The organism is Streptomyces viridiviolaceus (assembly GCF_014650995.1).
In the GTDB taxonomy this organism is placed as follows: Bacteria; Actinomycetota; Actinomycetes; order Streptomycetales; family Streptomycetaceae; genus Streptomyces; species Streptomyces viridiviolaceus.
The window spans coordinates 56,945-138,088 of the sequence record NZ_BMWA01000026.1 but is presented as its reverse complement, the minus strand read 5'-3'; the positions used below and the strand labels follow the sequence as shown (position 1 = coordinate 138,088).

The 81,144-nt window shown below is 72.5% G+C and carries 61 protein-coding genes and 1 pseudogene (1 of these 62 running past the window's edge); 30 read left to right on the top strand and 32 right to left on the bottom strand.

Annotation, left to right across the window (positions count from 1 at the left end):
• The first annotated feature begins 398 nt into the window (after window positions 1-398).
• Both IE260_RS31760 and ptsP read left to right on the top strand, forming a co-directional pair.
• Window positions 399-848 carry a PTS sugar transporter subunit IIA gene (locus IE260_RS31760; RefSeq protein ID WP_189878166.1) on the top strand — a complete coding sequence of 150 codons (450 nt, stop codon included), beginning with the start codon at window positions 399-401 and terminating at the stop codon, window positions 846-848.
• Between the two features lie 78 nt (window positions 849-926).
• Window positions 927-2,597, top strand: coding sequence for a phosphoenolpyruvate--protein phosphotransferase (gene ptsP / locus IE260_RS31755; RefSeq protein ID WP_189878164.1), 1,671 nt, complete (start codon window positions 927-929; stop codon window positions 2,595-2,597).
• A 67-nt stretch (window positions 2,598-2,664) separates the two neighbouring features.
• On the opposite strand, the gene IE260_RS31750 is transcribed toward ptsP, so the two are convergent.
• Together IE260_RS31750 and IE260_RS31745 are read right to left on the bottom strand one after the other, a co-directional pair.
• Window positions 2,665-3,552, bottom strand: a complete 888-nt coding sequence (locus tag IE260_RS31750; protein ID WP_189878162.1) for a DUF8829 domain-containing protein — start codon at window positions 3,550-3,552, stop codon at window positions 2,665-2,667.
• 121 nt (window positions 3,553-3,673) lie between these two features.
• Window positions 3,674-5,641 carry an acetoacetate--CoA ligase gene (locus IE260_RS31745; RefSeq protein WP_189878160.1) on the bottom strand — a complete coding sequence of 656 codons (1,968 nt, stop codon included), beginning with the start codon at window positions 5,639-5,641 and terminating at the stop codon, window positions 3,674-3,676.
• A gap of 213 nt (window positions 5,642-5,854) precedes the next feature.
• Here IE260_RS31745 and IE260_RS31740 point away from each other — a divergent pair, with 213 nt between their 5' ends.
• Window positions 5,855-8,233 carry a glycoside hydrolase family 31 protein gene (locus IE260_RS31740; RefSeq protein WP_189878158.1) on the top strand — a complete coding sequence of 793 codons (2,379 nt, stop codon included), beginning with the start codon at window positions 5,855-5,857 and terminating at the stop codon, window positions 8,231-8,233.
• Here the strand turns inward: IE260_RS31740 and IE260_RS31735 are convergent.
• Together IE260_RS31735 and IE260_RS31730 are read right to left on the bottom strand one after the other, a co-directional pair.
• Window positions 8,224-8,760, bottom strand: coding sequence for an NUDIX domain-containing protein (locus IE260_RS31735; RefSeq protein ID WP_189878156.1), 537 nt, complete (start codon window positions 8,758-8,760; stop codon window positions 8,224-8,226). The genes IE260_RS31740 and IE260_RS31735 overlap by 10 nt on opposite strands.
• Window positions 8,761-8,807: 47 nt before the next feature.
• A complete protein-coding gene (locus IE260_RS31730; protein ID WP_189878154.1) occupies window positions 8,808-9,617 on the bottom strand; it encodes a M15 family metallopeptidase in 810 nt (269 codons plus the stop codon).
• Window positions 9,618-9,764: 147 nt separating this feature from the next.
• On the opposite strand from IE260_RS31730, the gene IE260_RS31725 reads away from it, so the two are divergent.
• Window positions 9,765-11,390, top strand: a complete 1,626-nt coding sequence (locus IE260_RS31725; protein WP_189878152.1) for a GGDEF domain-containing protein — start codon at window positions 9,765-9,767, stop codon at window positions 11,388-11,390.
• Between the two features lie 433 nt (window positions 11,391-11,823).
• On the opposite strand, the gene IE260_RS42065 is transcribed toward IE260_RS31725, so the two are convergent.
• A complete protein-coding gene (locus tag IE260_RS42065; protein ID WP_229881493.1) occupies window positions 11,824-12,402 on the bottom strand; it encodes a hypothetical protein in 579 nt (192 codons plus the stop codon).
• A gap of 371 nt (window positions 12,403-12,773) precedes the next feature.
• On the opposite strand from IE260_RS42065, the gene IE260_RS31715 reads away from it, so the two are divergent.
• Window positions 12,774-21,806 (top strand): golvesin C-terminal-like domain-containing protein, encoded by a 9,033-nt coding sequence (locus tag IE260_RS31715; protein WP_229881489.1) that lies wholly within the window; start codon window positions 12,774-12,776, stop codon window positions 21,804-21,806.
• A 98-nt stretch (window positions 21,807-21,904) separates the two neighbouring features.
• On the opposite strand, the gene IE260_RS31710 is transcribed toward IE260_RS31715, so the two are convergent.
• Window positions 21,905-22,996 carry a hypothetical protein gene (locus tag IE260_RS31710; protein WP_189878148.1) on the bottom strand — a complete coding sequence of 364 codons (1,092 nt, stop codon included), beginning with the start codon at window positions 22,994-22,996 and terminating at the stop codon, window positions 21,905-21,907.
• Window positions 22,997-23,179: 183 nt separating this feature from the next.
• Between IE260_RS31710 and IE260_RS31705 the strand changes: the two genes are divergently transcribed.
• The 3 genes from IE260_RS31705 to glpK all read left to right on the top strand — a co-directional run bounded on the left by IE260_RS31705 (window position 23,180) and on the right by glpK (window position 26,743).
• Window positions 23,180-23,911 carry a hypothetical protein gene (locus IE260_RS31705; protein WP_229881487.1) on the top strand — a complete coding sequence of 244 codons (732 nt, stop codon included), beginning with the start codon at window positions 23,180-23,182 and terminating at the stop codon, window positions 23,909-23,911.
• 502 nt (window positions 23,912-24,413) lie between these two features.
• A complete protein-coding gene (locus IE260_RS31700) occupies window positions 24,414-25,163 on the top strand; it encodes an MIP/aquaporin family protein (RefSeq protein ID WP_189878144.1) in 750 nt (249 codons plus the stop codon).
• Window positions 25,164-25,219: 56 nt separating this feature from the next.
• On the top strand, window positions 25,220-26,743 hold the full coding sequence (gene glpK, locus IE260_RS31695) for a glycerol kinase GlpK (protein ID WP_189878142.1): 1,524 nt from the start codon (window positions 25,220-25,222) through the stop codon (window positions 26,741-26,743).
• A gap of 58 nt (window positions 26,744-26,801) precedes the next feature.
• Here glpK and IE260_RS31690 read toward each other — a convergent pair whose 3' ends face one another.
• The 4 genes from IE260_RS31690 to IE260_RS31675 are packed head-to-tail and all read right to left on the bottom strand — an operon-like array spanning window position 26,802 to window position 31,304.
• Window positions 26,802-27,407, bottom strand: coding sequence for a GTP-binding protein (locus IE260_RS31690; RefSeq protein ID WP_189878140.1), 606 nt, complete (start codon window positions 27,405-27,407; stop codon window positions 26,802-26,804).
• Window positions 27,408-27,441: 34 nt separating this feature from the next.
• On the bottom strand, window positions 27,442-27,837 hold the full coding sequence (locus tag IE260_RS31685; RefSeq protein WP_189878139.1) for a DUF742 domain-containing protein: 396 nt from the start codon (window positions 27,835-27,837) through the stop codon (window positions 27,442-27,444).
• Window positions 27,838-27,846: 9 nt separating this feature from the next.
• Entirely contained in the window at window positions 27,847-28,281 is a 435-nt protein-coding gene (locus IE260_RS31680; RefSeq protein ID WP_189878137.1) for a roadblock/LC7 domain-containing protein, read from the bottom strand.
• The gene (locus IE260_RS31675; protein WP_189878134.1) at window positions 28,278-31,304 is read right to left on the bottom strand and encodes a sensor histidine kinase; all 3,027 of its coding nucleotides are present in this window, start codon (window positions 31,302-31,304) and stop codon (window positions 28,278-28,280) included. Before IE260_RS31675 ends, IE260_RS31680 begins: the two co-directional genes overlap by 4 nt.
• Window positions 31,305-31,727: 423 nt before the next feature.
• Here IE260_RS31675 and IE260_RS31670 point away from each other — a divergent pair, with 423 nt between their 5' ends.
• Window positions 31,728-32,375, top strand: a complete 648-nt coding sequence (locus IE260_RS31670; RefSeq protein WP_189878132.1) for a hypothetical protein — start codon at window positions 31,728-31,730, stop codon at window positions 32,373-32,375.
• Window positions 32,376-32,387: 12 nt separating this feature from the next.
• On the opposite strand, the gene IE260_RS31665 is transcribed toward IE260_RS31670, so the two are convergent.
• Both IE260_RS31665 and IE260_RS31660 read right to left on the bottom strand, forming a co-directional pair.
• On the bottom strand, window positions 32,388-33,572 hold the full coding sequence (locus tag IE260_RS31665) for an NAD(P)/FAD-dependent oxidoreductase (RefSeq protein ID WP_189878130.1): 1,185 nt from the start codon (window positions 33,570-33,572) through the stop codon (window positions 32,388-32,390).
• Window positions 33,569-33,892: a bifunctional 3-phenylpropionate/cinnamic acid dioxygenase ferredoxin subunit gene (locus IE260_RS31660; RefSeq protein ID WP_189878128.1), complete on the bottom strand. Its 324-nt coding sequence runs from the start codon at window positions 33,890-33,892 to the stop codon at window positions 33,569-33,571. The genes IE260_RS31665 and IE260_RS31660 overlap by 4 nt, the downstream gene beginning before the upstream one ends.
• A 211-nt stretch (window positions 33,893-34,103) precedes the next feature.
• Here IE260_RS31660 and IE260_RS31655 point away from each other — a divergent pair, with 211 nt between their 5' ends.
• From IE260_RS31655 to IE260_RS31630, 6 genes are all read left to right on the top strand, one after another.
• Window positions 34,104-34,949, top strand: a complete 846-nt coding sequence (locus IE260_RS31655) for an IclR family transcriptional regulator (RefSeq protein ID WP_189878127.1) — start codon at window positions 34,104-34,106, stop codon at window positions 34,947-34,949.
• A 224-nt stretch (window positions 34,950-35,173) separates the two neighbouring features.
• Window positions 35,174-36,259 (top strand): S-(hydroxymethyl)mycothiol dehydrogenase, encoded by a 1,086-nt coding sequence (locus IE260_RS31650; RefSeq protein WP_189878176.1) that lies wholly within the window; start codon window positions 35,174-35,176, stop codon window positions 36,257-36,259.
• Window positions 36,256-36,681 carry an SRPBCC family protein gene (locus tag IE260_RS31645; protein ID WP_189878125.1) on the top strand — a complete coding sequence of 142 codons (426 nt, stop codon included), beginning with the start codon at window positions 36,256-36,258 and terminating at the stop codon, window positions 36,679-36,681. Before IE260_RS31650 ends, IE260_RS31645 begins: the two co-directional genes overlap by 4 nt.
• Window positions 36,662-38,128 (top strand): aldehyde dehydrogenase family protein, encoded by a 1,467-nt coding sequence (locus IE260_RS31640; protein ID WP_189878123.1) that lies wholly within the window; start codon window positions 36,662-36,664, stop codon window positions 38,126-38,128. The genes IE260_RS31645 and IE260_RS31640 overlap by 20 nt, the downstream gene beginning before the upstream one ends.
• A gap of 71 nt (window positions 38,129-38,199) precedes the next feature.
• Window positions 38,200-39,741, top strand: a complete 1,542-nt coding sequence (locus IE260_RS31635; protein ID WP_189878121.1) for an APC family permease — start codon at window positions 38,200-38,202, stop codon at window positions 39,739-39,741.
• Window positions 39,742-39,757: 16 nt separating this feature from the next.
• Window positions 39,758-41,308: a GMC family oxidoreductase gene (locus tag IE260_RS31630; RefSeq protein WP_189878119.1), complete on the top strand. Its 1,551-nt coding sequence runs from the start codon at window positions 39,758-39,760 to the stop codon at window positions 41,306-41,308.
• A gap of 13 nt (window positions 41,309-41,321) precedes the next feature.
• Here the strand turns inward: IE260_RS31630 and IE260_RS31625 are convergent, their stop codons facing one another.
• The 4 genes from IE260_RS31625 to IE260_RS31610 all read right to left on the bottom strand — a co-directional run bounded on the left by IE260_RS31625 (window position 41,322) and on the right by IE260_RS31610 (window position 49,294).
• Window positions 41,322-45,956: a hypothetical protein gene (locus IE260_RS31625; RefSeq protein ID WP_189878117.1), complete on the bottom strand. Its 4,635-nt coding sequence runs from the start codon at window positions 45,954-45,956 to the stop codon at window positions 41,322-41,324.
• 47 nt (window positions 45,957-46,003) lie between these two features.
• Entirely contained in the window at window positions 46,004-46,885 is an 882-nt protein-coding gene (locus IE260_RS31620) for a hypothetical protein (protein ID WP_189878115.1), read from the bottom strand.
• Between the two features lie 52 nt (window positions 46,886-46,937).
• Window positions 46,938-48,464: a hypothetical protein gene (locus IE260_RS31615; protein WP_189878114.1), complete on the bottom strand. Its 1,527-nt coding sequence runs from the start codon at window positions 48,462-48,464 to the stop codon at window positions 46,938-46,940.
• Between the two features lie 134 nt (window positions 48,465-48,598).
• On the bottom strand, window positions 48,599-49,294 hold the full coding sequence (locus IE260_RS31610; RefSeq protein ID WP_189878112.1) for a GntR family transcriptional regulator: 696 nt from the start codon (window positions 49,292-49,294) through the stop codon (window positions 48,599-48,601).
• A 127-nt stretch (window positions 49,295-49,421) separates the two neighbouring features.
• Here IE260_RS31610 and IE260_RS31605 point away from each other — a divergent pair.
• The 5 genes and pseudogenes from IE260_RS31605 (at window position 49,422) to IE260_RS31585 (ending at window position 53,847) form a co-directional block, all read left to right on the top strand.
• Window positions 49,422-50,709: pseudogene (locus tag IE260_RS31605) on the top strand (MFS transporter).
• Window positions 50,710-50,723: 14 nt separating this feature from the next.
• Window positions 50,724-51,539: a putative hydro-lyase gene (locus tag IE260_RS31600; protein WP_189878174.1), complete on the top strand. Its 816-nt coding sequence runs from the start codon at window positions 50,724-50,726 to the stop codon at window positions 51,537-51,539.
• 51 nt (window positions 51,540-51,590) lie between these two features.
• The gene (locus IE260_RS31595; RefSeq protein ID WP_189878110.1) at window positions 51,591-52,349 is read left to right on the top strand and encodes a LamB/YcsF family protein; all 759 of its coding nucleotides are present in this window, start codon (window positions 51,591-51,593) and stop codon (window positions 52,347-52,349) included.
• Window positions 52,346-52,978, top strand: a complete 633-nt coding sequence (gene pxpB, locus IE260_RS31590) for a 5-oxoprolinase subunit PxpB (RefSeq protein ID WP_189878108.1) — start codon at window positions 52,346-52,348, stop codon at window positions 52,976-52,978. Before IE260_RS31595 ends, pxpB begins: the two co-directional genes overlap by 4 nt.
• Window positions 52,978-53,847, top strand: coding sequence for a 5-oxoprolinase subunit C family protein (locus IE260_RS31585; RefSeq protein ID WP_189878107.1), 870 nt, complete (start codon window positions 52,978-52,980; stop codon window positions 53,845-53,847). Before pxpB ends, IE260_RS31585 begins: the two co-directional genes overlap by 1 nt.
• A gap of 187 nt (window positions 53,848-54,034) precedes the next feature.
• Here IE260_RS31585 and IE260_RS31580 read toward each other — a convergent pair whose 3' ends face one another.
• From IE260_RS31580 to IE260_RS31560, 5 genes are all read right to left on the bottom strand, one after another.
• A complete protein-coding gene (locus IE260_RS31580; RefSeq protein WP_189878105.1) occupies window positions 54,035-54,883 on the bottom strand; it encodes an SGNH/GDSL hydrolase family protein in 849 nt (282 codons plus the stop codon).
• On the bottom strand, window positions 54,880-56,037 hold the full coding sequence (locus IE260_RS31575; RefSeq protein WP_189878103.1) for a glycosyltransferase: 1,158 nt from the start codon (window positions 56,035-56,037) through the stop codon (window positions 54,880-54,882). Before IE260_RS31575 ends, IE260_RS31580 begins: the two co-directional genes overlap by 4 nt.
• Window positions 56,034-57,161 (bottom strand): glycosyltransferase family 4 protein, encoded by a 1,128-nt coding sequence (locus IE260_RS31570; RefSeq protein ID WP_189878102.1) that lies wholly within the window; start codon window positions 57,159-57,161, stop codon window positions 56,034-56,036. The genes IE260_RS31575 and IE260_RS31570 overlap by 4 nt, the downstream gene beginning before the upstream one ends.
• A gap of 170 nt (window positions 57,162-57,331) precedes the next feature.
• Window positions 57,332-58,750 carry a HEAT repeat domain-containing protein gene (locus IE260_RS31565; RefSeq protein WP_189878100.1) on the bottom strand — a complete coding sequence of 473 codons (1,419 nt, stop codon included), beginning with the start codon at window positions 58,748-58,750 and terminating at the stop codon, window positions 57,332-57,334.
• A 313-nt stretch (window positions 58,751-59,063) separates the two neighbouring features.
• Window positions 59,064-59,456 (bottom strand): ankyrin repeat domain-containing protein, encoded by a 393-nt coding sequence (locus IE260_RS31560; RefSeq protein WP_189878098.1) that lies wholly within the window; start codon window positions 59,454-59,456, stop codon window positions 59,064-59,066.
• Between the two features lie 311 nt (window positions 59,457-59,767).
• Here IE260_RS31560 and IE260_RS31555 point away from each other — a divergent pair, with 311 nt between their 5' ends.
• Window positions 59,768-59,962, top strand: a complete 195-nt coding sequence (locus tag IE260_RS31555; RefSeq protein ID WP_189878097.1) for a hypothetical protein — start codon at window positions 59,768-59,770, stop codon at window positions 59,960-59,962.
• A gap of 49 nt (window positions 59,963-60,011) precedes the next feature.
• Window positions 60,012-61,739 carry a P-loop NTPase family protein gene (locus IE260_RS31550; RefSeq protein WP_189878095.1) on the top strand — a complete coding sequence of 576 codons (1,728 nt, stop codon included), beginning with the start codon at window positions 60,012-60,014 and terminating at the stop codon, window positions 61,737-61,739.
• A 183-nt stretch (window positions 61,740-61,922) separates the two neighbouring features.
• Here IE260_RS31550 and IE260_RS31545 read toward each other — a convergent pair whose 3' ends face one another.
• A complete protein-coding gene (locus tag IE260_RS31545) occupies window positions 61,923-63,422 on the bottom strand; it encodes an SCO1417 family PLP biosynthesis transcription factor (protein WP_189878093.1) in 1,500 nt (499 codons plus the stop codon).
• A gap of 64 nt (window positions 63,423-63,486) precedes the next feature.
• On the opposite strand from IE260_RS31545, the gene yczE reads away from it, so the two are divergent.
• The 4 genes from yczE to IE260_RS31525 all read left to right on the top strand — a co-directional run bounded on the left by yczE (window position 63,487) and on the right by IE260_RS31525 (window position 66,995).
• Window positions 63,487-64,179, top strand: a complete 693-nt coding sequence (yczE, locus tag IE260_RS31540) for a membrane protein YczE (protein ID WP_189878091.1) — start codon at window positions 63,487-63,489, stop codon at window positions 64,177-64,179.
• Window positions 64,176-64,943 carry a glycerophosphodiester phosphodiesterase family protein gene (locus IE260_RS31535; protein WP_189878090.1) on the top strand — a complete coding sequence of 256 codons (768 nt, stop codon included), beginning with the start codon at window positions 64,176-64,178 and terminating at the stop codon, window positions 64,941-64,943. The genes yczE and IE260_RS31535 overlap by 4 nt, the downstream gene beginning before the upstream one ends.
• A 51-nt stretch (window positions 64,944-64,994) precedes the next feature.
• On the top strand, window positions 64,995-66,341 hold the full coding sequence (locus IE260_RS31530) for an MFS transporter (RefSeq protein ID WP_189878088.1): 1,347 nt from the start codon (window positions 64,995-64,997) through the stop codon (window positions 66,339-66,341).
• Window positions 66,342-66,620: 279 nt separating this feature from the next.
• The gene (locus IE260_RS31525) at window positions 66,621-66,995 is read left to right on the top strand and encodes an RNA polymerase-binding protein RbpA (protein ID WP_003977404.1); all 375 of its coding nucleotides are present in this window, start codon (window positions 66,621-66,623) and stop codon (window positions 66,993-66,995) included.
• A gap of 294 nt (window positions 66,996-67,289) precedes the next feature.
• On the opposite strand, the gene fxsA is transcribed toward IE260_RS31525, so the two are convergent.
• The 4 genes from fxsA to IE260_RS31505 all read right to left on the bottom strand — a co-directional run bounded on the left by fxsA (window position 67,290) and on the right by IE260_RS31505 (window position 71,435).
• Window positions 67,290-67,862: an FxsA family membrane protein gene (gene fxsA, locus IE260_RS31520; protein WP_189878086.1), complete on the bottom strand. Its 573-nt coding sequence runs from the start codon at window positions 67,860-67,862 to the stop codon at window positions 67,290-67,292.
• A gap of 46 nt (window positions 67,863-67,908) precedes the next feature.
• Window positions 67,909-68,763 carry a polyprenol monophosphomannose synthase gene (locus IE260_RS31515; protein ID WP_189878083.1) on the bottom strand — a complete coding sequence of 285 codons (855 nt, stop codon included), beginning with the start codon at window positions 68,761-68,763 and terminating at the stop codon, window positions 67,909-67,911.
• A gap of 539 nt (window positions 68,764-69,302) precedes the next feature.
• Window positions 69,303-70,916, bottom strand: coding sequence for an amidohydrolase (locus IE260_RS31510; protein WP_189878081.1), 1,614 nt, complete (start codon window positions 70,914-70,916; stop codon window positions 69,303-69,305).
• Window positions 70,917-70,994: 78 nt separating this feature from the next.
• Window positions 70,995-71,435, bottom strand: coding sequence for an Lrp/AsnC family transcriptional regulator (locus IE260_RS31505; RefSeq protein ID WP_018548954.1), 441 nt, complete (start codon window positions 71,433-71,435; stop codon window positions 70,995-70,997).
• Window positions 71,436-71,700: 265 nt separating this feature from the next.
• Between IE260_RS31505 and IE260_RS31500 the strand changes: the two genes are divergently transcribed.
• Window positions 71,701-72,138, top strand: a complete 438-nt coding sequence (locus IE260_RS31500; RefSeq protein ID WP_189878080.1) for a hypothetical protein — start codon at window positions 71,701-71,703, stop codon at window positions 72,136-72,138.
• Between the two features lie 213 nt (window positions 72,139-72,351).
• Window positions 72,352-72,597, top strand: a complete 246-nt coding sequence (locus IE260_RS42060) for a hypothetical protein (protein ID WP_229881485.1) — start codon at window positions 72,352-72,354, stop codon at window positions 72,595-72,597.
• Here IE260_RS42060 and IE260_RS31495 read toward each other — a convergent pair.
• The 4 genes from IE260_RS31495 to IE260_RS31480 form a co-directional block, all read right to left on the bottom strand.
• Entirely contained in the window at window positions 72,560-73,732 is a 1,173-nt protein-coding gene (locus IE260_RS31495; protein ID WP_189878078.1) for an acyl-CoA dehydrogenase, read from the bottom strand. The two genes, IE260_RS42060 and IE260_RS31495, sit on opposite strands and share 38 nt — an antisense overlap.
• A 384-nt stretch (window positions 73,733-74,116) precedes the next feature.
• Window positions 74,117-74,776, bottom strand: coding sequence for a TetR/AcrR family transcriptional regulator (locus tag IE260_RS31490; protein WP_189878076.1), 660 nt, complete (start codon window positions 74,774-74,776; stop codon window positions 74,117-74,119).
• An 82-nt stretch (window positions 74,777-74,858) separates the two neighbouring features.
• A complete protein-coding gene (locus IE260_RS31485; protein WP_189878074.1) occupies window positions 74,859-74,999 on the bottom strand; it encodes an SCO1431 family membrane protein in 141 nt (46 codons plus the stop codon).
• A gap of 163 nt (window positions 75,000-75,162) precedes the next feature.
• Complete coding sequence (locus IE260_RS31480) at window positions 75,163-76,536, bottom strand: C39 family peptidase (RefSeq protein WP_189878072.1); 1,374 nt, start codon at window positions 76,534-76,536, stop codon at window positions 75,163-75,165.
• A 227-nt stretch (window positions 76,537-76,763) separates the two neighbouring features.
• Here IE260_RS31480 and IE260_RS31475 point away from each other — a divergent pair, with 227 nt between their 5' ends.
• Together IE260_RS31475 and IE260_RS31470 are read left to right on the top strand one after the other, a co-directional pair.
• On the top strand, window positions 76,764-77,399 hold the full coding sequence (locus IE260_RS31475) for a uridine kinase family protein (protein WP_189878172.1): 636 nt from the start codon (window positions 76,764-76,766) through the stop codon (window positions 77,397-77,399).
• 431 nt (window positions 77,400-77,830) lie between these two features.
• Complete coding sequence (locus IE260_RS31470; RefSeq protein ID WP_189878070.1) at window positions 77,831-79,693, top strand: AAA family ATPase; 1,863 nt, start codon at window positions 77,831-77,833, stop codon at window positions 79,691-79,693.
• 92 nt (window positions 79,694-79,785) lie between these two features.
• Here IE260_RS31470 and IE260_RS31465 read toward each other — a convergent pair whose 3' ends face one another.
• Both IE260_RS31465 and IE260_RS31460 read right to left on the bottom strand, forming a co-directional pair.
• Complete coding sequence (locus IE260_RS31465) at window positions 79,786-80,838, bottom strand: hemolysin family protein (RefSeq protein WP_189878068.1); 1,053 nt, start codon at window positions 80,836-80,838, stop codon at window positions 79,786-79,788.
• On the bottom strand, window positions 80,835-81,144 hold the end of the coding sequence (locus tag IE260_RS31460; protein ID WP_189878066.1) for a hemolysin family protein. 1,022 nt of this gene lie beyond the right edge of the window; 310 of the gene's 1,332 nt are visible here — the last part of the coding sequence; its start codon lies beyond the right edge, outside the window; it ends in the stop codon at window positions 80,835-80,837. The genes IE260_RS31465 and IE260_RS31460 overlap by 4 nt, the downstream gene beginning before the upstream one ends.

Below are 81,144 nucleotides of genomic sequence, written 5' to 3'. Positions count from 1 at the left end.
GCTGTTGAGTTCTCAAGGAACGGACGCTTCCTTTGTACTCACCCTCTCGGGCTTTCCTCCGGGCGCTTCCCTTCGGTGTTTCCAACACTACCAGGCTTTTCCGGTCTCTCTGACCACCCTCCTGCGGACATGCAGAAGATGATCCAGAGATAGGATCTGCGAGGTTGGGTTGTTGCCGTGGCGTGGACGCTTGCTTCGCGTCACCCCGCCTCCGACAGGACTCACGACTGTACACGCAGTCGCCGAACAGGTGCAAATCTGTCGGGACTGTGGTCTAGACCTCTATCCGGTAAGATCCTGCGGAACCGGTACTTCCTATGACATACGCTGCTGCACAGCGTGCCGTCCGGGACAGGCAGTGACGGCCCATCTGAATCTCCACCCCTGGGAGGCTTCCCATGACCACCGTGACGTCCCCGCTGGCAGGACGCGCCATCGGACTGGCCGCAGTGCCCGATCCGGTCTTCTCCGGGGCCATGGTCGGCCCGGGCACCGCCATCGACCCGACGCGTGAGCCTTCCGAGGCGGTCTCGCCCGTGGACGGGGTCATCGTCTCCCTGCATCCGCATGCCTTCGTCGTGGTCGACGACAGTGGGCACGGCGTGCTGACCCATCTCGGCATCGACACCGTGCAGCTCAACGGCGAGGGCTTCGAGCTGCTGGTGAACAAGGGCGACACGGTCGTCCGCGGTCAGGGGATCGTGCGCTGGAACCCTGCCGACGTCGAGGCCGCGGGCAAGTCGCCGGTGTGCCCGGTCGTCGCGCTGGAGGCGACGGCGGAGTCGCTCTCCGATCTCCGCGAGGACGGCGAAGTGAAGGCCGGCGAGAACCTCTTTCTCTGGAAGTGACGTCGGTGCCGTCGTGTGACGGCTGGCAGGACAACCATCGCGGCGGCGGGGCCCGCCGCACTATCGGGGACGGGTGAGATGGAGACAACGCTGCGAGGCGTCGGTGTCAGCCACGGTGTGGCGATCGGCGAGGTCCGGCACATGGGGACGGCGGTTCTCGAGCCGCCTGCCAAGCAGATCCCGGCGGAGGACGCGGGGCGTGAGCAGGGGCGCGCCCGCAAGGCTGTGGAAGCTGTGGCGGCCGACCTGATGGCGCGCGGCAATCTTGCGGGGGGCGAAGCCCAGGCGGTGCTCGAGGCTCAGGCCATGATGGCCCAGGACCCCGAGCTGATGGCGGACGTGGAGCGGCGCATCGCGGTCGGCAGCACCGCCGAGCGTGCGGTGTACGACGCCTTCGCGGCCTACCGCGCCCTGCTGGCCGGTGCCGGTGAGTACCTGGCCGGCCGTGTGGCCGACCTCGACGATGTGCGGAACCGTATCGTCGCCCGGTTGCTCGGGGTGCCGATGCCCGGTGTGCCGGACAGCGACGAGCCGTACGTCCTGATCGCGCGCGACCTGGCGCCCGCGGACACGGCGCTGCTGGACCCGACGCTGGTGCTCGGGTTCGTGACCGAGGAGGGCGGGCCGACCAGTCACAGCGCGATTCTGGCGCGTGCGCTCGGCGTGCCGGCCGTGGTGGCGCTGCCCGGGGCCTGTGAGCTGTCCGAGGGCACGGTGATCGCCGTGGACGGCAGCACCGGCGAGATCTTCGTGAACCCGGGCGAGGAGAAGAAGGCGCGGCTGACTGCCGAGGCCGCCGAGCGCAAGGCCGCGCTGGCCGCCTCGACGGGTCCCGGAGCGACCTCCGACGGGCACAAGGTGCCGTTGCTGGCGAACGTCGGTGGTCCCGCGGACGTGCCGGCGGCGGTGGAGGCCGGGGCGGAGGGCGTCGGTCTGTTCCGTACCGAGTTCCTCTTCCTCGACGACAGCAAGAACGCGCCGTCCGAGGAGAAGCAGGTCGCGGCCTACCGGCAGGTGCTGGAGGCGTTCCCCGAGGGCCGTGTGGTCGTGCGGGTGCTGGACGCGGGCGCGGACAAGCCGCTGGACTTCCTCACCCCGGCCGACGAGCCGAACCCGGCGCTGGGCGTGCGCGGCCTGCGGACGCTGCTGGACCACCCCGAGGTGCTGCGCACGCAGCTGACGGCACTGGCGAAGGCCGCGGAGGGACTGCCCGTCCATCTCGAGGTCATGGCCCCGATGGTGGCGGACCGGGCGGACGCCAAGGCGTTCGCGGACGCGTGCCGTGAGGCCGGGCTGCGGGCGAAGTTCGGCGCGATGGTGGAGATTCCGTCGGCGGCGCTGCGGGCGCGGTCGATTCTGCAGGAGGTCGAGTTCCTGTCGCTGGGCACCAACGACCTCGCGCAGTACACCTTCGCCGCCGACCGTCAGGTGGGTGCGGTGTCCCGGCTGCAGGACCCGTGGCAGCCCGCGCTGCTCGACCTGGTCGCGCTGGCCGCCGAGGCGGCTAAGGCCGAGGGCAAGAGCTGCGGTGTCTGCGGTGAGGCCGCGTCCGACCCGCTGCTGGCGTGTGTGCTGACCGGTCTGGGTGTCACCTCCCTGTCCATGGGTGCGGCGTCGCTGCCGTACGTCCGGGCGACGCTGGCGAAGTTCACGCTGGCGCAGTGCGAGCGGGCAGCCGCCGCTGCCCGGGCCGCGGACAGCGCCGAGGAGGCGCGCAACGCGGCTCAGGCGGTGCTGTCCGGCGAGTAGGGTCCGGGCGCGGCCGCTGCCGGCGCTTAGGGGCGCTCCACCCGCGGGTGGGGCGCCCCTCGCGTGTTCAGTGGTGGTGCCCCGGCGTCGGGTCGTCGGCGAGGTCGGGCGGCTCGCAGTAGTCGACGTTGGATTCCGGGGAGATGAGGTCGCCGGATTCGATGTCGGTGCAGTAGGCGTCGAAGACTTCTCCGGCGGTGAGGGGTTCGAGGCCGTATCCGCGCAGCCGCCAGCCGTAGACGCGGTCGGGGGCGCCGGGCGTGGCGGTGCGCATGACGAGCCCGCCGGGGGTGTGGGTGGCCAGGCCCAGGGCCAGGACGCTGGTGAACTCCAGGCCCTCTGCCTCGTCCAGTCGCGTGGCGCCGTCGGTGTCCTCGTCGGCGTGGAGGACGGAGAGAAGGGTTTCCGGCGGGCCCGAGACGCTGCAGACCAGGTGCCGGTTGCCCGGTGGGGCCGTTTCGAGGATGCGCAGGAGCAGGTGCGAGGCGCGGATGAAGGCGGCTCGGCCGAGGTCCTCGCCGCAGGTGGCGCAGGTGCCGAGGCGGGCCAGCAGCGTGGACGCGTACTCCCACGTGGCCTGGCGGACGGCTTCGTCGATGAGGGTCGGGAGGAGGTCGGCGAGGGGCTGGCCCTCGTAGGGCACGGTGGGTCCGGTGGCCGCGAGTTCGGCGGTGAACCGGGTGCGGCTGGAGGGGGCGTCGGGGTCGAGTCCCGTGTGGGTGCAGAACTCGGCGTATTCCTCCGGGTCGAAGAGGGCGACCGTGGTGTGGGTGCCCTGCGAGGCGCGGGTCCTGAGCAGGGCTTCCACCTGGCGGAGGTAGGTCGTGTGGTCGTGGAAGGTGAAGCTGCGGTAGCGCCGCATGGCGCGGAAGTCGTGCTCGTCGGTGAGCAGGCCGATGGTTCCGGCGATTTCGCGGCGCAGGACGCGTCGCATGGTCTGGTCGGTGTGCGCCATGTTTCCCCCTGTGCGCAGTCGATCAATGCTCACTCACAGTAATCGGGAGCACTGACAACGGCGTCGGGGGCGGGTGGCGAGCCGGCCGCCGTGGTGGGCGGCAGGCTCGCCGGGTGCCTGGTCAGGCGCGTTTGCGGGCGAGGTCCTCGTAGAAGTGCAGCAGGTCGAGGTTGTCGATGGATCCGGGGTTGACGGCCTTTTCCAGGGGGGTGCCCTGGAGGAGGCGTTTGACCGGGACCTCGATGCGCTTGCCGGTGAGGGTGTGGGGGATGCCCGGTACCTGGATGATCTCGTCCGGGACGTGCCGCGGGGAGAGCTGCTCCCGGATGGTCTGCTTGATGCGGGTCAGGAGGGTCTCGTCCAGGGTGGCTCCGGGGACGAGGTGCACGAACAGGGGCATCCAGTAGCCGCCGTCGGGCTGTTCGATGCCGATGACGAGGGATTCCCTGATCTCGGGGAGGCGCTCGACGGCCTCGTAGATGTCGGCCGAGCCCATGCGGACGCCCTGCCGGTTGAGGGTGGAGTCGGAGCGGCCGTGGATGACGACCGAGCCGCGCGAGGTGAGGGTGATCCAGTCGCCGTGCCGCCACACGCCGGGGTAGGTGTCGAAGTAGCTGTCGTGGTAGCGGCTGCCGTCGGGGTCGTTCCAGAAGCGGATCGGCATCGAGGGCATGGGGTTGGTGACGACGAGCTCGCCCACCTCGTCGGTCAGGGGGTTGCCGTCGGGGTCCCAGGACTGCAGGTCGGTGCCGAGGCCGGGAGCCTGGAGCTCGCCGATGTGCACGGGGAGGGTGGGTACGGCTCCCGCGAAGCAGGAGCACACGTCGGTGCCGCCGCTGACGGAGGCGATCCACAGGTCGGCGCGGACCTCGTCGTGCAGCCAGCGGAAGCCGTCGGGGGGCAGGGGTGATCCGGTGGTGGCGACGCACGCGACACGGGAGAGGTCGTGGTCGCGGCCCGGGTGCACCTCGGCCTTGCGGCAGGCCATGACGTAGGCGGCGGAGGTGCCGAAGAGGGTGGCGCCGGTGCGTTCGGCGACGCGCCACTGGGCGCCGGTGTCCGGGTATCCGGGGCTGCCGTCGTAGAGGACGATCGTGGTGCCGGTGAGGAGGCCGGAGACGAGGAAGTTCCACATCATCCAGCCCGTGGACGTGTACCAGAAGAAGCGGTCCTCGGGGCCGAGGTCGCAGTGCAGGCCGAGCTGTTTGAGGTGTTCGACCAGGATGCCGCCCTGCGACTGGACGATGGCCTTGGGCAGGCCGGTGGTGCCGGAGGAGTAGAGCACCCACAGGGGGTGGTCGAAGGGGACCTGCTCGAAGACGGGGTCCGTGTCCGCGCCCGTCAGCGTCTCCCACTCCAGTGCGCCCTCGGGTGCCGCGGTGCCGAGGAGCGGGATGTGGACCACGGCGCGCAGGGTGGGCAGTTCGCGGCGCAGTTCGGCGACGGTGTCGCGGCGGTCGTGTTCCTTGCCGCCGTAGCGGTAGCCGTCGACGGTGAACAGGACGACGGGTTCGACCTGCTGGAAGCGGTCCAGGACGCTGCGGGCGCCGAAGTCGGGGGCGCAGGAGGTCCAGACGCCGCCCACGGAGGCGGTGGCGAGGAGGGCGACGACGGCCTGCGGGATGTTCGGGAGGTATCCGCTGACGCGGTCGCCGGGGCGGACGCCGAGGGCGCGCAGTTCGGCGGCGAGGGAGCCGACCTGGCGGCGCAGTTCCGCCCACGTGACGGGGTGGGGTTCGTGGGTCTCGTCGACGTGCAGGAGGGCGGGTTCGTCCGCGCGGGTGGCCGCGGCGCGCAGGGCGTGCTCGGCGTAGTTCAGGGTGGCTCCGGGGAACCACTGCGCGCCGGGCATGGAGCGGTCGCCCAGTACGCGCGCGTAGGGGCTGGAGAACCGGACGTCGAACCACTCGGTGACGGCTTTCCAGAAGGTGTCCAGCTCATCGACGGACCAGCGGTGCAGGGCAGCGTAACCGCCTTCGGCGGGGGCGCCGTGGTGCTCGGCTGCCCAGGTCTGGAACCTGGTGATCCGTGCTCGGGCGATGCGTTCCGGATCCGGCTGCCAGAGCGGCTGGGGGTTCACGGTCGACATGGGGCGGCTCCCGGACTGTGCGCGTCGTGTGCGTCCTGCGCGCACGGGCTGGGGTGTGCGCGTGACGCGGCTGACACGGACGATGCCATGTGATCGACTTCTGCACCAGGGTGCGCCCCACATAGTCGGTGTCCTGAGGATGTGGCCCCATCACGGGTGAACGGCAGTTGAACGACACCCTCATGTGGAGTGTTCGATGGCAGGGTGAGCAGCATGGACGGTCGTGACCTGGTGCGTTCGGTGAAGGCGGTCGGTTCGGCGGGGGCGGCCCAGGGGTGGCGTACCGTACGGGCGGCGTGGCGCAGGCGGCGTGCCGATGCCGTGGGGCTGCCGCCGCGGGGTGCGGAGCGGGCGCGGGTGCCGGGGGTCGTGCAGGAGGTCGAGCCGGGGCCCGGGGGCGGTGTGGTCCGGTTCGGACGCTCGGAGCTGCGGATCGTCGTCACTGTGAACGGGGCCGCGTTCTGGGGCTGGGACGGGGCCGGTCCGGAGCCGTCGTACGCGCTGGCGGGCCGCTGTCCGGAGCCGGATCCGCGGGCGGCGCTGGAGCCGGACAAGGACGGCGGCTGGCGGGTGGTGGCCGAGCGGGTGACGGTGGCCGTCTCGCGGCACGGTGCGATCGAGGTACGCACCCCCGGCGGGGTGGTCCTGCGCCGTGACCATCCGCCCCGGTGGTGGGAGCCGGTCGACGGCGGCCCGGCGCGCTGGGCGGTGCGGTCGGAGGTGGCGGCGGAGGCGCGCTTCTTCGGGCTCGGGGGGCGTGCCTCGGGCCCCCGGCTGCGGGACGGCACGTACCGGCTGTGGAACACCGACCCCGGTCTGGCCTTCGGCCCCGGGGACGATCCGCTGTACATCACGATGCCGGTGCAGCTGGTGGTGGCCGACGCCGGCACGCACCTGCTGTTCCACGACTCGTCGTGGGACGGCACGGTGACGCTGCGGGAGGGCGAGGAGGGCGCGGGTTCCGGACACGACCGGCCGGGGACGAGTGTGCTGCGGATGGACGGCGGTCCGCTGCGTTGCTGGGTGATGGTGGGTACTCCCGCGCGCGTGCTGCTGGCCTGGGCGTCGCTCACCGGGCCTGCGGCGCTGCCGCCGGCGTGGGCGCTGGGTCACCAGCACGCGCGGTGGGGGTTCGGCGGTGAGCAGGAGGTCCGGCGGATCGTGGCCGGCTACCAGGAGCGGGATCTGCCGCTGGACGCCGTGCACCTGGACATCGACCACTACGACGCCCATCAGGTGTTCACCGTCGACCAGGACCGGTTCCCCAAGCTGCCCGTCCTCGCCGAGGAGCTGCGGCGGGACGGGATCCGGCTGGTCTCGATCGTCGATCCCGCGGTGCACGCCGTGCCCGGCAACGCGGTGTACGACGACGGGACGGCCCGGGACGCGTTCGTGCGGGACGCGTCGGGGCAGGTGGTGCGGGGCGTGGCGTGGCCGGGCGAGACGGTCTTCCCGGACTTCACGGATCCGTGCGTGCGGGAGTGGTGGGGCGGGCTGTACGAGGAGCGGCTCGGGCAGGGGTTCGCGGGTTTCTGGCACGACCTGAACGAGCCCACGTCGTTCGCCGCGTTCGGGGAGACGACGCTGCCGCGTTCGGCCCGGCACTGTCTGGACGGGCGGGGCGGTGACCACCGGGAGGCGCACAACGTGTACGCGTTGGGCATGGCCAGGGCGGGTTACGAGGGGCTGCGCAGGCTGGTGCCCGAGGAACGGCCGTTCGTGTTCTCGCGCTCCGGGTGGGCCGGGATGCAGCGCTACGGCGGCACGTGGTCGGGGGACGTGGCGACGGGCTGGCCCGGTCTGCGGGCGTCGCTGGCGCTGGTCGTGGGACTCGGGCTGTGCGGGGTGCCGTATTCGGGGCCGGACGTGGGCGGCTTCGACGGGAGTCCGTCGCCGGAGCTGTTCCTTCGGTGGTTCCAGTTGGCCGCGTATCTGCCGTTGTTCCGTACGCACGCGAGTCTGCGGGCGGGGCGCAGGGAGCCCTGGGAGTTCGGTGCACCGGTGCTGGAGCACGCGCGCGTGGCGCTCGTCGAGCGCCGGCGGCTGCTGCCGTACTTCGTGACGTTGGCGCACCTGGCCCGGCGGACGGGTGCGCCGTACGTGCGCCCGCTGTGGTGGTCGACGCCGGAGGACCGGGCGCTTCGGGACTGTGAGGACGCTTTTCTGCTGGGTGACTGCCTGCTGGTGGCGCCGGTGCTCGATCCGGGCGCGCAACGGCGTGCCGTGCAGCTGCCGCGGGGCCGCTGGTACGACACGGCGACCGAGCGGGCGTACGAGGGGCCGGGGCAGGTGCTCGTCGAGGCCCCGCTGGGCCGCATCCCCGTGTTCGCGCGTGCGGGGGCCGTCGTTCCGGTGCGTGGGGAGGACGGTGGGCTGGAGCTGGAGGTGTGGGCGCCCGCCCGGGGACGGACCGGGGGCGGGCTGGTGGTGCCGGACGCGGGCGACGGCTGGGAGGAGCCGGAGATCGAGCGGTACGTCGCACGCTGGGAGGGCCCGCGGGTGGTGGTGGAGCGGGACGGCGAGGGCGGTCCGGCCGAGTCGTCGCGTCCTGTCCGGGTCCGCGGGCTCCGGGGGGGTCCGGCTCAGATGTAGCGGCCCTCGAACCAGGCTCGTACGGCAAGGGTGTGGAGGGGGAAGGCGAGCTCTTCCGCCCGTCGCAGGAGGTGCCAGCCCTCGGTCTCGTCCGTGGCGGTGGACGGTGGGAGGCCGGCGGCCGGGCGCTCGGGGAGGAGCCCGAAGAGCAGCAGGTGTCCGTCGGGTGAGCTCATCGCGTCGGCGAGTCGTACGTCGCGGCTCGCCGCGTCGATGCCCGTCTCCTCCTTGAGCTCGCGGACGACGGCCTGCCGCCAGTCCTCACGGTCGTCGATGTAGCCGCCGGGCAGTGCGGTGCCCCCGCGCGCGGGGGCCACGGTCCGGGTGATGACGACCAGGGCGGTGCCCTGCGTGTCGTACACGGGCTGGAGGGCGACCGCGACGGGGAGCGGGTTGCGGTAGGCGGCGGCGCCGCATGCCGGGCAGGTGCGGGGCCAGCCGGAGACGCCCTCTCCGTAGGGCGTTCCGCAGCTCGAACAGTGGGAGTCCGGTGCGGAGTCGGGAACGGAGGTTTGAGTTTCGGACACGCGGCGGACTGTATCCGATCGTGGAGGGAGCGGCTCCGGCAGGCGGTTCAGTGACGGCCGGCGAGCGACTTGGCGGACACCGGGAAGTCGAAGTAGGTGTCCGGGTAGGGCTCGGGCTTGTACGTGTAGTGCCACCACTCCTCGGGGAGGTTCACGAGGCCGACGTCCTCGAGGGTGTTCTTGAGCAGCAGCCGGTTGGCGCGCTGTGCGCCCTGGATGCGGGGGTCGAGGGTGTGCGAGAGGGTGTCGAAGCAGTCGTAGCCGGTTCCCATGTCGACGGAGTTGTCGGGGAAGCGCTCGTCCTGGGGCGCGAAGCAGGGGACCAGGGGTTGCCCGGGGTGGTACGGCCGGGTGGGCTCGGCCGGGAGCCGCACGATCGTGAGGTCGACGGTCGAGCCGCGGCTGTGGCCGGACTTCTCCGCGATGTAACCGTCGGCGAACAGCCGGGTCTTGTCGACGTTCGGGTAGAACTCGGCCTTCATCTCCTGGTCGTCGAGGTCCTTCGCCCAGCGGACGAAGTGGTCGACGGCGCGCTGGGGCCGGTAGCAGTCGTACACCTTCAGGGAGTAGCCCTGGCGCAGCAGCCGGAGTTGGGCCTTGTGGAGGGCTTCGGCGGCGGGGCGGGTGAGGATGCACAGGGGCTGCCGGTAGCCGTCGACGGGCTCGCCGACGAAGTTGTGCGGGGTGACGTAGCGCATCTCCTGGAGGATCGTCGGGTCGACGCTTCTCAGGGAGACGAAGTCCTCAGGGGCCTTGGGCTCTGTCCTCGCCTGGGCGGTGGCGGGGGCGGCGGTCACGGCGAGGAGGGCGGCGAGGGTGGTGACCAGTCCGCGTACCGCGGTGGAGATTCGTGTCATGTCCCCTGCATCTATCAGGCATCGGTTCCGCAGGGGAAGTGCCGGACTGCGATTCACCTCCCATACCCTCCGTGACGACCCGCGAATCCTGCGTGAACGTCCCATGAACTCCGCCTGGGGGGTCACCGGCGGCGCCATCATGCTCCCGTGCGCTCCTGGACGGATACTCTCCGCTTCGCCTTCCAGCCGGTGGTCAATCTGATGACCGGCGGTGTCGCGGCGCTGGAGATACTCGCCCGCCCGGAGGCCGGGGACGTCCTGGCCGAGGCCCGTCGCGATCCCGGACTCGACGGCCGGCTGGCGGTGGCGGCGTTCCGGGCGGCGGTGCACAAGGAGACCCTGCTGCCGCTGCACCTCAACGTGTTCGCCGGCACGCTCGCCGACCTCGGGGGGCTCGCCCCCCTGCACGACGCCGTGCGGGAGGCGGGGCGGCTGCCGTGGGAGGTGACGATCGACGTCGCACCGCCGTACACGCATGTGCCGCAGCAGGCCCTGCTGGAGGCGGTGGCGGCGCTGCGGGACCAGGGGTTCCGGATCTGTGCGGACGGGGTGGGCGACGGTGACGCGCCGCTGCGGCTGCTGATGGACCTGGCGCCGGAGCTGGTGAAGCTCGACGCTTCGCTGCTGGCGCGGCCGGCGGCCGTGCGGGCGATGCGGACGCTCTGCGACGAACTGGGCGCGCTGCTGTCCGTCGAGGGGGTGGAGACGGAACTGCAGTGCGCGGCCGCGCGGTCGGCCGGGGCCCAGCTGGCGCAGGGCGACCTGTTCGCGCCGCCCGCGCGGCTGCCCGCGGCGGACGTGTACGTGCCGCCCCGCTCCCCCGGCGCGGTGCCGGTGTCGCGGTCGGGGCCGTCGGTACGGGAGTTCGTACGGCCGGCGGCGCTGCTGCCCGCGACCGCGTCCGCGGGGCAGGTGCGGGCGCTGCTGACCGGGTCGCCGGACGTGTCCGGGGTGCTGCTCGTCGACCGGGACGGCGTTCCGGTGCGGTCGGTGCACCGGTCCCGCTTCCTGCTGTCGATGTCGGGGCGTTACGGGCACGCCCTGTACGCCGACCGGCCCGCCGCCAAGCTGGGCGACCTGCCGCGGACGGTCGGCGTCGACGCGACGGCCTGGGAGGTGCTGGACGTGGTCGCGGTCGGCGGCCGGGACCGTACGTCGGACGACGTGGCGGTGGTCGACGCCTATGGTCGGTGCGTGGGTGTCGTACGGCTCGCGGATCTCGTACGGGCGCTGGCCGAGAACCGGGTGGAGGAGGCGGCCGGGCTGAATCCGCTGACGCGGCTGCCCGGGTCGGACGCGATCACGGGCGAGGTGGACCGGCGGATCGCCGAGGGGCGGCCGTTCGCGCTGAGCTGGCTCGACGTGGACCACTTCAAGCAGGTCAACGACGGGGCCGGGTTCGCTGCGGGCGACGAGCTGATCCGGACGGTCGGGCGGGTACTGCAGCAGGCGGCGTCGGGGCACACGCGCGTGGGCCACATCGGCGGTGACGACTTCCTGGTGCTCACCGATCCGGAGGGCCTCGACCCGCTGGCGGCCGCCGTCCTGGACGCCTCGTGGTCGGCCGGCGGGCGGTCCGTGACGCTGTCCCTGGCGACGGTCCTGTGCGTACCGGGCAGTGTGCCCGACCACCGGCAGGCGGCGGCCTGTCTGGCCCCGCTGAAGAAGGCCGCGAAGGCGCTGCCCGGGGCGAGTTGGGTGGTGGGCCGTGCGGGTGTGCCGGGGCACGAGGTCCGCCGGGGCTCGGAGCTGGCGCCCACACCTACCAGGTGAGCGGGCGGTGACGGACGCGGCGCGCGTCGGCCGCCGGGCGCGGAGGCGGTGACGGAGGCCGACGGAGACAGCGGCTGGGCCGCGTGCAGGGGATGCCGCCGGCGAGGGCCCGGCAAGGGGGCAGGGCGTCCGACGGATCTCGGACAGGTGAGGGCCTTGCGGATCCGGTGTGGATGGCGACGTCTGCTGCCGAACACTTCCAGGACCGGCCCACCACCGGCCGGCGGCGGGCCGGTCGCCGCCGGCTCCTGAGCGAGACTTGCATGGCGGAGCGGTGACCTAGCCCGCACGCGAGCCCGCACAGTGGTCCCGGCCCGCGTACCGCCCGGCCCGGCACCCTCGACCGTGCACGGGCTGCGGCCCCCGCCGCGTCATGGACACGTCCCCTTCGCACGGAGCCGGTGGTGAGGCGGGAAGGTGTCAGGCAGGCCCGTCAGTCGGACGCCTCGGGTGCCGGTGCGGGCAGGGTTGCGGAGCAGGTCGCCCGGCCGAACTCACCGCTGGCCGTGGCGCTCTGCACGTGCCGCCCGCGCACGGCGACCGCGCAGCGGGCCTGGCCGCCCTGCTCGCCCAAGGTGATCCTGATGACGGGGTTCTGGCCGAGCGGCACCTCGACCGTCTTCTTCCAGGGCAGTCGGGCACCGGAGACGGTCTCCGCCGCGCCCTGCTCGCTCGCCCCCTGGTAGCTGAGGTCGGCGGTCCCCTCGCCGGTCACCTCGTACGTCACCGGGGCGGTGGGGGCCTTGGGCTCGGCCTTGTCCTCGTCGCCGCCGCGCAGCACACCGAACAGCACGACGCCGAGACAGAGCACGAGGAAGCCGGCGGCCGCGATCAGCATGGGGCGGTCGGAGTGGGGCTTGCGGTTGCCGTCCTCGCCCCGGGGAGTCCCGCCGTCTCCGTCGCTTCCGGGCTCGGCGTCAGCCGTCCCGGTCGTCTCCAGAGCGTCCGCCTCCGCCTCCGCCTGCGCGAGGGTGGACGTGGAAAGCCCCGCCTCGCGCGTCTCGCCGCTCATCCGAACTCCCCTCAGCCGTGGGCCCGGACGGGCCCCGCCCGATCCAAGAGGCGTGGGGAAGCCCTTGTCAAGCGATCTTGGCTCAGCGGTCAGGGTTGGCCTGATCCCATCGCACCGCTTTGCGGGGCGATGCTGCGAAGAAGAGGGAAAGGCGCAGCTCAGGCGGCAACTGACTGATCTTTTGGGTGAGTTGTGTAAATAGTCTGTGCGGTTGACATGGACAGGGCGCCACTTGTTAGGAATCTCGGCTGCCAACTGCCGTCCGGCAGATGGTCCTTGGTTCCTCCGAAGGGAAACCGATGCACAGACCACGGGCCGTAAGGCTCTTGGCCTCGAGTGCGGCTCTGGCGGTCCTCGCGACCGTCGCGCCGATGACCCCGGCATTCGCGGCACCACCCGACACGGGGCGACTCGCCGACAGCCTCCGCAATCTCTTCGCCGACGGGGACGGCGAACCGGCCGACCCGCCCGAGCTCCCCGACACCGACGTACCGGCCAGTGACAAGCTCGCCAAGGCGAAGGACGCGCCGAAGGCCAAGCGCGTCAAGGAGCTGACGGACCGACGGACGCCGTACTCCCGTCACTGGCGCATGTCGGACGGGCGGGTCCAGTCCGAGGTCTCGGCCGTGCCCACCGCCTACGAGACGGGCAAGGGCAAGGACACCGAGTGGAAGCCGATCGACACCGCGGTCACCGACACCGACCGCAAGGGCTTCGAGAAGGCCAACACCACCAACCTCGCCCGCACCTACTTCGGTTCACGCCCCGGTGAGCTGGTCCGCTTCGAGCTCGACGAGGGCCACTGGGTCGCCATCGGCCTCAAGGACGCCGCCGCCGCGAAGCTGACCCCGGCGGTCGACGGCAACAAGGTCACCTACAAGGACGCCCTGGGCCAGGGGATCGACCTCTCCTACACGGTCGGCAACGGCAGTGTGAAGGAGGACATCGTCCTCAACGAGCGTCCGAAGGGCACACCGTCCTTCGAGTTCACGCTCACCACGGGCGGCCTGACCGCCAAGTCGGAGAAGAACGGCACCGTCTCGCTGTACGGCGAGAACTCCCCCGTCGGCGCTCCCGCGCTGGTGATCCCCGCGCCGTTCATGACGGACGCGAGGAAGAACGCCGCCTCCGCGTACGGCACCACCGGCACCGACGCCGTCCGCCAGGTCCTGTCCGGCAAGGAGGGGTCCTACGGCCTCACCCTGAAGCCGGACGCCAAGTGGCTGGCGGCGCCGGAGCGCCAGTACCCGGTGACGGTCGACCCGACCGTCACGATCGCGCCCACTCCGTCGCAGTCCGCGGACGCGATGATCTCCTCGGACGATCCGAGCGCCAACTACGCCGACCTCTGGCGCCTCTCGGTCGGCAACACCAGCACCGGCACGTCGCGTGCGCTGCTGAGGTTCGGGCTGTCCGGCATACCCGCCGGCACGCAGTTGGATTCGGCCGAACTGAAGCTCTACTACGACCAGACGCACACCACCGGCGACACCGAGGTCCAGCTGGAGGCCCACCGGGCCACCACGGCGTGGACCGAGACGGGCGCCACGTGGAACAACGCGGTCGGCATCACCGGGGAGCTGTCCGGCACGTCGGTCCTCGTCGACGACGGCGACGCCGGCACCACAGCCGCCCAGGGCGCCTGGCCCACCTCCGGGAACACCGCGTACACCCAGTACGCGGTCGGGCAGGACTACCGGTACAACAAGGACGCCACGGCGGGCGACAGGTACACCTGGCGGCCGAGCCTCCCCGAGGACGGCGAGTACCAGGTCGACGTGCACTACGTCCCGGCCTCCGACCGCGCCGCCAACGCGCCCTACACGGTGACGTACGACGGAGGCACCAAGACCTACCAGGTCGACCAGCGGGCGGGCACCGAAGGTGTCTGGAAGCCGCTGGGCAAGCACCCCTTCCGGGCCGGCACCACCGGCCAGGTCGTGCTCGGTGACGGCCCCGCCTCGACCTCCACGGCCGTGCTCGCGGACGCGGTGCGCTTCACCAAGGGCGGTGTGGTCACCAAGCAGCCGCTGGCGGTCAACACCTGGCACTCCTTCCCGGTGACCAAGACGGTCCAGCAGTGGCTCGACGGCACCTACGAGAACCACGGCTTCGTGGTGAAGGCCGCCGACGAGTCCGCGAGCGCCCCCAAGGGCGGCCCGCGGTACGAGGCCGCCGAGTACGCCTACAAGGGCGAGGTCGCCAACTACCCGAAGCTGGTCCTCACCTGGGGCAACCAGGGTGTCGACGTCGACCCGCCGAAGGTCGTCCACTCCACCGGTGCCGAGCTGAGCTGGCCCGCGTACACCGACCCGTCGACCTCGCCGGCCGACGACATCGTCGAGTACCAGGTCCACCGCAGCGTCTTCCAGCACTTCAAGCCGTCCTCGCAGACCCTGGTCTCCCCCGTCGCCAAGGACACGCGCGCGTACACGGACACCTCGGCCCGGCCGACCCCGGCCGACTCCGCCGAGGAGTTCGGTGACGCCTACTACTACATGGTCGCGGTGAAGACCCGTGACGGACAGGTCCTCCCGTCCGCCACGGAGCTGGTGCGTCTGCCGAAGGCGGGCCGCACCACGGTGGTGCTGCAGTCCGGGCAGAGCGACACCACGCTCTCCTCGGCGCAGCCGTCCACCGGCCACGACACGCTCACCGACGCCGGTGTCGCCCGCCCGTGGCTGTCGGTGGGCAACAACTCCGCCACGTACGGCAACACCCGTGCCGTGCTGAAGTTCCCCGGCGTCGGCGAGATCCCGGGCAACGCCCGGGTCCTCGAGGCACAGCTGAACATGTGGGGCTTCCAGACGGCGACCGACTCCAGCGGCGCGATCTACGAGGCGCACGGCCTGACGCGTGACTTCGACGAGGCGACCGCGTCCTGGACGAAGGCGGACTCCACCACCTCGTGGACGACCGCCGGTGGCGACATGAGCGCCACCGTCTCCGACACGGTCGGCACGGTCACCAACGACCCGGCACGGCAGTCCTGGTCCATCACCTCACTCGCCCAGAGCTGGATCTCCGACCCGGCCGGCAACCACGGCGTCGCCGTCAGACTGCGCGACGAGTCGACCGGCGGCCCGCGTGAGCGGACGCTGTTCCTCTCCTCCGAGGCCGAGGAGCCGCAGCTGCGCCCGCAGCTGGTCGTCACGTACCTGACGAAGTCGACGGAGACGACGTACCACGCCCCGTACACGCCGTCCCGGATGATCCCGGGCGACGAGTACACCGTCGACGTCACCGTCACCAACACCACCACCAGCACCTGGGCGGCGGGCACCCACGCCCTGTCCTACACCTGGTCGCTCCCGGACGGCACCGACGCCACCACCGGCGGCAACCAGGTGGAGACGGCGCTGCCGGACGAGGTGCTGCCCGGCGACTCGGTCACCGTGCCGGCGAAGCTCAAGGCCCCGATCAACTCGGACTCCGGCAACAAGCGCCTGGACTACGTGCTGAAGTGGGACCTGAAGAACACCACCACCGGCGGCTGGCTCTCCCAGTCGGAGTCCATCGCCCCGCTGGCGCAGAACGTCCGCACCGAGGACCCGACCTCCAACCAGCTCGGCCTGGAGAAGTTCTACTCGTACGCGGGCAAGAACACGGGCGCCGGATCGTCGCTGATGACGAACCTGTACGCGGGCAACAGCGTCTGGCAGTACAACGCGTTCTCCAACCCGGGCCGCGGCATCACCACCTTCGCCCGGTTCGCGTACAACTCCCAGGACACCTCCGACACGGTCCTCGGCCACGGCTGGTCGGCCCAGGCCGCGATGCCGCTGCGTCTCGGTGCCGCGCTGGACTTCCACCCCAACCCCCACCCGACCGAGGTCACCCTCCCCGACGGTGACGGCACCGCCCACGTCTTCCGCAAGCAGGACGACGGGACGTGGCTGGCGCCCGCCGGTGTGCACTACCTGCTGCGGCAGGGCACCGGCGTGGACTGCACCCCCAACAAGGACGGCGACCCGAAGGCCTGGTCGCTGACCCGTCCGGACCGCACCCAGTTCTTCTTCGACTGCGACGGCTACCTGACGTCGGTCGTCGACAAGAACGGCAACACGCAGACGTACACGTACGCCGAGCGCAAGTCGAACAACAAGCCGGTCAAGTTCCTCACCTACATCGAGGACCCGGCCGCCCGCCAGTCGCTGACGGTCGAGTACTACACGAAGGACGACACCAACAGCCCGAAGATCATCGACCACGTCAAGTCGATGACCGACATCTCGGGCCGGAAGATCACCTTCGAGTACTCCGACCAGGGCCTGCTCACCACCCTCACCGACGGTGCGGGCAGCGCGCAGCCCAAGGTGTTCCGCTTCACCTACGACATGGAGCAGGGCAACAAGAACGCCAAGCTGGTCAAGGTCACGGATCCGCGCGGCAACTCCACCTCGCTGGACTACTACTACCCCAGCGAGGGCGACGACCCGAAGTTCCACTGGAACACGCAGACGCTGACGGACCGCCTGGGCGGGACCACCGGCTATGTGTACACCGATCCGGACGGCACGGCGGGCTCGGTCGTCAACACCAAGGTGACGGACGCCGAGAACCACGACACGCAGTACGTGCTCGACGGGTACGGCCGCGCCACCCAGATGACCAACGCCAAGTCCGAGACCACCAAGACGGCCTGGGACACCGACAACAATGTGACGCGCCTGGAGGAGGCCAACGGCGCTGTCACCACGTGGAAGTACGACACCAGCACCGGCTATCCGCTGGAGATGAAGGACGCCGAGGCCAACAAGAACGGCACCGCGGCGCAGACCCTCACATACTCCTACGGGCTCAACGGCCATATCGCGGACCTCTTCGAGAAGAAGTCCCCGGAGGGCCGCACCTACCGGTTCGGCTATGACCCCAAGGGCAACCTGACCTCGGTCACCGACCCCAAGGGCGTCGCATCCGCCACCGAGGGCGACTACACCAGCCGTACCGAGTACGACCAGTACGGCCAGGTCACCAAGGAGATCGACGCCAACGGGCACGCGACACAGTACGGCGAGTTCGAGCCGGTCGGCTACCCGAAGACCATCACGGACGCGGCCGGCAACCCCTCGCACTTCGTCTACGACGTGCGAGGCAACGTCACCAAGGTGACCAACGCCCAGGGCGCCGAGGTCAGCCAGGCCTATGACGCGTTCGGCAGACCGCTGGAGAAGCGCGAGCCCAAGGACCAGAAGGCAGGCGAGTTCATCGTCACGCCGGAGCCGGTCTACGACGCCAACGACAACATCACCAAGGCCTTCGCCCCCAACGGGGCCGAGACCACGGCGGTGTTCGACAAGGCGGACCAGCGGATCGAGTCGGTCAAGCCGTCCGACGAGCCCGGCGGTCCGGTGCGCAAGTCCACCTCCGTCTACGACAAGGTCGGCAACCTCGTCTCCGGTACCGGCGCACAGGGCAACCTGACGGCGACCGAGGGCGACTACACCGCCACCACCAAGTTCGACGCGATCTACCAGCCGATCGAGATGGTGGACGCCGAGGGCAACAAGGCGACGGTGGAGTACGACAACGTCGGCAACGTCGTCAAGGTCGTGGACGCACGCAAGAACGCCACCGCGAACGCCGACGACTACACCACGCGCTACGAGTACGACCTGAACCACCGGGTCAAGCGCACGGTCGACGCCCTGGGGTGGGCCACCTCGGTCCGCTACGACAAGGACGGCCTCCAGATCGCGCAGACCGACGCGGAGGGCAACGAGTCGCTCGCGACGTACGACGAACGCGGCGCTCTCGTGGAGTCCAAGGTGCCGGTCAAGGAGGACACCTCCGGCAACATCACCTACCGCACGACCAAGTACGCGTACGACCAGGTCGGCAACCGTACGAAGACCACCACCCCGCGTGGTGTCGCCACCGGTGACGACGACGCGGACTTCATGTCGGAGACGGTCTACGACGAGCTGAACCGGGTCAAGGAGGAGCGCTCGCCCTTCGACAAGGACGACGCGGTCTACTCCTCACCGGACTCGGTGTTCTACGAGTACGACTCCGTCGGCAACCTGAAGTCGGTCTCGGCTCCCCCGTCGGATGGCCAGACGGTCCGCAACGTCACCGAGTACACGTACTTCGACAACGGCTGGACACGTACGGCCAAGGACCCGTGGGACATCACCACGGCCTACGAGTACAACAAGCTCGGCCAGCAGACGAAGAACACGCTGACCTCGGCGGGCGGCTCCCAGCAGCGCACCATGACGTGGGACTACTACCCGTCGGGCAACAAGAAGGCCCGCTCGGACGACGGTGTGCCGGTCGGCAACCAGGTCGTCCTGGTGGACAGCTCGGACTTCAACAACACCGCGACCCAGGGCAACTGGTCGCGGACGCAGGCCGAGCAGCAGTACGGCTACGACACGTACTCGCACCCCGCGGGTACCGGCAGCTCGTCGCTGTCCTGGCAGTTGAACATCCCGCAGAACGGCACCTACGAGGTGTTCGTCCGTTACCCGAAGCTGACGGGTGCCGCCTCGGACGCCAAGTTCAAGGTCGACCACGACGGCGGCAGCACCACCAAGACCGTCGACCAGACCACGAACGCCGGCACGTGGGTCTCACTCGGGTCCTACGCGTTCGTGGAGGACGGTCCGCAGAAGGTCACGCTGACCGACGCCGCCAATGGCACGGTGCTCGCGGACGCGGTGAAGGTGGTCCGCTCGAACTCCGGTGAAACGGACAACGAGAAGAAGGACTTCACCTACCGCTACAACGCGAACGGCAACATGACCGAGGTCCGTGACCTCTCGCCGGGCGCGAAGATCGACACGTACAAGATCTCGTACGACGGCCTCAACCACATCACCAAGGTGGAGGAGTACGCGGGCGGCACGGTGAAGAACACCACCTCGCTGACCTACGACGAGAACGGCAACCCCGTCACGTCCACGCACGATCTGACCTGGACGAAGATCGAGTACGACGAGCGCGACATGGTCAAGAAGGTGACCAACGCCGATTCGCCCACCGCGGGCGATCAGCAGATCACCACGATGACCTACACCGGGCGCGGCCAGCTCCTGAAGCAGACCAAGCCCAACGGCAACACGCTCGACATGCGCTACTACCCGGACGGGTCGGTGGAGCAGTCGCTCGAGAAGACCTCGGGCGGCACCGTGGTGGCGCAGCACGACCTGGAGTACTCGCCCAACGGGCACCGCTCCAAGGACGTCCTGAAGCTGATGAACGCCGATGACAACTCGGCCTACATCAACAACACGTACACCTTCGACTACGACCCGCAGGACCGCATCACCAAGGTCACCAAGAGCGGCGACGACGCGTCCACCGAGTCCTACCGCTACGACCGCAACAGCAACATCGTCGAGCAGACGGTGGACGACGTCACCACGACCCAGCGCTACGACCGCAACCGCCTGTTGTCGGCGAGCTCGGGCGGGGTCACGTCCACCTACAACTACGACCCGCTGGGCCGGCTCGACACCGTCAGCACCGGCGGTCAGACCGTCGAGAAGCACTACTACGACGGCTTCGACCGTGAGGCGAAGGTCCGGCAGGGCGTGGGCGCCACCGCGGTGACCACCTCGTACGTCTACGACCCGTTCGACCGGACGGTCTCCCAGACCACCTCGGGCGACCAGGGCAAGACCACGGCGTTCACCTACCTCGCCATGGACAAGACGCTCCTGCGCGAGACGGTCGACGGCAAGACGGACAAGGACTACCAGTACATAGCCGGTGGTCAGCGCGCCACGCAGATCAAGCACAAGGACGACGGCAGCAAGGAGGTCTCGCAGTACGTCACGAGTCCGCGCGGCGACGTCGAGGCGATCACGAAGGAGGACGGCAAGACCCGTTCCACGTACGGCTACACGGCCTACGGTTCGGACGACTCGTCCCAGATGACCGGTGCGGACAAGCCGGGCAGCGGCACCGAGGGCAAGAGCGACTACAACTCGTTCCGCTTCAACTCCTCGCGCTGGGACGGTGCCTCGGGCACGTACGACATGGGCTTCCGCAACTACGACCCGGGGCTGAACCGCTTCCTCACCCGGGACTCGTACAGCGGCGCCCTGGCCGACATGTCCCTGGCCACCGACCCGTTCACCGGCAACCGGTACGCGTTCGCCGGCGGCAACCCGATCAGCTTCGTCGAGCTCGACGGGCACCTGTTCGGTCTGTCGCTCTCGGACATCGGCCATGCCACGCTCGACGTGGTCGGCCTGGTCCCCGTCGTCGGTGAGGTCGCCGACGTCGCCAACGGCATCTGGTACGCGGCCGAGGGCAACTATGTCGACGCCGCCCTGTCGTTGACCTCGGCGATCCCGCTCGCGGGGTACGCGGCCACCGCCGTCAAGGCCGGCCGCTACGTCGAGAAGGGTGTCGAGGCGGTGGACTCCGCCAACGACGCGCGCAAGGCGGTGGACAACGCCGGTGACGCGGCGAACGCCGCGAGCGACACACGCAAGGTGGACGGCGCCGACGCCCCGACGACGAAGTCGCCGGACAAGCCGGAGGCGCCCGCCTGCAAGGTGAACAGCTTCCTGCCGGGCACCCAGGTCGTCCTCGCGGACGGCACCACCCGGGCCATCGAGAAGCTGGAGGTCGGTGACCTGGTCGTGGCCACCGACCCGGAGACCGGGGACACCCGGGCCCGGGAGGTCACCGAGACGCGTGATCACGAGGGCACCAAGGACCTGGTCACCCTGACCGTCGACTCCGGCGGCAAGGGCAAGGCGCTCAAGCTGACCTCGACGGCCGCGCACCTGTACTGGCTGCCGGACTTCGGCAAGTGGGTCCCGGCCAAGGACCTCAAGTCCGGTATGTGGCTGCAGACCTCGGCCGGTACCTGGGTCCAGATCAGTGCGGTCGACACCGCCCACCGCTCGGCCAGGGTCTACAACCTGTCGGTCGAGGGCGTCCACACGTACTACGTGGGGTCGGGTGCCGCCGCGGTCCTGGTCCACAACTGTGGCTACAAGGACGAGGCGGTCAGGGCGCAGCAGCGCGCCCAGGAACTCGCCGGTCAGCTCCACTTCTTCAAGGAGTCCATGGTGACCGTCGCGGTCATCGGGGTCCGGAAGAAGGGCACCAAGGACATCATCGAGAAGGTGGGCATGAGCTCCGGTCAGAAGGGCGACCTTCTGGAGCTCTTCGACGGCCAGTCGTTCGTGCCCGGCAACCTGGTGCCCGGACGTGTGACCAAGAAGGGCAATCCCGCCTACGAGCACGCCGAGGAATCGGTGTTCAGGTGGCTCGAGGAGAACCCGGACTACGAGGTGCTGTACGGCGGCACGTCGAAGAACGTGTGCTCCGACATCTGCGCACCACTCGTCGAGCAGAGCAAGATGAAGCTCGACGGTGAGGTGTTCGGCGGAGCGTCCGACAAGACCGACTTCCGGACGTTCTGGCGCTTGAGGCGCTAGGAGACATCGGCGCCACCTCCAGTGGCGCCGCCGGACACGCAAGCAGGACGCCCGGCCGGGGAGCTCCCCCGGCCGGGCGTTCGCGTCGCGGGACGCGCTCAGCTCGCGTCGGCCAGGCTCCACAGGTGCACGGCCGTGCGGTCCTCGGCGAGGGTGGCCCACAGGCCGGGGCCGGCCCGCAACGGGCTGCCCGAGACCGGCAGGGAGTAGACGATCCGCCCGCGCAGAGCGAGTGTGCCCGGGTCCACGAGCCAGTGACGGGGCTCGTCGGTGTGCCCATCGGTGCTGACGACGGCGCCGTCCTCGTAGGGGTAGGCGCCCTCGTAATCCCAGCGCGCCATGTCCTCACCCGGCGCGGGTGGCACGACATCCCTGGCGTTGAGGCGTCCGGTCTCCTGCGCGCCGGGAGACTCGTGCAGGTACAGCGCCCACTGGCCGGGATCCGTGCACAGGAAGTGCCCACCGGACGGACTGACGTCCTGCAGCAATACCCCTTCGATGCGTTCGAAGCCCAGCTCGGTACCGTCCCAATGCCCCCACAGGGAAGGGGAGTCCTCATGCCCCTCACCGACGGTCAGTCCCATGTACGAGCCGTCGGGATGCGGGAAGTGGGCGGACGCCGAACCCACGGTCGAGGTCCTGGTCCGGCCGAGCACCGACCCGTCGGCCGCGTCGAGGACCAGCCACTCCTCGTGCGGCCAGTCCTGTGCGTGCCGCACATGGGCCCACACCAGCTTGCCGTCCGGGCTGAACGCGGCGGAACCGCGGCCTGCGCGCCGATGCCGCGGGTCGTCCGCGTACTCCTCGAACGAGGCATGGGCCGCCGTGCACTTGGCGGCGGACCAGCACCCGTGCGGGAGCTCCCAGTGGACCTTGCCTGTCCGGTCCACGGCCCGTACGGCGTGCACGCCGCTGAACACGGCGAGGTCGCCCGTGGGAGAGACGGTGACATCGCCGAAGGGCCGAGGCCAGGGGGCGGGGAAGCGGAACTCGGCGCCGTGCTCCTGCCCTGTCGAGCCGAGCCCGACCACGGAGAGCTCGTCGTCCCCGCGCTGGACGAGCAGCCTGTGGCCGGGCCCGTGCTGGATGCGCGGTGCATCGGCGTCCGCGGCGCCGAGGGGGGTGGGGACCGTGGCAACGAGGCGGGCCGTGTGTGCCACAGCGGCCGCGTCTATGGGATCGGTGGACATGGACGGCATGTTTCCACACCCGAGTGGCAGGTAGCGTGCCGCCGCGGGGAAAGCCGCGGGATCCGGACCGAGGCGAACGTCGACGTGAATGCGCAGGCGCACGTCGCCACGGAGCCGCCCACGCTCGACGTGTCGTCCTTGGACCACGTTCTGGAGGCGCCGGCTTCGAAGTGCCGTCGGGCCGTGCAGCAGCAGAACCTGGCGCGGGCTGTGGAGGCGGGTATCGCAGCGGACGAGTCCGAGGAGACGATGGAACGGATCCGGATCGACGTCTGGCCGGCTGGACTTCGACGGCGGTCGCGGATCGGTCTACGCACAGAACGGTCGATTCGAAAGGCCCGTTCCCTTCCCCGGGAAGGGCACCGGATGACCGCCACGTCCTATGAGGACCACGCCGAGGGTGACATGGTCACTCAGGCCCTGTCGAAGGGGCTCACGGGCGGCAACGCGAAGATGTACACCGACCGTGGCACCTGCAACTTGTGCAGGAACTCCATTGCCGGTCAGGCGGAGCAACTCGACCTGGTCCTCCTCGTCGTCCGGCCGCGTGCCGTCGGCCAGAGGACCGCGGACGTGGGCCCGGACGAGCTTGCCGTCCGCCGGTACGGCGACCGAACCGCCGTCCGCGTACGCATGGTCCTCGTCGTCGGCGTACTCGGCGAACGACTCGTGCGGAAGGTCGCACTCGCCCCGGCAACGGTGGCGGACCTCCCACCGGATCGCTCCGCCGGCCTCCACGCAGCGCACCGCATGAACGCCCGCGAACACGGCGGCGTCGCCCGTCGGCGAGACCGCGACCGATCCGAAGTCGCGCGACCACGGGGCGGGGAAGCGAATCCCGGCCCGCTGGGCCGCCCCGGCGCGCTCGTCCGGTGCGACGGCGAGCACCTCAGTGTCACCGCGCTGCACGAGTAACCTCCGTCCGGGTGTGTACAGCACCTCGGGGCCTCCGCCGACCCCGGGTCGAGCGGTGCGGCGACGGTGGTGACAAGACGAGCAGCGACCACGGAATTCCTCCGGCGCGTGGAGCGCAGGACAGGGATCTCAACGCCCCTGTCTAGGCGCACATACGGCTTCGGCAGTCGGTCCCGGGCGGCGCTCCCCGCGAGGCCCCGCGTGACCGGCCCCGGGTCGCAACCGTTGCCGTCGGCGACCTTGACGCCCCCCGAGTGCCGGTCGACACTGCCCGTGTCAGTCGACATCGCCGTACAACTCGGCGTATTCCGGTACTGCGCCGTGCGGGTTCCTTGACTGCAAGGCCCATTCCCCCACGGGCGGTTCGGCTGCGACGGCACGCTCGTCACGGACGCCGGGCGGGGCTCGGGACCCCCCGCCTCCGGCCGAAGTCGCCGTGGGAAACGCACCCTGCACTTCAGGACCGGGGCCGACCGTCCCGGGCCAGGGCCTAGGAGCCGCCATGAGCAACGGAGACATTTTCGTCGGCGAAGTCATCGGTACCGCGATCCTCATCCTGTTCGGCGCGGGCGTCTGCGCCGCCGTCACCCTCAGGTACTCCAAGGCGCGGGCCGCGGGGTGGGTGGTCATCGCGTTCGGCTGGGGGTTCGGCGTGCTGGCGGGCGCGTACACCGCCGCCCCTCTCTCCGGCGGGCACCTCAATCCGGCCGTCACGCTCGGCATCGCCGTCGACACCGGTGAGTGGGGCAAGGTCTGGGTCTACCTGCTGGGCCAGATGGTCGGCGCCATGATCGGCGCCGTGCTGTGCTACCTGACGTACTTCGCCCAGTTCCAGGCCAACGTGAGCAAGACGGGAACGACGGAGGGCACGGCGGACGAGCCGGTTCCGACGCTCGGCATCTTCTCCACCATCCCGGAGATCCGTCACCCGGTGGCCAACCTGGTCACCGAGATCGTCGCGACCGTCGGACTCGTGCTGCCGATCCTCGCCTTCGGGCTGACCGAGGGGCTCGGCGAGTCCGGCACCCTCGTGCTGATCGTCTCCCTCCTGGTGGTCGGGATCGGTCTCTCGCTCGGCGGGCCGACCGGCTACGCCATCAACCCCGCGCGCGACCTCGGTCCGCGCATCGTCCACACCTTCCTGCCGATCCCGAACAAGGGCACCTCCGACTGGAGTTACGCCTGGATCCCGGTGGTCGGCCCGCTGATCGGCGGCGCGCTCGCCGGCCTCGTCTACAACGCGGCCTTCTGATCAGCCGCCGGAGCAGTCGCCTCTGCAGTTACGTGAACCCAGCCCAAGGGGTAGCCATGACGGACCACGCCGCGAAGTACGTCGCCGCAATCGACCAGGGCACCACCTCGAGCCGCTGCATCATCTTCGACCACGACGGCGCGATCGTCGCCGTCGACCAGCGCGAGCACCGCCAGATCTTCCCCAAGCCCGGCTGGGTGGAGCACGACGCCACCGAGATCTGGTCCAAGGTGCAGGCCGTGGTCGCCGGGGCGATCGCCAAGGCCGGGCTGCGCGCCGACCAGCTCAGCGCGCTCGGCATCACCAACCAGCGCGAGACGACGGTCCTGTGGGACCGGGCGACCGGCAAGCCGGTGCACAACGCGATCGTATGGCAGGACACCCGCACCGCGTCCCTGTGCAACCAGCTGGGCGGCACGGACGGGCAGGACCGGTTCCGCGAGCAGACCGGCCTGCCGCTGGCCAGCTACTTCTCGGGTCCGAAGGCGGCCTGGCTGCTGGACAACGTGCCCGGTCTCAGGGCACGCGCGGAGCGCGGTGAGATCGCCTTCGGCACCATCGACTCCTGGCTGATCTGGAACCTCACCGGGGGTACGGACGGCGGCCGGCACGTCACCGACGTGACCAACGCCGGGCGCACCATGCTCATGAACCTGGAGACACTCCAGTGGGATGCGTCGATCCTCGCCGCGATGAACGTCCCCGAGGCGGTCCTGCCCGAGATCAGGTCCTCCGCCGAGGTGTACGGCACCGCCGTCGGCCAGCTCTCGGGTGTGCCGGTGGCCTCCGCTCTGGGCGACCAGCAGGCGGCGGTGTTCGGGCAGGCCTGCTACGACGTGGGCACGGCGAAGAACACGTACGGCACGGGCAGTTTCCTGCTGCTCAACACCGGGAACCGGCCGGTGCCCTCGAAGAGCGGGCTGCTGACGACGATGGGCTACAAGATCGGCGACGAGGCGCCCGTCTACTGCCTGGAAGGGTCGATAGCCATCACGGGCGCCCTGGTGCAGTGGTTCCGCGACCAGCTCGGCATCATCCGCACCGCCGACGAGATCGAGCCGCTGGCGGCGAGCGTGGAGGACAACGGGGGCGCGTACATCGTGCCCGCGTTCTCGGGGCTGTTCGCACCGTACTGGCGTTCCGACGCGCGCGGGGTCGTCACCGGCCTCACCCGGTACGTCACGAAGGCCCATCTGGCGCGCGCGGTGCTGGAGGCGACGAGCTGGCAGACGCGCGAGGTCGTGGACGCCATGTACCAGGACTCCGGGGTACGGATCACGACCCTGAAGGTCGACGGCGGCATGACCAGGAACCAGCTGCTGATGCAGCATCAGGCGGACGTGCTGGGCGTGCCCGTGATCCGGCCCAGGGTGTCCGAGACGACCTGCCTGGGTGCCGCCTACGCGGCCGGGCTGGCCACCGGTGTGTGGAACGGCCTCGACGAACTCAAGTCGCACTGGCGGAAGGACGCCGAGTGGTCGCCGGCCATGGAGGCGGCGGTGCGCGACCGCGAGTACCGCAACTGGCGCAAGGCGGTCGAGAAGAGCTTCGGCTGGATGGAGGAGGACGGCGAGGGCTGAGGGGCGCTGCCGCGGTTCGCCCGGGGAGGCGTGGCCTGCCCGGGCCCGCGCGCGTGGCTCAGGTGGTGACGGCTCGGCGCCGGTCCGCCGCCTGGGTTCTCGCGTGCTGGACGACGCCGATCAGGACCTCCTTGACCGACTCCCGGTCACGGGCGTCGCACATCACCAGCGGTACGTCCCCGTCGAGGTCGAGGGCCTGGCGGACGGAGTCGGCCGGGTAGCGGGCGGAGCCCTCGAAGCAGTTGACGCCGACGAGGAAGGGGATGGAGCGCCGCTCGAAGTAGTCGACGGCGGCGAAGCAGTCCTCCAGGCGGCGGGTGTCGGCGAGGACGACGGCGCCGAGCGCGCCCTCGGAGAGCTCGTCCCACATGAACCAGAACCGTTCCTGGCCCGGTGTGCCGAAGAGGTACAGCACCAGGTCCTCGCGCAGCGTGATCCGGCCGAAGTCCATGGCGACGGTGGTGGTGTGCTTGCCCTCCACACCGCTGAGGTCGTCGACGGGCCGGCCTGCCTCGGTGAGCAGTTCCTCGGTGCGCAGCGGCCTGATCTCGCTGACCGCGCCGACGAGGGTGGTCTTGCCCACGCCGAAGCCGCCGGCCACCAGGATCTTGAGCGTGAGGGGCTCGACCGGCGGCTTGCCGCGCTGAGAACGCCCGAAGATCATCGATCTCTTCTCCTTACCGTGCCCGGAGGCCGATTCACAGTGCCCGCAGGCCGTTGATCACGTCGCGCAGAATGTTCTCGTCCGGCAGCTCGGCCGGGGGCACGGGACGGTTCACGTGCACGAGTTCGGCATCCACGAGATCGCCGACCAGGACCCGTACGACCCCGATCGGCAGGTCGAGTTCGGCGGCGAGTTCGGCGACCGACTGCGGTGTCTCCCGGCACAGTCCGACGATGTCGACGTGCTCGGGGGCCAGTGTGGCGTCCGCCTCCGAGTCGTCCGCGTGGGGTTCCGTGACGACCACCGCGATCAGGTCGAGGCGGTGCTGCGCCGCACTGGTGGTGCGGCCGCGCGTCATGGCGTACGGACGGACGACCGGCCCGGCCTCGTCGTCGAACCAGTGGTTTCTTCCCTGACCGTCTGCGCTCATGTCATCCCACTACCCGCCCGAGGGCAGATCGGTGCGCGGCGCGGTGCCCAGGTGCACGCCGACCCGCTTGACGAGGAGGGTCATCTCGTAGGCGACCTGGCCGACGTCGGAGTCGGCGTCGGACAGGACCGCGAGGCAGCTGCCGTCGCCGGCGGCCGTGACGAACAGGAAGGCGTCGTCGAGTTCGACGACCGTCTGCCGGACGCTGCCCGCCTCGAAGTGGCGGCCCACTCCCTTGGCGAGGCTGTGGAAACCGGAGGCCACGGCGGCGAGGTGCTCGCTGTCCTCACGGGTCAGGTCCTTGGAGGCCCCGGTCGCCAGGCCGTCCCCGGACAGGACGACGGCCTTGCGGATGCTCGCGACGCGGTCCACCAGGTCGTCGAGGAGCCAGTTGAGTTCCCCGGACTTGGTCGCGGTGTGGCCGGTCGCCTTCGGTGCGGTCATCGACCGTCCCCCTTTGTCGTTCCTTGTGGTGCTTGTGGTGCCTTTGGCTCTCGTGGTGCCGTGGCGCTGTGGTCGTCGTCGCCCTCGGCGTTCTCCTTCCGGCCGCGTTGCCAGCCCCGCTGGAGGGAGGCCATGCGGCTGCGGACCTGCTCGGCATCCCTTTCGGCGGGCTCGGAGCGGTCCGTGGTGCTCCGTTCGACGGTCCGCTTGAGCTGGGGAGCCAGGTTGGCCTGCCGTACGCGCCGGGGCAGAGGGCGCTCCCCCGCAGCGGCGTCGCCCGGTCCGGCTCCGGAGCCGGACCCGCGGGGCTCCGGACCGGCGTCGGTCCGCCGCGGCCCGGGGCCGGGGCGCCGGGCGGGGTCTTCGCGGGCGCTCGGCGTGATCTCGGCGCGCCGGGTGCGGGTGGGGAGTGCCGGTGCCCCGGGCGCCTCCTCGCCGTTCAGGTCGTGCGACGCGCCGTGCTCCTCGCCCCGCTCGGCAGGGGCTGCCACGCGCGCGTGGGGCGTGCCGCGCCGGCGGGCGGGCAGCGAGGGAAGCGCATCGGGCTCCGGCCGGCCGGTGTCCCGGGCGGCCGCGGGGTCCGCGCGGCGGCGTCGGGCCGGCAGCGCGCGCGTGTCGTCCGGTTCCTCGCGGCTCGTGTCCGCCGCGGACGCCCCGTCCGCCGTGTCCCGGGGGGCCCGTTCGGCGACCGGGCGTCCGTGTGAACTGACCAGCTTGGGAATCCGGCGGCGGGGCAGCGGGACCGGGGCGTTCGGGTCCGCGTCGGCGGCGGACGGTTCCGGGTCGCCGGGGGTCCGCTGCGGGCCGTCGTGCCGGTCGGCCCGGGCGGCCTCCTGCTGCCGCCGTTCGCCGCGGCGCGTCGGGGCGTCCTCCGGTGGGACGAGGGAGCGGCGCCGGCGGAACAGACCGCCGCGTTCGCTGTCCTCGTCGCCGAGCCCGCCCGGGAGGTCCTCCAGGGCGTCCAGGTCGACGGGCGCCTCCAGTTCGACGGGCCCGTCCAGCAGCGGGGCGGGCAGGCCCGGCAGCCGTACGGGGACCTGGGCGAGGGCGGAGCGGCGGTTGTCCTCGCGCGCGTGCTCCTTGGGGCGCTGGGGACGGTCGAGGCGGAAACCGACGCCGTTGGTGTCCGGGGCATCGTCCGTCAGCAGGGTGTCGGGGATGAAGACGACGGCGGTGGTGCCGCCGTAGGGGGAGGGCTGGAGGGACACCCTGACGTTCTGGCGCTGGGCGAGCCTGCTGACCACGAACAGGCCGAGCCGGTCGGTGTCGGACAGCTCGAACTCCGGTGTCTCGGCGAGCCGGAGGTTGGCGTCCAGGAGGGCGTCGGCGGCCATGCCGAGGCCGCGGTCGTGGATCTCGAGGGTGAAGCCGTTGGCGACCCGATCGCCCAGCACCTGCACCGCGGTGTGCGGCGGGGAGAACACCGTGGCGTTCTCCAGGAGTTCGGCCACCAGGTGGGTGAGGTCGGCGACCGCCGGGCCGGTGACGGCGATGCGGGGCAGCCGGCGGACCTCGATGCGCTCGTAGTCCTCGACCTCGGCGACGGCGGCGCGCACCACGTCCATGAGCTGGACGGGCTTGCGCCACTGCCGGGAGGGCGCGGCGCCGGAGAGGATCACCAGGCCCTCGGCGTGCCGGCGCATGCGGGTCGTCAGGTGGTCCAGGCGGAAGAGGTCGGCGAGTTCCTCGGTGTCCTCCGTGCGGCGTTCCATGGCGTCGAGCAGGGTGAGCTGCTTGTGCAGCAGTACCTGGCTGCGGCGGGCGAGGTTGACGAACACCTCGGAGACGCCGGCGCGGAGCTCGGCCTGCTTGACGGCGGCCTCGACGGCGGCGCGCTGCAGGGTGTTGAGGGCCTGCCCGACCTCGCCCATCTCGTTCTTGTCGTACTCCAGGCGCGGCACCTCGGTCTCGACGTCGACCTGCTCGCCCGCCGAGAGCCGGCGCATCACGCTGGGCAGGCGGACACCGGACGCCTCGTGGGCCTCCAGGCGCAGCTGCTTCAAATCCCGGATGAGGCCGCGGCCGACGCGCACGGACAGGAAGAGGGAGAACAGCAGGGCGATCAGGCCGAGGGCGCCGGCGACGACCGCCTTGAGGATGACGTTCATCGCGACGGGCCGGACGCGGTCCTGGTAGCGGTCGGCGGCGTGGTCGTCGAGGGTGCCGAGCTCGTCGAGCACGCTCCCGGCGGCGGTGTCCCAGCTCTTGGCGGTGACCGAGCGGGGCGTGCCCGCCTCCGCGGACACGGTCGCCTCCTCGGCCACGCGCAGGGGCGCGGAGGAGGCGTTCTTCCAGAAGCGCTCGTAGCGGCCCCGTTCCGCGGCGGGCAGCAGCGGCAGGTTGATCTCGTACATCAGGGTGCGCTGCGCCACGAGGTCGGAGACGTCCCGGATCTCGGCGCGCGTGAGCCTGCCGGTGACCAGGGCGGAGCCGAGGAGTGCGTCCTCGCGGGAGAGCAGTTCCCGCGCGCGGGAGAGGTTGACGAGGGCGCGGTACTGCTTGTCCAGCCCGATGTCGTCGACGACGTGGAGGCTGGTGAGGAGCAGGTGACAGGGGTCGACGAGGCGGTTGTAGAGGCCGAGTGCCTGTGCGCGGTCGACGGTGCCTTCCTCGACGCTGCTGCGCAGGGAGCCGATGCCGTCCAGGGCGTCCAGGAGGGCCGTGAGCCGCTCGCCCTCGGCCGGGCCCAGCGCGTCGCGCACGTCGGGGTCCGCGGCGTTCCGGCGGACCTCGGCGACGGCCTCGTCGGTCGCGGCGCGGCTGCGCTGCAGGGCGGCCAGTCCGTCCGAGGCACGCGGGTCGGCGAGATGGACGAGGGTCTGCCGGCGTTCCTGCTGGAGCACGCGGACGGTGTCCTCGACGGGGTAGCCGACCTTCTCCGCGAGGGTCGAGACGTCGAAGAGCCGTCCCGCCTCGCGTCCCGTGAGCACCGTGGCGAAGGCCCAGATCGCGGTGAGGGACACCAGCGGCACGAGAAGCAGCGCCACGATCTTCCGGCGGATCGACTTCCCGCGAAAGCGCATGGCCTCCCCCAGCTCGACCCCCTCCGGCCGGGGGTACACATGTGCGTCAACAAACGGCGCGAGCCTACTACCGACGCACAGAGAACTCGAAGACCCGTCCGGAAGCTGAACTTCCGTACCGGCTGCCGGGGATGGTCAGTTGTCCGCCCATTGCGGGAGATTGCGCCCCGGGATCCGGCGGCGGGCGGGGAACCGGATCCGACCGGCCGGACAGGGCGATTGGCCGGAACTTTTCGCTCGTGAGGGGACTTCGGGAATCTTGAGGGCGCTTCGTTCGTCCTTCTCCACGGGAAACGGAGGCGGAATCGGCCACAGGAGCCGCATCCCGCATCCGGGCGGCGTAAAGCAGCGCAAGCCGGGCAACCAGAGGGGAGCCGGGTCTTCGGACACGGGCGAGCGGGTCTGCCGGCGGTGGGGAGTGACATGGTGATGGGCACGGCGGAGCGGCGCAAGGCGCCTGGGGACGACGAGACGGCCCACGTGGCGGTCGCAAGCGGCCCCGAGGCACCGGATCGCGACATTCCGGCAGCCGGGCGGACGGAGACGGCCGACCGGGCGGTCGGGGCGGACGCGGGCGAGGGTGCGCCGGGGCACGGGAGCGCGGCCGGGACCGGCACGCAGGGCGCGCCCGGTCCGGCACGGGCGCGAGAGTCGGAGCCGGAGCCGGAGCCACAGGGGGCCTACCGGCCGCTGTGGCAGGAAGAGCCCGCGCGGCGCCGCAGGCTGCCGGACCCGGTGCGTACGGCGGCCGTGCGGGCGGTGCTCATCGTCGCCGTGACGCTGATCCTGGCGATGGTGGCGTTCCTGTGCACGATGGCCGGATCCTGGCTGGCGTTCCCGATGGTGGTCGGCAGCGTCGCCGGCACGGTGGTGGCCACGTGGGGCGTGCTCGACGTGTGGGTGACGCGCCAGGTCTGGAACCAGCGCCACGGCGTGGTGTCGATGCCGAGCAGCACCGCGCGGGCCCTGCGACGAGAGCGGCGCCGGGGCCGACGGCAGGCACGGGCCGCCGAGCGGGCCCAGGAGCGGATACGGCGGCGGGGCGGCGCGGGGCAGCTGTCGCACTCCTGACGGCGCCGCGCTTCACAGCGCTGCCGGCCGCACCCTGCCCTCGGAGCGGACGAGTTCGCGCCGGGCCCGCATGAAGGAACGCGGCCGGTCCACGGACAGCACGGCGGTCGTACGGCCCTCCCGCTCGTACCGGGCGAGGAAACCGTCCTCGGCGGGCGCCCCGTCCACGATCGCGCCCTCGGCCACGCGGACCGTGTCGCCCTCCTGGCGCCGGCCGGCGAACTGCAGGCGGGCGCCGTACTGATCGGACCAGAAGTACGGCACCGTTCTCGCACTCTCGACGGTCCGTCCGGCGAGCAGGTTGGCCACGGCCACCCGGGGCTGCTCCGTGGCGGAGGTCCAGTGCTCCGCGCGGACGCCGCCGACGCGGGCCACGTCGCCGACGGCGACCACCTGCGGCAGGGCCGTCACGCACCCGTCGTCGCACAGGACGCCGTCGTGCAGCGCCAGGGCGGAACCCGCCAGCCAGGCGGTGTTGGGCAGGGCGCCGACGCCGACGATCACCACGTCCGCGGGGAGGACGCGGCCGTCGGAGAGCGCCACGCCGGTGACGGCGACGGTGCCGTGCAGCGCGGCCACGGAGACACCGGTGACCAGTTCCGTCCCGCGGCGGCGGTGCAGCGCGGCGCACACGGCGGCCATCTCGGCGCCGAGTCGGGGCACGAGCGGGAGCGTGGCGGCCTCGACGACGGTGACGGCGTGCCCGAGGGCGGCGCAGGAGGAAGCGGTCTCGGCGCCGATGAAACCACCGCCGATGACGACGACCCGGCGCGGACCGCGGGTGAGTTCCACGCGCAGGGCACGGGCGTCGTCCAGGGTGCGCAAGGTGTGGACGCCGGCGAGACCGTCGCCGGCCAGACGCCGGGCCGAGGCACCTGTGGCGATGACGACGCCGTCGGTGGAGACCGTGCGGCCGTCGTCCAGCAGCACGGTACGGCCCCGGGCGTCGAGGCCGCGGGCGCGGATGCCGAGCAGCCACTCGGCGTCGAGCTCCGCCGTCTCCCCGGCGTCGGTGAGAGCGAGTTGCGCTTCGCCGGCGCGGCCGGTGAGGAAGTCCTTGGAGAGGGGAGGCCGGTCGTACGGGGGGTGGGGTTCGTCGCCGACGATCACCAGCCGTCCGTCGAACCCCTGGGCGCGCAGTTCCCGGGCGGCGTACAGACCGGAGAGCGAGGCGCCGACGACGGTCACGGTCCTCATGCGGCGCTGCCCTCCTCGGCGGCGAGGTGGACGTGGACGACGCCGTCGTCGACGGTGACGCGGTGGGTGCGGACGGGCCGGCGGGCCGGCAGGCACGTCGGCATGCCCGTACGGAGGTCGAACGAGGCGGCGTGCAGCGGGCATTCGACCAGGCAGCCTTCCAGCCAGCCCTCGGAGAGGGAGGCGTCCTGGTGGGTGCAGGTGTCGTCGATGGCGTACAGCTCACCGTCGTCGGTGCGGAACACGGCGACGGGCGGGTTCGTCCCGACGCGGACGGACTCGCCCTCCGGGAGGTCTTCGAGGCGGCAGACGGGAATCACGGGCCCCCCTCTCGGTCCGGTCGCGGGCTCTTCGGGGCAGGTCCTTCCGGGACGCGCGCCCTTCCGGGATCCGGACTCTTCGGTAACATGATGTTTCGCATGACGCGCCATCAAGCGCTGTGCGCAACAGAATCCGGGCGGGCGACCGCGACGTCAAGGGTTTCCCGCAGATGCGGCCCGAACCGGGCCGCCAGGTGGTGGGAGTTGAGCCATGACCCGCACGCAGAAGCAGTCCGACCCCGACGACCACACCGACGACACCGCTCACCCGGCGCACTCCGGCAGGCAGGGCGGCACAGGGGCGGCGAGCGCGGTCCGGTCGGTCGACCGCGCCGTGAGTGTGCTGGAGATCCTCGCCCGGCACGGCGAGGCCGGCGTCACCGAGATCGCGGACGAGCTGGACGTGCACAAGTCCACGGCGTTCCGGCTGCTCGGCGTCCTGGAGAACCGCGGCCTGGTGACCCAGATCAAGGACCGCGGGAAGTACTGCCTGGGGGCCGGCGTACTGCGCCTCGCGGGGGCGGCGGCAGTGCGGCTGGACATCTCGCAGGAGGGAGCGCCGGTCTGCCGGGAACTCGCCGACGAACTCGGCGAGACGTCGAACATCGCGGTGCTGGACGACGACGCGGCGGTCAACATCATGCAGGCCCGCGGCACCGCGTCCGTGACCGCGCAGAACTGGCTCGGCCGGCGCACCCCGCTGCACGCCACCGCCAGCGGCAAGGTGCTGCTCGCCCACATGCCACCGACCCTGCGCGAGGGGCTGCTCGCCCGGCCGCTGCGCCGGTTCACCGAGCGCACCGTCACGGGCTCGTCGGTGCTGCGCGGCGAACTGGAGGCGGTGGCCGGGCAGGGTCACGCGACCACCCAGGAGGAGCTGGAGATCGGGCTGGCCGCCGTCGCGGCGCCCGTCCACTCCCACGAGGGCAAGGTGGTCGCCGCGATCAGCGTCTCGGGACCGGTGTACCGGCTGACCCCCGAGCGGCTGCCGGAGCTGGCCAAGCGCACCGCGGAGGCGGGGGCCGAGCTGTCCCGCCGTCTGGGCCACGGCTTCTGACGCCTCGCCGGCGGGGACGGCGGCCGGTCCGACCGCGGCGCGGGACCGGGGTCCCACGGGACTCCCACCGGTCCCGCGCCGCCGTGTGTCCGGCGGGTTTCGGTCCGGAGCGCCGGTTTTGCCAAGGGTTAACCCGCACCTCTTGACGGCCGCTCGCCACCCTTCCCACTATGTTCCCCTCCGCGCAACTCATCGTGCACCACGCAACAGCAGAGGAGCTGGTCGTGCCCCACGAGGTCCGTGCCGTAGTCGCTGCGAAGAAGGGCGCACCCGTCGAGGTGCAGACGATCGTCGTCCCGGACCCGGGGCCCGGAGAGGCGCTCGTCGCCGTACAGGCCTGCGGGGTCTGCCACACGGATCTGCACTACCGGGACGGTGCGGTCACGGACGACTTCCCGTTCCTGCTGGGGCATGAGGCGGCCGGCACGATCGAGGCGGTGGGTGAGGGCGTCACCGGCCTCTCCCCCGGCGACTACGTGGTCCTGGCCTGGCGCGCGCCCTGCGGCGGTTGTCGTTCCTGCCGACGGGGCCGCCCGTGGTACTGCTTCGACTCCCGGACCGCCGGCCGGCCGATGACCCTGCTGGACGGCACCCCGCTCACCAACGCCCTCGGCATCGGCGCCTTCGCCGAGAAGACGCTCGTCGCCGCGGGCCAGGCGGTGAAGGTCGACCCGGCCGCCCGGCCCGAGGCGGCGGCCCTGATCGGCTGCGGGGTGATGGCGGGCTACGGCGCGGCGGTCAACACCGGCCGGGTCGGGCGCGGTGACTCGGTCGCCGTGATCGGCTGCGGCGGCGTCGGCAACGCGGCGATCGCCGGCGCCTGCCTCAACGGTGCCATGAAGGTCATCGCCGTCGACATCGACGACAGGAAGCTGGACCAGGCGGAGCGGTTCGGCGCCACCCACACCGTCAACTCCCGGGGCACGGACCCGGTCGAGGCGGTGCGCGCCCTCACCGACGGCCACGGCGTGGACATCGCGATCGACGCGGTGGGCCGCCCGGAGACCTTCCGTCAGGCGTTCTCCATGCGCGACCACGCGGGTCTGCTGGTCCAGGTCGGTGTGCCCACCCCGGACTCGACCGTCGAGCTCCCGCTCCTCGACGTGTTCTCACGCGGCGGCGCGATCAAGTCGTCCTGGTACGGCGACTGCCTGCCGAGCCGCGACTTCCCGTTCCTGATCGACCAGTACCTGTACGGGCTGCTCGACCTGGGCGGCTTCGTCACGGAGACCATCGCGCTGGACCAGGTGGAGGAGGCGTTCGCCAAGATGCACCGGGGCGAGGTGCTGCGCTCGGTGGTGGTCCTGTGAGCCCGCACGGCACCGCGCGCGTGGACCACGTCGTCACCTCCGGCATCTTCGGCCTCCACGGTGACGTCCTCGAGGCCGGGGACGACGAAGAGGTGCCGGCCGACGACGACGATCTCGTCCCCCACCGCGTCGTCCCGCACCGCGCGTTCCCGCCGGGCGAGGACCGCACGGTCGTCGAGTGCGACCGGCTGTACGCGCCCGAGGGGGTGGCCTCCGGGGCGGACGTGACGAAGTCGGTGGAGCTGTTACCCCGGGTCGACGCGCAGGACCCCGAGGCGCGCGAGCGGACCCGGCCGGCGACGGCCTCCCGGGCGTACCGCGCGGGGAGTGTGCCGGTGCCGGCCGAGCACCGCACAGGGATCTTCCACGAATGGCTCCTTCAGCAGCCGGGAGGCGACGGTCATGCCGGACCTGTTCATTGACGGCGAGTGGCGGGGCGCGGTCGACGAGCGCACCCGGGAGATCCGCTGTCCCGCCGACGGCCTGCTGGTCGGGGTGGTGGACGAGGCGGGCGGCAAGGACACCGTGGAGGCGATCGCCGCCGCCCGCCGTGCCCATGACACGGGGCCCTGGCCGCGGACCCCGGCGCACGAGCGCGGTGATCTGCTGCTGCGCGTGGCCGATCTCCTCCTGCGGGACAAGGAGGCGATCGCCCGCGCCGAGTCCCTGGACACGGGGAAGCGCCTGGTCGAGAGCGCGTACGACGTCGATGACGTCGCGAACTGCTTCCGCTGGTTCGGGCGGCTGGCCGCGGCCGACGGCGGGCGGGTCGTCGACACCGGCCGGGAGGGCGTCGACAGCCGCGTGGTGCACGAGCCGGTCGGCGTCTGCGCGCTGATCACCCCCTGGAACTACCCCCTGCTCCAGACCGCCTGGAAGGTCGCCCCGGCGCTCGCCGCGGGCAACACCTTCGTGCTCAAGCCGAGCGAGCTGACTCCGCACACCGCGATCCACCTGATGCGGCTCCTGGCGGAGGCCGGGCTTCCGCCGGGCGCCGGCAACCTGGTCCTGGGCGCCGGTCCGGAGGCGGGCGCCCCGCTCGCCGACCACCCGGACGTGGACCTCGTCTCCTTCACCGGCGGGCTGGAGACGGGCCGTCGTCTGATGGCCGCCGCGGCCGGCACGGTGAAGAAGGTGGCCCTCGAACTCGGCGGCAAGAACCCCAACATCGTCTTCGCGGACGCCGACTTCGAGGCGGCCGTCGACATGGCGCTCACGGCGGTCTTCCTGCACTCCGGGCAGGTGTGTTCGGCAGGGGCCAGGCTGCTGGTGGAGGACTCGCTGCACGACCGGTTCGTCGACGAGGTGGTAGGGCGGGCCTCGCGGATCCGGCTGGGCGGACCGTTCGACGAGCGGGCGCAGACCGGACCGCTGATCTCGGCGGCGCACCTGGCCAAGGTCGAGGCGTACGTCGCCCAGGGCGTGGCGGAGGGCGCGGTGCTGCGCTGCGGCGGGGCACGGCCCTCGGGCCCGGGCCTCGACGGGGGCTTCTACTACCTGCCGACCGTGCTGGACGCGTGCGTGTCCGGGATGTCGGTGGTGCGCCAGGAGTCCTTCGGGCCCGTCCTGACCGTCGAGCGTTTCACCGGGGAGGACGAGGCGGTGCGCCTGGCCAACGACACCGTCTACGGACTCGCGGGCGCCGTCTGGACCGGCGACGAGGGCAGGGCCGAACGCGTCGCGGCGGGGCTGCGGCTCGGCACGGTCTGGATCAACGACTACCACCCGTACGTGCCCCAGGCCGAGTGGGGCGGCTACAAGCAGTCGGGCTTCGGGCGCGAACTCGGGCCCGAGGGACTCGCCGAGTACCGCGAGACGAAGCACATCTGGCGCAACACCCGTCCCGCACCCCAGGGTTGGTTCGCCTGACGTCCCGAGCCGATACCGCCCTCCGCACGAGCCGCTCCCCCATCCTCCCGAGGCCCACCAGGAGTCCGCTCATGACCACAGACGACGCCGAACTCGCCGAGTTCGGCTACAAACCCGAACTCAAACGCACCCTCGGCACCTTCCACACCTTCGCCGCCGGCATCAGCTACATCTCCATCCTCACCGGCACCTTCCAGCTGTTCTACTTCGGCTACGGCAGCGGCGGCCCCGCCTACTGGTGGTCGTGGCCGATGGTCTTCGCCGGCCAGTTCACGGTCGCCCTGTGCTTCGCGGAGCTGGCCGCCCGCTACCCCGTCGCGGGGTCGGTCTACAACTGGTCCAAGAAGATCGGCAACCCCCACCTGGGCTGGCTGGCGGGGTGGATGATGCTGGTCGCCTCGATCGTGTCGATCGCGGCCGTGGCGCTCGCCTACCAGCTGACGCTGCCGCAGATATCGTCCGCCTTCCAGCTCGTCGGCGACGGCACCGGAAAGTACGACGTGGCGACCAACGCGGTGGTCCTGGCCACCGTGCTGATCCTGTTCACCACGCTCGTCAACGCGTTCGGCGTCAAGCTGATGGCCACGATCAACACGGCGGGCGTGTTCATCGAGCTGATCGCGACCGTCGTCCTCATCGTCCTGTTCGCCGTGCACATCACCCGCGGCCCGCAGGTGGTCACGCACACGGAGGGCACGGGGGCGGGCTACTCCACCGGGTACCTCGGCGCGTTCCTCGTGGCCTCACTGGCGTCCGCGTACGTCATGTACGGCTTCGACACCGCGGCCTCGCTCGGCGAGGAGTCCCTCGACCCGTCCCGCAACGCGCCGCGTGCCATCATCCGGGCGATCGTCGCCTCGTTCGTGCTAGGCGGGCTGGTCCTGCTGCTGGCGCTGATGAGCGTCTCCAGCCTGAAGGGCGAGAAGCTGTCCACGGACGGTCTGCAGTACGTCGTGCTCGACGTGCTCGGCCCGACGGCCGGCAAGGCGATGCTGTGGTGCGTGCTGATCGCGGTCACGGTGTGCGCCCTGGCCGTCCACACGGCGGCGATCCGGCTGGCGTTCGCGATGGCGCGGGACAACAACCTGCCCGCGTCGTCGCTGCTGGCCCGGGTCAGCCCGCGGTTCAGGACGCCGGTGCTGCCCGCCGTGATCATCGGGGTGCTGGCGCTGGCGATCCTGGTGGTCAACATCCGCCAGCCGCAGATCTTCACCGTCGTCACCAGCATCGGCATCGTCATGATCTACCTCGCCTACCTGGGCGTCACGGCGCCGATGCTGGTGGCCCGGCTGCGCGGGACGTGGCGGCCGGCGGGCGAGGGCAGGTTCTCGCTGGGCCGCTGGGGGCTGCCCGTCAACATCGTCGCCGTGCTGTGGGGCGCGGCCATGACGCTCAACCTGATCTGGCCGCGCGCCGCGGTGTACAACGCCACGGCTCCGTACCACTGGTACCTGCGCTGGGGCGCGGTGCTGTTCGTCGCCGTGATCATGGGCGGCGGCTTCGCCTACTACTGGTTCGTGCAGCGGCACCGCACCGGTGTGCTCGCCGAGCACCGGCTCGACGACCGGGCCGTCCCGGCCCCGGCCCCGCTCGCCGCTCCGGCGGCCGACTGAAGGAGGTCAGCAGTTCGTGAGCATCGATGAGTTCGACTACGTGGTGGTCGGTGGCGGCACGGCGGGCAACGTGGTGGCGGCCCGGCTCTCCGAGGATCCGGGCGTCACGGTGTGCGTGCTGGAGGCGGGGCCGAGCGACGTCGGCGACGACGACGTCCTGCGGCTGGAGCGCTGGATGGGCCTGCTGGAGTCCGGCTACGACTGGGACTACCCGGTCGAGCCGCAGGTTGCCGGCAACAGTTTCATGCGGCACGCGCGCGCCAAGGTGCTGGGCGGCTGCTCCTCGCACAACTCCTGCATCGCCTTCTGGGCGCCGGCCGAGGACCTCGACGACTGGGCGGCACGGGGCTGTACGGGCTGGAGCGCGGCCGATCTCTTTCCGCTGTACCGGCGCCTGGAGTCCAACGACGCGCCCGGCGACCACCACGGACGCACCGGCCCGGTGAAGCTGCGCACGCTCAAGGGCGACGACCCGTGCGGCACGGCGCTGCTGAAGGCGTGCGAGCAGGCGGGGATACCGACCGCCGCGTTCAACACCGGCCGGACGGTGATCCGCGGCGCGGGCTGGTTCCAGATCAACTCCGACGAGAACAACATCCGCCAGTCGTCCTCGGTCGCCTATCTGCACCCGGTCATGGGCAGGCGGCCCAACCTGGAGGTGCGCACGGGGGTGCGGGCGAAGAAGCTCGTGCTGCAGGGGCGGCGGTGTGTGGGCGCCGAGTACCTGGACCCGGATCTCATCCACACGCGGACGGTACGGGCCAGGCGGGAGGTGATCCTCTCGTGCGGGGCGATCGACTCCCCGAAGCTGCTGATGCTGTCGGGCATCGGTCCGGCCGGGCATCTGCGCGAGGTCGGCGTCGAGGTGGCCGTGGACGCCCCCGGCGTGGGCGAGAACCTCCAGGACCATCCCGAGGGCGTCATCATGTGGGAGGCCCGGCAGCCGATGCCCACCAGGTCCAGCCAGTGGTGGGAGGCGGGCATCTTCTACGACACCGAGACGGGCCTGGACCGTCCGGACCTGATGTTCCACTATGGGTCGGTGCCGTTCGACATGAACACCGCCCGCCACGGCTACCCGACCTCCGAGAACGCCTTCTGCCTGACACCGAACGTCACGCGGGCGAAGTCCCGGGGGACGGTTCGGCTGCGCACCCGGGACTACCGCGACAAACCGAAGGTGGACCCGCGGTACTTCACGCACGAGCACGACGTGCGGGTGATGACCTACGGGCTGCGGCTGGCCCGCCGTATCGCCGCGCAGCCCGCGCTGAGCGGCTGGGCGGGAACCGAGCTGGCCCCCGGGCCGGACGTGCGCGGCGACGACGAGCTGCTCGACTACATCCGCAAGACCCACAACACCGTCTACCACCCGTCCTGCACCGTGCGGATGGGCGCGGACGACGACCGCTCGGCCCCGCTGGACGCGCGGCTGCGGGTCAAGGGGGTCGAGGGGCTCAGGGTCGCCGACGGATCGGTCATGCCGGACCTCGTGACGGTCAATCCGTGCATCACGACGATGATGATCGGCGAGAAGTGCGCGGACCTGATCAAGGAGGGGGCCTGACCGGGGCAGGCCGCTAGGCGGGCCGCTTGAACATCCGCGTCGCGGTGATCTCGCTGTGCACCGCCTCGCCGTCACCGGCCGGGGTCTGCTGGGGCAGTCCCGGCCGGAGGTGTTCCTCCACGCTGATGTACTTCAGGCCGGCCCTGAGGTCGGCGTCGTTGCGCAGCCGGATGACCAGTGGGAACTCGGCCAGTGCCGTCGTGTCGAACAGGCCGGTGGTGTACAGCAGCTGCACGCCGAGCGCGTCGGACACGGCCCTCTGGAGCTCCAGCAGGTACGTGGCGTTGGCGCGGCCGATGGGGTTGTCGAGGAACAGCGTGCCGGCGTGCCGCTGCCTGTCGCGGCCCCGGTCGTTGCTGCGCAGCGCGGCCATCGTGCAGTAGAGGGCGATGGCGGCGGTGAGCAGCTGGCCGCCGGAGAAGACGTCGCCCATCTGGCCGACGGGTACGCGCTCGGCGCGCAGCACGGCGTCCGGCTTGAGGATCTCGACGGCGACGCCCTTGGGCTGAAGGGCGGCGGCGACACCGCGCAGCAGCAGGGACATGCCGTCGCGGCGCAGGTCGGAGTTCTTCTTCACGGCCGCCCGGGTGGCCTCGTCGACGACCTCGCCGAGCCGCTCGGTGAGGGTGGCCTGGTCGGGTTCCTCGAAGCGGATGCGCAGGAACTCCTGCCCCGACCACTCGCCGAGCCCCTCCGGCAGCCGGGAGAGCCGCTGCGCGGACCTGAGCGTGGCGAGCGCGGACTCGACCAGGCCGCGCAGCCGGTCCACGATCGAGTCGCGGTTGCGCTCCAGTTGCGCCAGTTCGTCGGTCAGGACCCTCAGGCGCGGCGCGAAGGCGTCCGCCCACTTGCCCGCGTGCTCGGGCAGCGCGGAGGCGGGCAGTTCGCGGATCTGCTGCCGGGCGGGGGTGCGGACCTGTTCGTACCGCGTGGAGTTGGCGTGCCGGACGAGGACGTCGCTCGCCTCGCGCACCTGGGCCTCCGCGGCGGACAGGTCGGCGGCGCAGCCGCGCAGCGACCGGCGGGCCTCGGCCGCGGACTGCCGGGCCTCCTCCGGGCTGCCGGGGTAGGGCTCCGGCTCCTCCGGCTCGTCCTCGGGCGCCTGTTCGCGCAGCAGGTCGCGCAGCATGGCGGCGATCTCGTCGAAGCCGCCGGCCGCGTCCTCGGCGGCCCGGTGCGCGTCGAGCAGTTCGGCGTGCGCCTCGCGGGCCTGCGTCAGCGCCTCGGAACGCGAGGCCAGTTCGGCCGTGGCCGTGCGCAGCAGGGTCTGGGCGTGCTCGGCGTCGCCCGGGACCAGGTCCGCGGGGAGTTCGGTGTGGGCGTCGCCGTCCTCGGGTGCGTGCCGTTCGGCCTCGCCGCGCAGCCGGCCGAGCTGTTCGCTCGCGCTCGACATGCGGGTCTCCAGCAGCTGCACGAGTTCCTCGGCACGGGCGGCGGCGGCCTGCCGGGACGGCCCGTCGGAGCCGTCGGGCGACTGGAGCAGCTGTTCGGCGCGGGTGCGCACCTTGTTGCTGAGCCGGTCCAGCTCGGCGCGGGCCGCGCTCTCGTCGCTCTCCGCGCGGGCCTGCTCGGCACGCAGGTCGGCGCCGACGCCGACCTTCTCGTACACCTGGGAGGCGGCCCGGTAGGCCTCGCGCAGGGCCGGCAGGGACGCCTTCGGCCCGGCCGCGTCGTCCTCGGGCACGTCGTCGGGGGCGCCCGCGATCTCGGAGCGCTCGGCGCGCAGCGCGCGGGCGGTGCGGCGGGCGTCGTCGGCGGCGCGCTGGGCGGCCCGCCGGTCCTCGTCGGCGGCCCGGGCCCGCTCCAGGCAGACCTGGGCGCGGGCCTCGGCCTCGGTCGCCTCGTCGGCCAGTTCCCGCAGCCTGGCCTGCCAGCCGGCGCGTTCGCGCAGCCGGAAGGCGAGCCCGGCGAGGGCGTCGGCGGCGCGGCGGGCCTTCTGCGCGGCCTCCTGGCGCTCGTCCCGCACCCGCACGGCCTCGGCGGCGCTCTCGTCGGCCTCCGCCCGCACCGTCCGTGCCTCGGCCAGCTCGGCCTCGGCCTCCGCGGCGAAGACGCGGGCCTCCTCGGCGGTCCGGGCCAGCTCGGCGAGGCGTCCGGCGGGGCATCCGGTGCGCCAGGAGGCGAGCCGGGCGGACAGCTCCCGGTCCTTGCCGAGCCGGGCGGCGAGCGTGCGGATCTCCTCGTCCCGCTCGGTCGCCCGCGCGCGCAGCGCGTGCCGCTCCTCGTCGGCGGCGTGCTCGTCGTGCATGGCGGGGTTCGGCGGGACGAGGAACACCTCGTCCGTGCGGCCGGAGTCGGGGGCCGGGGTGGGCGCGAGCAGGGCGGCGGCAGTGCCGACGGCGACGGCGGAGCGCGGCAGCAGGGCCGCGTCGCCGAGGACCTCCCGGGCACGGGCGTGCGAGTCGGGGTCGGTGATGACGACGCCGTCGACCAGCTCGGGCCGGGCGGCCAGGACGCGTGCGTGGTCGGTGGGGTCGACGGCCTGTGCGAGGTACCGCCAGCCGGGCAGGGCCGGGATGCCGTGCTCGCCGAGGTACTCCACGGTGGCCAGCACGTCCGGGCCGGGCGGCAGCAGTCCGCCGTCGCCGAGCGCGCCGAGGATGCGGGCGTCGTCGGCTGCGGCGGTGCGCAGCTCGAACAGCTGCCGCTCGGCGGAGGAGACGGTGTCGTCGAGCAGGCCGCGCAACTCGTCGGCGAACCGGTCGAGTTCTTCCGCGGTGAGGGCGCCCTCGGCGGGCCGGGACGGCTCGGCCCGGTCGCTGTCGGTGCCCTGGCGGGGCTGCGGGATTCCCGGACGTGTGCCGGAGGCCAGACCGAGCAGCTCCGCGAGCCGTTCCTCCGCCGCCAGCGCCTCGGCGGTGCGGCGCTCGGCGTCGTGGGCGCGCTCGGCCGCGGCCGCCGCGTCCGCGGCGCGGGCCGCCGTCAGCTCGGCGCGGGTCTCGGCGGCGGCCGCCTCGCGTGCGTGCTCCGTGGCCCGGCGGGCCGCCTCGCGGGCCGTGTCCCAGGCCGCGACCGTGCTCTTCTCGGCGTCGCTGGCCGCGAGCGCGGCGCGGGCCGGGTCGGCGTCGGGGGCGCTGTCGTCGAGCCAGCCGGCGCGCACGGCCTCGGCGGTCTCCTGCTCGACCTCGGTCAGGCGCTGCCGCAGGTGCCCGGCCTCGCTGCGGGCCCGCTGTGTCTCGGTGGCGGCGGCGGTGGAGTCGCGGTGGGCGGCGTCGCTCGCCTCCTGGAGCGCGGCGGACCGCTCCTCCTCCTCGTTGGCCTGCCGCTCGGCGTTCTGCGCCGCCGCCTGCAGGGCGCGTACGAGGTCGACAGCGGCCTTGGCGCGGGCGGCGAGCGCGGGTGCCGCGTCCCGCTCGGCCTCCTGGATCGCGGCGGACACGCGGGCGACGCGGTCGGCGGCGGCGCGGTGGCGCAGGACGGCCTCGGCGGCCTGCCAGGCGGAGTACAGGGTCCGCGCGTCGGCCAGTTCGCGTTTCTGCGCGGCGGCGGACTTCTCGGCCGCGGCGAGCGCCAGCGAGGCGTGCCGGTAGGCGAGTTCGGCGGCGATGAGCGCGCTGCGGTCCCGGGCCGACTCGGCGTGTGTGACGGCGTACGCGGCGGCGGTGACCCGCTGGGCGAGGTCGGCGGCTCGGGTCCGCTCCTGGGCGCCGCGGGCGGAGAGCCGGCGGGCCAGGGTCCTGGTCCGGCGTTCGGCGGCGGTGTGGATGTCCCGCGCGCGTGTACGGGCGTCGGCGGCCTCGACGATCCGGCCGAGGAGGTCGACGGAACCCGCGGTGAAGTCGCGTTCGGCGATCAGTTCGGCGCGCCGGCCCAGCTTGTTGCCGAAACCGCTGACCAGGTCGGCGAGGCCGTCGGTGTCGCGTGTGTCGGTGACGGCGCGGAGCAGCAGGTCGGTGAAGTCCGAGTCCTTCTTGACCGCGAAGAGGCCGGCGGCCTCGCCCTCGTCGGCGTTCATCTCGCGCTGGTAGCGGAAGAGTTCGGGGTCGAGGCCGAGTTCCCCGAGGTGCTCGTTCCAGCGGTCGTGGATCTCCTCCCAGTGGACCTCCAGGTGCGGGTACGCCTTGCCGGCCTCGGTCAGCGCGTCCCGGAAGCCCTTCATGGTGCGCCGCCGGCCCCGGGCGCCGGAGACGCCCTCGGCGGGCGGGCGTACGGCGGTGGCCTCGGCGACGGGCAGGTTGTCCAGGGACAGTCCGGGGCCGGGCCGGAAGGAGTACCAGGCCTCGGCGAACTTCCGCGGGTCGCCCGAGACCTGGCGCCCGCGCCATTCGCTGACCTTGCCGACGACGACGCACTCGCCGGTCTGCACGTGCTGCCACTCCAGGGCCACGTGCCCGCAGTCGTCGGCGAGCAGGAACTTGCGCAGCACACCGGAGCTGGCGCCGCCCAGGGTGTTGCGGTGGCCCGGCAGCATGACGGAGAAGATCAGTTTGAGGAGGACGGACTTGCCGCCGCCGTTCTCCAGGAACAGCACGCCGGCGGGCGCGGGCCGGCGCGGCGGGCCGACGGGCTCCTCCTCGAAGAACTCCGCCTGCGCGGGCGCGGGGTCGGGCACGGGCTCGCCCACACCGCGCAGGTCAAGCACGGTGTCGGCGTAGCGCGCACCGGCGGGCCCGATGGAGTAGAGGCGGACCCGGGACAGCTCGTACATGGCGGACTCTCGTAAGTCTTCGTGAAGTCGGGGTGGTGCTACGGGATTCAGGAGGAGTGGAACGGCAGCCCGGCGTCGGCCACCAGCTCCAGGTCGTCGGTGTCCTCGGCGGGCAGCAGGGTCGGCGTGCCGTCGGTCACCGGGACGACGCCCAGCTCCAGCAGTTCGGCCATGGCGGCGCTGCCGGCCATGTCGCGGACCTGGAGTTGGTAGCGGGCCGTCGTGCGGTACGTCCCGCCGCTGTCGTCGCCGGTGCGCTGGAGGAAGCCGGAGTCGGTGAGGAAGGCGACGGCCTTGCCGACGATGCCGGTCGTGGAGCCCGGGAGTCTGCGCGCGTCCTTGGTGGCGCCGGTCGCGCTGCGCCTGGCCCAGATACGCCAGGCGGCCTCCAGGCCCGGGGCGTCGGTGGCCGGGTCGGTGTTCTCGCCCTGCTGTTCGGCCCGCTCCTCCAGCCGCCTGCAGGCCTGGCGCACGAAGGCGTCGATGCCGTTGACGGTGACGCGGCCGATGTAGCCGTCGTCGGCGAGGTCCTCGGGGCGGGGGAACGCCATGGCGGCGACGGCGAGATGGGCGAGTCCGTGCAGGAAGCGGTCGCCGGAGTCGGTGGAGGCGCGGCGTGCGTAGTCGCCCATGCGGACGGCGAAGACGGAGTCCTCGGCGGCGGTCACCGCCATGCCGGCGCGCGGCGACACCTCCAGCACGACCAGCCCGAGCCCGGCGGCCACGGCGTCGGCGAGGCGGGCGAAGGGCGGGTCCTCGCGGTACCGGCGCAGGAGGTCGGCGTACTCCTGGTCACGGGCGGGCAGCAGCTTGGGCTGGAGGCCGAAGGCGACGAGCCGCGCCGCGTCGGCGGCGTCGGCGGGCGTGACGGCCGCGGCGGCCGGCGCGGTGCCCGCCTCCGGTTCGCTCCGGTCGACGTGCTCGGTCACGGTCGGTGCTCCTTGCTGCGTTGTTGCTCGTGCGTACTTATGCGGCGGGCGCTCATGCGGCCTCCGTCCGGTCGGCCGCCATCCCGGCCGCGTCCAGCAGTGCCGTGCCCACGATGAGGTCGGCCCCGCCGAACTCGGGATCGTCCAGTTCGGTCCCGTCGTCCACGGCGAACAGCAGTTGCCGCTCGCCCTGCCGGTAGGCCGTGCCGACCGGCGGGCTGGCCGCGTGGACGGCCAGCAGGGCGACGAGGTACGGCAGGTCGGGGTCCTTGGCGCGGGCGTCGGCCAGCAGGCCCGACAGGCGGCGCGGCGCGTCGTGCGGCAGGTCGAGCAGCTCCATGGCCGCCGCCAGCTGCTCCTCGCTGAAGCGGCTGTCGTCCGGCGTGGCGATCAGGTCGGGCTCCGGCATCTCGGCGCCCAGGTGCTCCCGCTCCACGGGCGGGGTCAGCAGGAGGTCGACGAGGTCGCCGACCCGGACGGAGACCGGTGTGCGCGGCCCGGTGCCGCGCGCGAAGAAGGCGTCCGTGACGCGGGTCGCCCGCTCCAGGGGCAGCGGCAGGACGGGGGCGAGGAGGTGCCCGTAGAGGTCCAGGCCCGAGGTGGTCAGGGGGGTGGCGAAGGCCTGCCGGTCCTGCTCGGCGCGGAAGAGCGGTCCGGCCTCCAGCAGGCGGGACTGGAGCTGGGTGTGGCGGCGGATGCAGTCCTTGACGATGTCGACGAGTTCGGCCGCGCGGCGCTTGTGCTCGGGTTCCTCGGACTCGTCGCGCGCCTTGCGGATGTTGGTGAGGATCGCGTTCTCGTGGCGGTAGCGGTCGGCGACGTGGTCGAGCGCCTCGGCGATCATGTCGGGGACGGCCCTCAGCCAGTCCACCGCGCGGACGTTGCGCCGGGTGGCGTCGAGGGCCTTGCGCAGGGTCTCCGAGTACTGAACGGTCCGGTAGCGGGCCTGCTCGGCGGCGAGCTGGGCGTCGGCGAGCCGGCCGCGGCTGATCAGCACCTCCAGCTTGACCTCGGCGGCGATCTGGGCGCTGGTGACGTCGGTGTCGAGGGCGCCGACGAGGACGTTGACCGCCTCGTCCGTGGTCCGCAGGTAGACCGTGCCGCCGGGGCCGGGGACCTCCTCGATCAGCTTGAAGTCGTAGTCGCGGCGCACGTACGTGCCGTCCGGTCCGAAGGTGCCGTACACCGCGCGGAAGCCGCGGTCGACGCTGCCGACGTTGATCAGGTTCTCCAGGACCCAGCGGGCCACCCGCTCGTGCTCGGCGGCGGGCCGGTGCGGGGCCTGCGCGGCGACGCGCGGGACGATCCGGGCGATGATCTGGTCGTGGTCGGCGCCCGTGTCGAAGTCCATGTTGAGTGTGACGAGGTCGATGGCGGCGAGGGCGACCTCCGCCATGCCGTACACCGAGTACTCGCCCGCGAGGTTGGCCTTGCGCGCGTCGAGGTCGTGCAGCGGCGCGGTGCAGGCGAGCGCGCGCAGCCGCCGCGCCAGCCCTTCGTCGGCGGCCGGGCCGGGGGCAGGCCGCGGCCCCGCGCTGAGCTGGGGCGGAACGCTGTCCGTCGATGCAGGCGAAGTCACGGTGCACAGACTAGGTCCTCCGTCTGACAACGACCCAAACGACCGAGATGCGCTCCGGCACGACGGGCTCCGTACAGCCGTGCGGAGACGCCACGCAGACGCTGCGGAGATGCTCCGCGGACGCCCCGGCGGCCCTAGCCCTCGTCCCCGACCCGTCGCCGGTAGACCTCCACGACCCGCTGCAGCGAGTTCTCGAGGTACACCGCGAGCAGCCGCTCGGCCTCGTGCCGGTCTCCGGCCCCGAGGGCGTCGAGGATCGCCCGGTTGCGGGCGATGTACGGCTCGTGCAGGCGCCGCGGGTCGTCCACGACGTGGAAGGCGAGGCGCAGTTCGGCGAAGACGCTGCGCATCAGCTCGTCGGTGCGCTCGCTGCCGGCGAGGGCCACCAGCTCCCGGTGGAAGTGGATGTTGGCCGTACCCACGCCTTTCCAGTCACCTTCGTCGGCCGCCCGGCGTCCTTCCTCGACAGCCTCGGCGAGGGCCCCGACGCGGTACGGCGGCTCGCCGAGACCCCGCACGACGGCGCACTCGACGAGGGCGCGGGTGCGGTAGATGTCCTCGACGTCCTCGACGGTCAGGACGCGGACGAAGACGCCCCGGTTGAGCTCGTGGACGAGCAGGCGTTCGTGTGTGAGCAGCCGGAACGACTCGCGCAGGGTGTTGCGCGAGACGCCGAGCGCGCCGCCGATGCTGTCCTCCGACAGCCGGGTCCCGGGCGGGAAGTAGCCCTCGGCGATACGGCTTCTGAGGATGTCCGAGACCCGCTCGGCGGTGCTGGTCCGCCCGAGGAGGGCGCGGTCGTCGGCCAGTCCCGTCAGCTGCTCTGCCATGCCCGGAATTCAATCGCAGATACAAGGACGAAACAACATGGGTATTGAGGGATCGTTGAACGATCCTCTACGGTGCTGGACACGGCTCGCCGACACGCACCCTCCGTCCTCTCCCTGCGAGGTGCCCATGAGCACGACCCCTCCACCGCGGTCCCTGACCGCAGAAGAACGCGCGGCGACGGCCGGACGCCCCGACGACGACGGCGCGTCGGGCTGGCTGCGCGCCCTGGGACCGCGTGGCCGCCGCGCCTTCGCCGGCGCGTTCGGCGGCTACGCCCTCGACTCGTACGACTACTTCACGCTGCCGCTGAGCATGGTCGCGCTGGCCGCGTACTTCTCCCTGGACAGCGGCCAGACCGGTCTGTTCACCACCGTCACCCTCGTCGTCTCGGCGATCGGCGGCGCCCTCGCGGGCGTGCTGGCGGACCGGGTCGGCCGGGTCAAGGCACTGCTGCTGACGGTGATCACTTACGCCGTGTTCACCGTGGCCTGCGGTTTCGCGCCCAACTACGAGACGCTGCTGGTCTTCCGCGCCCTGCAGGGCCTCGGCTTCGGCGGCGAGTGGGCGGTCGGCGCCATCCTGGTCGCCGAGTACGCGAGCGCCAGGCACCGGGGCCGCACCCTCGGTGCCGTGCAGAGTTCCTGGGCCGTGGGCTGGGCGCTCGCCGCGATCGTGTACACCCTGGTGTTCTCGCTGGTCGACGACGACCTCGCCTGGCGCATCATGTTCTGGACCGGGGCGCTGCCCGCGCTGCTCGTGGTCTGGGTGCGGCGCAGTGTGCACGACGCCCCCGAGGCCGCCGCGGCCCGGGAGAAGAGCCCCGGGAAGGGCTCCTTCGCGGCGATCTTCAAGCCGGGCACGGCCGGCGCACCGGGGCTGCTGCGCACCACGCTGTTCGCCGGTCTGCTGTCGACCGGCGTCCAGGGCGGCTACTACACCCTCGCCACCTGGGTGCCGACCTACCTCAAGACCGAGCGCGACCTGTCGGTGGTCGGCACCGGTGGCTATCTGACGTTCCTGATCTCGGGCGCCTTCATCGGGTATCTCACCGGCGGCTACCTCACCGACCGGCTCGGCCGCAAGCGCAACATCTGGCTCTTCGCCCTGCTGTCGGCGGTCTGCATCCTGGCGTACGCGAACATCCCGAGCGGCGCCAACACCCTGCTCCTGGTGCTCGGTTTCCCGCTCGGGTTCTGCATGTCGGCGATCTTCAGCGGATTCGGCTCGTACCTGGCCGAGCTGTACCCGACGGCGGTGCGCGGCACCGGTCAGGGCTTCACGTACAACACCGGGCGCGCCGTGGGCGCCGTCTTCCCCACCACGGTCGGTTTCCTGGCCGACAGCTGGGGCGTGGGCGGGGCGCTCGCTGGCCCTGCTGGGGCTGCCGGAGACACGCGGGAGGGAACTGACGTGAAGCGCACGCATGGCATGGCCGAGGACCGGCCGCTCGCCCTCGTCGACGAGCACGCGCACGCGTGGAGCGCGCAGACGGCCCGCGCCCGGTTCCGGGACGGCCTGGCCGGCCCCACCGCCGGCGTCGCGGCCGGCCACACCCAGGCCAACCTGATCTCGGTGCCCGCCGACTGGGCCTACGACATGCTGCTGTTCTGCACCCGCAACCCGAAACCCTGCCCGGTCCTCGACGTCACCGACGCCGGCTCCTGGACGACCGCGCTCGCCGACGGAGCGGACCTGCGCACCGATCTGCCGCGCTACCGGGTGTGGCGGGACGGCGAGCTGGTGGACGAGCCGACGGACGTGCGCGCCCACTGGCGGGACGACCTGGTGTCGTTCCTGATCGGCTGCAGCTTCACCTTCGAGTGGGCGCTGACCGGTGCGGGCGTCCCGATCCGGCACGTCGAACAGGGCCGCAACGTGCCGATGTACGTCACCACACGGCAGTGCCGTCCGGCGGGGCGGCTGCACGGACCGATGGTGGTGTCGATGCGCCCGGTGCCGCCCCGGCACCTGTCGGCGGCCATCCGGGAGACCGGTCTGCTCCCGGCGGTGCACGGCAGCCCCGTGCACTGCGGCGACCCCTCGGCGCTCGGCATCGAGGACCTCGCGAGGCCCGACTTCGGCGATCCGGTGGACGCCGAGGAGGACGACATCCCGGTGTTCTGGGCCTGCGGGGTCACCCCGCAGGCGGCGGTGATGGCCTCGCGCCCGCCCTTCGCCATCACCCACGCGCCGGGGCAGATGTTCCTCACGGACACCCGCGACGAGCAGTACCGCGTGGTGTGACGGGCGCCTCGGAAGTCCCGAGCGGAGCAGGAAACCGGAGACACTTGAGACATGACCTCGATCGACCTCAACGCCGACCTCGGCGAGGGCTTCGGCCGCTGGCGGCTCACCGACGACGAGGGCCTGCTCTCGGTCGTCACCAGCGCCAACGTGGCCTGCGGCTTCCACGCCGGGGACCCGGCCACCATGCGCCGGGTGTGCGAACTGGCGGCCGCGCGGGGCGTGGCGGTCGGCGCCCAGGTCTCCTACCGGGACCTGGCCGGGTTCGGGCGGCGCGCGATGGACGTGCCGCCCGCCGAACTGGCGGCCGAGGTGGCGTACCAGATCGGCGCCCTGGAGGTCTTCGCGCGCGCGGCGGGCGCACGCGTGGCGTACGTCAAGCCGCACGGCGCCCTCTACAACCGCGTCGTGCACGACGAGGCTCAGGCCGCCGCGGTCGTCGAGGGCGTGCTCCTCGCGGGCGGCGCGCTGCCCGTGCTCGGCCTGCCGGGCTCGCGCGTGCTGGAACTGGCCGGAAAGGCCGGACTGCCGGTCGTCACCGAGGCGTTCGCGGACCGCGCCTACACCGACCAGGGCACACTGGTGCCGCGCGGCCGGGACGGCGCCGTGATCGCCGATCCGGAGGCCGTGGTGGAGCGCTCGGTGGGCCTGGCCCGCTCGGGCACGGTCGTCGCCCGCTCCGGGGCACGCATCGAGGTGCGCGCGCGTTCCCTGTGCGTGCACGGCGACACGCCCGGCGCGGTGGACCTGGCCCGCCGGGTCCGGGAGCGGCTGGAGGCCGCCGGCGTCCGGGTGGAGGCCTTCGCGTGAACGTCCTGCCGGTCGGTGACGACGCCCTGCTCGTCGAGGTCTCCTCGGGCGACGAGGCCCAGGCGCTGCACGCCGAGTTGGTGCGGCGCCGCGCGGAGGGCGCCCTGACGGTCCGGGAGATCGTCCCTGCGGCCCGCACGGTCCTCCTGGACGGCCTCGCCGACCCGGCCCGGCTGGCATCGGAACTGACCGCCGCCGAGGTGCCACCCGCTCCCCCGCGCACGGGCGACGTCGTGGAGATCCCGGTCCGCTACGACGGCCCCGACCTGGCCGACGTCGCCGCGCACTGGGGCGTGGCCCAGGAGGAGGTGGTCCGTGTCCACGCGGGCACCGAGTTCCGCGTCGCCTTCTGCGGGTTCGCACCCGGCTTCGGCTACCTGACCGGCCTGCCCGCGCGATACGACGTCCCGCGACGGGCCACTCCGCGCACGGCCGTCCCGGCCGGCTCGGTGGCGCTGGCGGGCCCCTACACGGGCGTGTACCCGCGTTCCTCGCCGGGCGGCTGGCAGCTGATCGGCACCACGGACACCGTGCTGTGGGACCACACGCGCGTACCGGCGGCGCTGCTGTCGCCGGGCACGCGCGTGCGGTTCGTTCCGGTGGGACCGGCGAGACCGGTGGAGGCGTGATGACCGACCGTGCGCTCGCCGTGGTCCGGGCCGGGGCCCTGACCACGGTCCAGGACCTGGGCCGTCCCGGGCACGCCCACCTCGGTGTGCCCCGCTCGGGCGCGCTCGACGCCCCCGCGGCGGCGCTGGTCAACCGGCTGGTCGGCGATCCGCCCGAGGCCGCCGTCCTGGAGACCACCCTCGACGGCTGTGCCCTGCGCCCGCGCTCCGCGGTCACCGTGGCGGTCGGCGGCGCGCCCTGCCGGGTGACCGTGGACGGCCGCCCGGTGCCCTGGGGAGCGCCGGTCGACGTCCCCGCGGGGGCGCTGCTGAACGTCGGGGCGGCCGACTCCGGTGTCCGCACCTATGTGGCCGTCTCCGGCGGCATCCTGGTCGAGCCGGTGCTCGGCAGCCGCTCCACCGACCTGCTGTCCGGGCTCGGGCCGCCGCCCCTCACCGACGGCGCCGTGCTGCCCCTGGGCCGTCCGCGCGAGCCGCACGCGCGCGTGGACGTCGCTCCGCAGCCGGCGCCCCCGGCCGAGCTGGTGCTGCGGGTCACGCCGGGCCCGCGCGACGACTGGTTCACGCCCGAGGCGGTACGGACGTTCACCTCCCGTCCGTACCGGGTGTCGCCCGCGAGCAACCGCATCGGGCTGCGCATGGACGGGCCCGCTCTGCAACGGGCCCGGCCGGGTGAACTGCCCAGTGAGGGCATGGTGCTGGGGGCGGTGCAGGTGCCGCCCGACGGCAGGCCGGTGGTGTTCCTGGCCGACCATCCGACGACCGGCGGCTACCCGGTGATCGGCGTGGTCCGCGCCGCCGACCTCCCGGCGGCGGCCCAGGCGGTGCCGGGCACGCCGGTGCGGTTCGTGGCCGTACGCAGGCGCTGAACACGGGCGTGGCAGCGAGGGCCGTGCCGCGTGCGGTCGGCCGACGCCGACGCCTGGAAGCACCGACGCACCGCGTGCGGGGGCCGGCCGGCCGGCTCCTGGTTCCCCGCACAGGCGTCGTCGTCGCACGCGTGCACCGGCGCCTGCGGGCGCCCACGGCACCGGGCGTCCGCCGGCGCGCCGACGCTCACGCCGCGTCCGCCCGCTCCGCCACCGACAGCGACGCGAGGGCCGCCGACACCGCGGCCGACGTGCGCAGGTCGAGCCGGGCGGTCGTCCCGCGGGCGTGGTGGCGCAGTTCGTCCGCGGCCAGTGTCAGCAGTTGCGGCAGCAGGTCGGCGCAGCGCCGGGCCACCCAGCCGGTGCCCGCGGTGGCCAGCCACCACAGGGAGGCCGACCTGGTGGGGGCCGGCAACTCGGCCTCGGGTGAGGGCGCGGGCCCGGTGGCGGCGCCGCGTTCGGCGAGCAGCGCGTGGAAACGCAGGGCCAGTTGCCGGTGTCCCCGTTCGCCGGGGTGCAGCCGGTCCGCGCTCCACATCGCGCGGTCCGTGATCCAGTCGCCCTCGCAGGCGTGCAGATGCACGGCCCCGTATCGCTCCGACAGCGCGTGGATCACGGCGTTGACCGCCCGCTGCCGCCGGGCCAGCGGACGGGCCAGCGCCCCCGGCAGCCCCAGCATCGTGCCCGGGTCGGGCAGGCACGCGGTGAGCAGCAGCGCGCCGCGCCCGGTGAAGGCGGCGTACACGGTGTCGAGCCGGGCGGCGACGGCGTGGAGGTCGAAGGTGCAACGCAGGGTGTCGTTGACACCGACGACGACGGACGCGACGTCGGGCCGCTCGGCGAGGCCGGCCGGCAACTGCCGCTCCAGCACGTCCCGCGTCTGCGCCCCGCTGACGGCGAGGTTGGTGAACTCGGCGGGTTCCTCGGCGAGTCCGGGGGCGAGCAGCGCGGCCCAGCCGCGCCACCCGTTCTCGACGGGGTCGCCCACGCCCTCGGTCAACGAGTCGCCGAGGGCCACGAACCGGAGGCGTGTCATGACACGCCCTCCGGCACCACGGGAAGCGCCGGGAGCGTCGCGTCGTGCGCGGCGAGGAACGCGGCGACCGCCGTGTCCCAGCCGAAGCACTCCGCACGCGCGCGTGCCGCCTCCCGCCGGTCCGTCTCCGGGCGCGTCAGCAGCCCTTCCACGGCGTCGGCGAAGGCCTCCCCGTGGTCGGCGGCGACGGCCCCGGCGGAGCCGATCACCTCCGGCAGGGCGGACGACGCGCTCGCCACCACGGGCGTTCCGCACGCCATCGCCTCGAGAGCGGCGAGCCCGAAGGTCTCGGCCGGCCCCGGTGCCAGGCACACGTCGGCCGAGGCCTGCAGTGCGGCGAGCAGCCCGCGGTCGGCGACATGGCCCAGGAACGTCACCGGCAACCCGCGCTCCCGCGCCCGCTGTTCGAGCCGCGGGCGCAGCGGCCCGTCCCCGGCCACCACCAGTACCGCCCGGCCGCCGCGCCGCAGCAGTGCCTCCAGCGCGTCGAGCGCCGTGCCGGGCCGCTTCTCCACGGACAGCCGGGAGCACATCACGAGGAGGGTCTCCTCCGCGCGCGCGTACCGGTCCCTCAGCCCCGCATCGCGCAGTTCCGGATGCCGTCCGGTCAGGTCGACGCCCAGCGGGGCCCGTACGACGTTGCGTGCACCGATCCGCACGAACTCCCGTTCGGCGAACTCCGTGGTGCACACCACGCGCGCGTACGTGTGCGCCGTACGGGTGTTGAGGGCGTCGGCGGTGCGCCGGGCCGCTCCCTGAGGCAGGCCCCAGGTGCGCAGCACACCGTCGGCGGTCTCGTGGGAGACCATCACGGCGGGCACCCGAGCGCGTCGGGCCCACTTGCCGGTCCAGCGCAGGGTGGTGCGGTCGGACACCTCCAGGCGGTCGGGCGCCAGCTGTTCCAGCAGGGTGGCCACCCGCCGCCTGTCGGTCAGCACCCGGTAGCCGCCGGTGCCGGGAAGCGGGGGACCCGGCAGCGTGATCACCCGGCCCTGCTCGGTCTCCCGGTCGTCGGCGCGCTCGCCGGGGACGACGAGGACGGGGTCGTGCCCGGCCGCCGCGTAGCCCTTGCCCAGCTCGCGCAGCGCGGTGCGCAGGCCGCCCGAGGCGGGCGCGACGAAGTTGGCCAGCCGGACTATCCGCAGCGCGCTCATGCCGCCAGCACCGCCTTCCGCGAGGCGAGCACGTCCGCGTAGTGCCCGATCAGCTGATCGCCGACGGCAGCCCAGGTGCGCCCCTCGACGGTCGCCCGCCCGGCCGCTCCGTAGGCGGCCCGCAGCCCGGGGTCGGCGGCCAGGGCCCGCACCGCGTCCCGTACGGCGGCGGCGTCGCGCGGCGGCACCAGCAGTCCGGTGCGTCCGTGGGTGACCAGGTCCAGCGGACCGCCGGCGGCGGGCGCGACCACCGGCACGCCGCTCGCCATGGCCTCCTGGACGGTCTGGCAGAACGTCTCGAAGGGACCGGTGTGCGCGAAGACGTCCAGCGAGGCGAAGATCCGGGCGAGGTCGTCGCCGGTACGGCGGCCGAGGAAGACGACGCCGGGCAGGGCCTGTTCCAGCCCGGGGCGGCTGGGCCCGTCGCCGACGACCACGACCCGTACGCCGTCCAGGTGGCAGGCGCCGGCCAGCAGCTCGACCTGCTTCTCGGGGGCGAGCCGCCCGACGTAGCCGACGATCAGCTCGCCGCCCGGGGCGAGCTCCCGGCGCAGCGCCTCGTCGCGCAGGCCCGGCCGGAAGCGGACGGTGTCCACACCGCGCGGCCAGAGCCCGAGCCGGGGCACGCCGTGCGCCTGGAGGTCCTGCAGGGCGGCGCTGGAGGGGGCGAGGGTGAGGTCGGCGGCGCCGTGCACGGAGCGGATGCGCCGCCAGGCCGCTGCCTCGCCCGCCCCCATGTACGTGCGGGCGTATCCCGCGAGGTCGGTCTGGTAGACGGCGACCGCGGGGACACCGAGCCGGGCGGCGGCCGCCATGCCGCGGACGCCGAGGACGAAGGGGCTGGCCAGGTGGACCAGGTCGGCGCGGTGCTCGGCGATGGCCGCGGCGACCCGTCGGCTGGGGAGGGCGACGCGGACCTGGGGGTAGCCGGGGAGCGGAAGGGAGGGGACGCGGACGACGGGGCACGGCGCGTGGGCGTCGGACCCGTTGCCGGGAGCGGTTGCCGGTGCGACGACGACACAGGCGTGACCGCGGTCGACGAGGTGCCGGGCGGTCTGGAGCGCGCAGTGGGCCACGCCGTTCACATCGGGGGGAAAGGATTCGGTCACGATGACGACACGCATACCCGTGTTGTCGCCGGACTGGACGTGCCCGCGTCAACGTCGATCTTTCCGGACAGGGAACGTCCCATGAGCGTTGCGCTGCCCACCCGGACGGGTCAGGCCGCGGCCACGCCCGCCTGACCCGCGGGTCACCCGTCGTTCACACCGGTGGCCGCATGATCACGGCTCCCTCACACCGCAGGCGCGTCCGGTCCGATCCGGCTCCGTACGGCCGTCTGGACCTCGGCCTCCTCGGCCGGGTCGGCGGCGAGCCGGCGCAGCCGCTCGACGACGCGGTTGTCTCCGGTCTCGGCGTACCTGGCGGCGACCTCGCGGGTGGTCTCCTCGCAGTCCCACAGGCACTCGACGGCGAAGCCGGCGGGGAAGGACGGGTCGGTGGCGGCCAGCGCGCGGGCGGCCCGGCCGCGCAGGTGGGAGGAGGCGGTCTCGCGGTAGATGTGCCGCAGCACGGGGGCGGCGCAGGCGATGCCGAGCCGGCCGGTGCCGTCGACGAGGGTCCACAGGGTCGGCGCGTCGGGCCCTTCCCCGCGCACCGCCTCACGCAGTGCGGCGAGGACGAGGTCGCGGTCCCGCGCCCCACCCCGGCAGGCGAGCACCCGGCCGGCGGCGGCGCCGAGGGCGTCGGGCCGGTGGGCCCAGCCGCGCGCCCGGTCCACGGCGGCGACGCTGCGCATGCGCTCGAAGGCGTCGACGGCGGCCTCCACGACCGGCGTCGAGCCGGTGATCACGGCACCCTCGATGAGATCGAGGGCATCGGGATCATTGCTGTCGGCGAGATAGCGCAGGGCGGTGCAGCGGGCGCCCTCGTCGCCGGACCTCGCGGCTTCCACGATCTCGGGACGGTCCTCCGGGCCGGCGACGGCCGCGAGACAGCGGGCCGCCGGGACGTGCAGCGCGGCGCCGCGTTCGATGCCCTGCTGGGCCCACTCGAACACCGCCCGCACGCTCCAGCCCGGTCGGGGTCCGGTGGGGCGCATCTGCCGCTGCCAGCGGTCGAAACAGCCGGCCTCCTGTGCGGCACGCACGCGCGTGGCGATCGATTCGCGCGGATCCTCGGCCCACAGCCGCCAGGGCCTGGGTTCGAAGGCGTCCCGCACGGCTGCGGCCAGCTCGGCCTCCCCCTCGGGATCGCGGGGGAAACGCGCGAGCACGGGCTCCGCGAGGGCGCGCAGACCGGCGTCGTCGTCGCGCAGCGCCAGCTCGTCGAGGGCCCAGGCCCAGCTGACGCCGTGGGCGGCGTACCTGCGCAGCAGGTCCAGCGCGTCCCGCCTGCCGTAGGAGGCGAGGTGACCGAGGACCGCGAGGGCGAGTCCGGTGCGTGACTCGTCGGCGTCGAGGACGTCCTCGGGGTCGAAGAGGTGGGCCTCGATCGCGTCCAGTTCGCCGTTCAGGTCCAGGTAGAGACGGGCGTAGTAGAGGGAGCGGTTCTCCACCTGCCAGTCGTGGCGGGGGTCGCGCAGCACACAGTGGTTCAGGGCAGCGAGCGCCTCGGCGCGCGGGGCGGTGAGCGCGTGCAGCGTGCCGTCGCCGCGACCCCGCTGGAGCAGGCCGAGCAGCGTACCGCTGGGCGCTATGACCGGATCGAACATGGGAAACAGCCTCACATCAAGCGTCGACGCAACCGGGGAACACGCGTTACCTGGCCGTGCGACAACACGTCGGAGAGCCCGCCGTCTCTTGCTTGCTGTAGACCATCTTCCTCTGCCTCTCGTCGGTGGCCCATGCGGACCGCATCACGGCCCGCGCGGTGCGGCAACACCTGCCCAGCCATCGCGTCCGTGAATCACGTCGTCATGATGACCCGGCGGTCACATCTGCCGCGACCGAAATTTCGGCGGCCTCGTACCGCCTCCCCCGTTTTCCGTGTTTTCCCTGGTGACCAGGGCCTTGATCAGTTTCGGCTCACTGCCGGCCGAACAGTTCCAGAAGCTCCGTCCGGGCGAACATCCGGGCGGTGTCGACGGCCGACGGCGTGCCCGCGGAGGGGTCCGCTCCGCCCTCCAGAAGGGCCTTGATCACCTCGGTCTCGCCCTTGAACACGGCCCCGGCGAGCGGGGTCTGGCCCCGGTCGTTGATCCGGTCGGCCTCGGCGCCGCGGGCCAGCAGCGCACGCACCGCGTCGGCGTGGCCGTGGTAGGCGGCGAGCATGACGAGGGAGTCGCCGCGGTCGTTGGTGAGGTTGGCCGGGACGCCGGCGTCCACGTACGCCACCAGCGCCTCGGTCTGCCCCTGCCGGGCCAGATCGAAGATCTTGGTCGCCAGCTCCACGACCTCGGGGTCGGGGGCTTCACTCATGGGCCGGACCGCCTCTCACTTACGAACGTACGAACGTTGGGGACTTCGTGTGCGCACGCTGCGAGCGGTGCAGCCGTGCGAGTGAATCGCCAGGGTACTGGCTCGCGCCGCACATGACCCGAAGTGCCGGAGGCAAAGATCACCACGAACCCGCCCGGACGCAACCGCCCTGCTCAGCCCGCCCTCCGAACGCTACGCCAGGCGGAGGAAAACAGCCGAATTTCCCCCATTTGCACCTTTTATCGTATGGATACATCCTGTGAGCCTGGAAGTACTCATGGTGACTGTCCCCGCGAACCAGGAGAACTCACATGATCCTCCCGATTTCAGGCGTCGTCCTGCTCGGCATCGTCTGCTTCATCTTCTGCCGCAAGGACGGCCTCAAGACCTCACACCTGCTGTGCGCGGTCCTGTTCGGCTTCTACCTCGCGAGCACGGCCGTCGCCCCGAGCATCAAGGCGGGAGGCGAGAGCCTGGCGAGCCTCCTCGGCGGTCTCAGATTCTGACGGCCCTCTCCGTCCGCGTCCCGCCCGTACTCACTCCCAGGAGGCAGCAGTGGCCCGGCGGCCCCTCCCCCGCATTCTGAGCAACGGCGGCGCCCAGCTCGCCCGCAGCCGGGAGCTGGCCAGGACGGCGGCCGCCGGCGCCACCGACGTCCTCCAGCCACTGATCACGATCGCCCGCGGTCTGCGCCGGCTGGCCGCGACAGCGAGCCGCAAGTGGGCCGAGACCCCCAAGGACCGTCGCGGTGCCCTGCTGTTCCTGCTGGCCTCGGTGGTGCTGGTCGTGGCACTCGTGCCGTACGGCCCGCTGCTCGCCGTCGTCACCGTGATGACGGCGGCGGCCTGGCAGGGCAGGGACCGCACACCACCTGCCTCGCAGGGCCCCGACGACTCCCAGGTCCAGCGCCTGAAATCGCTCTACGAGGCGCTGGTCCCCTACTTCTCGGTGGCCGAGGACCCCGACCCCCTCTACGTCCACGGGGGTGAGTGGGAGAAGGCGTTCCCCGCGTACGAGTTCGACGAGACCGGGCGCTTCTGTCAGTTGGTGATCCGCTACCCGGCATACTTCACCGACGGGGAGGCCGAGTCCCGGGCCCGGATCGAGCACCTGCTGAGCGCCAAGGCGGGCAGGGGCCGGGAGTACCACTTCGCGTGGGACGAGGAGGCCAACCACCTCTCGCTCACCGCCCTCGCGCCGCTGCCCACCGACATCGCCGCGCAGCGTTTCGTCACGGCACCCGGCGAGACGGTGCTCGGCTTCACCGACCCCACCCAGGTGCAGCGCACCCTGCCGCTCACCCACGGCGAGGAGGAACGGGACGTGCCGCCGGTCGTCTGGCGCACGGGCGTCCGCTCCACCGAGCCGCACCTGCTGGTCCTGGGCCAGCCGGGCACCGGCACGTCCACCCTGCTGCGCTCCGTCGCCCTGCAGGCCCTGCTCCGCGGCGACCTGGTGATCGTCGACGGGGGCGGCACCGGCGAGTACGCCTGCCTGACCGGCCGGGACGGGGTGCTGGCCGTCGAGTGCGGCCTGACCGGCGCGCTCACCAGCCTGGAGTGGGCCACCCACGAGACCGAACGCCGGCTGGTCGCCGTCAACCAGGCCCGGCAGGAGGGCCGCCCGCCGCCGGAGGACGCCAGGCGGCCGCTGTGGATCCTCGTGGACCGGCCGAGCGCCTTCGCGCACCTGGCCGCCGCGGACGGCCGCCGGGATCCTCAGTCCCTGCTCCACGTCCCGCTGCGGCACGGCCGCGCGGCGAACGTGACGGTCGTCGTGGCCGACCAGCTGGACGCGCTGGACCTCCTCGGCGACGCCGTACGGCAGCACACACGCGCGCGTGTCGTCCTCGGCCCGGCCACGGCGGACCAGGTGGCGGCCGTACTCGGCGCCCCCGCGCCCACCACGCCCGTGGACCAGGTTCCGCCGGGCCGGGGCTACGCCCGTCTGGGCGCGGGTCCGGTCCACCGCATCCAGGTCCCGGCGACACCCGACCCGTACGACGACGCGACGAGCGACGCCCACCGGCAGGCGGTGCTCGACCTGCTCCCGCCGCGCACCACACCGGCGGACGGGGAGCAGGCCCCGGTTCCCGCGGAGGCGGAGCCCGAGGCGGTCCCGGCCGCCGTGAAGTCCGTCACGGCCGGGACGGAGATGGGGACGGAGAAGGAGGAAGGGACGGTCGCCACGGACGCGGAACCGACGGCGCTCGCCCCGGACGACACGGCACCGGTCCGGACGGAGGCGGTGCCCGCCAAGGCAGTGGCGGCGGAATCCTCCTGAGGAGGCGCACGGGTAGGGGACGACGCGCTCGGCCCGTACCCGTGGGCGATCGCCGACCGCGTACCTGCCCCACCGACCGCCACGTTCCGCCCCGGCCGACGGCGGCGTCCCACCGCCCCGGAGCGGCCACGGCCGCACGGACCCGCCCGCGGCTGCGAGCCCGGCGGCGGCGCGGCCGTTCCGCTACGCCACGAACGTCCTCGGCGCCTCGCCCGCCCCCACGCCGCCGTTCTCCACCAGACGGGCCGCCGCGGCCAGCCGTACGGCCGCCTCCTCCGCCACCGCCCCGCCGACGGTGAACGGCAGCCGCACGTACCCCTCGAAGGCCCCGTCCACCCCGAAGCGCGGACCGGACGGGACCCGCACCCCCACGCGCTCGCCCGCCTCGGCCAGCCGCGATCCCGACAGTCCCCCGGTGCGCACCCACAGGGTGAGTCCGCCCCTCGGCACCTCGAACTCCCAGCCGGGCAGCTCCCGCCGTACCGCCGCCACCAGCTCGTCCCGGTTCTGCCGGGCCTGGTCGCGCCGCACCTGCACGGCCTGCTCCCAGCCGCCCGTGCCGAACAGCCAGTTCACGGCCAGCTGCTCCAGTACGGGAGTGCCCAGGTCGGCGTACGCGCGCGCGGCGACCAGGCTGCGGATGACGTCGGGTGCCGCCCGGACCCAGCCGATGCGCATGCCCGCCCAGAAGGCCTTGCTGGCGGAACCGACGGTGACGACCGTCGAGCCGGCCGGGTCGAACGCGCACACGGGGCGCGGCATCTCGACCTCGTCCTCCAGCCACAGCTCGCTCATCGTCTCGTCGGCCACGAGGACGGTCCCCGCCGAGCGGGCCGCGTCCACCAGCCGCCGCCGCTGGTCGTCGTCGGCCAGCGCACCCGTGGGGTTGTGGAAGTCGGCGACGACGTACGCGATGCGGGGCGCCGCCTCCCTCAGCACCTGCCGCCAGCGGTCGAGGTCCCACCCGGCCAGCCCCTCGGCCATCGCGACGGGCACCAGCCGCGCCCCCGCCTCGCGCATCAGCTGCAGGATGTTGGCGTACGACGGCGATTCGACGGCGATGCGCTCGCCCCGGCCGCCGAAGAGATGGCAGATCGCGTCGATCGCCCCCATCGCCCCCGTGGTCACCATGATCTGCTCGGGCATGGTCGGGATCCCGCGCCCGGTATAGCGGTCGGCGATCATCGAGCGCAGCGCGGGCAGCCCGGCCGGATAGTCGCCGTGCGTGTGCGCGTACGGCGGCAGCTCCTCCAGGGCGCCCTGCACGGCCCGGGTGAGCCAGGGCTCGGGCGCGGGCAGTGCCGCGCAGCCGAGGTCGATCATCGAGCCGAGGGCCTCGGGCGGAAGGGGTTCGAGCCCGCGCGCGGGCAACGGGTTCCCGGCCGGTACCGCGGTCCAGCTGCCGGCGCCGCGCCGGGACTCCAGGAAGCCCTCGGCGCGCAGGGCCTCGTAGGCCGCGGCGACCGTGGTGCGGCTGACGGACAGGGCGAGGGCCAGCTCGCGTTCGGCGGGCAGCCGGGCGGCGACCGGCACCCGCCCCTCGAGCACCAGCAGCCGGATGCCGTCGGCGAGCGCGCGGTAGGCGGGCGGGCGGCGGGTGCCGGGGCCGGCCGGGCGGTCCTGCTGGGAGCCGAGCAGCCGGGCGAGCTGAGCCGCCCCCACGGCCGAGGTCCACTGCACCATGGAAATCAGTCCACCTTCCCCGGATTGGCCATGGATGGCCTCACTTCTCAAGCCACAGGGTGTCATGGAACAGGCCACTACCACCACCACAGGGGGGCACGTCTTGTCCAGGCAAGGGCATCTCGCACGACGGCTGACACAGCTCTACGGCGGTCTCGTGCTGTACGGCGCGAGTTCGGCACTGCTGGTCAGGTCGGGACTCGGACTGGAACCGTGGAACGTCCTGCACCAGGGCCTCGCGGAGCGCACCGGCCTGTCGATGGGCGTGGTGCTGACCATCGTCGGCGCCGCGGTGCTGCTGCTGTGGATCCCGCTGCGGCAGCGGCCCGGTCTCGGCACGGTCTCCAACGTGCTGGTGATCGGCGCCGCTATGGACGCGACGCTGGCCGTCGTGCCCGACGTCCACGGCCCTATGGTGCGGATCGGGCTGATGGTCGCCGGCATCGTGCTGAACGGCGCGGCGACCGGCCTGTACATCGCGGCGCGCTTCGGCCCGGGCCCGCGAGACGGCCTGATGACGGGCCTGAACCGGCGCACGGGGCTGTCGGTGCGCCTCGTGCGCACGGCCATCGAGATCGCGGTCGTGGCGACGGGCTTCGCCCTCGGTGGCACCGTGGGCGTCGGCACCCTGCTGTACGCGGTGTCGATCGGACCGCTCGCCCAGCTCTTCCTGCGCGCTTTCGCCGTCCCCACGGCACCGGTCGGCAGCCCGGTCGTTGCCGCCGGGCAACCACGAGGAGCGATACTTCGTCCGTGAGCTCGCCGATACGCCACCCCTACCTCGACCATCCCGGCCCGATCGCCTTCGCCCACCGGGGCGGGGCCGCGGAGGGTCTGGAGAACACCCTCCGGCAGTTCCGGCGCGCGGTCGAGACGGGCTACCGGTACATCGAGACCGACGTCCACGCCACACGGGACGGCAGGCTCGTCGCGTTCCACGACGCGACCCTGGACCGGGTGACGGACGGCGCCGGCCGGATCGCCGACCTGAGGTGGGAGCAGGTGCGCCACGCGCGCGTGGCGGGCGAGGAGCCGGTACCCCTCTTCGAAGACCTTCTGGAGGCCCTGCCCGAGGTGCGCTGGAACGTCGACGTCAAGGCGGAGCCCGCGCTGCTGCCCTTCCTGGAGCTGATCGAGCGCGCGAACGCCTGGGACCGCGTCTGCCTCGGCTCGTTCTCCGAGGCGCGCGTCGTCCGCGCCCAGCGGCTGGCCGGCCCGCGACTGGCCACCTCGTACGGCACCCGGGGCGTGCTCAACCTGCGGCTGCGCTCCTGGGGCGTGCCGGCGGCGCTGCGCCGCTCGGCGGTGGCCGCGCAGGTGCCCGAGGCCCAGTCGGGCATCCAGGTGGTGGACCACCGCTTCGTCCGCGCCGCCCACGCGCTCGGACTGCAGGTGCACGTGTGGACCGTGAACGATGCCGACCGCATGCACCGGCTCCTGGACCTGGGAGTGGATGGCATCATGACCGATCACATCGACACACTGCGCAAGGTCATGGAGGACCGCGGCGTCTGGGTCTGAGACCCCGGCCGGGCCCCGGGCGTCGCGCGTCACGGGGAAGCGAGGGCACGGGTGGGCACCGACACCGTGCGGACGGACGCGGCCTGCGGGGCCGCCGACCGGCGGCGCGAGCAGCGCGGCTGGTACTTCTACGACTGGGCGTGCTCGGTCTACTCCACGAGCGTGCTCACGGTGTTCCTGGGGCCCTACCTGACGTCGGTCGCCGAGTCGGCGGCGGACGCGGACGGATACGTCCACCCCCTGGGGATACCGGTGCGCGCCGGGTCCTTCTTCGCGTACTCGGTGTCCCTGTCGGTGATCGTGGCCGTGCTGGTGATGCCCCTGGTGGGTGCCGCGGCCGACCGCACGGGCCGCAAGAAGCCCCTGCTGGGCGTCGCCGCGTACACCGGGGCGGCCGCCACGACCGGCATGTTCTTCCTCGACGGCGACCGCTATCTGCTCGGTGGCGTGCTCCTGGTCGTCGCCAACGCCGCGCAGTCCGTGGCGATGATGCTCTACAACTCCTACCTGCCGCAGATCGCCCCGCCCGAGGAGCGCGACGCGGTCTCGTCCCGCGGCTGGGCCTTCGGTTACGCGGCGGGGTCGCTGGTACTGGTGGTGAACCTGGTCCTCTACACCGCCCACGACTCCTTCGGCCTCTCCGAGAGCGCGGCGGTCCGCGTCTGCCTGGCGTCGGCCGGTCTGTGGTGGGGCGCGTTCGCACTCGTCCCGCTGCGCCGGCTGCGCGACCGCCGGGCACCCGCGCGCAAGGCGGCCCTCCCCGGGTTCCGGCAGCTCGCGGCGACCGTACGCGACATGCGCCGGCACCCGCTGACGCTGGCCTTCCTGCTGGCGTACCTGGTCTACAACGACGGCATCCAGACGGTGATCTCCCAGGCGTCCGTCTACGGCTCCGAGGAGCTGGACCTCGGGCAGTCCACGCTCATCGTGGCCGTGCTGCTGGTCCAGGTGCTGGCGGTGGCGGGAGCCCTGGCTCTGGGCCGGCTGGCCCGGACGTACGGGGCGAAGCGCACGATCCTCGGATCCCTGGTCGCCTGGACGGTCACGCTCGCGGCCGGCTACTTCCTGCCGGCCGGCGCGCCGGCGTGGTTCTTCGTGCTGGCCGCCGGGATCGGACTCGTGCTCGGCGGCAGTCAGGCGCTGTCCCGCTCGCTGTTCTCGCACCTCGTTCCGCCCGGCAAGGAGGCCGAGTACTTCTCGGCGTACGAGCTGAGCGACCGCGGCATGAGCTGGCTCGGTCCCTTGCTGTTCGGCCTCACGTACCAGCTGACCGGGAGCTACCGGGACGCGATCATCTCGCTCGTGGCGTTCTTCGCCCTCGGTTTCCTGCTCCTCGCGCGGGTGCCGGTGAGGCGGGCGATCACCGACGCGGGCAATCCACTACCCGAAAGGATTTAGCACTCGGCGCGAAAGGGCTGTAGTGTACGCGTTTGGCCTGCCAGGCGTACCGTTACTGCGCGTCAAAGGTGTCGAAACGCTGGGTCACATCTGTTATCAGAGGTGACAAACCGGACGCCGGTGGGTACTGCACTGGTTGACAAGGCTGCGGCTACGACGGCGACGCATGGCCCCGGAACGGGACTCGGGACGGGAATCTTTACCGCCGACCGGACGTTGACCGGATGACGACGACAGCGACACCTGTCCTGTGGGCGACAAGCCCGGGAGGCACGATTCATGAGTGAGCGAGCTCTTCGCGGCACGCGCCTCGTGGTGACCAGCTACGAGACGGACCGCGGCATCGACCTGGCCCCGCGCCAGGCCGTGGAGTACGCATGCGAGAAGGGGCACCGCTTCGAGATGCCCTTCTCGGTCGAGGCGGAGATCCCGCCGGAGTGGGAGTGCAAGGTCTGCGGGGCCCAGGCACTCCTGGTGGACGGCGACGGCCCGGAGGAGAAGAAGGCCAAGCCCGCGCGTACGCACTGGGACATGCTGATGGAGCGGCGCACCCGCGAGGAACTCGAAGAGGTCCTCGAGGAGCGGCTGGCCGTTCTGCGCTCGGGCGCGATGAACATCGCGGTTCATCCCCGGGACAGCCGCAAGAGTGCGTAGTCCCCGCGGGGGCTGAGCGAGGTTTCAGCGCACGTGGACAGACCGCGGGTGCCGTACGTGTCACGTACGGCACCCGCGGTCTGTCGTGTGTGCGTGATGCCCCTGCGGACACCTGATATCGCCGTGGGTGGGCCCACGACCGTCGCGGTACGGCCGCGGCCCTCGGGTTCAGAGGCGGCCCCGCGACGGCCGCGGGTACATCGGGCCTCGTGCGCGGGCCCGCGAGTCCCGTGGGTGTGGCGTGTGCGGTCCGGCGCCGTGGCCGGGCGCTGCCTGCCGCCCGACCGCGGGAGTTCAGCGGGTGAGCGGCGGGCGGGGATCCCGCGGGGCGTCGTCCGCGTCGTCCCGTATGACCTCGCCCTGGACGACCTTGCCGTCCGGGCGGTGCATGCGGGCCTGGCGGAAGGCGTCGCCGAGGGTGCCGGGGCCCGCCTCACGGAGCCTGCGCTCGAAGGTGCGCTCCGCGTAGCGGCTCACGGCCTTCTGGACCGGGGGCAGCAGCAGGAGCAGGCCCAACGCGTCCGAGATCAGGCCCGGGACCATCAGGAGCAGGCCGCCCAGCATCATCAGGCCGTTGCCCTCGCTGTTCGGCCGGGCCGTGGGCATCGCGCCGGACTGCTGCTGTTGCAGCGTCTCGCTGAGGTTGCGGAAGGCCCGCCGGCCGGCCCCCTTGACGACCACGGCGCCGAGCACGACTCCGGCCACCAGGAGCAGGAACACCACCAGCCCGCTCGACGCGCCCGCGACCATGGTCAGCAGCCAGATCTCCAGCACGAGCCATGCCGCGATCCCCAGCGGCAGGAACGTCCGCAGCCGGGAGCGCCGGGGCCGGGCGGGGGTCCTGGGGGTCTGAGCGCCAGTCGTCATGCCTCCAGTGTGCCTGGGCCCGGCTCAGCGCGGGATAAGGGCTCGATCAGGCGTTCTTGCGCGGCGTCCCGGCCGGCCGGTCGGACGCCTCGGCGTCCCTCGGCCCGCCGGCTGCCCGGTCACGGCCCAGCACCTTGCCGACCCGCTCCCCCACGCCCCACGTGGTGACCCGCCAGAGCGCCTCCACCAGGATGTCCCGGCTCATCTTGGAGTCGCCCAGTTCGCGCTCGACGAACGTGATGGGGACCTCGACGACGTGGTAGCCGGCCTTGATCGCCCGGCGGGCGAGGTCGACCTGGAAGCAGTAACCCTGGGACGCGACGTCGTCCAGGCCGAGCCCCTCCAGGGTCTCCCGGCGGAAGGCGCGGTAGCCGCCCGTGATGTCGCGCAGCGGCAGGTCGAGCGCCAGGCGCGAGTACAGGCTGCCACCACGGGAGATGAACTCGCGGGACTTGGGCCAGTTCACCACCCGGCCGCCGGGCACCCAGCGCGAGCCGAGCACGAGGTCGGCGCCCTTCAGAGCGGTGAGCAGGCGGGGCAATTCCTCGGGCTGGTGGGAGCCGTCGGCGTCCATCTCGATCAGCACGCCGTAGTCGTGCTCCATACCCCAGCGGAAGCCCGCGAGATAGGCCGCGCCCAGCCCCTCCTTGCCCTTGCGGTGCAGGACGTGCACGTGATCGTCCCCGGCGGCGAGTTCGTCGGCGAGCTTGCCGGTGCCGTCGGGGCTGTTGTCGTCGGCCACGAGGACATGTGCCTCCGGGACCGCCTTGCGCACGCGGCCGACGATCGCCTTGATGTTCTCCGCCTCGTTGTAGGTCGGGATGATCACCAAGGCCGTGCCCAGGGGGCCGAACCGTCTCCCCTGGCCCGCTGCCGCGGGCGTCCCCTCGCCGTCGTTCACTGCTGCCCCTTCATGTCCGTACGCAGAGAACCACCATAGTGGCCACGGCCTGCGGTGACGCGACTGGACGTTGGTCTGGTGGTGTCGATTCCGCAGGACCTGGGTAGGACTGCACTTTTCGGGCCGCCGTCACGGCGGAGCCACCACGGCGGATGGGGGCCCGGCACCCTTCGGGCCGACCTGGGACCCGCTGGCTGCGGGTCGACCGAAAGCCGTTGTCTACTGAGCGTCCGGGCCCCACCCGGGTCACACCTCCCGACCGGCCGGAACGTCCCCTCGTCGCCGCGCGAGCGCTGAGCCTGGCTCCCAGTGGCGGTGCCCCGGTGCGGCACACCGTCCCTGACCCAGCGGCGCCGCGACAAGTGCGCGGAGGATTCCCCGGTCGGGCGTCCGGTGGTGGACTCGGAGAACCTATCGGCCCCCCGCCGTCGGCTGTCAACAGTCGCTCGACCTGCGACGCCCGCGTCAATGCCCAGGTCAGCGCGGGGGAGGCGCAGGTGGGGCCCAACCGAAGATCACCGTTCCGTCGGCCGTGGAGATCACTCGCCCGGCCGTACGAACACGGTCCGGCCGCCCACCACGGTGCGCAGGCAGACGGGCAGTTCCCGGCCCGGGGAGAGATCGGGCAGGCCGGGAGTGCCGGAGCGCGGGTCGGTCGACCATCGGGCGACCCGGTCGTCGGGAGCCTGGACGACCAGTTCGTCGGCGCGCCACACGGCGTAGTCCGCGGGCGCGCCCGGCACCAGGACGCCCGCGTCGTCGCGTCCGATCGCCCGCCAGCCGCCGCGCGTGTGCGCCGTGAAGGCGGCGCGCACCGAGACGCGGTGCTCCGGCGTGCGGTGGAAGGCGGCGGCCCGGACGGTGCCCCACGGGTCGAGGGGTGTGACAGGGCTGTCGGAGCCGAAGGCGAGGGGGACGCCGGCCCGCAGCAGGGCCGCGAACGGGTTGAGGGTGCGGGCCCGCTCGGCGCCGAGGCGCTGGGCGTACATGCCGTCCTCACCGCCCCACAGCGCGTCGAAGGCGGGCTGGACGGAGGCGGTCAGGCCGAGTTCGGCGAAGGCCGCGACGGTCTCGGGGGTGAGCATCTCGGCGTGTTCGACGCGGTGGCGGGCGGCGCGGACACGGGCGAGGCCGATCTTGTCGGCGGCGGCCCGCACGCCCTCCACCACAGCGGTCACGGCGGCGTCGCCGATGGCGTGGAAGCCCGCCTGGAGGCCGGCCTCGCTGCAGGCGACGACGTGGGCGGCGACATCGGCGGCGTCCAGGTAGGCGGTGCCGGTGTGGCCGGCGTCGGCGTACGGCTGGTGCAGGAAGGCGGTGTGCGAGCCGAGGGCGCCGTCGACGAACAGGTCGCCGGCGGCGCCGATCGCGCCCAGCTCCCGCGCCCTGTCGACGCCCTGCTCGGCCGCCTCGGCCCAGTAGCCGACGACGCGCGGTCCCGCTTCCTCGGAGGCCAGCCGCAACAGGCCGGTGAGGTCCTCCTCGGAGGAGATCTCCGGGCCCGCGCATTCGTGAACGGTGCCGATGCCGAGGGAGGCGGCGTGTGCGAGGGCGGCCCGCTGGGCCTCGGTGCGCTGGGCCGGGGTGACGGCCCCGAAGGCGGTGGCGCGTGCGGCATGGTGGGCGTCGGCGGTGAGCGGCCCGTCCGCGTGGCCGGCGCCACCCGGGACGAGGTCGAGCAGAGCCGTCGTGACGACTGCCGAGTGGACGTCGATCCTGCTGAGGTAGAGGGGGCGGCCGCCGGTGGCCTCGTCCAGCTCGGCGCGCGTCGGGGGGCGGCCGTCGGGCCAGCGGGAGGCGTCCCAGCCGTGGCCGAGGAGGACGCGGTCGCCGGGGCGGGCCGCGGCGAACTCCCGCACGAGGTCGAGGGCCGCCTGCAGGGAGGGGGCGCCGGACAGGTCGAGGCCGGTGAGGGCGAGGCCGGTGGACGTGGTGTGCACGTGTGCGTCGGTGAAGGCCGGCGTCACCAGGGCGCCGTCCAGGTCGATCACCTCGTCCACGCCGTCCGCGAAGGCGTCCGCGGCGCCCTCGGAGCCGACCCAGGCGACCTGGCCGCGCTCGACGACCATCGCCGTCGCGAAGGGATCGGCGGGACTGTGGACTTCCCCGCGGCGGAGCAGGACGGTCGCGGAGGGGGCGGATGACTCACTCATGGGCACCAGTCTCGCCCCTGGCGCGCCCCGGCCCGCACGCAGGTCGGCGCCGCGCGCGGGTCGCGCGCGGCGGGCCGGTCAGATCCGCGGCGGCCGTGCCTCGTACGGCGTGGACAGCACCACCGTCGTGCGCGTCGACACCCCGGCGAGGGAGCGCAACCGGGCGAGCAGTTCCTCCAGCTCGTGCGGGGTGGCCACGCGCACCTTGAGGATGTAGTTCTCGTCACCCGCCACGCTGTGGCAGGCCTCGATCTCGGGGACACCCGCCAGGCGGTCGGCGATGTCGTCGGGGGCGCTGGGGTCGAAGGGTTTCACCGAGATGAAGGCGGTCAGCGGCAGCCCGACGGCCTCCGGGTCGACGACCGCGGCGTAGCCGCGGATGACGCCACGCTGCTCCAGCCGCCGCACCCGCTGGTGCACGGCCGACGTGGACAGGCCCGTGGCCTTGCCCAGGTCTGTGTAGCTCATCCGCCCGTCCTTGACGAGCAGCTGCACGATCTGTCGGTCCAGCTCCTCCATGGCGCAAGAACCTACAGTGCGCTTGATCTCCTCGGATACCTGAGCAGCCAGGTCATACCCGGTTCGTGATGTGACGGGGGCCGCGCCGCCGACCGACCGGGACAAACCCACCGCATGGGGCATCTGCGAGGGGCATGTGACCAACGCCACACCTTCCGGGCCGTCTCCGTGATGTTCTCGTGATTACCGCCGAGGGGGGACGGGAAGTGCTTCGTGTGGTCGAGGCCGCAGTGCCTTCACGGCCCAGCCCGAGGGGGAGAATCCCATGCAGAGTCTTAAGCGCCCTGGTCGTACCGTGCCCAAGCGGCAGCAGCCGGTCGTCGAGCCCGAGCCGGAGTGCGTCGAACCCGACGCCTTCGACGACGAGGAGCTCGACGCCTACGACACCTTCGAGATGTACCGGGTGATCTGCCCGGACTGCGCGCAGCCCATCGCGTTGCTGGCGGACGAGGACGTTCTGCCGGAGCACGCCCTGTGCGCGTCGCCGTGGAACCCGTTCGGCCTGACGGTCTGCGCCGGCACCGGCCGCCGGGCCACCGACGCCCGCCCCGCGGACGAGTCCTTCCGGCCGCACGAGCAGGACACCGCCCTGCTGTTGACGCTCCCTCAGGGACTCGACTGGCGGACGCAGCCCTTCTCCCACGTCGGCGGCCCGGGCTCCCGCCCGATGCGCGTGCCGACGATGCGGCGCCACGCCGCCTGAGCGGCTGCCGCTCGGCTTTTCGCAGACCGACCCGCGCCACGGCCGCAGGCTGCCGTGGCGCGGGTCGGTGTGTCGCCGCGGAGCAGGGCGTCTGTTACTGACCGGCAGGTCGCGGGCGTCGACGGCAACCGGCACCGGTCGGCGGACGCCCGCGAACTCACGCCCGATTCCGCGGGCCGGTGACCTGCCCGCACTCCCCGGCGTTGCCCGGGTATGACACCCACGTACTCGGCGACCGGGCGTCGACCCCGCGTGTTCGTCCCGGTGCCCGCGGGAGTGGTCCCACCGGCGCCCCAGCTCCCGGACCCGCCGATCTACCGCGAACTGATGCGGACCTGGGCCGACCGCGGCCGTACCCTGCCGGGGCGCGACGACCCCGAGTGGGTCAGGCTCGCGGCGCTCCCGCACGGGCTCGGCGACTTCAGCGTGCCTCGGGACCCGCGAGATGACGGGCGATGACCATCCGCTGGATCTGATTGGTGCCCTCGACGATCTGCAGGACCTTGGCCTCGCGCATGTACCGCTCGGCCGGGAAGTCCACGGTGTAGCCGTAGCCGCCGAGGATCTGCACGGCGTCGGTGGTCACCCGCATCGCCGTGTCGGTGCAGTGCAGCTTGGCCATCGCGGCCTGTTTGGCGAACGGCCGGCCCGCGTCGCGCAGCCGTGCCGCCGCCAGGTACAGCGCGCGCCCGGCCTCGATCTGGGTGGCCATGTCGGCGAGCATGAAGCGCAGCCCCTGGAAGTCGGCGATCGGCCTGCCGAACTGCCGTCGCTCGGTCGCGTAAGCCACCGCCTCGTCCAGCGCCGCCTGGGCCACGCCGATCGCGCAGGCGGCGATGCCGAGGCGTCCGGAGTCGAGCGCGGACAGGGCGATGGCGAAGCCCTGGCCCTCCTCGCCCAGGCGCCGTGAGTCGGGGACCCGCACGCCGTCGAGGTGCACCTGGGCGGTGGGCGAGCCCTTCAGCCCCATCTTCTTCTCGGGCACGGCGGCGCTCAGCCCCTCGGCGTCGCCCGGGACCAGGAAGGCGGTGATGCCGCGCGGGCCCTCCTCCCCCGTACGCGCCATGACGGTGTAGAAGTCGGCGATGCCGCCGTGGGTGATCCACGCCTTGGTGCCGGTGATCACCCAGTCGTCGCCGTCGCGCACGGCCTTGGTGCGCAGGGAGGCGGCGTCCGAGCCGGAGGCGGGTTCGGAGAGGCAGTAGGCGCCGAGCAGACCGCCGCCGAGCATCGAGGGCAGGTGCTCGACCTGCTGTTCCTTGGTGCCGAAGGCGGCGAGTGCGTAGGAGGCGAGGGTGTGCACGCTGACGCCGAGGCCGACGGTGAGCCGGGCCGCGGCGAGTTCTTCGAGGACCTGGAGGTAGACCTCGTAGGGCTGCTCGCCGCCGCCGTACTCGGCGTCGTACGGCAGGCCGAGCAGGCCCGAGTCCGAGAGCAGGGCGAAGACCTCGCGCGGGAAGCGGCCGGCGTCCTCCTCCTCGGCCGCCTTCGGGGCGATCTCGTGCTGCGCGATGTCGCGGACGAGCGAGATCAGGTCCCGTGCCTCGTCCGTGGGCAGTTGCCGGTCCACCGGCTGCGGGGCGCGGTCGGGCATGGCGACGCTCTCCTCCCTGTCGGGCACATCGGCGGACGTGCGCCTTGGGTGGAGGCGGCTCCGCCGGGTCGTTCCGGGCCTGGCCGATGCTCGCACTCCCGGGTCACGGAAGCGGCTGACCAGCGGCTGTGCGCTGTGAGTATGCCCGATCGGACGCATGGAGTCACCAGTTAACGACCGCTCACTTCAAGAAATGTCCCCGCCCCCTCGAAGTCGGCAGCAGCCGGCCCGGATCCCGGAAACGGCCCGGCCCGTCGGCGGCCGGCCGGCACGTACCCCGGGGAGCCGGCAGGGCACCGCGAACGGCAGGCCGGTCCGGGCGGTCGACCGGCCCACCGGACCGGAGATACGGCGGCGGCGCCGTACCGGCCCCACTCCCTTTCGTCAGCCGTCGCGACGGGCCGGCGCGGGGGCCGGGTAGGCGGGATCCAGCTCCTCGACGGCGCGCAAGGTGCCGCCGAGCGTCTTCACCAGCAGGTCGCGCATGGTCTCGCGGGACAGTTCGGGGCGGCCGATCCAGTGCAGGGTGGCACCCTCGACGCTGCACACCCAGGAGAGCAGGCCCATGCGGGCCGGCGGATCGATGTCGCAGCGGCCGTACGCCCCTTCGGCGATGGTGGCGACGATCGCCTCGCGCACCCCGTCCCGGATGGCGTGGACCTCGGTGTCGAAGCCGACACCGCCGCTGACGATCGTGCGGTAGGCGGCCTGGTTGTGCTCGGCGTAGCGCAGGTAACCGTCGATGGTGCGGTGGACCCGGTCCACCTGGGGCAGGTCGGTGCCGCCCGCGGCGGTGGTGACCAGGTCGGCGACGGAGTCCTGGATGATCGCCAGGTAGTAGCCGCGCTTCGACTGGAAGTAGTAGTAGATCAGCCCCTTGGCGACACCCGCCTGGCGGGCGATGTCGTCCATCGAGAGCGCATCGTAGGACGTGTCGGCGAACAACCTCCGCCCGATGGCGATCAGTTCGGCGCGGCGCGCCAGCGAGCGCTCGGTGCCGCGCGCCCGGGGACGGGCGTCGGCACCCTGTTGACTGATATTCAATTTCGACCCTGGTCTCCTGCGGGGGGCGGGACATCCGCAGTATGGCAGGTCGGGTCGTGGCTCAGGTCACAGGTGGGTCAGGTCACAGCAGGCCCAGCTGGGTCACCAGCATCGCGATCACCACGACGAGGGTCCAGCCCATGACGTGCTCGACGATCTTCGGGCCGTCGTCCTTGGGGCCGCCGGTACGGACGCGGGCGGCGGTGGCGGTGTGTGCGGTCATGGCTTCTCGCTGGTCTCGGACGTACGGGTCGCTGTACGTCGACGTACGGGTGGACTCCCCCCACCGATCCGTCCACCTTGCCACCGAAATCGGCGTCCGCGACAGAGAGGTCGGTCACACGCCGGGCCCCCGGCACGGTGCCGGGGGCCCGGCGGAGACGGGTTCAGCGCACGCCCACCGCCGCGAGCGCGTCGCGCTGGCGCGGACTCGGGTTCGCGGGGAAGTACAGGTAGCAGACGCCGCCGGTGCCGGAGACCACCTTTCCGCTGGCGTTGTACCGCTTGGTGCGCAGCCAGATGTTCTCCCACTCGCGCCGCTTGTAGACGCGGCGCACGGCCTCGTTGCTCGGCGAGGCGGGGTCGTTGGCGATCACGTCGCCGTCCGCGGTGAAGCCGATCACGGTCATCAGATGGCCGGAGGTGCCGTAGCCCGCCCCGGTCAGTTCCTTCTCCAGGAACGACTGGGACGTTATGGCCGGGATGCCGGCCGCGATCAGCGTCTCCAGGTCGGTGAGGGAACGGAGCCGGGTGACCACGCCCTGGAGGTCCTTGAAGGTGGCCGCGTAGGCGGCGTTGAACGGCCAGTTTCCGCAGCCGGCGTACTGGTAGTCGTACGTGTACCGGGCCGCGTGGCAGACCTGCGGGTCGGCGTAGGAGGGGTCGACCCAGGCCAGTTGCCCCTCGGTGAGGCGGCCGCCCCAGTACTCGATGATCATCTGCGAGGAGGTGGGGCTGCACCAGGCTTCGCCGCCGTTGTCGTACTCCGGGTACTGACCCTTGTGGATCTCCTGCGAGTAGCGCGGGACGAGCAGCTCCTGGGCGAGGCCGGGCGTGGAGGCGGGGACCGTGAAGCGGTCGGGGATGTCGGAGCCCATGACGCCGAGCCGCCACACGGTGGGGGTGTTCCGCGTGCCGGGCCGGCGGTAGAGGGTCAGCCGGAGCCGGTAGGAGACCAGCCGCAGGCCGGAGGAGGCGTCGTCGATGGCGAAGGTGTCCGTCCAGACGCTGCTCTTGCCGTCGCCCTGGTCGTCGACCGAGGTCCGGCGGATGTCCTGGTCGCCCGCCGCCCAGCGGCCCATGACGTACCAGGGCGTGTCCGTGCCGTCGGAGTAGCTGCCCTTGAGCTCGACCTGGAGCCAGGTGCCGGCCGGGGTGTGGGCGTTCCAGGAGGCGATCGCCTCCGTCGAGGGCACGGCGAGCCGGTGGACGGGGGACGTCCAGGTCGCGTACTCCCAGGTGGCGGTCTTGCCGGTGTGCGGGTCGGCGTAGTCGGTGGTGCCCGCGGGGGCACCGATCACGACGCCGGGCCGGGCGCCCGCGACGGCGCGGGTTCCCTGCGCGGTTCCGCCGCGCCAGTCGCGGAACGTGGTCCAGGCGCGGTAGTCGACCGGGCCGGCCGGGGCGCGGCCGGGCCTCGCGCCGCCTGCGCCGACGGCGGGTGCGGTTTCGGCGGCCGCCGGGGCGGTGCTGCCCGCCACGGCTGCGACGACGGCGGCGGCCAGGACGGTTCTGCGGGACGGCTGTTCGGCTCTGCTCATGGGCGGAAGACCCCCAGGGGTACGAGTCGGGGCAGGGTCCGTTGCACGGTTGTGCGCCAACTATGGCCGCAGCCGCCCGCTCCTGCCAGCACTTCTGCCCACGCCACGCGTACGAATATTGGTGTCGACCACTGGCGCCGGCCGGGGTCCGGCAGGACCCGCCGGTGCGGGCGCCGTTAGAGTGCTCGCGAACGTCGTCCGCCCCTTCGCTCCGCCCGGGACCCGCCATCCACGACCCCGTCCTCCACGAGCTCGCCTCCCGGCTCCGCCGCCTCCCGCCCTCCTGCGGGCCCGCCCGTCTGATCGGCGTCGACGGGCACGCCGGCTCCGGGAAGTCCACCTTCGCCGGGCGGCTGGCCACCGCCATGGGCGACGCGCCGGTCCTGCACCTCGACGACGTCGCCTGCCACGACGAGCTGTTCGACTGGACCGGGCGACTGCTGAGCCAGGTGATCGAACCGCTCCGGCACGGTGCCACCGCGCGCTACGCCCCCTACGACTGGCGGGCCCGGCGCTTCCGGGAGCCGCGCCCGCTGCCGCCCGCACCGGTGATCCTGGTCGAGGGGGTCGGCTCCGGCCGCCGGGCGCTGCGCCCGTACCTGGCTCGGCTGCTGTGGATGGACGTGCCGGCCGAGGAAGCGTGGGGGCGCGGACGGGCGCGTGACGGGGAGGAGCAGCGGACGTTCTGGGCCGGGTGGATCCCGGCGGAGCGCCGGCACTTCGCCGACGACCCTTCGCGCCCCTTCGCGCATCTTCTGGTGCGCCAGAGGGAGCGGGGGTATGAGGTGCTCCAGGGGCCTGTGGGACCCCATGCATCGGCCCGACCCGTCACGGACCGTGACGGACCGTCCGCGATGTGTTGAACCTGTGAAGACCCCTCTCCGGCAACCCGCCGGAGCGGCCCAACTCCGCTTGACCCAGGGGCCGTACAGGACTTACGTTCTCAATGTGCGGCCATTCGGAGCCGCCGACAGACGCGAAGCCCCCGGTTGTTCCCCCGTGATCGGGGGCTTCGTTCTGTCCCGATCTTGTTTTCCGGCTGCTGCGCGACGCCGACCGATCACCCTCGGTCACCATTCGCCGTCACCTCCGCCTGCTCCCACCTCGCCGAACATGCTGTCCCGGCACCCTTCGGAGGAAAGACCACCGCGGGTACGATGCCCTCGGTGCGGCCTACGGACGACTGCTTCGCGCACCTGACAACTCCGGTCCGTGGCACAGCGGTTGGACCAAGGCGGCCGCCCGGCGACGGCCCGGCGGCATACCGACGGGGGCACGGTTTGTGGGGGACCTGATGGACTTCGGCACGCAGGGCCCGCAGGCCCCGGCCGACCTCGCCTGGCTGCGCGGCGTGGACGCCTACACCATGGGCGCCTATCCGCAGGCGGAGGAGGAGTTCCGGGCCGCGGTGCGCATCGATCCCGGGATGGCCGACGGCTGGCTCGGGCTGCACGCGCTGCGCGTCGACACGACGACCGCGCTGCTCAGGATGTTCCGGCACCGGGACCGCTTCGGCGAGCAGCGCGCACGTCACCGCCGCACGCTCAACTCGTGGTACTGGCTGGGCTGGTGGGTACAGCCCGTTCTGGAGAGCCCCCGCGACCTGCTGCTCGCCCACGCCTCCCACTGGCTGGACGGCCGCCACGTCCCCGAGCTGGACCGGGCCCTGGCCGGACTGCCGCCGGTGGACACCGACCCGCAGGTCCGCTTCCTGCACGCCTGCCGCGCCTACCTGGTCAAGGACTGGGAACAGCTCGTGCGGCACACCGACCCGCTGCTCGGCGAGCCGCTGCTCGGCATCGAGGCGGGCCTGTTCGGCGGCATGGCCCGGGTGCGCCTGGAGATGTACGGGCAGGCGGAACCGCTGCTGTCGGCGGCCCTGATGCGGTGCCGCAGCGAGCAGCCCCAGCGCAAGGAGCTGCGCTACTGGCTGGCGCGGGCCCACGAGGGCACCGGGCGCAGCGCCGCCGCGCTGCCGCTGTACCGGGCGGTGCACCGCGTCGACCCTGCCTTCATGGACACCTCGGCCCGGCTGGCGGCGATCGTCGAGAGCGACGGCTACGAGGACTCCACGGACTTCACGGCGCTCTCGCCGGCCGGCGCCGGACCGGACGCCCTGGACGGCCCCGACGGGCTGGATCCGCTCTTCGGTGCCGAGGAGCGCGACCTGAAGCTCTCCGACCCCGACCCGCCGTCCGTCCCCCTGCCGTCGGTGACCGGCCCGCCGGTGCGTGAGAAGACCGGTGTGCCGGAGCAGTCCCTGCCCGCCGGACCCACCGACCCGGCGTTACTGGAGGAGGCGCTCGCCGAACTGGAACGCATGGTCGGACTGGAGCCGGTGAAACGGCAGGTCAAGGCGCTGTCGGCCCAGCTGAACATGGCGCGGCTGCGGGCCGGGCAGGGGTTGCCGGTCCAGCCGCCCAAACGTCACTTCGTCTTCTCCGGCCCCTCCGGCACCGGCAAGACCACGGTGGCCCGCATCCTGGGCCGGGTGTTCTACGCCCTCGGACTGCTCGGCGGCGACCATCTCGTGGAGGCACAGCGCGCCGACCTGGTCGGCGAGTACCTCGGCCAGACGGCAGTGAAGGCCAACGAGCTGATCGACTCCGCGCTCGGCGGCGTCCTCTTCGTCGACGAGGCGTACTCCCTCTCCAACTCCGGCTACGGCAAGGGCGACGCGTACGGCGACGAGGCCCTGCAGGTGCTGCTGAAGCGGGCGGAGGACAACCGCGACCACCTCGTGGTGATCCTGGCCGGCTATCCGGAGGGCATGGACCGGCTGCTGGCCGCCAACCCGGGGCTGTCCTCCCGCTTCACCACCCGCGTGGACTTCCCCTCGTACCGCCCGCTGGAACTGACCGCGATCGGCGAGGTGCTCGCCGCCGAGAACGGCGACGCGTGGGACGAGGAGGCCCTCGACGAGCTGCGCTCGATCGCCGGGCACGTCGTCGACCAGGGGTGGATCGACGAGCTGGGCAACGGGCGGTTCCTGCGGACGCTGTACGAGAAGAGCTGCGCGTACCGGGATCTGCGGTTGTCCGCGTATCCCGGCACGCTGACGCGGGAGGACCTGGCGACGCTGCGGCTGCCGGATCTGATGCAGGCGTACGGGGAGGTCCTGTCGGGGCGGGGGCCCCAGGATCCGTCGGCCATGTGAGACGCGCCGGGGTGGCCGGGTGGGTTCGCTCGCCGCACCGACGGGGTGCCGCCGTGCCCACCGTGGCGCCCCGGCGGCACGACCGCCCGCGGCTACGTCGCCAGCACCCCCTGCCACTCCCGTGCCTCCCGGTGTGCCGGGTCGCGTACCTCGCCGACGAGCAGCTCCAGTACGTCCTCCAGCGCGACCAGGCCGAGCGCCTTCCCGGAGGCGTCGGCCACCTGCGCCAGATGCGTGGCGGCCCGGCGCATCACGGTGAGCGCGTCGTCGAGCGGCAGCTCGGGTCGCAGCGTCGTCATGGGCCGCCAGAGCTGCTGAGGAACGGCCCGGTCGGAGTCCTCCAGGTCCAGGACGTCCTTGACGTGCAGATAGCCCATGAACGCGCCGTTCTCGGCGGCGACCGGGAAGCGGGAGTACCCGGTGCGGGCGGTGAGCTGGACGATCTCGCCCGGCGTGACCGAAGGGCTGACCGTCACCAGCGCCTCGCGTCGCAGGAGCACGTCGGTGACCGGGCGTGAGCCCAGTTCGAGGGCGTCCTCCAGACGCTCCTGCTCCTCCGGGTCGAGCAGTCCGGCCTGGCCGGCGTCCTCCACCAGCCGGTTGAGCTGCTCGCTGGTGAAGACCGCCTCGACCTCGTCCTTGGGCTCGACGCGGAACAGCCGCAGGACGCCCTGGGCGCAGGCGCCGAGGGCGACGGTGATCGGCTTGCACAGGCGGGCGAAGGCGACCAGGCCGGGGCTCAGCCACAGCGCGGCCTTCTCGGGGGCGGCCATCGCCAGGTTCTTCGGGACCATCTCGCCGATGACGAGGTGGCAGAAGACCACGGCGGCCAGCGCGATGACGTAGCCCAGCGGGTGGATCACGCCGTGCGGCAGGTGGATCCACTCGAAGAAGGGCTCCAGCAGATGGGCGACGGTCGGCTCGGCGACCGCTCCGAGCGTCAGCGAGCAGACGGTGATGCCGAACTGCGCCGCCGCCATCATCTGGGGCAGCCGTTCCAGTCCGTGGAGCACCTGCCGGGCGCGGGCGGTGCCGAGCGGTTCGATCTGGCTGCGGCGTACGGAGACGAGGGCGAACTCGGCGCCGACGAAGAAGCCGTTGGCGAGCACGAGCAGCGCGGCGAACAGGAGCTGGAGGACGCTCATCGGGCGGCCTCCAGCACGGGCACCGGCGCCGTCCGCACCAGCCGTATCCGCTCCGCGCGGTAGTGGCCGACCTGCCGGACGGAGAACCGCCAGCCGGGCAGTTCCGCCCGGTCCCCGACGGCCGGGATCCGGCCCAGCAGGTCGGCGACCAGACCGGCCACGGTCTCGTACGGCCCCTCGGGTGCCTCCAGGCCGATGCGCCGCAGGGCGTCGACGCGGCAGCTGCCGTCGACGTCCCAGGCGGGACGGCCCTCCTCGGACGGGGCGGGGACGAGTTCCGGGAGGTCCAGGCCGTCGTGCTCGTCG

What these genes read in the sequence shown, in the direction of transcription:
- IE260_RS31760 (WP_189878166.1), top strand. Translation starts at nt 399, where the DNA reads ATGACCACCGTGACGTCCCCGCTGGCAGGACGCGCCATCGGACTGGCC.
- ptsP (WP_189878164.1), top strand. Translation starts at nt 927, where the DNA reads ATGGAGACAACGCTGCGAGGCGTCGGTGTCAGCCACGGTGTGGCGATC.
- IE260_RS31750 (WP_189878162.1), bottom strand. Translation starts at nt 3,552, where the DNA reads ATGGCGCACACCGACCAGACCATGCGACGCGTCCTGCGCCGCGAAATC.
- IE260_RS31745 (WP_189878160.1), bottom strand. Translation starts at nt 5,641, where the DNA reads ATGTCGACCGTGAACCCCCAGCCGCTCTGGCAGCCGGATCCGGAACGC.
- IE260_RS31740 (WP_189878158.1), top strand. Translation starts at nt 5,855, where the DNA reads ATGGACGGTCGTGACCTGGTGCGTTCGGTGAAGGCGGTCGGTTCGGCG.
- IE260_RS31730 (WP_189878154.1), bottom strand. Translation starts at nt 9,617, where the DNA reads ATGACACGAATCTCCACCGCGGTACGCGGACTGGTCACCACCCTCGCC.
- IE260_RS42065 (WP_229881493.1), bottom strand. Translation starts at nt 12,402, where the DNA reads ATGAGCGGCGAGACGCGCGAGGCGGGGCTTTCCACGTCCACCCTCGCG.
- IE260_RS31715 (WP_229881489.1), top strand. Translation starts at nt 12,774, where the DNA reads ATGACCCCGGCATTCGCGGCACCACCCGACACGGGGCGACTCGCCGAC.
- IE260_RS31710 (WP_189878148.1), bottom strand. Translation starts at nt 22,996, where the DNA reads ATGTCCACCGATCCCATAGACGCGGCCGCTGTGGCACACACGGCCCGC.
- IE260_RS31700 (WP_189878144.1), top strand. Translation starts at nt 24,414, where the DNA reads ATGAGCAACGGAGACATTTTCGTCGGCGAAGTCATCGGTACCGCGATC.
- glpK (WP_189878142.1), top strand. Translation starts at nt 25,220, where the DNA reads ATGACGGACCACGCCGCGAAGTACGTCGCCGCAATCGACCAGGGCACC.
- IE260_RS31690 (WP_189878140.1), bottom strand. Translation starts at nt 27,407, where the DNA reads ATGATCTTCGGGCGTTCTCAGCGCGGCAAGCCGCCGGTCGAGCCCCTC.
- IE260_RS31685 (WP_189878139.1), bottom strand. Translation starts at nt 27,837, where the DNA reads ATGAGCGCAGACGGTCAGGGAAGAAACCACTGGTTCGACGACGAGGCC.
- IE260_RS31680 (WP_189878137.1), bottom strand. Translation starts at nt 28,281, where the DNA reads ATGACCGCACCGAAGGCGACCGGCCACACCGCGACCAAGTCCGGGGAA.
- IE260_RS31675 (WP_189878134.1), bottom strand. Translation starts at nt 31,304, where the DNA reads ATGCGCTTTCGCGGGAAGTCGATCCGCCGGAAGATCGTGGCGCTGCTT.
- IE260_RS31670 (WP_189878132.1), top strand. Translation starts at nt 31,728, where the DNA reads ATGGTGATGGGCACGGCGGAGCGGCGCAAGGCGCCTGGGGACGACGAG.
- IE260_RS31665 (WP_189878130.1), bottom strand. Translation starts at nt 33,572, where the DNA reads ATGAGGACCGTGACCGTCGTCGGCGCCTCGCTCTCCGGTCTGTACGCC.
- IE260_RS31655 (WP_189878127.1), top strand. Translation starts at nt 34,104, where the DNA reads ATGACCCGCACGCAGAAGCAGTCCGACCCCGACGACCACACCGACGAC.
- IE260_RS31640 (WP_189878123.1), top strand. Translation starts at nt 36,662, where the DNA reads ATGCCGGACCTGTTCATTGACGGCGAGTGGCGGGGCGCGGTCGACGAG.
- IE260_RS31635 (WP_189878121.1), top strand. Translation starts at nt 38,200, where the DNA reads ATGACCACAGACGACGCCGAACTCGCCGAGTTCGGCTACAAACCCGAA.
- IE260_RS31625 (WP_189878117.1), bottom strand. Translation starts at nt 45,956, where the DNA reads ATGTACGAGCTGTCCCGGGTCCGCCTCTACTCCATCGGGCCCGCCGGT.
- IE260_RS31610 (WP_189878112.1), bottom strand. Translation starts at nt 49,294, where the DNA reads ATGGCAGAGCAGCTGACGGGACTGGCCGACGACCGCGCCCTCCTCGGG.
- IE260_RS31600 (WP_189878174.1), top strand. Translation starts at nt 50,724, where the DNA reads ATGGCCGAGGACCGGCCGCTCGCCCTCGTCGACGAGCACGCGCACGCG.
- IE260_RS31595 (WP_189878110.1), top strand. Translation starts at nt 51,591, where the DNA reads ATGACCTCGATCGACCTCAACGCCGACCTCGGCGAGGGCTTCGGCCGC.
- IE260_RS31585 (WP_189878107.1), top strand. Translation starts at nt 52,978, where the DNA reads ATGACCGACCGTGCGCTCGCCGTGGTCCGGGCCGGGGCCCTGACCACG.
- IE260_RS31580 (WP_189878105.1), bottom strand. Translation starts at nt 54,883, where the DNA reads ATGACACGCCTCCGGTTCGTGGCCCTCGGCGACTCGTTGACCGAGGGC.
- IE260_RS31575 (WP_189878103.1), bottom strand. Translation starts at nt 56,037, where the DNA reads ATGAGCGCGCTGCGGATAGTCCGGCTGGCCAACTTCGTCGCGCCCGCC.
- IE260_RS31570 (WP_189878102.1), bottom strand. Translation starts at nt 57,161, where the DNA reads ATGCGTGTCGTCATCGTGACCGAATCCTTTCCCCCCGATGTGAACGGC.
- IE260_RS31565 (WP_189878100.1), bottom strand. Translation starts at nt 58,750, where the DNA reads ATGTTCGATCCGGTCATAGCGCCCAGCGGTACGCTGCTCGGCCTGCTC.
- IE260_RS31560 (WP_189878098.1), bottom strand. Translation starts at nt 59,456, where the DNA reads ATGAGTGAAGCCCCCGACCCCGAGGTCGTGGAGCTGGCGACCAAGATC.
- IE260_RS31555 (WP_189878097.1), top strand. Translation starts at nt 59,768, where the DNA reads ATGATCCTCCCGATTTCAGGCGTCGTCCTGCTCGGCATCGTCTGCTTC.
- IE260_RS31545 (WP_189878093.1), bottom strand. Translation starts at nt 63,422, where the DNA reads ATGGTGCAGTGGACCTCGGCCGTGGGGGCGGCTCAGCTCGCCCGGCTG.
- yczE (WP_189878091.1), top strand. Translation starts at nt 63,487, where the DNA reads ATGGAACAGGCCACTACCACCACCACAGGGGGGCACGTCTTGTCCAGG.
- IE260_RS31525 (WP_003977404.1), top strand. Translation starts at nt 66,621, where the DNA reads ATGAGTGAGCGAGCTCTTCGCGGCACGCGCCTCGTGGTGACCAGCTAC.
- fxsA (WP_189878086.1), bottom strand. Translation starts at nt 67,862, where the DNA reads ATGACGACTGGCGCTCAGACCCCCAGGACCCCCGCCCGGCCCCGGCGC.
- IE260_RS31510 (WP_189878081.1), bottom strand. Translation starts at nt 70,916, where the DNA reads ATGAGTGAGTCATCCGCCCCCTCCGCGACCGTCCTGCTCCGCCGCGGG.
- IE260_RS31505 (WP_018548954.1), bottom strand. Translation starts at nt 71,435, where the DNA reads ATGGAGGAGCTGGACCGACAGATCGTGCAGCTGCTCGTCAAGGACGGG.
- IE260_RS31500 (WP_189878080.1), top strand. Translation starts at nt 71,701, where the DNA reads ATGCAGAGTCTTAAGCGCCCTGGTCGTACCGTGCCCAAGCGGCAGCAG.
- IE260_RS42060 (WP_229881485.1), top strand. Translation starts at nt 72,352, where the DNA reads ATGACACCCACGTACTCGGCGACCGGGCGTCGACCCCGCGTGTTCGTC.
- IE260_RS31495 (WP_189878078.1), bottom strand. Translation starts at nt 73,732, where the DNA reads ATGCCCGACCGCGCCCCGCAGCCGGTGGACCGGCAACTGCCCACGGAC.
- IE260_RS31485 (WP_189878074.1), bottom strand. Translation starts at nt 74,999, where the DNA reads ATGACCGCACACACCGCCACCGCCGCCCGCGTCCGTACCGGCGGCCCC.
- IE260_RS31480 (WP_189878072.1), bottom strand. Translation starts at nt 76,536, where the DNA reads ATGAGCAGAGCCGAACAGCCGTCCCGCAGAACCGTCCTGGCCGCCGCC.
- IE260_RS31470 (WP_189878070.1), top strand. Translation starts at nt 77,831, where the DNA reads ATGGACTTCGGCACGCAGGGCCCGCAGGCCCCGGCCGACCTCGCCTGG.
- IE260_RS31465 (WP_189878068.1), bottom strand. Translation starts at nt 80,838, where the DNA reads ATGAGCGTCCTCCAGCTCCTGTTCGCCGCGCTGCTCGTGCTCGCCAAC.